A 99099-nucleotide genomic window follows, 5' to 3' on the forward strand; every position below is an offset into this window, starting at 1 on the left:
AGAGGTCACACCCGTTCCCATACCGAACACGGAAGTTAAGCTCTTTAGCGCCGATGGTAGTTGGGGGCTTCCCCCTGTGAGAGTAGGACGTCGCTTCGCTTATTTACCATGTGGAGGATTAGCTCAGCTGGGAGAGCACCTGCCTTACAAGCAGGGGGTCGGCGGTTCGAGCCCGTCATCCTCCACCATTATGGTCCCGTGGTGTAGCGGTTAACATGCCTGCCTGTCACGCAGGAGATCGCCGGTTCGATCCCGGTCGGGACCGCCATTTTTTTTTTGCCGGTGTAGCTCAGTTGGTAGAGCAACTGACTTGTAATCAGTAGGTCGTGGGTTCGACTCCTATCGCCGGCACCATCCCTTGGAGGGGTAGCGAAGAGGCTAAACGCGGCGGACTGTAAATCCGCTCCTTAGGGTTCGGCGGTTCGAATCCGTCCCCCTCCACCATTTTTAGGGGCATAGTTCAACGGTAGAATAGAGGTCTCCAAAACCTTTGGTGTGGGTTCGATTCCTACTGCCCCTGCCAGGTTTCGAGGTACTCGTTATCAACACTACTATGATTACATATAGTGGCGATTGTGGCGAAGTGGTTAACGCACCGGATTGTGGTTCCGGCATTCGTGGGTTCGATTCCCATCAGTCGCCCCATTTTAATAATTGGGGTATAGCCAAGCGGTAAGGCAACGGATTTTGATTCCGTCATGCCTAGGTTCGAATCCTAGTACCCCAGCCATTCATTTTTTAATACGAGCCATTAGCTCAGTTGGTAGAGCATCTGACTTTTAATCAGAGGGTCGAAGGTTCGAGTCCTTCATGGCTCATCAAGTTTTTACAAAAATTATGCGCCCGTAGCTCAATTGGATAGAGCGTCTGACTACGGATCAGAAGGTTATGGGTTCGACTCCTGTCGGGCGCGCCAAAAAAGCCTAATAGTATCGGAATGTAGCTCAGCTTGGTAGAGCACTTGGTTTGGGACCAAGGGGTCGTAGGTTCGAATCCTGTCATTCCGACCATCTTTCCTGATTGTTGGGGCCTTAGCTCAGCTGGGAGAGCGCCTGCCTTGCACGCAGGAGGTCAGCGGTTCGATCCCGCTAGGCTCCACCATTTATATAATTTCCGGAGGTATACCCAAGTCTGGCTGAAGGGATCGGTCTTGAAAACCGACAGGCGGGTAACACCGCGCGGGGGTTCGAATCCCTCTACCTCCTCCATTTTTCCGGGTCAGTAGCTCAGTTGGTAGAGCATTAGATTGAAGCTCTAAGTGTCGGCGGTTCGATTCCGTCCTGACCCACCATATGCGGGTGTAGTTTAATGGTAAAACCTCAGCCTTCCAAGCTGATGTCGTGAGTTCGATTCTCATCACCCGCTCCAAAAAATAATGGGCCTATAGCTCAGCTGGTTAGAGCGCACGCCTGATAAGCGTGAGGTCGATGGTTCGAGTCCATTTAGGCCCACCATTATTCCGAAGTAGCTCAGTTGGTAGTAGCACCTGACTGTTAATCAGGTTGTCGCAGGTTCGAGTCCTGCCTTCGGAGCCATGGCCCGTTGGTCAAGTGGTTAAGACACCGCCCTTTCACGGCGGTAACACGGGTTCGAATCCCGTACGGGTCATCAAGCATGTTGCACATTGTGCAACATGCTTTTTTAATGCCAACTAGTTCAAAAATGCCGTTGTGAAAGGGATTAATGGGGCAAACTTTACTGTAAATACTACTGGCGGCGGCGCCTTTTGGGTCTCCTCTTTCTAAGTGAAATTCCCAATAAAATATAGAACCAATGTATCACATTTTTTATAATGGCAATTCTAATGGGGGACTAAGACCTTATTCCTAATCCATAAATAATTTTAGTTTGAAAAAAATATAAGAAATAATATGAAATATTGAACAAAGTATTTCATATATAAAATATGTATGTTTTCTAGCAGATTTTTTCGTGGTGATTATAGTTCTATTCCTCTAATATGAGGGTAGATGGAGGAATTCGATATGAATTTACATGAAGTACAGCAGTTTTTAGAACTTTATCAAGTAGAACAAAATGAGTCGAAAACATGGCTAGAAAATAAATTACAGCAAATTAAAACAGCAGGAGAATATATACCGACAACGGAAGAATTAATCTTTGGTGCACGAGTGGCTTGGCGCAATAGTAATAAGTGCATTGGCCGCTTGTTTTGGCAATCACTGCATGTTGTAGATGCCCGCGATATTTTGAATGAAGAGGATATTTTCAACGCTTTGCTTGAACATATTCAATATGCAACAAATGGTGGGAAAATTCGTCCAACGATAACGGTTTTTGCACCAGGTCGAGTTCGTATCTGGAATCATCAGCTAATCCGTTATGCTGGCTATGACACGGAGTCTGGAGTCGTTGGTGATCCGCATTCTGTTGAATTTACAAAAGTATGTGAGTCACTTGGCTGGCAAGGTGAAAGAACCGCTTTTGATGTGCTTCCGCTTGTTGTACAGGTGGATGGAGGGGAGCCACAAGTGTTTACAATCCCTGACGGATATGTACTCGAGGTACCGATTCGTCATCCAGAATCTTCTCAAGTCGAGAAGCTAGGATTGAAATGGTATGCAGTGCCGATAATTTCGAGCATGCGCTTCCAAATGGCAGGTATCGATTTTGAGGCAGCCCCATTCAATGGTTGGTATATGGGTACAGAAATCGGAGCACGTAATTTAGCAGATCATGAGCGTTATAATATGCTGCCCGCTATAGCAGAGATATTCAACCTTGATACAACTAAACAGGCTTCTCTATGGCGTGACCGGGCATTAGTTGAGCTGAATATTGCAGTTCTACATTCCTTTAAAGAAGACGGTGTCAGCATTGTAGATCATCATACAGCTGCACAGCAATTTAAATTGTTTGAGGAAACAGAAGCAGCAGCAGATCGTGAGGTTACAGGCAATTGGACGTGGTTGATTCCGCCTCTTTCACCAGCTACAACTCATATTTACCATAAGCCTTATGTTAATGTTTACAATACACCCAACTATTTTTATCAAAAACCATCTTATTAATAGAGAAAGGCAGCTCACTTTAACATGAGCTGCTTTTTTTAATTCACATATTCATTTTTAGAAGCCCTAAATGAACATAAGAAGAGTATCAATACTACTACAACAAATAACCAACCAGTGATATGCCAGCCGCCGAATAAATCATGTAAATAACCAAATAAAATTGGACCAATTGCGGCAAATAAATATCCTAGTGATTGTGCAAACCCTGATAAATCAGCTGCCTCAAAAGCTGTACGGGTACGTAATGTAAAGAACATCATTGCTAATGAGAATGAAGCTCCTCCGGCTAAGCCTAGTAGCACCATCCACTGTATAGCGAGGCTTGTCCATTCCATAACTACTCCGATAAATCCAATTAAGTAAAATGCCGTAAACATTAATACGAGAGGTCGTTGAGATGTCATTTTACTAGCGATAATAGGCACAGCTAAAGCCATTGGGACTTGTGAAAATTGCATGATGGAAAACATCCAGCCTGCACGATCTGCAGCTAATCCTTGTGCCATATATATTTCAGGAATCCAAGCGGCAGTTGTATAAAATAATAATGACTGTAATCCCATAGCCCCTGTCACTGCCCAAGTAACAGGTGATTTCCATAATGGTGTACGTTCTTTCGTAGTCTTAACAGTCGGTTCAGGCTTATTAAATTTCAACTGTGGAATCCAAATTAAGATGGTTAACACTACAAGAACAAGTGCGATTGCCAGTGCACCTTGCCAACCAAGTGATGAATTGGCAACAGGATAACTAATGCCAGCACCGAGTCCAGCTGTCAAATTCATCGACATTGTGAAAAATGCCATAAGCAAACCTACGTGATAGGGAAACTTCAATTTAATTAATCCGGGAATTAGTACGTTACCGAATGAAATGGCTATACCAATTAGCGCAGTACCAAATACGAGCAAACTAGTTGTGCCAAGGGAACGTAGTACAATCCCTAACGCTAAAAGAATAGTTGATAAAAATAATGTTAATTCTAGCCCAAATTTACGTGCAACATTTGGTGCGAATGGTGAAATGATTGCAAATGCTAGTAATGGGATTGTTGTTAGAAAGCCAGCTAGTATATTGGATATGCCGAGATCTTCACGGATAAAGGAAATAATAGGGCCAACAACTGTTAGCGGCATACGTAGTGTCGAGGCAATGCAAATTACGCCGATAACTAGTAATAAGGTTGTACCTTTCCAGTTAATTTTCCTGCTAGGATAAGTATCGGTATGTTCATGAGTAGTCAAATAAATCCCCCCTGTTAGAACAATTATGATTGAACCACTATACCACTTTATCACAACGTTAAAAATAGTTGAAAATTCATAAAATACGGAATATTAATCGTGTTATTGAAATGTCATAGGTCATATGTTAAAATAGAACCCATCATAAATTTAATATTTATATGCCTCATGTTTGTATTGAGGTAGAGGTCGCGGTATTTAAGAGTATACTAATGGAAATGACAAGCATTAGAGATATTAGTTGAAAGGAAATACTGCCGAAGTGTGAGGGGACTTGAAAACCTCATGCTGGGGCTGTCTCCGAAAGGAACAGAACTGTCACGTTTGGACAACGTGTTGCGCTATCATTTTGAAAGAACAGAGGATTTACTTAGCCATCACAGCAACGTTCATGTGATGGCATTTTTTTGCCTCTTAAAAAAGGAAGGAAGCTATATTGTGAGTGAGATAAAAGTCAATCAGCTCGGCCATAAAGCGCCAAAGCTGAAAAAAGAATTAAAAAGCCGCCATATTACAATGATTTCATTAGGCGGTACAATCGGTACAGGATTGTTCTTAGCTAGTGGTGGTGCCATTGCACAAGCAGGCCCAGGCGGTGCATTACTCGCCTATGCATTAATCGGTATCATGGTGTATTTTTTAATGACGAGTTTAGGCGAAATGGCAGCCTATATGCCATCATCGGGTTCATTTAGTACGTATGCTACAAAATTTGTAGACCCAGCTCTAGGCTTTGCACTTGGTTGGAACTACTGGTACAACTGGGCAATTACAATTGCAGCGGAAATTTCAGCTGTCTCATTAATTATGAAATATTGGTTCCCAGATAGCTCATCTGCACTTTGGACTGTTATATTTATCGCTGTAGTTTTAACGTTTAATCTATTATCGGTAAAAAGCTATGGTGAAAGTGAATATTGGTTTGCAATGATAAAGGTTGTAACTGTAATCGTTTTTATTATCATCAGTTTCTTAATGATTTTCGGTATTTTAGGAGGTCAAGCTCCTGTAGGCTTTACGAATTTCTTTATTAGTGATGGACCATTCCACGGTGGCTTCCTTGCTACATTTGGTATTTTCTTAGCTGCAGGATTCTCGTTCCAAGGGACGGAGCTACTTGGAATAACAGCAGGTGAAACGGATGACCCTGGTAAAAATATTCCGAAAGCTGTTAAGTCTGTTTTCTGGAGAATTCTTTTATTCTATATTTTAGCGATTGGTGCAATTGGGATGCTGATTCCATTTACAGACGCACGTTTGCTATCTGAAGATATCGCTGTTTCGCCATTTACACTGGTGTTCGATCGTTTAGGAATTGCCTTCGCTGCATCATTGATGAATGCTATCATTCTAACGGCAATGCTGTCAGCAGGGAATTCAGGGCTTTACGCATCGTCACGTATGCTTTGGCAATTAGCGGTAGATGGACATGCACCGAAATTTTTCACAAAACTAAGCCGTCGAGGTATTCCGATTTACGCATTATTGGCAACTTTAGCTGTAGGCTGCCTAGCATTTTTAGCTTCATTCTTTGGTGATGGTGTGGTCTATATGTGGCTTCTAAATGCCTCTGGGATGTCTGGCTTCATTGCCTGGCTAGGAATTGCATTTAGTCATTACCGTTTCCGTCGAGCGTTCGAGGCACAGGGCTTAGATCCGAAATTGTTACCGTATAGAGCAAAGCTATTTCCATTCGGTCCGCTATTCGCCTTTACGGTTTGTATGATTGTTGTTATTGGACAAAACTACAGTGCCTTTATGGGTGATAAAGTAGATTGGTACGGAGTTCTTGTCTCATATATCGGTATTCCACTGTTCTTACTGTTATGGTTTGGCTATAAAATCAAGCATAAAACAAAAATGCTTCCATTAGAGCAATGTGATTTAAAAGTAGAACAATAAAAAAATTAAACTGTCCTGTGAGCCATAGAAAATGCTCGCAGGACAATTTTTTTAAGTTAAAAAATATTGATGAATTTGTAACCCAGACGTATCATCAAAACACTATAGGTGAACGTTCCAAGCTTTAAGCTCCAAAACCTCGTATCCCCATAATAGCAATCAGCGATCCGTAGAGTATAAGAATAAGCAAAATGATGAGTAATCCTAAAAATTTAGAAATACCTGGTTGTTTTGATTTAATTCCGGATATCCCCCAAAAAATACTCATTATCCAGAGTAGAGCACCTACATAAAAGTAAATCCCAAAAATACCGTTCTTACTTAATAAACTAGCATAAAACAATAACAACCCTATAATACAAAATGTAATAGAAAAAAACCGTAATTCCTTCTAAAAGTCATTTCTCCAGCCCTTGCTAATTTAATTTTGATTATCACTAAAATAGACCAATTGATACAGGGGGTTACAAATTCTGTATTTTAGGGTCTTCAGATAAAATTACTGGAGAGAATAAAAAGGGGACTTTAGTTTCTCGAATCGTCCCCCACTTTTGGAGCACAACCTTAATATGGTAAACTGATAGATAAATAACACATCATCAAATTTTGGGTAGGACATTTGTTGAAACGTATACCATGTATATAAGTAGATTGGAGTGGAGGCTGGACGCTCCCCAGGAAGCTTTGCTCTGTGCTAAAGCGAAGCGGCAGCGATAAAAGCGTCCAGCTGGAACGGAAATCAACCCCTCTTTGTGGTGATGATCATAGTAATGACCAAGTCATATATAGACTGCTTTATATTAGGAAGAGGTGCATGAAAGTGCAAAACAATATATTACTAGTAGAAGATGACGAAGCCATTCGTGAAATGGTGGAAAACTATTTAACGATGGAGGGATTCCTTGTCACCTCTGCGGTAAATGGAGAAGAGGCATTACAAAATTGTTTAAACAATCCCTTTGATTTAGTGATCTTGGATATTATGATACCGAAGCTTAATGGATTAGAAGTTTTAAAGATTATACGAGAGCAAGCATCACTTCCAATAATCATTATGTCAGCCAAGGATAGTGATGTTGATAAAGCGTTAGGATTAGGTTTAGGCGCAGATGATTATATCGCCAAGCCATTCTCGATGCTGGAATTTTCAGCACGTGTCAAAGCCGCAATTCGAAGAGCTACGAAATACTCCAGTCAAGTAGAGGAGAAGAAAGATATAGTAGAGATAGACAACTTATCGATCGACCTTGTTAATTTTTCAGCTGAGAAGAATGGACAGCAAGTAAAGCTCACATCAAAGGAATTTGCTATCTTAAAATTATTCGTGACAAACCGTAATCGAGTTTTTACAAAGCAACAAATTTACCAATTGATTTGGAATGATGCTTACTATGGGGATGAAAATATTATTAATGTACATATAAGAAGATTACGCGAAAAAATTGAAGACGATCCATCCAATCCTCTATATATTAAAACACTTTGGGGAATCGGCTATAAATTTGAAGGATAAACAGATGATTATATTTCTATTACTGATGATTGTGTTACTTGTAGGCATTATTATTTTTCAGGTGAGAGTTAAAAAACAACAAAACGCTTCCGTTCAATACATGCATCAAAAACTGCAAGCAATCATTAACGAACAATCGAGCGAAAAGATTTTAGTGCCGACAGCAAATCAAGAATTACAGCAACTACTTATTGCGATGAATGCGTTGTTAGATCACAATCAAAGAGTATCGGCGACACATCGGAAAATGGAAAGCTCTATGAAAAAAATGTTGGCCAATATTTCACATGATCTTAAAACACCTTTAACAGTTGTACTAGGTTATACGGAAATGCTACAGCTGAAGCAATCACTTAGTGAAGAGGAGCAGCGCCGGTTGCTCAAGGGCGTTCATTCGAAATCATTGGAAGTATTAAAAATAATCCATACATTTTTTGACCTGGCAAAATTGGAGGCAGGAGATACAGATTATCCAATGACGAAAATTAATGTTAATGAAATTTGCCGCAAAAATATTTTATCATTTTACGATATGGTCACGTCTATGGGACTAGAAATCGATATAGCAATACCAGAGATGTCCGTGTATGCACTTGGCAATGAAGAAGCGTTAGATAGGGTTCTGAATAATTTACTGTCAAATGCTGTTGCCTATGGGGCAGCGGGAAACATCATTGGCCTCACAGTAAGAAATGATGATACTAATATTTTTATTGATGTCTGGGATCGTGGTAAGGGGATTGACGAATATCATATTGATAATGTTTTTGAAAGAATGTATACGCTTGAGGATTCCAGAAATAAATCCTTTCAAGGGAGTGGCCTTGGCTTAACTATTACAAAACGCCTTGTAGAATTAATGGAGGGTTCCATCCAGCTTTCCAGTATCCCATATGAGAAGACCATTTTTTCAGTTTCTTTAAAACGAATAACATACTGAGCAGTCATGCTTGTAGAGCAAATTTTATGGCTTTACAGGCTTTTCTTCTGCCCTTAAGAAATTTGTAAGAATCAAGTAATAAATTAGAGAGTTTCGTTTTTTATAATAAAGGTAGCTAAATTAAAGGGAGAGATCTACATGACATATATTGTGAAAACAAATCAGCTTACAAAGGTATTTGAGGGAAAAGAAGTTGTTTCTGCTGTGACTATGCATGTGAAAAAAGGAGAGATTTACGGTTTTTTAGGTCCTAATGGTGCCGGTAAAACGACAGTCATGAAAATGCTAACAAACCTTACGAAGCCAACGAGTGGAGATGTCGAAATATTTGGTGAAAAATTAATGGACCGCTCATACGACGTGCTGAAAAGAATGGGAACGATTATTGAATATCCAATTTTCTATGAAGATTTAACAGCAAAGGAAACGTTAGAATTACATTGTGAATATATGGGCTATTATGACAAGAAAGAGATTGCCCATGCCCTAGATCTAGTGAAACTAACAAACACTGAGAAGAAACGTGTAAAAGACTTTTCTCTAGGGATGAAACAACGGTTGGGTATTGCACGTGCAATTATTACTAAGCCGGAATTACTTATTTTAGACGAGCCGATAAATGGACTAGATCCAGTTGGCATTAAAGAGCTTCGAGAACTATTCAAGATGCTTTGTAAAGAGTATGGAATTACGATTATTATCTCTAGTCATATTTTGGGTGAAATTGAACAATTGGCAGATACAGTTGGGGTTATTAAAGATGGAAGATTAATTAAGGAAGTAACAATGGAAGATGTCAATCGTAGTCAAGCAGATTATATTGAAGTGGTTGTCAATGATGGGAAAAAGGCTGCCTTTATTATAGAAAGTAAATTAAATATTACTAATTTCAAACTAATGGATGACAATTGTATTCGAATTTATGAATCGACAGCTTCACAAAAGGTGCTATCTAAAACATTGATTGAGCATGATATTGAAATTGAGGGCATTAGCAAAAAAACAAGCTCATTAGAGGATTATTTCTTGAAGTTAATCAATGGAGGTGTAGCTAGTGCTTAATTTAATGCGTCTAGAAATGAAAAAATATCATATTGGTTCATATATAAAACGAGCTATTTTCGCAAATTTTGTGATATTAGGTATTATGTTTATGCTTTTATTTATTACTAAAATAGAAGGGGACCTAACCTTTGACAATTATCAGATGGCATTAGGCATTATTGATTCAGCTGTAAGAGCAGTGTTTATTATTTTTGCTAGTGCGTTAATCGCCAAGCTTATTATTGGTGAATTCAAATATAAAACGATCACTGTAGCTTTTATGTATCCGATAAATAGGAAAAAATTAATTGCTTCAAAGTTAGCCATTGTTGTTCTTTTCACCTTTAGTGCAATTATTATATCAACTGCTTTTGTAACAGCGATTTTTTGTGCTGTTAGTGAGAATTTCCAATTGGTTTCAGATACATTAACGAGCTCTCTAATAATACAACGAATTCCAGTTGTTATAATGAATGCAGTTGCAGCATCATGCATCGCATTAATACCATTGTATTTTGGTATGAGAAAATACTCCATTCCGGCAACAATTATATCATCTATTTTAATTGTAGCGGCCGTATCATCAAATACAGGTAACTTCACCTTGTATGATATTATTATCATACCAATCACTTTAGCTATTATCGGTATAAGCGTGGCCTATTTATCATTTAGAAACATTGAGAAGATAGATATATAAGGATAAAAAATTAGCTCATCACAGACTAAACGCTCTCTGGAAAGCATCCAGTCGGAAGAGCTTTAAAAACTTAAATGCCAGACACAAAACCAAATTAAGGTTTTTGTGTCTGGCATTTTTTTAACCAAATACCGTTTGCCATAATAAATAAAGATTTAAAGTAACTACAATCACCACGACAATCCATCCTAAGATAGTTGTTATACGATGGTTGACTAGGTCTCCCATGATGTCACGCTTACTTGTAAACATAACAAGCGGTACAAGAGCAAATGCAATACCAAACGATAAAATAACTTGGCTTAGGACAAGCGCATAGGTCGCATTAACGCCGGATGCAATGATGATCAGAGGAGGTAACATTGTAATAGCTCGACGTAAATAAAGCGGAATTTTTCTTCTAATAAAGCCTTGCATCACAACGTCACCTGCAAGTGTACCAACTGAAGAGCTAGCAAGACCTGCAATGAGAAGGCCAAGACCAAAGGATACCGCCGCCATCGGACCAAGCGCCGCTTTTAATCCGTTATAAGCGATATCTAAATCTTCAACTACTACGCCTTGTGTATGGAAAACTGCTGCAGCAATAACAAGCATACTCATATTGATAGCGCCTGCGACAATCATAGCGATAATAATATCAATAAACTCAAAACGGAATATACGTTTTTTTTCAGCATCATTTCGGCCAACTACACGACTTTGGGTTAATGAAGAATGCAAGTAAATGGCGTGTGGCATAACGGTTGCTCCTAAAATACCTGTTGCCAGTAAAATAGAATCTACTCCGTCAAAGCGTGGTGTGAACATGCCTATCGTTACTTCACCCCAATTTGGTTGTGCTAAAAATGTTTGGAATGCAAACGCTAATACGACAATAAGCACCATGCCAGAAATACCTGCCTCAAATGCTCTAAAGCCTCTACGCTGTAATTCTAGAATAGCAAATGAGCCGACCGCTGTAATAAGCGCTGCAGGCAACATTGGAATATTGAATAACAAGTACAGTCCAAGTGCAGCACCGATAAATTCTGCAAGATCTGTTGCGATAATGACCAATTCAGCCTGAATCCATAAAAAAATAGAAGTTTTTTTAGAAAAATGTTCACGTGCTACTTCGGGTAAATTTTTACCAGTAGCAATACCAAGCTTTGCCGATAAGGATTGAATTAACACCGCCATTAAATTGGAAAAGGCGATTACCCAAAGTAGTAAATATCCATATTGTGAACCTGCTGTAATATTTGTTGCGAAGTTGCCTGGATCAATATAGGCAACTGCTGCGATGAAGGCTGGGCCAAGAAACGGTAAGATTCGTCGCCAGCCCTTTATATCTCCATTTAAAACCGCCTCAGCCGACGGTTTTGTCATTCGTTTGTAAACCATGTTGTTCCCTCATTTCAAAGAGTATCGCAGGTGAAATAAAGTTTCCTAAAGGAAAATGATATATTCCTATTTTATAGCTAGAATAAGAAAATGTGAAGAAGTTTACTCGATTTTTTTTCTTAATTCGAAATGTTTTTAGTACAGTAAATCAATTGTCATTAATGAACGTTGATTTTGTTTATGTATCATAATGTATTGAAGCATCATAGCAAAAAATTCGATTCTTTGAAAATGATCAAGGATTAATGTACTTAGCTATTTTAAAAGCAGGAATATACTTATAAGGTGGCTTTTTTTGATTTCCAATTCGGGTATTCATATATTTCCTACCCATATTAAAACATTATTCCTTAAAAAATAAAGATTCATCACCAAAGTTGCGACATTTGCCAAGTATATAAATTAATTGAAGTGGGGCTGAGTGAACCTTGGAAATCAGCGTCACAGATGAGACCCTGTATCGCAAGTGAAACGGCTTCCAGAGAAAGCGCTCGATCAGAACGGAGATCAACATCACGTTAAGGCAGTGAGCCATCATAAAAATATTCAAAAAATCAAGTGAAAAAAATTTTTTGTAACCGTTTTCTTCATCTTTACTTTTTTTAATTACAGGCGTAATATGACATCATTATAAAAGTTTCAAATTTCTAAATCGCTGAAGCAATTAGACGCGGGGGACCCAATTTTTACGGATTACACATAATCCTTGGGGTGAATCTCTTCATTTATTGAGGGGTAGGGCTACTCAGGCCCGAATCCGACAGCTAACCTCGTAAGCGTTAAGAGCAGAAAAGTGGAGCTTGGCAGACGAATGAGCGTCTACAAGTCTTATTTAGTGATGGCTTGTAGATTTTTTTATCTTCATTTAATGAAACAAAGCCCCGGTGAACGGCACAAAAACCAATTATGCTATAGTGTAATCGATTTAGAAATGTGAAACACATTCTATGAAACTAGAAGGTGTAGTAAATGAAATCCTCATTAAAACGTTTTATTATAGGTAAACCATTGAGATCTGATGCATTGGGGGAACAAAAGCTTAGTAAAACTAAAGCACTTGCCATACTATCGTCCGATGCTTTGTCATCAGTAGCGTATGGACCTGAGCAAATTTTAATTGTACTCATGACAGTAAGTACTGTTGCTTTTTGGTATTCTCTACCGATTGCTGCTGGGGTAGTTGTATTACTGACGGCACTTATTTTCTCGTATCGTCAGGTTATTTATGCGTATCCACATGGTGGTGGAGCATACGTAGTTTCTCGGGAAAATTTAGGTGTCAATGCGGGGCTAGTCGCAGGTGGATCGTTGCTTGTCGATTATATTTTAACAGTTGCGGTAAGTGTATCGGCTGGAACAGATGCCATTACTTCGGCATTTCCAAGTCTGCATCCCTATAATGTGATAATCGCTGTGTTTTTTGTTATATGTTTAACGCTTTTAAACCTACGTGGTGTAACAGAATCTGCATCCATTTTAGCGTATCCAGTTTATTTGTTTGTGATCGTGATGCTGATATTAATCGGGGTAGGGGCTTATAACATAGTAACAGGGCAAGTTCCTGCTGAGTTGCATCCAAAGGTTGGTACACCGGTTGCAGGTATTAGTTTATTTATATTATTAAAAGCATTTGCATCAGGAAGCTCAGCTTTGACTGGTGTTGAAGCAATTTCAAATGCTATTCCTAACTTTAGAGATCCAGCCCCCAAAAATGCTTCTAAAACATTATTGGCTATGGGTGGTATTTTAGCAGTGCTATTTATTGGTATTGTGAGCCTAGCATATTTTTATGGAGTTGCTCCAAATTCGAAAGAAACGGTTGTTTCACAAATTGCGGAGGCAAGTGTAGGTCGTAATCTCTTTTATTATATAGTGCAAGGAACAACAGCGATGATATTAGTACTTGCTGCGAATACAGGTTATTCAGCATTTCCTTTACTAGCTGTTAATTTATCGAAGGATGGTTTTATCCCAAGAATATTCCAAGTTCGTGGGGATAGACTTGGTTATTCAAATGGCATTTTGATGCTTGGTTTAGCTGCCATTGTTTTAATCTTTTTATTTGGTGGAACAACAGAGCATTTGATTCCACTATATGCAGTTGGTGTGTTTATTCCGTTTACTTTAGCGCAAGTTGGAATGATGCGAAAATGGTTGCGTGAAAAGCCAAAAGGTTGGGTTGCTAAATTTGTAATTAATACTATTGGAGCGGTCATTTCATTTATTGTAGCTATGATGTTTTTTGTGACAAAATTACCTCAAGTATGGCCAGTGTTTATCTTTTTACCAATTATTATTTGGACATTTCACCGTATTAAGCAGCATTACAAAACAGTTGGTCAACAACTAAGATTAGATAATGAGAAATTACCGAATGTTGAGGGTAATGTCTTCATTGTCCCTGTCGCGGGTATTACGAAAGTAGTCGAAAACACATTGCATTACGCGCAGTCATTAAACGTTGATAAAATTATTGCCTTTTATGTAGCTTTCGATCAAACGGAAGCAAAAGTGTTTGAGGAGAAATGGAAAGCTTGGCAGCCAGATATAAGACTTGTAACATACTATTCGCCATATCGGAGCATTACACAACCGTTGATGAAATTTATTGATAAGGTTGAACATCAATGTACGAAAACTGGCCATCAAGTAACAGTGATCATCCCACAGTTTTTACCGAAAAAAGGATGGCATCATATGTTACACAATCAATCGAGTCTATTAATTCGCGCATCGCTGTTATTTCACAAAAATGTCGTCATTATGACAGTGCCCTTCCATTTATTAAAATAATGACTAGCAAGCTCGAAAATAGTCTGATATAATCAGTACGTTGATTGTAAAACACGAACGTTTACAATTAAAATTCACTAAAATGATAGTAAATTCCGAAAAAACAGACTTTAGTCAGTGTGAGATATAAGCACATACCGAATGAAGTGCTATTTTTGGAAATGACGCCAAGGCGTGATAAAAATAAGAAGTTTTTACAGTTTTATACTATTTCACTCATATAATAGCGAGAATATGGCTCGCGAGTTTCTACCGATTTACCGTAAATGAATCGACTATGGGTAGCAATGTTTTAGGAGACCTCATATGAGGTGTTTTCTATTCGTTTCGACGTTTTTACGCTGAATGCTTTGCTCCACTCGTAGATGATTGGAATCAAAGTATTCAGCGTTTTTTATTACTTGCATTGCTTCTGGCGCTCGCCTGTAACGGAATGTAAGTTGCTCATAAAGAGTTATTACTATAAGAAAGAAGGCTATCAAGGAAATGAAGTTATTACACGACAAAATTACACAAGAGGGTAAAGTTTTATCTTCATCTGTATTAAAAGTAGATTCATTTTTAAATCATCAAATTGACCCAATGCTTATGAAGGAAATTGGTCATGAGTTTGCAAATCGATTCTCTGATCAAGTCATTACAAAAATTTTAACGATCGAATCTTCAGGTATCGCACCATCTGTGATGCTAGGTCTTGAAATCGGTGCCCCTGTAGTGTTTGCACGTAAACGTAAATCATTAACACTATCAGATAATCTTTATTCTTCAAAAGTACATTCTTTCACAAAAAATGAAACAAATGATATTTCAGTATCACGTAGTTTCTTAAATGAAGATGATAACATTCTAATTGTTGACGATTTCTTAGCTAATGGGGAAGCGGTCAAAGGTTTACTTGATATCGCAGCACAAGCTGGTGCAAATGTTGTGGGTGTAGGTATTGTTATTGAAAAAGGCTTCCAAGACGGTGGGAAATTATTACGCCAGCAAGGAGTTCGCGTGGAATCATTAGCAATTGTAGACTCTCTAGAGGACGGCAAAGTAACATTTGCTGCGGAGGCTAATGCGTAATGAATACCGTTAAATCGACGACTCTAGCTATTCAACATTTACTTGCGATGTATGCAGGAGCCATTTTAGTGCCACTGATTATCGGTGGGGCAATTGGCTTTGATTCAACACAAATGACGTATTTAGTAGCGATTGACATTATGATGTGTGGGATCGCAACGCTTTTACAAGTGTATTCAGGTAAATTTATCGGTATCGGTTTGCCGGTAGTACTAGGCTGTACATTTACAGCAGTTAGTCCAATTATTGCAATCGGTACTAACCCTGAACAAGGTATTACAGATATTTATGGATCTATTATTGCATCAGGTATAATCATTATGATTATTGCAGGCTTTTTCGGTAAGTTAGTAAAATTCTTCCCACCAGTTGTTACAGGCTCGGTTGTGTCGATTATTGGTATCTCTTTATTACCAGTAGCTTTAAACAATATGGCGGGTGGACTAGGTGCAAAAGATTTTGCATCTGGCTCGAATGTAGCTTTAGCGTTTATTACACTCGTTATTATTTTAGTAGTTTATCGTTTCTCTACAGGCTTCATCCGTGCAATTTCTATTTTAATCGGATTAGTTACGGGGACAACCCTAGGAGTATTTATGGGGAAGGTTGATTTTAGCCCTGTTTCAGATGCTGCAGTATTACACATGGTTCAGCCATTTTACTTCGGGATGCCAACATTTAATGCATCTGCGATTATTACAATGACGCTCGTAGGAATGGTTTCTTTAGTAGAATCAACAGGAGTTTATTTTGCACTAAGTGATATTTGTAAGAAAAAACTAGATTCAAAAGATTTATCACGTGGGTACCGTTCAGAAGGTCTTGCCTCTGTTATCGGCGGTATTTTCAACGCTTTCCCATATACAACATTCTCACAAAACGTGGGACTTACACGTATGTCGGGCGTAAAAGACCGTAAAGTCATTTACATCACAGGTGGATTACTAGTAGCACTTGGTTTCTTACCAAAAATCGCAGCATTAACAACGATTATTCCAACACCAGTACTAGGTGCGGCAATGCTTGCGATGTTCGGTATGGTAATAACTCAAGGTATGGGCATGCTAGTACCTGTTATGAATGAGTCAGCAGAGAACGCCATGATTGCTGCAATTGCAGTCAGCCTTGGTGTAGGTGTATCGGTTGTTCCTGGAATTTTCGAATCGCTGCCAGAGAGTGTATCTCTTCTAACATCTAACGGTATCGTCTGTGGTTCTGTTACAGCGATTATCCTTAATATTTTATTCAACATGATTGGGCCTAAGCATAAGGAAGACCCGATGCATGGGGAAGCTTAAAGAATCTCTGAAAATAAAAAATGTCATCTACTTTTTATAGTAGATGGCATTTTTTTTTGCAGAAAAGCCTATTTAATAAGATATGATTTTAATGATGATACTGCATTTTTACAAAACTTCAAATGAGACCTTTTTCAATTAACCTATGTCTTTAAGGTTCGGTGTCGATATGGATGTGAAAAAAGAATCAAATTAAGGATACTTTAGACCGTGACCTAACAGAAGATGAAATGTTAGTTATGAAGACATCCTATTCGAATGGCTATTTTACTAGGGGAAAAGACGGTATGGAGAAAGTGCTGAGGAGACCTGTTAAGAAATAAGGTTATCCCAACCTAAAAAAACACTAGCATTAGTTGGTGGGTTGTCTCATATATTTCATAAGACTACCCTATATAACAGGAAAATTAGGTATTGTAATCCAATTGTCTATGGAATATTATGAACCTTATGGAAAGGTTGGGTATAAATGAATTTAAAAACCGCTAAAGAAGTTCTTGAAGAACTACAAGAAACTATGAAGTCGCATATGTGTCAAGAAGAAAGAATGAAATTGGAAGTTTGGCTTAAAGAGTATTACATAGACGAACTAATAAAAAAGAAAGTTCGATGAATTTGGATTGTTAGCCATTTAAAAGGGTAGTCATTTAAAATGGGGGCACTTCTTTTCGGAGGTGTCCTTTAAATACCCACCACTGTCGGCGTATCAATTGTTCCTGTATTTTCAAGGAACTCCTAGAAAGTATATCTCTTCTAACATCAAACGGTATCGCCTGTGGTTCTGTCATTGCGATTATTCGTAATATATTATTCAACATGATTGGGCCGAAGCATAAAGGATTTCTATATAAACAAAATGTCATCTACTACTATAGTAGGTGGCATTTTTTTATGAAAAGTAGATGTTTAAATTCTATTTGTAAGGGAATCTGGAAAATAGTTGCATCTTAATAGAATGCAAGTCGATGTCTCGACATACATTTATAGTATATAAAACTACTTTTTGAAAGGTCTCTTACAAATGCAAAATATATTTTTGATTGTATTACTTCAATTAATTTATGTGCCTTTTTTAACGTTACGTACAATATTTTTAGTGAAGAACATTACGTTCCTTGCTGCCATATTCGGGATGCTGGAAATGTTAGTGTATGTATTTGGCCTTTCTCTTGTCTTTAATGGAGATCAAAGTATTTTAGCGATGGTTGTTTATGCTGCTGGTTTTGGTTTAGGTATTTTTCTAGGGGCCAAAATTGAACGTAAACTAGCGATTGGCTATGTCTATACGACAATCAATACGCAAAGTAAGAATGAAGAGCTCGTGAATTTCCTTCGTGATGAAGGCTTTGCAGTGACAATTTATATTGGGGAAGGTAGAGATAGTAATCGCTATAAATATGAAATATTAACAAAGAGGAATCGAGAGACAGAATTGTTTCAAATTGTGGAGCATTATGAACCAAATGCTTTTATTATTTCTTACGAGCCTAAATCATTTAAAGGTGGATTTTTGCTGAATCGCATGAAGGCAAAAAACAAATAATTTTTCCCTAAGATTGCCCTTCCGTTTATATACAAAAGGGCATTTTTGGGTTCTCACCATGATCCATTTTTTGTATTCACACAATTTATAGAGAAATTTAGCGACCAAGCTCGATAAAAAATATCACTACTATTACACCGACAGACGTGAACAATAACATGTTCAAATCAATTTTTTCATACTATAAAAACATGTTAAGTCCCGGAGGGGTGTTGTATGTATTTTTTTACGAAAGGCTTGGTCATTCTTATAGGGAGTGCCGCGGTATCATTAGGAATTAATCTATTCTTAACTCCTTATCAAATTTTAGATGGGGGAGTTGTAGGGATAGCGCTTATTTTACACTATATATATAAGCTTAAAATAGGTTTAATGATCATCATTATTAGCATTCCAATCTTTATCATCTCTTGGTATAAATACAGAGCGTATTTTTACAATAGTATACATGGATTATTCGCCTATTCTCTTAGTATTGATTTACTAAAGCCTGTTCGGAATCTTATTCAGGTAGATGCCATCTATAGCGCCATATTTGGAGGGGTACTTATGGGTTTTGGTGTTGGTTTGATGCTTAGATTTCAGACAAGCACTGGTGGTACAGATTTGATTGCACAATTTTTAAGTGATAAAACCGGAATTAATGTTGGGATACTCATTTTTATGATAGATTCAATCGTCATCGTCATAGGGGGATTGCTTTTATCTTCTAGTACATTATTGCTTTCTATTATTACAATTTTGGTAGCAGGGATTACTACAAGTATCATGACGAGTCGTTTTTAATAAAAAAATAGCTTCAGTAGGACTGAAACTATTTTGAAATTCGTTATCGAGAGCTCTTCATCATTCGTTTTTTAGGATGTGCAGGCTTTACTTCGGCAATTAATATGGCGAGTAAAATCAGTACTGCCCCAACAACCATACGACTCGTTAATACCTCATGTAAGAATATAACGGATAGTACCATGCCGAAGAATGATTCTGTCGACAGGATAATAGCTGCCTTTGTAGCAGACGTATATTGATTCGCAACATTTTGAAAAAGATAGGCAAGAGTAGTTGAAAAAATCGCTAAATAAACGATTGAATAGATTGCTTCTTTTTCAAGAGTAGTTGGGATATCACCTTGACAGACTACGACCAAGACACCTAAAAATGCTGCTGTGATAAATTGAATAATCGTAAGGGCAATGGCATCTTCCTTTTGGACAAATAGATTGGTACAAAAAATATCAAAGGCAAAGGCGACGGCACATGCTAAGGAAAGTGCATCTCCGATATTCATTGTCAGTGAGCCTTGTAATGATAAAAAACTGATTCCAACAATTGCCATAATCGAACCGATAATTTCATAGCCATCTATACGGCGCTTGTAAACTGCAAACGCGATTAATGGCACAATAATGACGTTTACAGCGGTTAAAAATGCATTTTTAGAGGGTGTTGTATATTGTAAACCTACTGTCTGAAGGGCGAAGGCAATATACAAAATGGTCCCTAACAAAATACCCTTCCAGATAACTGATTTTGAAGCTTTTTTTAATCTGTATCCAAATAAAATTGTGAGTATAATGGCAGCTAATAAAAATCTACCTGCCATCACTTGATAAGCTGTTAAATATTCCAATGCGATAGCCGTTAATACAAATCCGCTACCCCAAACGATTGCAGTGACTAACAGCATACCATCAGCTATGTATTGTTTCATTATTCTTCCTCCTAACTTCAATAGAATAACATGTGATGGAAGAAAATAATTTGATTTTAATTCTAAATATTCAGGCGTTTTTTTGTACTTATTCCAAAGCTGTCATTCGACATTCATTTTGCTATGTAATAAGTACAATTTAATGGCTGCTGCTAGTCGTTCATAAAAAACATAATCATTTTCTAAAGGAGCTACTAGTTGACGTATTTTTGACATACGATAACGGATTGTGTTTGGATGGCAGTAATGAGCAACGGCTACTTCTTTAATATTTCCTTGTTTTATGATATAGGTGATTGCTGTTTTCATTAAATCTGGATCAACCTTTTCCTCAAGTAGGGGACCAAGATAGCTATTTACATAGTCCATAGCAAATTTAGCGTCCTTACGATGCAATTCAATTAACAACCAATCGGAAGCGAGGTTCTCATAATGACATATAGAAGCCGTTTCAATTTCAGCCATGATACGTGCATAAAACGCTTCACGAACAGCAATAGGGAATTCTGTTTGTGTTACGTGACAACGACTATAGCCAAAGGTCAATGAATCAGTTGAGATTGCATATATCGTTAACCATTCATTGAGAAGTTTTTCAAATTGAAATTGCTGTGATGGATGGGTCATTAAAATAAAGAGGCTCTTTTTATAGCTACAAATCATACCAGATTTCAATAGAGGCTCTAATTGAAAAAGAGATTGCATCCATTGACTATTTGCATGATCTTGCGTTTGAATATTAGCAACAAATACATATTTTTCAAAGGGCTTATTGATTTGCTGTAAAATAGACTTTATTTGTTCATCTGTTACTTCTTCCTCCATTAGACGTCGCATGATCGTTTCTAAAAAGAATGAATAATCCTGTGTTTTTGCATAGGCCATCGTTTCTAAAATAATCTTTTCAAAAAATTCATCTCCGCCAAATCGCAATATCGGGAAATTTTGTTCATCTGCATAGGCTAACACTTCCTCAGGCAAATCCTCAAAGATAACAGGTTTATAAGCTAAAGCGCTTGCCCCTAGCTCAATAAGGCTTTTCACAGCATTCCATAAATATTCTGGCTTTTGCTTTGCGAATAATAAACTGCTTAAAACAACACTATTCGGTGTGAAAATCGTTTCTCGCACAGTTTGAATATCGGGTGAAAATTCAAAGTCAAGAATTTCAACATTCTGAACGGGTTTATGTAAACCATTGCGACCAGCAACGACTGTAAAATCCTTCGTAATAGGAAGTTGTAAAAAATTCTCTACGTTCATTGGTATATCAAGCAACCTTTCTTGTGATTGATCTTCTATTACTTATTATAAAAGTACTTGTCAGTAAAATACATTAGTATCGCTGATAGGGCAAAGTGAAATCGCTGATAAAGCATGGTGGATCGCTGATAAACTAGTCAAAATCGCTGATAAAGCTCCAAATATCGCTGATAAACTGGTCAAAATCGCTGATAAAGCACCGAAAATCGCTGATAAACTGGTTAAAATCGCTGATAAAACAACGAATCTCCACTTGAACTACCTTCTTCACAACCTGCATTTATACCACTCGATCAACTGATCAAAAGAGATTATTTTTATAAGGGAATCTAGTGCTAGAGACACCTGTTTTTACATGAAATTCACAGTACATTTACAATGAAAGCGTACAATAGATCCTAATAACCGATTTAAGAGGTGCGAGAATGGAGTCTGTTGAGAGACAAAGCATAAAATCAAGTAATTTATTTTCTTATTTCAAGTATTTATATCGGCAGCACCAAAACAATACTCTCTATATAAAACGTTTAAAAGCATTGAAGCAAATTATTAATAACAAGAATTTACATACTTATTTTCAGCCTATCGTCGATTTACAGACGAGAAAAACGGTTGGTTTTGAGGCACTGAATCGTCCAGAGCCTTCAGAATTGTTTAATAGTGTTGATCAGTTTTATGAATTTGTTGGGCAAACAGACTGCGTATTTTTATTTGAATGCTTTTGTCGTAATCTTTCATTACAGCGTTTCAAGGAACGACTGCACGGAGAGTGGGTAAACAGAGATTTTTTAGTATTTGTAAATATACATCCTAATGTCTTACTAGATAAGAACTATCATAGTGGTGAAACCTTGCAATTATTAAAGGAGCTTGGCCTAAAACCACAGCAGGTAGTCTTTGAACTAACTGAACGTAGTGCAGTGGTAGATTTTGTAGAGTTTGAACGTGTATTATCACACTATCGATCACAGGGCTATCGAATTGCAGTGGATGATGTGGGTTCAGGCTACAATAGCTTGAAAACGCTTATTTACTTAAAGCCGGAATTTATTAAACTAGATCGTTCTTTAATACAATTTATTGATAAAAATAGCGAGCAGCAGCAGCTTGTTACATTGCTGATGAGATACGCAGAGCAGGCTGAGACGAAAATTATTGCAGAGGGTATAGAACGACAGGAAGAACTTCATTATTTACGTAATATTGGTATCCACTATGCGCAAGGTTATGCGATAGGGAAACCCGCAAAGGAATTACATTTGGGGAAAATAAGGATGGATGACCATGAAGATAGGGGAAGTCATAGAGAAAGTTCCTTGTATTGATGAATTTGTGAAAAATCAAGAGGTGGATTTACTTTTTACAAGTAATCTGTCATTACGTAGTGTGGTTGTTGTTCGAGATGACAAACCAATTGGGCATATTACACGTACACATTTCTATCAAAAAATTGGTACACGCTATGGCTATAATTTATTTATGGGAAGGCATAATCAGCTTATTATTAAAGAGAATCCTTTAATGGTAGATCGTAATATACCTATAACAGAGGTCAGTACGTTAGCAATGTCTAGACCTCCAGAAGACTTATATGATGATGTGATTGTAACCAGGGATGATTTATATTATGGTGTAGTCAGTATTCGGGAGCTACTGTTAAAACTCGTAGATACACAAGTAGCTATTGCAAATTTTTTAAATCCATTAAGTAGTCTTCCTGGCAATAAATTAATTGATGAAAAGTTAGAGGAATCATTACAGCTACCACAATATAGTTTAATATATTTCGATTTAGACCATTTTAAATCTTACAATGATACGTATGGATTTAATAAAGGGGATAAAATTTTACTATATTTAACAGATGTTTTAAAAAGAAATATAGTTTGTACAGAAGATTTTTTAGGGCATATTGGTGGAGATGATTTCGTGGCAATTCTTCCGCATTATGAGGCTGCGCCAATCTGTCAAAGGATTATTGATGAGTTTGATGCATGTATTTTAAGCTTTTATGATGAAGAGGATTTAACAGACTTACAAGTTCAAAATAGGGCTGGTAAACTAGAGCCTTTATCTTGTACTACGCTATCCATTGCGGTTATTACTAATCAATATCAGCAATTTGAATCTGTTGATCAATTGTCTGATGCGGTGACACGTGTGAAAAAACAATGTAAAAGAATTTCGGGAAGCTGTTACCTTATTAATGACCATGAAAAAGAAACTTACCTCGTTCATTAAACGAAGTAGGTCAGACTGTGGGCAAGCTCGTAATAATTTGAGCTTGCCCACAGTCTTTTTTTCTAACGGACGCTTTCGGTAACAGAGATGAGCTGAATTATTAAATTCAATTTTAAGGGCATAATCAAAAGAAATAAGCCACTTTCACTTTAGGAAATTATTAATCTAAATAAAACATACTTGAATTATAGGGATTATAGGTATATAATTCGATTTACATTATTAAACTTCTTAGGAGGCTTTCCATTGTCTACATTACAAATTATTCTTAACGTTGCCGTTTTACTCGTGTTCGTTGGAATTTTATATTTTATGAATAAAAAGCACGTTAAGTTTTCAACTCGTGTTTTTACTGGTTTAGGCCTAGGTATAGTACTTGGTCTTGGACTGCATTTAATATATGGTATTGATTCTGACGTTTTAGCAAAGACATCAAGTTGGTACAATATTATCGGTACTGGCTATGTTAAATTACTACAAATGGTTGCGATGCCATTAATTTTTATTTCCATCTTAATAGCCTTTACGAAAATGAAGGTTGGTAAAAACTTCGGAAAAATGGCAGCTCTTATTTTAGCCATTTTAATCGGTACAACTGCAGTATCAGCTGCTGTTGGTATTTTTTCAGCAACAGTGTTTCATTTAGATGCTTCACATATTATACATGGTGCTGCAGAGGCAGAGCGTGGAGCGTATTTAGAGGAAAAAACTTCTGGCTTAACTGCACCGGATTTACCAACGCAAATTATTGAGTTGTTCCCAGCAAACCCATTCTTAGATTTAACAGGTGCTCGTTCTACATCAACAATTGCTGTTGTAATTTTCTCAGCATTTTTAGGTTTTGCTTACTTACGTGTAGCACGTAAGGATGGAGATACTGCAGCTACTATTAAAAAAGGCTTGGATGCCATCTATGCATTAGTAATGGGCGTTGTAACAATTGTCTTACGTTTAACACCATACGGTATTTTAGCAATCATGGCACGTACAGTGGCAACATCGGATTTCGGAGCAATCTATAATCTGGGTAAATTTGTTATTGCGTCTTATGTAGCGTTATTTATCGTGTTAATAGTACACTTATTAATTCTTACTTTAAGTGGTTTAAATCCATTTACGTATTTAAAGAAATCTGCGGAAACATTATTATTTGCCTTCACTTCACGTTCAAGTGCAGGTGCTTTGCCAATGAACATTAAAACACAAACAGGTCGTCTTGGTGTACCTGAGGGTATTGCAAACTTCTCGGGCTCATTTGGTTTATCTATTGGTCAAAATGGCTGTGCTGGTGTTTATCCTGCAATGCTAGCGATTATGATTGCACCGACAGTTGGGATTAATCCGCTTGACCCGGTGTTTATCATTACTGTTATTGCAGTTGTAGCAGTCAGCTCATTTGGTGTAGCTGGTGTCGGTGGTGGTGCAACATTCGCAGCAATTCTTGTATTATCAGCACTTAATTTACCGATTGCACTTGCGGGTGTATTAATCTCCGTTGAGCCATTAATTGACATGGGTCGTACTGCTCTTAATGTAAGTGGTTCAATGACTGCAGGTGTGACAACAGCACGTATTACAAAAGAATTGGACACTGAAGTGTACAATAATAAAGAATTAGGTGCTCAAGTATCGGACCTTTAAAATAGACAGAGCTACTCTCGTTTGAGGGTAGTTCTTTTTTATTGAATATAAAAAAATGAGTTGTTATGTAAGAAACAACCCATTTTATGAAATCAATTTATCACTTTATATAATTTTTACATAAAAATCTTTACCGTTTATAAGCTCGGTCAGTTCAATATTGTGATTTGTTTTATAGTAATTATAAATATTATGCGCTAACCCAGAATGTCCATTTAAATATGTTCCTTTTTTAATCTCCTTACGTGGATTATGGAAATCAAAATACAAGCGGGAATCGTGGCACATTGCATCCAAAATTGTTTTAAACTCTTGTTCTTCAATATGAATCCCTCGTGTATATCTGCACTCTCTGCGGTACGTATCATGAGAAACATTCACCGGCGACGACTCAAGAACCACTTCGATTTTTTTACTCAAATGTTAGCAACTCCTTTTTAGAAATTAGCACTAAAGGGTAGAAAAGTAGATGTGAAAAAGAAATACCATTTTTATATAAGTTGATTGGAGTGGAGACTGGGCGACTCCTTGGGATAAGCGGCTCATCGGACGCCCCCAGGAAGCTTTGCTCTGTGCGAAAGTGTAGTGCTAACGTAGCGGCAGCAACAAATGTTTTCTGTAGCGAAAGCAAAGCGACAGCTACAAAGCGCCCAGTCGGAGCGGAGATCACCCATACGCTATTGTGCTGATCCATAAGGCTATGACTAATATAGTTCAAGTATATAATTATCAGAAAATTATATCAATATTTTCCCTACCAATCTTGTTGCTGTATTTCTTCTGCTACTACTTGTAAATCATAAGCATTAATCATTAAAAGTGTATAATCGTGTGTTTCCATATATTTTTCTGCTAGACGTTTCATATACTTCGGGGAACCTTCATTTTCTTCATCATAAATTAGTAGCAGACCATCTGTATTTTGTATAATGAATTTGTCTTTTTCGATAAATTGCCACGGAGCCTCGTATGGCTTTTTCGTTACACTCGTTACAAAATCTGCTTGAGCTACTAATGCTTGATATTTTTCTTTTTTATGTTCCTGCCAATTTTTCTCCTGCTCTAAAAAAGGAGTGATAACTGAATATTTTAAATGAGGAAATTCTTTTTTTAACGCAAGAACAACCTCGGCACCCCATGTTTCAACACCTTGCTGACCACTAATAATCACCCATTCTAAACCTTCATCAATCAATATACGCAGGCGATTTTCGAGTGCTTTTTTTATGATGGCAATGCCAGGGTGCTTGTCATTAAAAATGCCTAATTCATGTGGTCTATAGCCAGTAATAATAATTCGTTGCAGCAAAAAAACGCCCCCTAAGCTGTATAGTATGTGTAGTCATAGTATACAGTAGGGGGCGAATGAAAACGAATCCCAAGATGCTGTTGTATAGTTGTTCCCAAGGAAAGTTGATTGTTAGTTTATCTATTAACAGCCCATAAAAGCCCGATTGATGAAGACTAATAATAGGGTTAAAGAAAGCATCACTGATTAAAGTTTCAATTTATTAAAACGCAAATAATGTTAAAACTACGGCTACAGCAGTACAGATTCCTAAGAACCACCATGTATCTGTAAAGTCCTCTTTGGAGTCACTATTCATGTAAAATACTTCCTTTCTGTTTGATTTTAATCTGTCCGTTCCAAGACCAATTCGTCCATACGCGCAGTACTGATTCGAATGGTCCGCGTTTAAATTTCTTGAAATAGGCAAGGCTGAAAACACATTGTAAGCTGTACAAGACTAATCCAAATATAATACCGCCAAATACGCCTAGCTTGCCGTATAAGCCTAGACCATATCCATAAAATACTGTTGTACAAATAATGGTTTGCATTAGATAATTGGTTAATGAAAGTTTACCGACACTCTCAAAAGCAGGAGCTAGCAGCTGTACTGGGCGAGTTTTATATATTAAAGCTGCAAGGCAGACATAGCCAATTGAAAGTAGCTGTGACCCACCCATCATCAACATTCCGGAAAAATAGCTATCTATAAAGCTAAGACTTTTACAAGCAAGGCCTACAGGAACGAGTATTGATCCTATCAAATACCATTTCTTTTCACTTTCCATATTTACAAACGCTTGCTTTTTAGCGAGACCCATACCAAAAAGGAATAATGGTGCATACATGATAGGTGCCAAAATAAGAATAATAAGTATGATAGCAGGATCGTCCATTCCTGGAGGTATGACATTTGTACGGAAATCCTGTATTTCTAAATAACTTCCATTCGCATACACATTGTCAGCCTTCTCAATATATGTTGCTAACTCTTTTTGTTCTTTTTCAGACGCCATTGTAGGACCGAAGGATAGAGCCGTTGTCAATAAAAATAAAATGCCAGCCCAAATAAATACTGTTTTTGGTTTTCGATTAATAAATGGGATTAAAAATAAAGTCATAAAACCGTAGGAAAATAAAATATCGCCATCCCATAAAAATGAATGGAGCCATCCTAAGGCTATTAGCCCTGTTGCACGGCGTAAAATGGACCATCGACTCTTATCCTTTTTTCTACGAATAGACTCTATAAGCTTAATAAGGGAGAAGCCAAATAAAATGGTGAAGATTGGCATAAATGATCCTTCTATGAAGATTTTTACAAAATACAAAGCTCCATTATCGAGGGCGGAAAGATTTTTTAGTTCATCTTTGCCGTACATGCCAAACTGGAAAATTAACAGATTTGCCATTAAGATGCCGAATAAGCTAAACCCACGCATTGTATCTATGAAGGTAACACGGTTAGTTGTCATTGCGTTTTATCTCCTTAATTGGTTATCTTATACATAGTGTAGTTGGCAAAGCTTATGGTGAAATGATGACTACCTTAAAGTAATCTTAAAAGAAGGTGATAGCATGCAAGACGCATCAATTTTAGTGTTAGAGGACGAACGTGCAATTGCAGAAATGATTGAAATTATCTTAAGAAAAGAAGGATTTTTGAACATTACACTCTGTGGCACTGTTCAAGAAGCAAAAAAGAAAATTGAAACGAAGATTTTTGACTTTTATCTATTAGATATTATGCTCCCGGATGGTAGTGGACTTGATATGGCGAATATGATTCGAGAGCAAAGTGAAGCACCTATATTCTATTTAACTGCTAAAGGTAGTGATGCAGATAAGCTTCGTGGTTTTATGAACGGTGCAGACGATTATATTACAAAGCCATTTAATCCACTTGAGCTTGTTGCGAGGGTGAAAGTACAGCTTGCAAGATATATAAAGAAAAAGGATGTGCCAGAAAGTCATTTATTTATATGTAGTCGCTTCACATTTGATGTCGATGCAGCAGAGATAATTGTTAATGATACAAAGGAAATTATTAGTGGTAGATTATTTTATTTATTGAAATATTTATGTGAAAATGCAGGGCAAGTATTATCGAAGGAGCAAATTTATGAGCGTGTATGGGGTGACTGTTTGTTTGATGATAATACAGTGATGGTACACATTCGAAAACTGCGAGAAAAAATAGAAAAGAATCCAGGTAAACCAACGTGCATTATTACTGTGAGGGGTATTGGTTATAAGCTTGTTGGAGATGTTCAATGATGAAACCGGCTGGAAAATTATCGCTTCGTTTTGTGTCTTATTTCATCATTTTTTATTTACTAATTATTTCCGGCTTTATTATTAGTTTGGTGTTTTTTGCAATCTTTATCAATGGTCATGTTGGAGACAATATCCATATAATGACTTCCTCTGAAATAAAAGACGATGCTGTCGTAGAAAGAGGAGATTCTATAAAGATTGCTGATTATTTAGTGAAGCGTGCCAAGGAAAACGTAGGACAATTATATTTGCTCAATCAATCGATGAATATTGTTGATTACACGGGAGATACATGTGAATTATGTGGAATGACAGATAACGAAATAATGGCTCTGAAGCGTCCAGGAATGCACACATGGGAAATTCCTAACTATTATTTGTTATTCCTCCCAACTTCACCTGTTCAACCACTATTTGAGGAAGCATTTCAAGATTGGAAGGAAAAAGGACAGATTCCTTCAGAATTGCTCCAGCGTTTACAGGATAAGAAGGCCTCTGTTGAAATTTATAATGAGCAGTGGAATCGTGTAGAAGTCATTGGTGAGCGCTTTAAAAAGCTACATAAACCTCAATTGCTAGAAGAGAAATACGATATTTTTGAGCATAAAGAGTTTACGCAAAATGCGGCTTTAGAGGATGGCTCGACATTAGTTGTGCGTATGCCTAATCCATCATATAAGCCATTTGAGGAACCTTTTAATAAAGCAATGGTTTTATTTGTTTCCATCTTCTTTGGTGGACATATCTTCTTGTTAATAGGGGTCACTTTTTTATCGATTAGCGTTTCCCGTCAATTTGTTCGTCCGCTTGTTTATGTAATATCTCGTATTGAGCGACTAACGCAGTTTGACTATAGTAAGGTAAAAGATAGAAAAATCCATCATCGGAAGACAGGGGAGTTAAAGAGGAAATTTAAATTATTTCAGCCAGTTGATGAATCGATTAATAATTTATCAGAACGCCTTTCCTCCAATGAAAGGCAAATTAAGCAAGTAGAGCAATTACGTGAGGAATGGATAACAGGCTTATCCCATGATTTAAAGACACCGTTAAGCTCTATTTATGGTTATTCAACAATGTTAGCTTCTGAAGACTATGAGTGGACAAAGGAAGAAATGCGAGTTTTTGCAACAACGATGCAGGAGAAGGCAACGTATATGGATGCTCTTATACAAGACCTAACATATACGTACCAAATAAAAAATAAAGCGATACAGCTTGAAAAAGTGTTGTTACCACTCAACGTATGGTTGCCTCAATTTGCAGATGAGCAAGTGTCTGTAAAAGTTTATGGGGATATCATGCTCGAAGCGGACGAGCTTTTATTAAAGCGAATTTTAGATAATCTAATAACCAATGCTAAAAAATATACACCTGTTGGTACAAAGGTAAACGTAGAAGCGCAAAATCTAGGTAAGGAAATTATGCTGACAATTGCCGACAAAGGTCCGGGAATTCCTCAGGAGGAGCTCGATAACCTTTTTGAGCGATATTATCGAGGTACTAATACTACGGACGATACAACGGGTACAGGTCTAGGATTGGCAATTACTAAGCAGTTAATTGATTTACACGATGGTACCATTAGTGTCCAATCAGGAGCGGAAGGTACAGTTTTTGTCTTGAAATTTAACTGTAAATAGTAGTTTTTTGGCTCATCACCAAAAGTTAGGGATGATATTTGTTAAAACGTATGCCATATATTAATTGGATTAGAGGCTGGGGTTCATTGGATGCTTCGGGAAAACGCCCAGTCGGAACGGAAATAAATCAACCACATGTTATGGTGATGATCCAAAAAGTATGAGTGTTCTCATCATTTGGAAAGCGGGGCATGGAGTGAAGAGTTATAGCTTGATAGAAGAAAAAATTTAGGGCAAAGTGTTTATTGGTAACAAGTAAACTTAAAGGAAGGTAACTGCAAAGAAATTTAAGAAATATATTTTTCAGTGTGCCTTCATTTTAAGTCAGGAGTGTGTTTAGGTTGGAGAAAGAACAACTAAAAAATAAATATTTACAGCAAATATTTCAATATATTCAAGACGGAATCATCATTATGAATCACAATCGTGAAATTTTAATGATGAATCCTTCAGCGATGCGGTTAACGGGGTGGAAATTAGGAGATCGAGTACCCTATTGTTCATTTTGCGAAAATCGCCAAAAGTCTCCAACAGAACATACATGTTATTTAATAGAACATAATGAGGTTCCCTATTTTTTATCGAAAATGCTTACGTATCATGGTTGTAAAATAGATGTTGAAATTAGCACAGCGCTGATGTATACAGACAGTAAAACAAACGAGCAAGAGTTTCTTCTTGTACTGCGCGATCAAACCCTACAGTTAAAAGAAGAAGAGGCTCGGATTTCAAAACTTATTATTAAACAGCTGATTGAGGCGAAAGAGGAAGAACACAAAAGGCTTGCACAGGAATTACATGATGGCGTTGGCCAATCATTGTATACAATATCTGTTGCATTGCAAGCGATAGAATCTTATGTCAAAGATAATGAAAAGCTAAATACGTATATTGAAGAAGTACGCAATGAGCTAGGGCAAGTAATGAATGATATTAAATTGTACGCCTATCAGCTCCGTCCTCAAAGTATTGACCAGTTAGGGATTTCACCTACATTAGGCACACTGGTAGATTCAGTGCAGAAGGTTCATCCCAGTATTTCTATAGTATTAGAAACAGATTTTGAAGAACGTTGTCATCCTTCTGTAGAAATCAATATTTATCGTGTTGTACAGGAGGCTTTACACAATATTGCTAAATATGCAAAGGCTTCTAAGGTGGTTATTCGGCTCGAAAAGAAAGCTGCAAATTTAGCACTCTATATAGAAGATAATGGCGTAGGATTTGATCTACAGCACGTGAAGAAAGAAGGACTTGGCTTAAAGCATATGGAGGAACGAATAACTTTGTTAGGCGGATCTTTTAATATTACTTCTGCTTACAATAAAGGTACAAAAATTAGTATTCAAGTACCTAATTGGAAGGATGACTATAGATGATTCGTGTATTAGTGGTAGATGATCATGTGCTAATCCGTAAAGGACTTGTTCTTTTATTGGAAAATTATAAAGATGTAGACGTCATAGGTGAAGCAGGTGATGGAGCAGAGGCGATAACTCAGGCAATATCATTAGAACCAGATGTCATTTTGATGGATGTATCCATTCCGAATGGGTTAGATGGATTTACAGCTACTCAAGAAATTCATAAGCAAATGCCAAACGTTAAAATTATTATGTTAACAATGCACAATGAAGTTGCTTATATTCAAAAAGCGATTGCTGTTGAAGCCAATGGTTATATTTTGAAAAATAGTCAAGGTGGGGTCCTCTATGAGGCTATCCATGCTGTATCTAGTGGTCGTATATATTATAACGTTGGTATTCCACAGGAACAGATTAATAAATTGTTTGAACATAAAGGGCATGAAGATAAATGCATTTTAACTGTGCGTGAGCAGGAAATAATGAGGTTAACGGTTCTAGGGTATACGAATGTCCAAATTGCTGAGCAGCTATATATCAGTAGTAAAACGGTTGAAAATCATAAATCAAATATTATGCAAAAGCTTGATTTAAGTAATAAAGCTGAGCTTATCCAGTATGGACTTGCAAATAACTATATGTAAGAAGCTGGAGCTTTCTTAAATGTAAAAAATAATATCCCGAAAGGACATTAGAACGGTTACAGGATCACTCAAACAATGAGTGGTCTTTTTTTTGTCATTAACAAATGTTTTTGTACTTCGAGGTCGCTTCGATTCCTCGCGCCAGATGTAGCGATTTAGCATATTTGTTCTTCTTATTCAAAGTAATTTGCAATATTGTCACAGTGAGGAAAGCTAATAGTGGAAAACCCCTATATGTCTGAAAAAGCAGCGAGATTATACTGAAAGCACATGAATAAAAGGAGATGCAAGCACAGTGGATATAACATTTTTAATTGCGAGTTTCCTGATTGGATGCGTTGGATCTTTTATGTCCAGTACATTGGGAACACGCGGTTCAATCATTAAATACTTAATGCCACTATATATACCGCCACCTTTTGGCCTAGCGGCATTTTCATTACCGTAAAGTCTGGCGGCTCCACTTGGGCAATAAAAAAATGAAAGCAAAAATTTTGTTTTAGCGACAACGATTAAAATTGGGGTTGATTGATGATGATTAAAAAACAAAAAGTTGTTGCCTATAAATCACAAGAGAAAAAGCTAATAATTATGAGTTTTTTAGTAGCTGGGATAATGTTTCTTTCACTAATTGGAAGAATTTTTGGTACCTAGGAGATGAAATTAAATGAATGATTCAGCTGTAATGTGGAGTAGAGCCTTAACAGAGTTAACATTGTCATTCCATATTATTTACGCAACTATTGGTGTTGGCATACCTTTAATGATAATGATTGCTCAATGGGTTGGATTAAAAAATAATGACGAACACTATTTACTACTCGCAAGAAGATGGGCAAGAGGGTTTGTAATTACTGTAGCGATTGGTGTTGTGACTGGTACTGCTATTGGATTGCAGCTATCACTACTATGGCCAAATTTTATGGAGTTGGCTGGTCAAGTAATAGCGTTGCCATTGTTTATGGAAACGTTCGCGTTCTTTGTTGAAGCAATTTTCTTAGGGCTTTATTTATACACATGGGATCGATTCAAAAATCCAAAGCGACATCTATTATTATTGGTTCCAGTAGCGATTGGTGCTTCTATGTCGGCTGTTTTTATTACGATTGTGAATGCATTTATGAACGCACCACAGGGCTTTGATCTTGTAGATGGGGAGCTTGTGAATATTCAGCCTGTACTTGCTATGTTAAATCCTGCGATGCCAACGAAGGTAGCACATGTATTAGTGACATCTTATATGACGGCAGCGTTTTTATTAGCTTCTATCGCAGCTTATCGTATGCTGCGAGGATCGAAGCATGTGTATCATAAAAAATCGTTACATCTATTATTGAAACTTGGATTAGTATTTTCGCTAGCGGCACTGATCGTAGGTGACTTTTCTGGGAAGTATTTAGCTGAATATCAACCTGAAAAATTAGCTGCTGCTGAATGGCATTTTGAAACTAAAGAGGATGCTTCGCTTGTACTATTTGGCGTATTAGATGGAGAAGAAGTAAAATATGCCATTAAAGTACCGTACGCACTGAGTGTATTGGCGCATAATAATCCTTTTGCAGAAGTAAAAGGTTTAGATCAATTTCCTAAGGATGAACAGCCGCCGCTTTATATCCATTATTTGTTTGACATCATGGTAGTTATCGGGACTTTATTAATTGTCGTTGCAGCTATTTATGTACTAGGTAAGTGGCGAGGATGGAAGTTTATTTCTTCAAAAAGCTTTAAGAGAATAGTGGTGGCAGGTGGTCCACTATCGCTTATTGCTGTTGAGGTAGGCTGGTGGTTTGCGGAAGTAGGGCGTCAGCCTTGGATACTTCGTGGTTATATGAAAACGGAGGAAGGAGCCACAACAAGTGGTCAAGTCGATATTATGCTAATACTATTTGCAGGCCTTTACATTGTATTAGCAATAGGGAGTGTCGTAGCACTTATTCGTATGTTCCGTAACAACCCAATTGAACGTGAAATTGAAGAACATAAACAAGTGGAAGGATGTGAAGAACAATGAGCTTAGAAATCTTAGGAATTTCAGTACTATGGTTATTTCTTTTCGGCTATGTCGTTGTTGCATCCATAGACTTTGGAGCAGGTTTCTTTAATGCTTATAGTGTCATGGTTGGTAAAGACCGTATATTGGCAAATGTCATTAAGCGCTATTTATCTCCGGTGTGGGAAATTACAAACGTCTTCCTTGTATTTTTCTTTGTAGGAATAGTGGGTTTCTTTCCTCAGTCGGCTTATTATTATGGCACAATTTTGCTAGTGCCGGTCAGTATCTCATTAATATTAATTGCAATTAGAGGTAGTTATTATGCATTTGAATCTTACAGTTCGAAGGGGATACACATTGGTTATACATTGATGTATGGAATTACTGGTTTATTCATACCAGCATCCCTTTCTATTGTATTAACGATATCTGAGGGAGGGTTTGTGAAAATTGTCAATGAAGTGCCACACTTACAAATTGCTAAACTTTTCACAAGTCCGTTAACTTGGTCTATTGTGCTATTAAGTATAGTGGCGGTTTTGTATATTTCAGCTGTTTTCTTAACTTGGTATGGGGAAAGAGCGCAAGATGAACATGCTTCTAATTTAATGAGAAAATATGCACTCGGTTGGTCGTTACCGCTCGTAATAAGTGTAGTAGGGGTTATGGTGGCGTTAAAGGGACATGTGCCTGAGCATTATGAAAATATGTTAAATCTGTGGTGGCTTTTCGCGATATCAGGTGTTCTATTTTTTATAACACTAATTCTTTTATTTAAAAAGAAAAAATATGGAATAGCAGTATTTTTAATGGTTGCACAATTCGGATTTGCATTTTTCGGTTATGGTATTTCACATTATCCTTATTTGCTGTATCCGTATCTATCAGTCTATGACAGCTTTACAAACGAAACAATGGCTGTTGCCTTAGTGATAGCGTTTATTGGAGGGCTAGTTCTACTCATACCTTCACTATATTTAGTAATGAAATGGTTTGTGTTTGATCGTGACTATGCTTGTGGTAAACGTAATCATCATGTATAGGGAGGAACTATAATGAATCAATTTATTATTTTGTATGCACCTTTTCTTGTAGTGGCTGCCAGTATTGTGATTGGCTTTTGGATAGGGCCGAAAGATCGTCAAATGAAGCAATAAATAGGTAAATTCCATATTAATTGAGGGGCTATCTAGCAAGACATGAGTGCTTGACTTTCTAGATAGCTCCTTTAAGTGTTTTACTATATACATCTCTCTGATGGATGCTCAATTTTCACGTAGCGCCATAAATTATTGGCGATGTCGCGTGCTTCAGCAGCATGTCCCGTCCCGACGAATGCTTTTCTGAAAGGAGTAAGTAGTGATTCGATAATGAAAAGCTTTGGTTTCTCACGTTGTAATTCTTCTAGCAAAAATTCAGTGTATTCTAAGCCCTCAACTGTTTCATCCTTAGACAATTCCTTCATAAATCCATGCAATTGTTCAACAATCATTTCTTTGTTAATCGATTGATAGTTCACCACATTTTGAATAGCGTTAATCATTTCAACGTTTATAATGACTTCTTTGGATTCTAACATTACAGGAATGATTGCTTTAATATTGCGCAATGCTACACGGACAATTGCTTCGCGACTAATAAATTGGAAATCCGAAATTAAAACTGCTCGTAATGAAAGGTTAATCATTCCGAGAGCCTGTATAGCGCATTCATAGCTCAGAGTACTAATTTCTTCACCGAAAACTTGTACAAAACGATTAGCAAGCCATTCTAGCTCCTGTAAGTAATAGTTCAAAATAATCTTTTTAAGTTCTTTGTCACGAGAAGAGGTAATCGATTCAAAAATTTGAATTAGATTGTGCTCCCGATTGACATACATGAGCACGGCAACTTGCTGTGTTAACACTTCTAAGTCAGTCGGGTCTTTTCCGTAAAGAAGCTCATGTCGACGATTGCTTGCCTCTTCACGCCCTTCATCTAGAATGGCGATTAAACATTCGTTTTTGGCAGCAAAATGATTATAAAATGTACCTTTTGAAATTTTTGCTGCACTAATAATATCGTTAATTGATGTTTCCACGAATCCTTTTTCGATAAAAAGCTCACGAGCAGCAGTAATTATTTGTCTTTTTCTTTTGTTCATAACCTCACCTTTTTAAAGTTATTATACTATCATTCTAATACGAAAACGCCTATATATCAATGTTTAGGGAGGAAATATTCTTTTTTCTTGAAAAAAGTAGACTGCGAGTATAAAATAAGTTTTATCGAAAAAAACAAGAAAGAATTGAGGGATATAAATGAATAGTGAGCAAACAATGAAAAAGCCCCCTTATGGCATGATTGCTATTTTATTTGTGGGTGCTTTTGTTGCTTTTCTAAATAACACATTATTAAATGTTGCATTACCAACAATCATGAAAGATTTTGGTATCACAACGTACTCTAAGGTACAATGGCTTGCGACAGGGTATATGCTTGTAAGTGGTATTTTGGTACCAGCTTCGGCATTCTTTGTAACACGCTTTAAAAATAGACATTTATTTATTGCAGCGATGTCAGTCTTTACGATTGGTACAATTATGGCTGGATTTGCACCTAACTTCGGTATGCTATTAGCGGGTCGTATGGTGCAAGCGGCGGGTGCATCAACAATGTCACCACTTTTAATGAATGTCATGTTAACTAGCTTCCCAAGAGAAAAACGTGGGGCAGCGATGGGGATATTTGGTTTAGTCATGATTATGGCACCAGCAATAGGTCCTACATTATCAGGATATATTGTTGAGCACCATGATTGGCGAATGCTATTCCAAATGATTATTCCGTTTGCTGTTATTAGTTTATTGTTTGCTGTTTGGAAATTAGAAAACGTGATGGAAACACGTGAAGTTCATTTAGATTTCCCATCCGTATTATTATCAACAATAGCATTCGGTGGTATACTGTATGGATTTAGTGCAGCGGGGGATAAGGGCTGGTCAAGTCCTTGGGTATATGGCACGATTTCAGTTGGTTTTATCGCCTTAATGATCTTCATATTAAAACAATTACGTATGGATCAGCCTTTGTTAGAATTACGTATTTATAAATACCCAATGTTTGCGTTGGGATCAGCTATCTCGGTTATCGTCTCAATGGCTATGTTCTCTGGTATGATTTTAACTCCTGCTTATGTACAATCGATTCGTGGAATTGATCCATTTAAAGCGGGTTTAATGATGCTTCCTGGAGCACTTTTAATGGGGATTATGTCGCCGATTACAGGGAAACTTTTTGATAAATTTGGACCGCGAGTGTTAGCGATGATTGGTTTATCCATTACAACACTAGCAACATTCGGGTTAGCAGAATTAGAAATTGATTCAAGCTATACGTATATTGTGTCAATGTACACGATTCGTATGTTCGGCTTGTCAATGGTCATGATGCCAATTATGACAAACGGTTTAAACCAAATACCACAAAAGATGAACCCACATGGTACAGCCATTAACAATACTGTACAGCAAGTGGCAGGGGCAATTGGTAGTGCTGTGATGGTAACGATTATGAATAACCGTACAAAAGCAACTGCTCAAGATTTAATTGCAGAAGCGAAGGCAAATGCGGTACAGTCAGGTGCTGCACCAACACCAGAGCAAATGCAACAAATGAAAGAACAAATTATGCAAAATGCATTATTAGATGGTATTACTCACTCATTCTTAATTGCTGCATGCCTTACAGTGGTGGCACTTGTGCTTGCACTGTTCTTAAAACGTTCCAAAGCTGAAGTGGTTTCCACGGATTTGAAAAAACCAACTAAACAATAATGAACTGCTATGCTCCCTTATAGATAGACGGATGAAAGAATTAATTCTGTTTATCGAAGGGGAGTTTTTTAATGCATATATTAAAGTTAGTCTCTCTATTTTCACGTAAAATATCGATGTAATGAGAAAAACTAAGCAATTCATCGTTTTCAATACATTCAATAATAGCGAACAATTGAGGATTTAATGATAGGAGATTAATGCTTTTTCCAAGTAATGCTTCAAGGGCCGTTCAAAGTAAAATAGCTCTCTTTACTGAAACAAAGAAACAGAACCTTCTGTCTTAATCTGAAAAAGATCTCGATAGTGGAAATTGCTGTTGCAATTTTTGAAGTTCATGAATGTCATATCTTTTGTTAATTTAGGAATAGAAGCACATAACAAATCAAGAAATTTTGTTTTAAGTATATATTTTTTTCGAAAAATGATAGCAATATTCGTTGTAGGGCACTCAAAAAAGCACGGACATTAGCCAAAGAGAAAGGGTGGATGAATTTTAAAATCCTCTAAACCTTTTACGCTAATGTCCTTGCAGTAACTAAGCATCCTTTTTAAATAATGCTCCTGGCCAAAACGCATATTTACCGAGAACTGTCGTAATGGCAGGTACGAGCAATGGACGTACAATGAATGTATCAAGCAACACCCCAATTGCCGTAACGACACCGAACTGAACAAGTACTTGAATAGGTAAGGTAGCAAGGACAGCAAATGTTCCTGCTAAAATTAAACCAGCAGATGTAATAACACTTCCTGTTCGTACGACACCTTCCTCAATAGCTGTTAAATGATCTACGGTCCTACGTTTTTTCCAAATTTCCGAGATCATAAAGATATTATAATCTTCTCCGAGTGCCACTAAAAATACAAATGCATAGAGTGGAATCGCTCCTGAAATGGCATCTGCCCCCATTACATGATGTAAAATTAGCCAACCTGCACCAAGTGCACCGAAATAAGAAATAATAACTGTCGCTAATAAGTAAACAGTTGCTGTTATTGAACGTAGATAAATAAATAATAATAAAGCAATTAAAGCAATCATAGTTGGCATAATAACAGTTTCATCGCGTACAGTTAATTGCTGTGTATCATATTGACTAGCTGTTTCGCCCCCAATCCAAATATGTTTATCTGCATCTTTTATACCTTCGGCCTCAAGCATTTTTATAACCTCTGCTCTAAGCTCTGGAATATGAGCTAACGATTCCTTAGCATAAGGGTTCGCATTTAAAGAAATCTCGTACAGTTGGATAGCATTATTCTTCTTTCCAATTCGGCTATCTGCAACACTATCAATATAAGAGATTTCAGTTAATTGCTGCTGCAAGTTAATATCTATATCTTCTGTATCAATGATGAGCTGAACTGGAGCTAATTCGCCAGGTGAAAAATTTTCTTCTATTAAAGTAAAGCCTTCACGTGATGGCATATCCTCAGGGAATGACGATAATAAGTCGAAAGTATACTGAATACGTGGTACGAATGCTGCTAATCCACCCAGTAGCAGTAAAGTGACAACAATGACAATCCATGGTTTATGCGTCACAAAGCGCCCAATTTTATGGCTTATTTTATGTGTTGGTTTGTGCTGTTTTTTACCCTTCTTATGAGCCATTTCCTCTGTTCGAGGTATGAATGGGAAGAAGGCGACGCGACCTATTATGACAAGAATTGCTGGAAGAACAACAAGTGCTGCAATTCCCATCACGAGTACGCCAAAGCTAAAAGGAACAGCAAAGCGTTGGAATGCACCATAATGGGCCAAACTAAGAGTAGCTAGACCAATGACAACCGTTAAGGCACTCATCAAAATTGCACCGCCAGATTCCTTTATAGTAACCTTCATGGCAGTAGTCTTATCCTCAATTATAAATAATATCTCTCGGTACTTTGATATTAAAAATAAACAATAATCTGTACCTGCACCAAAGAGTAATACAGTCATAATAGAGACGGCCTGCGAATCCTTATCTATCAATCCGTTATCAGCTAAGAAGCCGAGCGTAGGACTTATGACACCATAGGCAAGAACAACAACGATTAATGGAATAATAGCTAATAATGGTGAACGATAAATAATAATTAGTAATACTAAAACAAGGAGCACTGTTGCAATCAATAATTTCATATCAGCCTGAGAGAATAAACTGACAGCATCCGTAGCAATACCAACTGGTCCGGAATAACGCACATGAAGATTGTCGCTAACTAAGTCTTTATCTAGTTGGATATTGTACTTATCCATTGTTTTTGTTAATGCCTTTAAACTCTCTCTTAATGAATCAGTAGCCACGCCTTTTTCAAAGAAAATAGGAGTTACAATTGTTGTGCCATTGTCAGATGCAGACGCTAAAAAGGCTTGAGGTGGCATTTTATCATATGGTGGAATAAGGGTTTGGTTTTCTAAAGGTTTAGTTTTAAGCTCTCCATAAACCTTTTGGATGGCTACGAAATCGTCGGTAGTTAGCCCACTTTCTCGATGCCAAACGAGTAATAATGGTGTACCTGCTTCATTCGGAAATTGTTCAGCAATAATAGTCGCTGCTTGCTGAGACATTTCGCTCTCGGGTAAATTTTTACCAGATTCACTCTTGATACTATTAATCTGTGGCCAAGCAAAAGACAATACAACCACAAGTAAAACCCAAAAAACAAGGGCTAATAGGCGACCCTTTTTACTTGCTACCATCGAGCCCCATTGCTCAAGTGGGTGTTTTTTCATGATAGGACCTCCATTTCATGTATGTAATTTTAATTATATATACCAGAAGGTTAATTAATCAATTGCGAAAAATTTATATGCTATACTATGTCTAAAAAGAATCCTTTATAAGGGGGCGAACTTGTTGAAGCAGTCACCTCGTGTTCTAGGGAGACCTCGCCATGATGAAAATGCGAAACCAAAAAAAGATATTGTCCTTGAAACGGCAACAAGGCTTTTTATAAAAGAAGGCTATAAAAATATTTCGATGGATGATGTAGCAAAAGCTTGTAACGTTACAAAGGCTACTATCTATTACTATTACCCGACTAAAGGGGATTTATATACATCAGCGTTGTTGGCAATGATGGATCGAATCAGACTGTCCATTTTACAGATTTTAGAGCAGCCAATAGTATTTAAAGAACGGTTAGAGCAGCTTATTGAAATTCATTTATCAGCCACTGTAGATATTGATATGAAAAATTTTATGAGAGAGGCGACGATTAATTTATCGAAATCTCAATTAAAAGAAGTGCAGGCATCTGAAAATAATATGTATAAAACGATAGAGCAGGCGATGCAGTTAGAGATGGAGCAAGGCACGATTCGGAAGGGAGATGCTACTTTTTTTGCACATGCGTTTATGGCTTTAATGTCAGTAGGATACGTTAAGGGCGGGGAAGGGAAAAGTTTATTTCAATCAGAAGGTATGGCCGCGAAAGAAATTATAGACTTTTTCTGGCGATCTGTTAGGAAATGATTTCTTTTATTATATGTAATAAAAATGCTGAAGATAAAATAAGTATACGAGATCGATTTAGGGGAAGCTTAATTAGACCAAATACTATTGAAAATCAAATGTTTTACAAAGGCATTTTAAAAATTCGAGCTCAAAAATATTGTATTTTTTAACAGTGGGGACAAAAAGCAAGCTTAACTACAATATATAGTTAACAAAATCAATGAATTTTGAAAAGATTGTCGAAATTGTGATTTAGCTCATTGAAATAATGTACAAACAGCCTTATAATGGAGGTTGTAACGTCACCAAGACAAGATAAGGATGGAATTATGATGCACTTTTTGCAAAATAAAGTTAACATTGTAATAACAAGTTATACGAATTGCTATCTAGCTCTTGAGACTGGTGATTTGTAAGATATACGCGCTGTATCGACTGTTAAGAAGTGCCTTAATGGTCTTTTTTACATGGAAGCAATAAAATTAAAATAGTGATAGTGATGGCAAAGGAGAGTTCAAAATGTCAGAAACGAAAAACCAAACACAGTCTGAACAATTAACTGTGAGTCAAGAACAACTGGATGTGCTAGATCAATTATTAAAGCCTGAGGTTCAGGAATCACTTACAACTTTAGTTGAGCAATTACCTAAGTTAACTGAAATGATGACGTTATTAACAAAATCGTATGAGTTTGCTCAAGCTGTTGCAACTGACGAAGTACTGAAAAATGATACTGTTGGTGCGGTAACGGAAATGGCAGGCCCAGTAGTAGGCTCAGCAAAAAATCTTGCAGCTACTGCAATTGAAGCGAAAGATCGTGCTTCTGAAAGCCAAGAAGTAATTGGTTTATTCGGTCTTATGAAAATGTTAAAAGACCCACAAGTTCAAGGTGTTTTCCGTTTTGTTAATGCTTTCTTACAAGTAAGCGCTGAACGTAAATCTAAATAAGACTCGACTCGAGATATATTCAAAACGTAAGGACGGAGGATTAATTAATCATGTCAAAAGAAATCGTCATCTTAGGTGCTGGTTACGCTGGCGTTTTAACTGCATTAACTGCACGTAAGTATTTATCAGCTGATGAAGCTAAAATTACTGTAGTAAACCAATTCCCAACACACCAAATCATCACTGAGCTTCACCGTTTAGCTGGTGGTACTATTGCTGAAGGTGCTGTTGCTTTACCACTAAAAAAAATCTTTAAAGGTTTAGATATCGATTTACAAATTGCTAAAGTAACGAAATTCAATGTAGACACTAAAAAAGTTGACCTAGACACTGGTTATACTTTAAATTACGATACATTAGTAGTATCTTTAGGTAGTCAAACTGGATTCTTCGGTATCCCAGGATTAGAAGAAAACTCAATGGTACTTAAATCAGTAAACGAAGCAAACAAAATTAACAAACACATCGAAGACCGTATTAAAGCATATGCTCAAACAAAAGACGAAGCAGATGCGACGATCGTTATCGGTGGTGGCGGTTTAACAGGTGTTGAGCTTGTTGGTGAAATCGTGGACAACTTCCCGAAAATTGCAGCAAAACACGGTGTTAACTTTGCCGATCTTAAAATCAAACTTGTTGAAGCTGGTCCGAAAATTTTACCAGTACTTCCAGATGTACTTATCCAACGTGCTACTGAAAGCTTAACAAAACGTGGCGTTGAATTCATTACAGGTACTCCTGTAACAGGTGTTGATGGTAATGTTATCTCTCTTAAAGATCGTGAGCCAATCGTTGCCAATACACTTATTTGGACAGGTGGGGTAGCTCCACTTCCAATCGTAGGTGAGTCTGGTCTTGCAGCAGACCGCGGTAAAGCTACGATTAACGAGTTCTTACAATCTACATCTCACAATGATGTATTCGTAATTGGTGATGCATCTGTGGCATTACCAGCTGATGGCGGACGTCCGCTATACGCACCAACTGCTCAAGTTGCATGGCAAATGGGCGAGTGCGCTGGCTACAACCTATTCGCACAATACAAAAACCAAGAGATGAAGACTTTCTCTGCAATTAACTCTGGTACACTTGCAAGCTTAGGCCGTAAAGACGCTGTTGCGACTATCGGTGCTAGCAACACAGAGCTTAAAGGTCTTCCTGCAACACTTATGAAAGAAGCGTCTAACATTCGCTATCTTACACACATTAAAGCACTATTCGGCTTAGCGTATTAATATTTTAAGGGCATGATTCAATAGTAATATTGAATTCATGCCCTTTTTGTTTTATTAGGGTATACATACAATTTTAGGTGAAGTGAATGCTTGGCATTTCTGCTATAAAACTGGAAGGAAGAGTCGGAGTGGCGGAAAGAAGGGTTAAAGCGACGGATAGCAAGTCAAGAGCGACGGAAAGAAATCGAAGCGATGGAAAGAAGAGTCGGAGTGACGGAAAGAACGGTCAAAGCGAAGGAAAGAAGGGCTAGAACGACGGAAAGAACGGTCAAAGCGAAGGATAGCAAGGCAAGAGCGACAGAAAGAAGAGTCGAAGTGACGGAAAGAACGGTCAAAGCGAAGGAAAGAAGGGCTAGAACGACGGAAAGAACGGTCAAAGCGAAGGAAAGAAGGGCTAGAACGACGGAAAGAACGGTCAAAGCGACGGAAGGAAGAGTCAAAGTGACGGATAGGAAGGCCAAAGCGGCGGAAAGAAGAGCCAGAGCGACGGAAAGAAGAGTCGAAGTGACGGATAGGATCGTCAAAATCGTGGATAGAACCACCAAAGTCATGGATAGAATCGTCAAAATCATGGATAGCCCCGACATAGTGACGGATAGAAATGCCGAAGCGACAAATAGAGCTATCGATACAACGGTAGAATACATGATGTCTTAACCCACACATTTTACGTAGCACCCCTTATAATAGGAGGTGCTACGATTTTTATATCGCTATTGCTTCCGTTTGCGTAGCGAAGCGACAGCATCAAAATTCCCTCTACTCATTGAGTTCAGAAATATTTCTATAAAATCTGGACTTTGAAGGTTGAACATTAAAAATTAGCAGTATCGTTGCTACTACAAACATGATGATGGCTGCAGATACAACAACATATCGAATAGATATAATATCAGCTGCAACTCCAAAGACGGCAGTGATGATGATAATGAGCAAGGCTTCTACAATACCGTAAATACTTACTATTCTCCCCATGCTATCGACAGGAATATTGCTTTGATAAAAAGTATGGAAGCCAGTATTGGCAAAGGCCGTTGCAAAGGATGTAATAAAAAAGCCTAAAGAAGCTATAAGAAATGTATAAGAGGATGTGAAAATTAAATAGCCTAAAGCTGTTATTAGTGATCCCAACCCTATTAGCCAAGCAGTCGGTACTTTTTCAACGATTGCTGTATTCATTAAAGAACCAACTAATATCCCAGCGCCTGCTATGCTCACTAAAACACCGTATTCACCTTCGGATAATGAAAGTACTTGGGTAGCAAAGGCAGCCTCTAAAGAATCTGTCGCTGTCATCATGACAATCATCGCACTAAATAAAAAATAGATCATCATAATATACGGATTTTTAAGGCTAAATCTTATAACAAGTTTCCAATCATTAAATAATACTTTGTAGGAAATTTTCTCCTCGTCCTTACGAGCAAGCTGTTGATTAGCTTCAATATTAGGCATGCCTAATGTAATACAGGCTGATAAAAATAAAGCAGCGGCGTTCAAGTAAATTGCCATATTAGGCGTTCCAATCGTAAATAGCAGTCCTGCAATGGCTGGACCGGTTACGAATGCACCGGAATCAAGTAAGCTACGAAGCGAGTTAAAACGTTTTCTTTGTTCAATTGGTATCAATTTCGTAATGTAGGTCATGGAAGTCGGATGATACATAGAACTAGCCATTGTGATAACAAAAACCATGAAATATATCCAAGTCAAAGTAGAGAAGAAAGGTAGTATGACAATTAGAAAAGACTCGAAAAGATTGAGAACAATCATGAGATATTTTTTATTTAAACGATCTATCAAACTGCCTGACCAAAAATTGGTGAAAAGTGAAGATGACGCTCTAACGATATACAAACCGGACACAGCTATAGCCGATCCAGTAAGATTTAAGACAATAAGATTTAAAGCTATAAAATATATCCAGCTTCCAACGCTGGAAACACCAATACTAAACAATAATATCGACGGATAACGCCACTTTTCTAAAAATTTATTCATGCTCATATAAATTCCTCCTTGTAGTTATGACAAGTAACTAAAATAAAAAAATCCCACCCCCAAGACGATTTGTCTTAGGGACGAGATTGTGGAATTTATACTCACGTGGTGCCACCCTAGTTCGCTATTATGTCACCATAATAGCCTTTTCAGTACGGCATAAATTCTTATGCTTATACTGTTACTCTGTAACGGGAGTTCCCGTCGCACCATCATTCAAGCTGAAATCCAATGCGCTACTCCGAGACTTGTTTCAATAATTCGTTCTTACTCGTTTTCAGCAACCCGAGCTCTCTGGGAAGAACAGCCTTATTTACTCTTCTCTTCAATGTATTTTCGATAGTGTAGCATATGTTTGTATTTTTAGTAAAGTATTCCTTTTTAAAATATTCCGATAAACCCCCAAAAATATATTTGAAAAAATCAAAAAGACAAATAAGCCAGTAGCCTTTCATTTCAATAAAAAGGGCTACTGGCTTGTTTAAATAAAAGAGGTGAATAATTGACTCTTGCCATCTATTAAGTTTTGCCAAAATAATAATTTCTCCAAAATGATCTGTGAGTGAGCATATATCTACACGGATACGAAGCAATGCGTCAGTTAGAGGATTTATGGCATTATTTTAGACTTTGATGGAAGTTGAAGAAATAAAGATAAAATTTGTAGGTTTATCTGTTTTATTAAACCAGTTGTGGGGTATGGTTGAATTCATATGAATACTATCCCCAGGTAAAAGATCATATTCTGTATTATCAAGAATGATAGTCAAGATTCCATCGGTGACATAAATAAATTCCTGTCCTTCATGAGAAAAAGGAGTTTCTCGTTTGTCCCCAGGTAATAAGGTTACTAAAATTGGCACAAATATAGGATTTGATACATTTCCAGAAAGGTCCGAATAAATAAATGATGATTTATGTTCCGATTGTTTATAAGCGCCACGTCTAATCATATTTTTGTCCATTTGTATTGAATCTGGAAAAAAATAACTAGGACTAACACCGAGAGCTTCAGATATTTTGCGCAAGGAGTGTAATGTAATAGAACAAAGAGATCGTTCTACTTGAGATAAAAAGCTTATTGATAAATCTGTTTTTTCAGAGACTTCCTTTAATGTCATTTTTTTTGACTTACGAAGCCTTTTTATTAAAATCCCTATATCTTGATCCATTTTATCAACCTCAAATATAGTCTTATTGTAATAAAGTATATATAATACTTAAATTCTTGTAAAGTTATGGTAGCCTTTGGGTTTGAGTTGTTTCCAACTTCGAGATCTGTAGACGTTTAACTTTTTTAAGTAGAAGTCTTCTGAAAAAAATATTGAATATTCAGAAATTGAATGTATAATAATTGTAAACGCTTTTATCTTTCGATGAAATTTAAGTGGTATTTAAATTTTTGCTTACATAAACTTTATGAAATTGAACTTTTTATGTAACAATCAATTTCAAATCTAGATACATCATGAAATAGCATTAATAAATGCATTTTTTTTAGGTGAAAATTTAAGTCACGTTTAAATTTTGAGGGATATGTGCAGATAATTAAAGCTATGATTAAAAATCGTGTTTGTCGAGATGTCGGCTATTAACAAGTGTATTAAATATCAAACAAATTGGAGGGAAGAATGATGGAATTCAAAAAAATGTTTACTACGATTGATCTCCATGTATCTGGAGAACCTTTACGTATTATTACTGGAGGTTTACCAAAAATTAAAGGGGACACGCAGCTAGAAAGACGTGCCTATTGTATGGAACATTTAGATCATATTAGAGAAGTATTAATGTATGAGCCTAGAGGTCATGATGGCATGTATGGTTGCATTATTACTCCACCAGCAAGAGAAGGCGCAGATCTAGGTGTGTTGTTTATGCACAATGAGGGTTGGAGTACAATGTGTGGCCATGGCGTTATTGCGGTAGTGACGATGGCTATTGAAACAGGCATGATTGAGGTAAAAGATGAAAACGATAAACTGATCATTGATTGTCCGTGTGGGCCAGTAAAAGCGTATGCAAAGTGTAGAGGAACTAAAGTAGAATCAGTCTCTTTTGAAAATGTACCTTCTTTTGTCTATAGAAAAGATTTTCCGATTAAAATTGATGGTTACGAATTTGATGTGGATATTTCATACGGCGGTGCTTTTTATGCCGTGGTTGATAGTGGAAAAGTTGGTTTGAAAGTGAACAACAAAGATTTATGGGATTTACAAGTATCGGGTGACAAAATTAAACATTACATTGAAAGTCAAATTGAAGTAAAACATCCGTTTGAAGATATAACGGGGATTTATGGTGTAATTTTCTCTGATAATCCGAAAGACAGCAATGCTGATTTACGGAATGTCACAATCTTTGCAGACAAACAGGTTGATCGATCCCCGTGTGGTTCAGGTACTGCTGCAAGAGTAGCTACTTTATACGAACGTGGCGTACTGAAGGAAGATGGAAGTTTTATTCATGAAAGTATAACGGATGGACAATTTGTTGGTGAAGTACTTTCTTTAACGCAAGTGGATGAATATAAAGCTGTTATTCCGAAAGTTACTGGGAATGCATTTATCACTGGTTTCCATCAATTTGTGATTAGCCCAGAAGATCCCCTTAATAGAGGGTTTTTATTGAAGTAAATTTGCTGCTGATTTTGCACCCAATTTAGTATAACAAAAGAAGAATAGCATTTTAATAAAGGAAGAAAAAGGTGGAGAATTATGTTAGTTATAAGTACGGATGAACAAAAAAGTTTAGTAGATATGAATGAAATTATTGAATGCGTGGCTGTTGCCTTGAAGGAATTTTCAGCAAATAGAACTATTACACCTATCCGCGCTGCTCTGCCTTTCAATAACAACCAAAATACAGCATTGATTATGCCTTCTGTAGCAGAAGAACTTAGTAGTGTTGGATTAAAGGTAGTAACAGTAGCACCTAATAATAAAGAATTAGGTAAGAAAACGATAACTGGATTGGTAATGCTATCAGACTTTAAAACTGGGGAACCAATGGCTCTTCTAGAAGGTTCTTATTTAACAATGATTAGAACGGGCGCTTTATCAGGTGTTGCAACGAAGTATCTATCCCGTGAAGATTCAAAAAAGTTATGCATTATCGGCACGGGAGAACAAGCGAAAGGTCTAGTTGAGGCTATATTAGCTGTACGAAATATTGAAGAAATTCTTCTTTATAATAGAACAGAACAAAAAGCACATGAATTCGCGAAGTATATTAGAAATAAATTCGATAAGTATGTACAAGTCTTTTCAAATCCGAATGAAGCAGTACTTAAAGCTGACATTATTGTGACCACAACCAATTCTTCAACACCAGTTTTTTCTGAACCGTTAAAGCCTGGTGTTCATGTAAATGCGGTTGGTTCATTCAGACCTACGATGCAAGAATTGCCATCTCATGCTCTTTCTGTAGCACACAAAGTAGTAGTTGAATCAAGTGAAGCAGCTCTAGAAGAAACGGGTGATTTGCTTGTTCCAATAGAAGAAGGCGTTTTTAAGGCAGGTGATATATATGGTGAGCTTGGGCAAATTGTAAATGGAGAACGAAATGGAAGAGAAAGTAACGAAGAAATTACTCTATTTAAATCTGTAGGACTAGCAGTTGTAGACATTATAGTTGCAAAATATTTTTACGAAAAGGCGATTAAAAATAAGGTAGGAACTAGTATCAACCTTTAAGGTGTAAATTTTTGTTATCAAAAGATGTTTTGATAATTATATATCTAGGAGGAAGAATTCATGTTAGTAGAGGTTTCAAAAAATGTGTCCCTTTATGCATCACAAAGTAAAACGGTTAAATAAGGCAGCTAAAAAGTGGGGACTTCGATTTGGAGCTTATCAGGTTGTTTGCTCTTGGGGGATCTTTTCTAAGTGAAGGATGGAATGGAAAAAGGACTTATTCTCAATGTACATGAGAGTAAACTCCCCCTTTTTTGTAAAAAAAAACTTGGAATTTTAGAATTAGGGGGTACAGTAAAATGGAAGATTACACAGAGTTTATAGATGTAGCACAAAAAGCAGCAGACATCTCAAGAAAAACGCTTAATTTACACCGTGAAAATTATCTTTATGGACATTTTGATTTTGAAACTAAGGAGGATGCTAGCCCGGTAACTGAAATAGATCGGAAGGTAGAGCAGCAAATACGCGAGGTAATTCAAGAAATGTGCCCTACCCATGGAATTTTAGGTGAAGAGTATGGTACAGATTCTAAGGATCAAGAGTTTGTTTGGGTAATTGATCCGATTGATGGCACTAAACAGTTTATTGCAGGAATACCTGTTTATGGTACACTGATTGCTCTTTGCCACCATGGTGTACCTGTCTTAGGTGTGATTGATATTCCAGCTGTTAAGGAACGATGGCTTGGCATTAAAGGGCAACAGACAACATTGAATGGCCGAAAAGTTTCTACTCGAGCGCGTAAAAAATTATCGGAAGCTTTGATGTCTTCTAGTAATACCGAACCAGTATTGCCTGAACATCGCCTGGGATATGAAAAAATGATTGAGACAACTAAATGGCGCGTTTATGGCTCAGCCTGTTATGCCTATGCATGTCTAGCTTCCGGCAAACTGGATGTAAGTATAGATAGTGGTGGGATGCGCGAGGTAGACTATTGTGCATTGGTACCAATAATTGAAGGAGCTGGAGGTGTTATTACAGACTGGGCTGGAGATCCCTTAACTATTCATTCCGGGACAACTGTTGTCGCTGCGGGTGATGCCGATTTGCATGCACAGACATTGGCAATACTGTCGCAATATCTATAACTGAGAGAATTGAAAAACAAGGGCGGTTTGCCCTTGTACTCTGTTCATTTTTTTGAAAGCGCTAACATCCTGGGGAGGGAGATTTCGGAAATACTACAGTTAACTAGTAGTAATCTCTACTAAAACAAGTATAGTCGTAAAATTGTTGTTTTTGGCTTATGTTATAACCTTTAAGCAGGGATTATAAATGAACTATTTACAAAATTGTAATATGACTTGTTTTCTTTTTGAAAAGTCTTATCGAGTTTTTAAAGAGCCTATGTAAAAGGGGGAGGTACTATGTTTAAGTGGTTCAAATCACAACCTGAACAACCAGTTACGAAAACAAACGAAGAAATTAATCAACTCTATCGCTATTGGCGAATCCATATCATGATCGCCCTTTATGTCGGTTATGCAATTTTCTATTTTACTAGAAAAAGTTTTAACTATGTAATGCCTGTTATGTTAGAAGATCTCGGTATGAAGGTCACGGATGTCGGAATATTAACTACTTCTTTCGCCCTGGTTTATGGTGCTTCAAAGTTTATTTCTGGAATGATGAGTGATAAATCCAACCCAAGGTATTTCATGGGAATAGGTTTAATTCTTACAGGAATTAGCAATATTCTCTTTGGATTTAGCTCTTCGTTGATTTTATTTATTTGCCTGTGGATTTTGAATGCTTTTTTTCAAGGTTGGGGGTGGCCACCAGCTATTAAATCATTAACTGTTTGGTATTCTCGGAAAGAGCGAGGATTTTGGTATGCGATTGCTAATACCTCACATAATGTAGGTGGAGCATTAATTCCTTTGCTTGCAGGTGGCTTGGCGGTCCATTTTAGTTGGCGTTATGGCATGATCGTGCCAGGAACAATTGGCATTGTCGCTGGATTGATTGTTATTTGGCGTTTACGTGATCGTCCAGTTTCTATGGGTTTACCTACAGTCGGGGAATGGCGTAATGACCCGTTAGAATTAGAGCAAGTAAATAATAGTAAAAAAATGCCGATGTCGCAAATTCTTATTCATTATATTTTTACTAACAAGTTAATATGGTTATTGGCAATCTCTAACATCCTGATTTATATCGTCCGGATTGGGCTTAATGACTGGACAAACCTTTATTTAGTGCGTGAATATAATTATGACTTGATCAAAGCTAACTCTGCTCTTTCTTTATTTGAGATAGGTGGCTTTTTCGGAACTATGGTTGCAGGCTGGGGCTCTGATGTTCTTTTCAAGGGGAATCGAACACCAATGAATATTATCTTTATGATTGGTATTGGGGTTGCTGCGGCTTTATTATGGATTTTCCCAGGTCTTGGCTATGGATTAGTCGCTGCTTGCTTTTTCTTAATTGGATTCTTTGTCTTCGGTCCGCAAATGCTCATTGGTATAGCTGCAGCTGAAGTGGCTCATAAAGATTCTGCTGGAACGGCCAATGGTTTTGTAGGTTTATTTGGTTACATAGGTGCGGCTTTTGCAGGGTATCCACTTTCTAAAATAATTGAGAGTACTGGGTGGAATGGATTTTTTATAACAATGATTGTATCTACCCTGTTATCGGCACTTATATTGGTACCAATGTTAAAAATGAAGAAAGCAAATGTTACTTTTTAATTCAAACATCGCTGGTTAATTGATTTTTTATAATTTATTGATTTGCTGGTGATATAGCAGGAACACAGATTGTTCATCAGAGAAATCCCGAATACTCAAATGAGGGAGTTTAAAAAGTCTAAAAGTAGCTTGAGCCTTATTTTAATGGGCTCAAGCTGTATTTTTTAAAGTGTTCCGATAAATCTAAGAAAGATTCCGATAAACTATGAAATTGTTCCGATAAATCTTAAAAACATACCGATATTTCACGAAAAGGTTCCGATAATCTTATTGAAGATAAGCTTTAAGCGCTGTTAATAGTGACTGGCAAATGATGATTGACTCTACTGTATGATTTGTTATTTCAAGAGAATGGTCAGCATTTTCTACAATAGCAAGCTCATGTGAAGAAAGTTGTTCTAATCTTTCTTTAGAGTAATGCGGGTCAGCTGTACCGATTGCTAGAAATGCCTGCTTTCCGAGCAAATTTTTCATAACATGATCAAGTGACAGCAGGGGTGTTAAAAGTACATAACGAGAAGGAACAGATGCAGCCTGTTGCATATAAAAATCTGTAATAGGCAATGTTCCAAGTGATTTTCCTATGTATACAGTCTCTGTATAAGATTTTGTGCTTAAAATATATTCCACAATAGGATTCGCTGCATTATAAACCATTGCTGAAATAGTTTCTTGCTCCTGTTCAAATTGCTTTGAATCAAATGCATAGCATACTTGTACTACATCATAGCCAAGCTCTAGCAGCAGCTCAGTGGAATAATAAAGAAGTGGTTTTTCATACGTATAGCCTGTGCCAGAAAACATAAAGCACACTTTGTCGCTAGTGCTATCAAAGTAATTGTATGCAATACCGTTATATTGTTCTTTTCTTGATTTGATTTTCATCATAGTTCCTCCTTGTCATACCAGATTGTTGAAAAATCGATGTAGCCTAAGTGGTTGAAGTTTAATTCTAAAATATCTTGGGCAAACGGTATATCATCGAGATGTGTAAATAATGGTATCAAAATAGCCTCTTCAATTAAATAGTGGTTTAATGAATCGAAAAGTAACGGCCATTCTGCTATAGTTGCAATTTTAAATTTTTCAAAGATATTTATAAAATATGCATCTTCTTTGCAAATTTTATAAATTGGAGAAACTGGGCTGAACATGTCATGTAATTTTTTGAAAGCGGTGTTTACAGTTACGACATTCGTGTAAACAAGTGCATCGTACTTAGGCGGTTGCAGACTATCTTTAATATATTGAGATAATGTTAATGCTTCTATTTGAGGTAGATAACCGTATTGCGTTAAAGATGAAAATAAGTATTGATTTAGACCGATTTTCCCTTTAGGCACGCCGATTTTTAAAACCTCTTTTTTACATAGTGGTGAGATAGTATTATCAAACCTACTTAAATGATTTTGTAATGAAGAATTCTTTTGAATAGGTTTATATAAATGTTTTTGTATTATGTTTTTTATTTGTTGCCTTTGTACTTTATTCGAACAAGCTTCTGCATTTTTATTTAAAATAATTGCACAAACCCCGTTTTGGAAATTAATTTTTTTGTAAGTAATATCGTTTGAGAAATTAGTTTGATAAAACGAATTAGATGATTTTGGAAGTATGTTTAATTCTACTGTATGCAATAAAGCGCGCATGCCAAAATAATTGTCGTAAGCTTCTAAAACAATTTGATTGGGTGTATGTTTAGATATTGCAAATGAACCTGTTCCGAAAACTACAGTATCTACAATTTTATAGATACTTGCTTGTATATCTGTTAGTAAGTGTAGTACGTACGTGCAAGACTCCAAAAAAATAAAATCAATTGTCCACATATCCACGATGATAATTTCCCGAATAGGTTGCCATAAAGGAAGATGTAGTAATTGGCGTAAACACCAAGCTACATCGTGTGCTGTTAGTAAATCGCCATTGTGGAATGCAACATTTTTTCTTAAATAAAGACGTAATTTCAAGTCATTCATCTTCCAATGGTGAGCAAGAGAAGGAATAATATTACCATTAGTATCTGCCTCGACTAAACGATTGGTTATATTGGAAATAAGTGCTGAACTATAAATATCATTTACCCGATTAGGTTGTAAATTATAAATGGGATGATTGATTGGTGCAATCAAACGCTCATTATATAGGATATTGTTTTTTATATTTTGCTGATATAGATGCTTAAAGTTTACTGCTAAAGAATCTGTTAAATTAGGAGATGTAAACAATTCTTCCCAATCCATCATCGTCATTGTTGAGAGATGTGGCTTAATCGCATCTACAATAATTTGTTCAATATCTTCATGCCATTGAATTTTGGATAAGTGTCCACGCCCATTCCCAGCTTTATAAGTTATCCAATTGTGTTGTTGAAATAATTTAAGATAACGATTCAATTGTTTAGGACTTATTTTTAATGTAGAAGCTAATTGTTGCTGATGAAAAGTGTTGCTTTTCTGTTGGCCATAGAGTGAAAGTAAATAAAATAGTGTTTTATTTTTTGATAGAAAGGTGGACATTTAATATCTCCTTTTGTCTCTTTTTGTAAAAATAGTTCTATTTTATAATCTAACTATACCAAGGAGGGGGAAATTTATGAAGGCTGTTATCATTAATGAGTTTGGTACTTCTGATGTTTTAAAGTACGTGGAATGTCCAAAGCCCACTATTTCAGCAGGGGAAGTATTAATACGTACGACATATACGAGTGTGAATTTTGCTGATATTAAAAATAGAACAGGAAATAAAGCAAAAGCGAATTTTCCAATGATACTCGGTTTAGATGTAGCTGGCGTAGTTGAAGAGGTTTTTGATGAAAGTAGTACTTTTAAAGTTGGAGATGTCGTTATTGCATTCCCGAAAAATGGAGCCTATGCAGAATATGTGGTGGCGAAAGAGCAGCTCGTCTTTAAAGTTCCGAATGATATCCCTTTGGAAAAGGTAGCCGCTGTGCCAACAGTTTTGTTTTTGTCCTATCTATTAACACATCAAATTGCTCCAATTAGTACAAACGATAGCGTATTAATTCATGCTGCATCTGGTGGAGTAGGGACAATGCTTATTCAAATGGCGAAAAAGCTAGGTGCTAGAAATATTATTGGCACGGTCAGTGATATGAAGAAAGCGCCAATTGCCTTTGAACTAGGGGCACATCATGTACTGACATACGATAATTTTAGTGCTCAAGTCAATGAATATACGGATGGTCATGGTGTTAACACTATTTTTGACTCCATTGCTGGTAATATTACGGAAGAGAGCTTTAACTGTTTAGCTCCGTATGGAACGCTAGTGCAATTTGGAAATAGTGGTGGTAAAGCAGGAAATATTAAAACATCTGATTTACATAATAGCTGCCGCAATGTGAAAGGCTTTAGCCTAGGAACAACTCGAGCTTCCAAGCCAGAAATGCTACAACAAGTAGCACAGGAGATGTTTGCATTGCTGAAGGATGAAAGCTTCCAAGTACCAATTGCTAATATCTTTAATTTAGAGGACATGCAGAAAGCGCATGACTTGATGGAAAGTCGCCAGCATCAAGGGAAAATTTTAATTAAAATATAAAATATTCAATCCCTGTATAGATACACACTATACGGGGTTTTTTTAAAGAATAACTCCATCAATTCATAGGTTTGTATGTAAACTAAAACCCTCTTTTATTTTTCGACAATAATACAGAAATTCCCTTTATATATTTGTTAAAATGAGGTATTATTATATGGATTTTTGTCTTTCTTTGCGTTATTTTGACAATGTTATTTGTTTTAGGTCAATTTTAAATTATAATGTTATGTTTGGCCTCTTGTATTATGAAGCACTAATATAAAGGAATGGCTAATAGGAGAGTGGTGAAGTGCTTTTTAATTCCTTTGAATTTATTTTTTTATTTTTACCAATAACATTTGTAGTCTATTTTTTATTAAATCGTTTAAGGAACCAGCAATATGCGATTTATTGGTTGGTACTGAGCTCTTTATTTTTTTACGCCTATTTTAAGTTAACTTATTTAACAATCATCACGATCTCAATCATTGTGAACTTTGCTTTAAGTCGGATGATTAATAATACCAATAGTCGTTTGAGAAAGACTTATATGATTATTGGGGTAATCTTCAATATATTAATTCTTTGTTACTATAAATATACAGATTTCTTTATTGACAATATAAATAGTTTATTTGGTACAAATTTTGCACTATTGCACTTATTGCTACCATTAGGACTCAGTTTTATTACATTTCAACAAATTGCTTTTATTGTTGATAGTTATCGAGATGGAACAGCTCATTATAAATTTAGTCATTATGCGTTGTTCATTTTGTTTTTCCCGCAATTAGTAGCGGGGCCTATTGTTCAGCATGATGAAATGCTTCCACAGTATGATATCAAGGAAAATCGAAAAATTATACATGATAATGTTGCACGAGGCTTGTTTATCTTTGTCATCGGTTTAGTCAAGAAGATTGTTATTGCGGATACTGTTGGCATATGGGCTAATGCGGGCTTTGAAAATTATAGTAATTTAAGTTTTGTAGAAGCTTGGATTACCTCATTATCGTATACAGTGCAACTTTATTATGATTTTAGTGGATATTCTGATATGGCGATTGGTTTAGCCTTATTATTTAATATTAAATTGCCAGTAAATTTCTTCTCCCCCTACAAAGCACGTAATATTCAGGAGTTTTGGAAAAAGTGGCATATGACCTTGAACCGGTTTTTAACTACATATGTATATTTTCCGTTAGGTGGTAGCCGAAAAGGGGCTTTTAGGACTTATATAAATATATTAATTATTTTCTTCATCAGTGGATTTTGGCACGGCGCTGGATGGAATTTTATTTTATGGGGACTTATGCATGGTTTTGCGTCTGTTGTGGTAAGACTTTTTAGTAAAACAGGTGTTAAACTTCCTTATTTACTTTCGTGGTTTATAACTTTCCAATTTGTTAACATTGCTTGGGTATACTTCCGTGCAACAAGCCTCGAGCAAGCAAATACTATTATATCTAAAATGTTTACGCCAAATATGGAATCTATAACTAGCTTCTTTACTGAGCCACTTACGAATTTTGCTCAAGCAGAAGCATTTAATATTTTGGGACTAACATTAAGTGATCCAATAGTGATTGTAGTAGGACTCTTAATCACACTTGTTATTGCCTTTACTACCTTAAATTCTATTCAATTAATGAATAAGATGAAATTTAATTGGGGCGCAATCATTTATACGCAATTTATGATTGCACTAGTGCTAGTATCGATTTACTATATGCAAAAAAATAGTATATTCTTATATTTTAATTTCTAAATAAAGGTGCGAATTAACTTGGATCCGAAAAAATGGTTAGTAAAATTGTTTGCCACATCTTTCATAGTAATAGGAATACCTGTTTTCGGAATTATGGGTTTCAATTATTATATTGACCCTCTTTGGAATTACACACATGAGAATGACTTTAACGACTATCAGCTTGGCTTTGATGAAAGACAATTAAAAACAAATTATATGAATAGCCATGATTTCAACTATGATAGTTTGTTAATTGGGACGAGCAGGATTACGTATCTTGATGAGAGGGCTTTTAAAAAAGAAAGTGTTTATAACTATTCATTGAGTGGGCTGCATATAAAAGAATACTTGCCTTACATGAAATATGCCGAGAAGAAAAATGGTAAGCCATTTAAGAGAATTTTTATTGAGTTATATTTCGATTCAGCTAATGCTGGCAAACCTAGTACATTGAATCCGCCACAGACTTATATTGAGACGTCTGAGGCACCGTTTTATGCAATAAAGTCCTTATTTTCGGCAAGCACGATGCATTATGCTCTATTTAATTATGATATTTCAAAAGCAAATCATTACGACGGTGCTCGCAGTTACACGCGTAATAATATTGCACAAACTACGTATCCAAATGATGATATGGAGCAGGAATGGAAAAAATTTAAAAATAGTTTTAAAGCAGAGTCAGCTAAGCCTTTTATGTACGATACCGACTATCGAAAAAGGCTTCAAGCTATAAAAGATGCATTTCCAAATTCAGAACTTGTGGTCTTTACAGAATTAATGCCTGCAAAACGGCTTCAAACAATTTTGCATAACGATAATCGTTACGAGGCTTATAGTAGATGGATGAACGATATGGTTGGTGTATTTGGTACCGTTTATAGCTTCCATGGTGTGAATGAAGTAACGACAAATGAGAACAACTTTTTTGATTGGTTGCATTACTATCCAAACGTTGGAGATTTAATAATTAAATCTTTAGAGAACAAGGCAGAACCATCAAATATTATGCAGGATGTAAATAAAGGGAATCTTGAAGAGTACCTTAAAAATGTAGTGGTCGATGTTAATATTGATTAAACGATGAAAAGATGACTCTGATGTGTACTGTTGGAGTCATCTTTTTTGATTTATAAAAGGGGATCGAATTGAAATTATTCTGGCATGGATGCTTGCCAAACTGTTGCAAGTAACGCGATGCCTTCTTTGATTTGCTCAATGGTTAGTCCACCATAGCCCATAATGACCATAGCATATTTAGAGCCTTCCTGATAGGAGGTTGAACATGGATAGACTTTGATTCCTACCTCCTGGGCAAGCCTAATGGCATCTTGTTCAGAAAGCCTTTTTGGTAACTTCATAACAATATGTAGCCCAGATTTTTCACCAATTACTTCGAATTCCTCAGAAAAATGGGTGTTAATTGCTGCTAGTAAATCATGTTGCTTTTTACGATAAATAGTGCGCATTTTGGCTAAATGCTTATCGAATAAACCTTGAGCAATAAAATCAGCTAACACAAGCTGATCTATTTTGGAGACAACAGATTTTTGTTCTTGATTAAAAAGAATAAAATCTTCGACTAAAGATTTAGGTAAAATCATGTAACTGATGCGCAATGATGGAATAAGTGTTTTGGAAAAGGTTCCAAAATAAATAACACGTTGAAGCTGATCCATTTTTGCTAAAGAGGGGATAGGGAGCCCCTTATATCGAAATTCTGAATCATAGTCATCCTCAATAATATACGCCCTCTCAGAAGTAGCCCATTGCAGAAGTGCAGCACGCCGTTCAACAGGCATGACCATACCAAGTGGAAACTGGTGTGCGGGTGTTGTGTATAACATGTGGATTGATTTTTTAGGTATTGTAACCCCTGAGTTATCAACAGGAATAGCGTGGGTTGTTAATCCACATTGTTGCAATGTTGCACGGACTCTTTTAAAGCCAGGCTCCTCTAAGCCAACATGTGCTTTTGATCCAAAAAAGTGACATAGGGCTTGAAGCTGATTTTGTGTACCGCTGTAAATAAATACCTGTGATGCTTCACAAGCAACTCCTCTTGAACGTTCAACATAGCGAGCGATTTCTGTCCGTAATATAGCCTCTCCTTGCCAAGGACTTGTTGTTAAGTTATCCACATTGAAGTGTTTTTTCAACAGCTTATGCCAGATCGAAAATGGAAAAGCTTCTTTATCCACATGTCCGTTATTAAAATCAAATTTTATAGTATATGTAGTTGGTGTTATAGCTGTGGATATGTGCTGCTTTTGCTGTTGTTCCCATTCGAATTCAAAGGGTGCTATAAAATAACCATAGCGTTCCTTACTATAGATATAGCCTTCAGCTAGTAGTTGCTCATAAGCCTCCTTAATCGTATGAATACTAACATCTAGCGTTTTAGCAAGTGTTCGTTTAGAAGGTAATTGCTCATGGGCAAGTAGTTGTTTTCTTAAAATTGCTTGTTTTATTTCTTCGTAAATTTGCACGTATTTCGATGCATCTCCAGTAAATGAGATCGATAATTCCAAAACATTGCACCTCCTGGTACGGTGTATTTTTTGAAAATTGGTTATATCTATCATATCAAAAATACCGTTAAATATTAAAAAAGGAGTGAAGTAAAATGAATTTTATAGCATTAGAGAATGAAGTAGTATTACTGAAGCCATTACAACAAGAGGACACGCAAGGATTATTGGAAGCAGGTAGTTATCCAGAGATTTGGCCACATATGTCCACAACTGTTGAGAAGATGGTCGATGTGAATAACTTTGTGGACAAGGCATTAGAAAAAAAGCATGAAAAAACTGAGTTTCCATTTGTAATTGTGGATAAAAAATCTGGACAAATCATTGGTTCGACTCGGTTTATGGATATTGACGAAACGCATAAACGGCTTGAAATAGGTACTACATGGATTACACCTGCTTTTTGGCGTACGGCTGTTAATACAAATTGCAAATATTTATTATTACAATATTGCTTTGAGGTACTCAACCTACAGCGTGTTCAAATTAAAACAGACCATGAAAATGTGCGTTCGCAAAAGGCAATCGAACGTCTAGGCGCAACAAAGGAGGGAGTCCTACGTAATCATATGGTGCGTAAGGACGGAACAACTCGCCATACTGTGATGTACAGCATTACTCTACAAGAATGGTCACATGTAAAAAGACGTTTGCAGCAGTTGCTAATTAATACTACTGAAAAATTGGGATAAAGAAATTATTATACTAAAAAAAGAATGGTCATTAGTCGACCATTCTTTTTTTATAAATAAATCCTGCAGCAATCCAAGTTACTAGTGACCAAACAATGATTGAAGCCATTGGAATAATGACATCCATTGTTGTGTATGATCCTTCTAAAGCTTCTGCTAATAGTACTAATTGAGAGCTTGGTAACCATTCAGCAATCTTTAAAATCGGACTAGCAGAAGATAAAGCTAGTGCAAGAGGGCCGAATGAGAAAATAAGGATAACGGGTAGTATGATAAGAGATCCTTCCATAACCGTTTTAGCGAATAATCCACATAATGTTCCTATTGCAATATAGAACACAGTCGAAAGTATTAAAGCAATAGCTAAGATGAAAAGATTAGCTGGGCTATAGCCAACAATGAAAATAATCAATGCTACAATTACCATTGTAATGATAAAGACAAACAAGCTTTTACCAATTAAAATATCACCAAGTGAAGCAGGCGAAAGCATGAGACCACGAAGCGTATTTTTTTCTTTCTCTTCAGCAATTAGACAGCATTGTACATAGGTAGTTACCATAGAAAATGCTATATTAATTGAAAGGAAATAGGTTGCGATAGTAGCTGAGCCCGATTTACTATATAAAAATGCTAAAAAAAGTGGCATAAGTACCATAAGAGATACCGCATAGTTACGTGAAAATTCCTTATAATCCTTTATTAAAATAGCCTGAATACGTGTCATTGAAAGGTTCATACTAAATCACTCCCTGTTATTTGCATAAAAATATTACCTAATGTTGGCTCGTTCGTATAAATGCGAGAAACTTCGTTAGATTGCATCCAATGAAACAGTTTTTCAGCATCTTGGTCTCCATTTTGAATGACTTCACAAGCACCATTTTTTAATTCAACTGTAATAGATTCATCGCCGAACTCTTTTTTCAAATCTTTTGGCGCACCAATTGCTCGAATTTTACCTTTATGTAAGAAGGCTACACGATCACAAAGTATTTCGGCTTCACTCATATCATGTGTTGTTAAAAATATTGTCGTACCCATCTCGTTTAATTTACGCAAGCCATTATAAATGTGCTGGGTATTAACAGGATCGAGTGCAGAAGTTGGTTCATCTAAAAATAATAATTCTGGCTTATGCATGATGGCACGTGCCAGCGTAACACGTTGCATCATTCCTTTAGAAAGCTGACTAATTTTCTTTTTACGATCACCGTATAGATTAACAAAATCCAACGCCTCTTTTACGGCTGATTTAGGTAATTGATATAAGTTACTGTATAGTAATAAATTTTCCTCGATTGAAAGTCGCGTATATAGTCCGCTATTATCTGTTAAAATACCGAAGCGTTTACGATTGTTACTTTGCTTCATCTCATTTGCCGGACGGCCAAACAATAAAACGTCGCCAGCAGTTTTTTCAGTTTGTGCTGTTAATATTTTAATAGTAGTAGTTTTTCCGGAGCCGCTAGGTCCAAGAAAGCCGAATATTTCTCCTTTTTGAATGGTAAAGGAAACATCCTGTAATGCTGCTTCCTTATTAAATGTTTTTTTCAAATGCTGAACATCGATCACTGCGTTCATTTGAAAACCTCCCTGTGTTGTTGTTGATGTCTCAACTATAAGGGACAATGAAGATAACAACATTAAATTACAGGTGAAAGGCAGTAAAATGACCTTTAGCGGAGAAATAGTTTAGCTGACAGGAGTCGTTTATTTCCTGGGAAATCTACTAAATTCCGAGTATTTCCTTTAAATCTGCGAGCTTGTTTTTCGACAAAGGTACTACGGTCTTTTCATTGCTGTTTAAGGCTAGGCTGTAGCTATTGCGAGTCCACGTAATGATTTCCCGTACCTTTTGTAAGTTAACGATATAAGAGCGATGACTTCTAAAGAAGCCGAACGGTGTCAATTTTTGCTCAAGGTCGTTTAATGATAATGTACATGGATAAGTTTCACCTGCAACATATAGCGAAACAACACCCTCAACACTTTCGATATAATCGATTTCGGGAGGATTAAATAAAATGATTTTATCATTCTTCTTTGTAGGTATTTTATCAAGTCGAATCGGTGCACTTTCAAGAGAGGGAGAAGCTGGTTCTGTCTCATCTTCTTTCACATCTAATGCATGTAAGCCCATTGCATCCAGTCTATGTATTTCTGTACTCGAAACTATTAAATCCTCAAAATTGTTAGATAGTAAAATGACTGTTTTATTTTGCTTTTGAAGGACATCCAATAACTGAATGACTTTTTGTTTGGAGAACTCATCCATATTTTGGAATGGTTCTTCTAAAACTTGTATAGGTGCCTGATTAAGATATGTATGAATCAATTTTAAGCGTTGCTTTTCTCCATTTGAAAGCTTGCTGATTTTAATGTTTTTTTGCTCCACTAAAGCGAATAATTTTAATAGATTCTCTATCTTTTCAGAAGAAGCATTGAAAAGCTTTAAGCAAAAATTGATATATTCTCGAACCGTCAGTCGCTCATACAAGGCGTTTTCACGAAAATGTGTATACGTATTGCTTTGCTTCGAAAACCACTGTATTAATGTATGTATTTTTGACACATCCGTATAGATGCCTATAATAATGCCAGGCTGCATAGATAGGTGAAAGTTTGGATAAATTACATTTCCCCCTTCTATATAAGGGTCAATAATCATGCTTTCATTTTGGATCATTACTTAGTCCTCCTTGATTGTTTAATTTCAAAAAATTGTGTGATTTCAGCCTGTGCTTGTAAATAGCTTTCATAACAATAGTTTGAATGATTGAAGTCCATAAAACCATGCTGACCTAGATATTGTCTCGTGTGAACAGCTGGTAATGTATCGAGTGTTTCCTTTAATTCATGGACATCAAAGCTTTTCTCATGACTTGGTAAAATAACAAGTGTCGGACAAGAGGGGTTTACATCCAAGTATTGGCGAATGCGTGAACCATAAACACAAACGACTCTCTGTAATGGCAGTTCTGATAGTCTCCAAGCCAACGTTGCACCTACACTAAATCCGATTAACAGCACTTCATCATAATGTGTCGTATCTTCCAGTATTTTTTCAGTAAGTTTTTCGAGGGGAGCATCAAAGCCAACTTCATTTATGAAATACTCATAGGCTTCCTGCTCTTGGTCATATGGAAATATTCTATTGTCTGAATATAAAGAAATGAACTCAACAGTAGTGTTAGCGTTACTGTGTGCCTTAGCTTGCATTTTTATAAAATCGTTGACTCCATAAATCTCATGTAAAATAAATAGTTTCCTTTTCATTTTGACCTCATGTTTGCTTTTTTCTATAGTGTACCAAAAAGTTATTATACCGTATATTTTAGAAATTTTTGGGTTTTATTTTATTATTCTGGTATAGTTATTTCGAAAGGAAAAATCCGCTCAAACTAATGTGGCTCTTGATTTAACCACAGAAATTGAGGCGGATTTTCCCATTGATATAAACCTTTATTTCATTACTGTAGACATAAAACCTTTCATTTCCATACTAAGCGTGCTTAGCTCATCAATAATTTCACTAAAGTCCTGAACAAGTTGTGCCTGTTCATTTGTAGCGCTATTTATTTGAGTCATGTTTTGTTTTAAATTTTCAAGATTATGATTGATGCTTCGAAGCGAGGATTCAATGCTATCAGTAGCAGTCGTTGTTTCAGTAGAAAGCTTGCGAACTTCTTGTGCTACTATATTAAATCCTGCACCATGCTGGCCTGCTCGCGCTGCCTCAATGGATGCATTTAATCCGAGTAGATTTGTTTGACGAGAAATATTTTTTATTAAATCAGTAATACCATTTGTTTTTTCAGCGTCCTCTAAAGCGAATTGTGTTTGTTTATTAATTTCCTCACTAGTTGCAGCTAGCTCCTCCGAATGAGAGGCGATTGTATGTACTTTATCCTGTAGGTTTTGGATAATACTATTCATAGTAAGAATATATTTCTCCATTTGGAGAGAATGATCAATGGGTAATCCAAAGGCTAGTGCGCCTACGATATGTCCATTTTCACGAACAGGAAAAGAAAATGCGTTAAAATCTACTCCATAAACCTCTTTTGGGACAGGTGAATCAGTACTTTTGCCTTTAAGTGGGAGATATAAGATTGCATCATCTGGGTGAATTTTTTGTCCATTTTTATAACCAGCATCTATCCGTTTCCCAGGTAAATAAGTAATAATGCTCTCACTCTCTTTATCTACTACTGCCATCATGGCCTCGCCCTTCATAGCTAAATGAATGTAAGGTATTGACATTGATAATGCTTCAAGAATATTCATAGTAACCTCCTAGGTATATGTAAGCTTCATTAAATTGGAGCATAATATCGTCCTTCTAAAAACGTAATTTTTTGGAAAGTAATACTTCTTTAATTGTATGAAAAAAGGAAGAGAATAAAAAGACTATCTTAATACCATTATCCTTTTAAATTATACGAAATTAAGGTCCTATACTCTTTTGCAAAACGAGAGGTTGATTGCCGTTCCTCTATTGCTGATCCCCAAGGAGTCGCCCAGCTTCCACTCCAATCAACCACTTTCGCCAAGCATGTATCTTCTGCATCTCATTATAATTTATACTAATAAAACGATACTCCAGCAATGTTTTACCTGTGCGACAGCAACAAAATGTATTTTTGTACGAAAGAGTAGCGACAGCAGCTGTCCATTCGCGTCACTGTTATAAGTCTATTCGTATAGTGATACGTCATAGCGTTCACTTTTGAAATGCATAAAAATTGATAAAGTTCTACGCTAATGTTGATTTGACTGATAGAAAAAATTCATCAGGTGATTTTCTTTCGCAAAACCTTAACATAGCTTTCTCTTTTTTGGACAACCTAAACTAGAAATAATGGTATGAGGTGATGATCATGAAAATAGAAAGGTCGTCCGAATGGGAAGAAGGCTTTATAAATAAACTAAATCATCTTGAAAAGTGGGATAGTTGGACATTGTACAAGATGAATTATGACATTGTGAAAATGAAGTTAATTACTGATTTCACAGGTTTACAGGCGACAAAATATTTACCAAATTTAAAGCCACTTAAGCATCAGTTGGAAGCAGCAGAAACGGTGATTGAACGTATGAATGGAAAAGCGATTTTGGCTGATGAGGTGGGTCTTGGTAAAACAATTGAAGCGGGTTTAATTTTAAAGGAATATCTGATTCGAGGACTCGTTAAAAGAGTATTAATATTAGCTCCAGCATCTCTTATTAATCAGTGGATTGAAGAATTAAATATAAAGTTCCACATTCCGGCAATAGCCTATAAAAAAAATGTTCCGATTGAGCGCTACGATGTCCTTATTATGAGTATGGATACGGCTAAGAAAAGCCCTCACAAAGAGCGTATTTATGAGCAAGATTACGACATGGTTATTATCGATGAGGCTCATAAATTAAAAAATCATAAAACTCAAATTTATGAATTCGTACAAGGTTTAAAGAAAAAGTTTTGTTTATTATTAACGGCAACACCGATTCAAAACGATGTCTTTGAATTATTTTATCTTATTTCTTTACTTAAGCCTGGTCATCTAGGCAATTATGATACATTTCAATCTGCATTCTCGGCAAGTAAGCATGATTTAGAGCATAATGATTATTTAAAGGAATTAGTGAATCAGGTGATGGTGAGGAATAGGAGAGAGGATACGGGTATTGAATGGACAAATCGCCGTGTTCAAATTGTTCCTATTCGATTTACGAAGGAAGAAGAGGAAATTTATAATCTGCTCGGAACGCTTCAAAATACAGGCTCTTTTTCAATGATTACATTGCAGAAGGAAATGTGTAGTAGCAAAGAAGCAACAGCTTTAACATTATCTAAAATGCTTGAAGACAATGCACAATCACAAGAAATTGAAGAAATACTAGCAAAATTAATGGCCCTAGAAGTGAATTCAAAGGCGGAAAAGACACTTAAAATAATCGAAAAGGCCAAGGATAAAGTGATTATTTTTACAGAGTATAGAGCTACTCAAATTTATTTGCAATGGTATTTACATTCTAACGGTATAACGAGTGTCCTGTTCAACGGTAAATATAATAAAAGCAAACGTGATTATATGAAGCATCTTTTTAAGGAAAGGGCACAGGTTCTAATTGCAACAGAGGCGGGTGGTGAGGGGATTAACCTTCAATTTTGTCATCATGTCATTAACTATGATTTACCCTGGAACCCTATGAAGCTAGAGCAACGAATTGGTCGTGTCCATCGATTAGGGCAAGAGCATGATGTTCATATTTATAATTTGGCTATTGCCAATACGATTGAAGAGAACATATTAGCATTACTTCATACAAAAATTGATGTTTTCGAAAAGGTAGTAGGCGACTTAGATGCGATTCTATCTAATTTCAAAGAATCTGTATAGTGTAAGGGAGTAGTACCATGTATCCACAGCAAGTTCATAGTTATTTACGACAATTTTTTAACGAAAATAATTGCCCTATTTTAGGAGAAGATCATCATTATCTTACAGTACAATTAACAGTTGATATTGATAAAAGAATAATGAATCGCCCTTTTTATTGGCAATACGTTGAAGCTACAAATAGCGAGCCCAATCCAGCCCAAGTAACTTTCATTACAAATCAAACAGCATCAGCTGGAAGCCTTTATGGCGAAGCTATTCATTTCGGTTCGCCGAGAATGAACCAGCTTTTTCAAGCAACTAGGGAACTAGGGGCTTATGTTCAGCTTTTTGAAAAGGTGGATAACGCAATAGGGCAAGTAATCCTTACTCCTTGGCTAGGTGTGAATTTTAAAGTGTCGTATTGCTGCGACCGAACGAAAGAAATGCTTTATTCATTTGGCATAAACTTGCTAACTGGGATAATAAAAGAGGATTTTCACGAGACTATATGTGCATCCGAATTTGACACTGTTCCAGCAGACAATGCTTTTCATGTTCAATCTATCATTAAGCCCCATAGAGCATTTGAAAGATTAAATGCTACCGTTGAAAAGATCATTGAACAAGATGACCATTCATGGGCGACTGAAGCAAAAATACGATGGCAACGTGATCAGCGAGTACTCGATTATTTTTATGAGGAGGAAGATGACAAACCGGAATGCTATGACATTGAAAAGAAGGCATTAGAGGAACAATATGATACAAAAATTAAAATAGAAATTATAAATGGTGGATTATTTTATCTTTATTAAACGAGGAGCTGTCCTAATAGTGGGGACAGCTCCTTGCTATTTTAATCTTGTTCAAGTTCAAAAATACTTTGTAACTGTGCCAATTTATTATCCCAAAATAAATCAAAGTACTGTAGCCAGTCTTCGATTTCTTTTAGTTTTTCGGCATGTAATGTGTAAATTTTTTCTCGGCCCTTTTTCTGAGCAGAAACTAGCTCAGCCTGTTCTAAAATTTTTAAATGCTTCACGACAGCAGTTCGGCTTATAGAAAAATTCTCAGAAATAAGTGAGATGGGTTTATCACTTGAGGCAAGTAGCTGTAGGACATGACGTCTTGTCGGATCAGCGATTGCTTGAAAAACATCATACTTTACAGCAAGCTGTGTCATTGTGATTCCACAACTTCTTTTAATTTTTTGCCGACAAGCATTGTCCAGCCGCCCTCCATTGTTGTACGAATAGCTTCAGCAGGCATGTTAGCTTTAGGAATGATATGTGAAGCGTCTTTCCAGCCACCATGTGTTAACGTAAACTCTGTTTGCTCACCAATTTCTTTTAGTTCAAAAGTGACAAACCATCCATCTGTATCCCATGCAAAACGAACAAAATGTGGAGCATCTACTTGTTCTACTCGACATGGTGAAGGGCCAAACGGTGATTGTATCGTAAATTCATGACCTTCAACTGGCTTAAAATCATTTGGCATAAGCCAAGAAGCGATCTTTTCAGCGTCAGTTACCGTTTCCCATACTTTTTCAATCGGTGCATTGAGTGTAACTGTTTTAACAATATTCTCTAGTTTTTCAGTCATTTAAAATGAACTCCTTTGCAAAAAAAATATAACCCTAAGGTGTTATGAATATATAACACCTTAAGGTTATATGTCAATATAAATACTTTGGATAAATTTTTATCACATCTTTTTGTGTAGCAGTACATATGTTAGAATTATTTTTATAATTTTCTGACTAAAAAGGAGGTCAATAATATGGTGAATATATCTGTCTTTTTATTAATGTGCATTTTATTAATTATTTTGCCTGGCCCGGATACGGCGATCGCAACAAAAAATACACTTACCGTAAGCAGAAAGGGTGGCTTGCAGACTTTACTCGGTTCGTGCTGTGGATTATTGATTCATACTTTTGCAGCTGTTGTAGGACTTTCTGCGATTATTGTAAAGTCAGCATATGTATTTGCCATTTTAAAATACGTCGGAGCGGTTTATTTATGTTATTTAGGTGTCAAAACCTTATGGGCATTACGAGCAATACGCACGCAGCCTCCTGTTGCGCAAGACGAGACCCAAATTGATCATAAATATTCGCAGCAATCTTGTTTTAAGCAAGGCTTTTTAACGAACGTTACAAACCCAAAGGTGGCTGTATTTTTTCTAACATTTTTACCTCAGTTTGTAGATGGCAAGAGCGGTACATTTATGCCGTTTCTTATAATGGGACTTATTTATACAGCATTAACAGGATTTTGGTTTGTGTTTTATGTTTACTTGTTGGATAAAATCAGCGCATTTATGAAAAAGCCAACGACGAAGGCTGTTATCGAAGGATTGACAGGTGCAGTACTTATTGGCTTTGGCATTAAGCTAGCATTAGAGAAAGCCCACTAAGATTTTATTGAAAATCAAAAAATATTTAAAATTGTTATGAATTAAATAACTGAATACAATGTCATACATTTTATAGGTCTAAAAAGGATAGATGAACAGGAAGAATACCTGTATTCATCTATCCTTTTTTACAACAAATGACCTCATTTACCACAACAACTTTTTTGCTGTTCAACTAACGCACCTCGATAGTTTAAGTGTAATACTTCACAATTCCCTCCGGAGTGGGCCCTTGCTACTTAATCAAGAACCTTTCCCCTTTTTCATCAAATGTATGCTTAAAATCAAATGCAAAAGAAGTTGGACCATGCTGAATATAATAGTTGTATCTCTTAAATGCCTCCTCCCATGAGACATCCTTCACCTTTTCTGTCCACCAAACTACATAAGAAAGGTGTTTCTCTGGATATGGCTCGATCCATTTGCTGCTATCTCGTAATGCTTGTAAATGCTGTCCGGAATAGGTAAAGCGATATAAGGATTGAAGATTTCTCCATACTGTTAGCGTAAGAATAGGAGAACCCTTTCCCTTTACGGTTTCTTCAGGGAAAGGGACTCCTTCAGGTGAAAAAGTCTCTATAAGTCCTGATTTAGTTGCCTGACGGTATACTTCATTTCCCACTTGATAAAATTCACGAGAGGTTGGGTGGTCATAGGGGTGGTTTAGCCTACCAACAGTATAGATTGAAACTAACGCCATAAATTGCCCTCCATCTATAGTTTTTTATTGATATATTCAAGTAAAAATGTGGAAATTCCTTCTTCAACCTGCCCGTAAAAGCTCAATTTAGCTTCGTTCAAAGTGCACATAAAAACTTCACGGAAATGTGTGTATTGCATTCCGTGAAGTTTAATACTCGATATTTAGATGAAAAGGAAGCCAATGCTAATAATAATGCCCGTAAAGATTAAAACGAATAAACAGAAGCCCATTATATCCCTAGCCTTTAAGCCAGCGATTGCAAGGGCTGGAAGTGCCCAGAATGGTTGAATCATATTTGTCCAAGCGTCTCCCCAAGCGATAGCCATAGCTGTTTTAGCATAGTCGGCACCTAGAGTTGTTGCAGCATCTAGCATAATAGGAGCCTGCACTGCCCATTGTCCACCGCCTGACGGAATAAAGAAGTTAACAAGTCCGGCTGAGAAAAAAGTGAATAAATAGAAGGTATGTTCATTAGAAATACTAACGAACCATTCTGAAAATACAGCAGCTAAACCAGAAGCGGTCATCATGCCCATAATCCCTGCATAAAACGGAAATTGAAAAACAATGCCCGTTGTTGTTTTAATGGCATCTTGTGCGGCTGCAAGGAAACGCTGCGGAGTCCCATGGAATATGATACCTAACACAATAAAAATTGTATTTACAACATTTAAATCAAGAACAAAGCCCTTCGTAATAAAATGATAGATTAAATAAGTAAGTCCGATAATACCAATTAAAATCGTTAAAATATAACTGCGCTCAGAGCGACTGGCAAAATTGTTTTCAGGCTTAGGTAACTCTGTTTTTTCTTCCACTAATAAAGCAGGGTTAACCACAACCGTATCTTCTTCCTTTGGCATCATCCAACGATTAAATAAAGGTAAAGTGAAGAGTATCACTATGACTATAAATAAGTTATAAGTTGAAAAAATTGTAACATTGGTTGGTACGACGCCCATTATGTCAGCAAACTTATGACCTTCAGTCGCAATGGATAACGGAATTGAGCCAGCTAATCCACCATGCCAAATAACCATGCCTGAATAGGCACTGGCGATTAATAAGCGATAATCTACCTTCTTTACATGCTGAGCAATTTCCTTAGCAAAGAGGGCACCAATTACAAGTCCGAATCCCCAGTTAATCCAGCAAGCTATTAGTGATACGAATGTAATAACAATAATAGCCATGCCTGGTGATTTTATTTTACTTGCACTGGCTGATAACCCTTTTTTAAAGACAGGACTATTCGCTAAAATGTGGCCTGCAGCTAAGACAATTACCATTTGCATTGTAAATTCTAGTAAACTCCAAAAGCTACCTCCCCAATATGTCACCATGTCGAGTGGAGAAGAATCTGTTAATCCGACCCCTAAAAGTAATACTAATACTGTGAGTATAGTGACAAATATGTATGGGTCGGGTAAATATTTTTCCATGATAGCATTCGAAATTCTTGTTAACGTTTTCATGTAAGAAATCCCCTTTCTTTTTCTACCATCCTTTATTGCTAATTTTACATAGAGAAATGAGTTATTAAAGAAAAAATTGTAATTAAGAACAATAAATTAAACGTAATATAGAAAATTTTTTTGTGGCTGTTATTCGCGAATATTGCTTAGTTAAATTTTATCGGCATCATGGGGAAACGTTGTCGCTATTGTATTTGTCTTAGATATTTATCTAGAAGAAGGATTCGTAGAAAATGAGGAGAATTTATTACTAAAAAAGGGATTTTGGAATACTTTTTATAACAAATTAGAATAAATAGGGGGGATTATATGGAGTTGCGAGATTTAAAAGCATTTATGACTGTTGTTGAGCATGGGAGTTTTACAAAGGCAGCTAGTGAATCCTTTGTGTCACAGCCTTCATTAAGCAAAAGCATTAAAAAGTTGGAAGATACTCTTCATGTGGAGTTATTAAACCGATCTACACGTAACGTAGAATTAACAGATGCAGGTAGTATTGTCTATAAACAAGGACAAAAAATAATGCGTTCTGTACACGATTTACATATTTTACTGGATGATTTATCGAATATCGAAACAGGTACTATTAAATTAGGAATTCCGCCGTTGATTGGTACTCTATTTTTCCCTGAAATCGCTCGGAAGTTTCATAAACAATATCCAAAGGTGCATTTAGAGCTAGTGGAACGTGGAGCTAAAATGATCGGAACACTAGTAGAAAATGGCGATGTTGATATGGGGATTGTTGTTATACCGACAGATGAAAGGAAATTTTCTGTTCAATCATTTGTGGAAGACCAATTTTTTGTCTTTATTAATGAGTCCCATCCATTAGCTCAGCAAGAGCATATTCTATTACAAGATTTAAAAAATGAGACATTCATTATCTTTGCAGAGGAATTCACACTGCATGATTATGTTATTAAATCATGTAAAAGCGTAGGATTTACACCAATAATCGGCTATAAGAGCTCGCAGTGGGATTTAATAGTGGAGCTAGTATCCTCGAATTTAGGAGTGACACTTTTACCATATTCAATTGCCGCAAAGCAGACGAATAAAAATGTAAAAATTATTCCATTATCTAATTTTGACATGCCATGGCGCTTAGGTGTTATTACGAAGAAGAATACATATCAATCTTTTGCATTGAAGCAGCTACTCAATACAATTCGTTCTGAAAATTAATTTATGCAATTTTAGAATAAATAGTATTCCAATTAATCCCTTTACTTATAAAATAGTATTAAGGTAGAATTTTTCTTAATAAGTGAGTAAATTTAGGGGGTTTCGATATGGGGAAGGGAAAAGTGTGGAATTCGTTTGAGGAAGCCGTCGCTGATATTAAAGATGGAGATACACTAGCAGTAGGGGGCTTCGGGCTATGTGGTATCCCTGAAAAATCAATTGCGGCGCTAGTACAACGGGGAACAAAGGACTTAACAGTTGTCAGCAATAACTGTGGTGTGGATGATTGGGGCTTAGGGCTTTTATTAGCAAATAAACAAATTAAAAAAATGATTGCATCCTATGTAGGTGAAAATAAAATTTTTGAGCAGCAATTTTTAAGTGGGGAGCTTGAAGTAGAATTGACACCACAAGGTACGTTGGCGGAGCGTATGCGAGCTGGCGGAGCCGGAATTCCTGGCTTTTACACGGCTACTGGGGTTGGAACGCCAATTGCTGAAGGGAAAGAAGTAAAGGTTTTTGATGGCAAGGAACATATTTTAGAAAAAGGAATTGTCGCAGATTTTGCACTTGTCAAAGCGTGGAAGGCAGACAAGCTAGGAAATTTAGTGTTCAGGAAAACATCACGTAATTTTAATCCACTAGCTGCAATGGCAGGGAAAATTACGATTGCAGAAGTAGAGGAAATTGTTGAAGTTGGAGAGCTGGATCCAGATCATATTCATACGCCGGGAGTGTTCGTGCAACGCGTTTTACTAGGTGGCAATTATGAGAAGCGTATCGAGCGTTTGACGATGAAAAAGGGGGATGCGTGATGGCTGATACAAGACAAAGAATAGTAAATAGAGCGGTAAAAGAAATACAGAATGGCATGAACGTCAATTTAGGTATTGGCATTCCAACGCTAGTGGCCAATGCAATTCCGGCTGATTATGACGTCCTTTTACAATCAGAAAACGGACTTCTTGGCATTGGCCCATACCCAGCAGAAGAAGCGGTCGACCCTGATTTAATTAATGCAGGTAAAGAAACAGTAACTGCAGTTCCTGGTGCTTCCTTCTTCGATAGTGCCGAATCATTTGCGATGATTCGCGGAGGTCATATCGATCTTGCTATTTTAGGTGGCATGGAAGTATCTGAAACGGGTGACCTTGCGAACTGGATGATTCCAGGGAAAATGGTGAAAGGTATGGGAGGCGCCATGGACCTTGTAGTCGGGGCAAAAAGGGTAGTTGTCGTGATGGAGCATGTCAATAAAAACGGTGAGTCAAAAATAAAAAAACAATGTGAGCTTCCGTTAACGGGCAAAGGCGTTGTGCATAGATTAATTACAGACCTAGCTGTTTTCGACTTTACGGAGGAAGGAATGCAGCTTATAGAATTAGCAGAGGGTGTCACTTTAGAGGAAATAAAAGAGAAGACAGCTGCTTCCTTTAGTGTCGCCTTAACGGTATAAAGTGAAACTTCAATCGAGCGCTTACGGGCAGTTAATGCGGGATAAATTAATGTAACCAGTTCTGTGATAGAGCTGGTTATTTTTCATTAGGGATGTGAATCAATGGATATACATGAACTAAAGTGCGATATTATAAAGCAATTTAAAACGAGGTCTGCTAAAGAGAGACCATTCATTGTCGCGATTGATGGATTGGGTGGTGCAGGAAAGTCTACTATAGCTTACGAACTGGCGAAGGAACTACAATCTATTTGCTCTGTGAAATTAATCCAAATGGATAATCATATTGTAGAGAGAAATAAACGCTATGATACTGGTCACGCTGAATGGTATGAATACTATTATTTACAATGGGATATTGAAGTTATTAAAAATAATATTCTTTTACCAATACATAATAATAATTTACAACTTCAACTACCGTTTTATAATCAATCAGCAGATACCGTTAACGATAGAAAGGTAAAATTAGAAACAAATAGTATTCTTTTTATCGAGGGAATATTTCTTTTAAGGCAGGAATGGAGAACCTTTTATGATTATCGTTTATTTATAGACATCCCTCGAACATTTCGAGAGGAAAGAGTATTACAACGAGATGTCTATATTGGGGATTTTCAAGCAAGACTAAGTAAGTATCAAAGAAGATATTGGCCAGCTGAGGAGTATTATTTAGAAAAAGAGAATCCGTTAGCAATTGCAGATAGAATTTGTGATTTTTTAAAGTAGTATTGTCGCTTCGCGGGTATTTACATGGATTCCGCAGGTATTTGTCTCCAATCCGCGGGTATTTCAACCAACATCGCGGGTATTTTGCCTTCAAGCGCGGGTATTTCAGACGAGCATGTAGGTTGATTGTGATTTTTCAGACTATTGGCCGTTCTCTAGCTCTGTTTTTCGATTATACAATGGTAGAAAAGGAGAAAAATAACGATGAGACAACAATGGTCAGATGAATTACAGGTGGCACAGGTGCGCGTTGCTAGGCCAACTGATAAATTAAAGGAAATTGAAGAATTCTATTGCGAAGGCGTAGGGTTAGAAAAAATTGGCTCATTTTCAGGACATCAAGGCTACAATGGTATCATGATTGGTCTGCCGAATGCTAGCTATCATTTAGAATTTACAGAGCATATTGAAGGAAGTCCTTGCCCAGCACCAACAAAGGATAACCTGCTTGTATTGTATATTCCAAATCGTTCAACCATACAACGTATTGCGGAACGCTTATTGCAAATGGGCTTCCCTGAGGTAGAACCAGAAAATCAATATTGGGCTGAAAAAGGTGTCACAATTGAAGACCCTGATGGCTGGCGTCTTGTATTAATGAACACAGAGGGTATTTAAATAAGAGGTACGAGCTTACATTGTTGTGGGCTCGTGTTTTTTAGTTTTAATACCCTACGTGGTATGTGATCGCAGCTTTTAATACAAAATCAAACAAGCACTTTAGTCTGAAACAATTAATATGTGAATGGGCAATAAAAAAGATACCCCTCCATTATACGCGGAGGGGTATCTTGTGATTGGAATATTCTATTGTCCTAAAGCAGCATTTTCATGATAATGGGTGGCAATGGATTCAATATCTAGCTGGGTATAGTTTGCCCAATTAGCCTTTCTAAAATCTTCCTCGCTAAAGTAAATATTTAATAGCTCTGTCATAGATTTGTTCCCATTAGGTTTCGTTAAAGGAGCATACCAGTTAATAGCTGCAGTTTTAATACTTTTTAGCTTTGACAGCTCTGCAAAGATTTTAGTGGAATCCTTCAACATTTGATTTTTCATACCTTTTTTCACATCTGTATCCTGTATGGAGATTGATACGTTACCATTCTTTTCTTCAACAGTGAATTTATTTTTAACGATAGCTCCTACTATATCTTGAACGGAAGTATTTTTATCGACGGCAACTTCCTTTGGAGCAGTATTTTTTCCGCAAGCTGATAATAATAGTGTGGCTAATAAAAACAGATAAAATAACTTCTTCAATGTAATAACCTCCCTTGTTACTACCATATATGCGCAAATTGGAGGTGAATTATACAAAAAGAAGGAAGGTTATAATTCTTTTTTGCGAGCAATAAATCTTAATAAATCAGTATAATTTGAATAAAGTTTACAAAAACTTGTAGTAAGCTAGGCCATCCATTATGATGGTCTTTTTTTATAAAACGATAATCTTGTAAGCGTATACACTTTTCGCGGAGTTTTTTTTCTTTAACTATTGAATTGCTAGTGAAAACAATGTATAGTGAAGTGATTTGTCTGACGTCTGACTATCTACATATTTTCAGTTTTAAGATCTAAAGCTGTTATTCAAGTTTCAATAATGGAACATAATGAGTGAAAGAAGGATTTGTAGTTTCGGATATCGAACGCGCAAAAATTATCAATATTATTTATGGAGGAACTCATGAGATACTTAATATCCATTTGTGGATTGCTACTTGTTTTTGGTTTAGCTCTGTTAATGAGTAAAAACAAAAAAGAAATAAAATATAAAAACATAATTATTATGTTAATCATTCAATTTATATTTGCAGCATTACTGCTAAATACGAAGTTCGGTTATGTTCTAATCAAAGGATTTACAAATGTATTTGATCATTTATTGTCTTACGCAAGTACGGGCGTAACTTTTGTTTTTGGTGGTTTAGCGAATAAAGGAGAGTATTCCTTCTTCCTAAATGTGTTATTACCAATTATTTTTATATCTGTATTGATAGGGATTTTACAGCATTTCAAAATTCTCCCTTTCTTCATGAAGTGGATAGGGTTATTTTTAAGTAAAGTAAGTGGTATGGGGAAATTGGAATCATATAATGCTGTTGCTTCTGCAATGGTAGGTCAATCTGAAGTATTTATTACTGTAAAAAAACAATTAGATAAGATTACTCCACAGCGAATGTATACATTATGCGCATCAGCGATGTCGACCGTTTCTATGTCAGTTGTTGGAGCATATATGACGATGATTGAACCAAAATATGTTGTAACGGCGATTGTCTTGAACTTGTTTGGTGGATTTATTATTGCTTCAATCATTAATCCGTATAGCGTAGAAGAAAGTGAAGATATCTTAGCGATTGAAGATGAAAATAAACAAACTTTCTTTCAAATGCTTGGCGAATATATCATGGATGGATTTAAAGTAGCCGTCATTGTTGGAGCGATGCTTATCGGTTTCGTGGCATTAATGGATTTAATCAATTCTGTATTTGATATGATTTTCGGTATATCCTTCCAAGATATTTTAGGTTATATTTTTGCACCAATAGCTTTCCTAATGGGTGTACCATGGGCAGATGCTGTTTCTGCCGGAGGAATTATGGCAACCAAATTAGTAACGAATGAATTTGTTGCAATGGCAAGCCTTAAAGAAGTAGCTAAGTCTATGAGTGCGCATACACTGGCTATTATTTCTGTATTTGTTGTATCCTTTGCAAACTTTTCATCGATCGGTATTATTGCCGGAGCAGTAAAAGGTTTGAATGAAAGGCAAGCGGATGTAGTTGCTCGTTTTGGCTTAAAGTTGTTGTATGGGGCCACGCTTGTTAGTATTTTAACGGCTACAATTGTTGGTTTTGTTATTTAATTTAAAAAAAGAAGCAGTTGTTCTATATCGATTGTACTTTATAAAAACCCAAACGTTTGGGTTTATGCCTTCCACATATCTGTGGAGGGCTTTTATTTTGTAAAAAGAATTGTTCAAATGGAAAAATCGATTGTTGCAGTATTGGCACAATCATCTCTTTTGCAGTGGATGTGACCATATTAATAAGCTTTGTGGCTATTGACTACATCTCAAGAATTATGGGGGGATTGTAAACCGTAATTTATTGTGAGCATCTGGTCTTTTTCTATAATTTAAATCATGGGTATTTGTAGTAAAAGAATAATTATTTATCGTTTTACAATAAAAAAGTATTGACTAATGATGTGTTGTAGATTATTCTAACGTTAGAAAGTTGAGAAGGCGGTGAATTATGAAACAAAAGGAATTAGCAAAGTGGTTAAAAATAATTATTGTATTTTGTTGGGTATTTGGTTTGTTGTTCTGTATCTATGTTGGACCAGAAACAGGGAAGAATATATTGCTAGATTCTGATTCCTTAAAAGAGCTATATAAACCTTTTGTTGCTTTTATTTGGATAACTGGCATTCCTTACTTTTATGCTTTATGTATAGGCTGGAGTATCTGTTCAGACATTAATTTAGGTAACGATTTCACATTAAAAAATGCAAAAAGGTTAATGCGTATAAGTGTTTTAGCAATGACAGAAGGAGTTTTATATGTTATCGCATTGCTTTATATATTTATTAGTGGGAACTACAATACTAATCTTTTAATGATTCTTTTGCTTATTCTATTTTTTGCAGTAGTTATTTCTGTATTTACTTCTTTGCTTTCTTATTTGATGGGTAAAGCAAGTGAACTTAAAGAAGATAACGAATTAACGATTTGAGGTGTAACATGGGCATCATAGTTAATCTTGATGTAATGCTAGCTAAAAGGAAAATGAGTGTTACAGAACTATCAGAAAAACTTGGTATCACAATGGCAAACGTCTCAATTTTAAAAAATGGAAAAGCAAAAGCGATTAAATTTTCAACATTAGAGAAGATATGTGAAGTATTAGACTGTCAACCAGGTGATATCTTGGAATATAAAAAATAAATAAACTAACTTTATTGGAGGAAAATATTATGAAAATGAAATATGTAATCGCATCTACACCAATACTTTTAGGAGTAATATGTTTAATTGCAAAAGCTATCATTGGAAGTAAAGTAGCTATAGATGGCACTTTAGAAGAACCTTTCTTCTTGATTCCAATTGGCTTTTTATTATTCTTCTTAGGTATTGTGTCATTAGTTGGTGTGGCATTAATTTCAATGTTTAAGAAAACACAAATTTCAAACTAAAAAAAATTATTTTTTGTATAAAAGGCTACTAACCATCTAAACAAATAACCAGGCGCTCATCGTGAGTACCTGGTTATTTTTTGTATGTCGTTTAGATATAAAGATAGGTTTACGATAAATAAAGCTGGTATATTAAAGTGTTTTCATCCAAAGCTTTTGCAATGGCAAAAGCTTCTTGCTAACCAGTGCTCATTGTGATAAAAAAAATCACCCTCCAATAATGAAGGGTGATTCGCTCAAAGCCTAGTGGCTGTATGATTAAAATTAAAAAGCCGCGTATGCCGTAGTTATTATAGAAAGTTTTAAACCACCACTCCTCAAAGTGGGTGTTCGCAGAAGCTTTCCTGCTTATCCTCATGCACCTTGGTGTGAGGCCCGTCATTCCAACTCCAATAATAAAACTCCCTTTTACAGCTTAAAGGTTAAAACTTAATATTATACGAACAATGCAGCCTTTAAGGATATAATAAGGCATGATAAACAAACTTGCAAGTAAGATGGTTTGTACAAAAAAGTCAATGGACAAGTGTCCCAAATCATGCAAATCCAGAATGAAAATGGCGACAAATGCATGAAACAGATTCATATACTTTTCACAAATGCGAACGAAAAATACGAACAACCTTTACTTAATAGGGCTTGTATGTAAAGATAAAGGAGTATATATAGGGTTTACCTTCATTCAGTAGAAGGCTACACATCTCAACAGGTGGTGAGATGAATGCAGTTTTGATTCCCTTTCAGTGGGTGTCCAAATCCCTACTGAATGAAGATAAAGCCTCCGGCGGATGTCATGGATTTTCAAAGGAATGAATTGTGCGGGCACAATTCAAAATCCAGACGCAATTACGCCAAGGCGAAATTGAACTAGAAGCAAAAAAGTATAAGGAGGAAGCGGAAATGGCAGCTTATCCAAATTGTCCAAAATGTAATTCTGAATACACATATGAGGATGGATCGAACTTTGTATGTCCAGAATGTGCACATGAGTGGAGCACGGATGTAACGGAGCAGGAGACAGATACGTTAATCGTAAAGGATGCTCATGGCAATCTACTTGCGGACGGTGATTCCGTTACAATTATTAAGGATTTAAAGGTGAAAGGTAGTTCTTCAACGCTAAAAATTGGGACAAAGGTGAAAAGCATTCGTCTCGTTGAAGGTGATCACAATATTGATTGTAAAATCGATGGCTTTGGTGCAATGAAATTAAAGTCAGAGTTCGTTAAAAAAGCATAATTACTGTAAAAAGAGTCGGAATAGGAAGCGCCCCAAACTTGAAGTTGGAAGGCTATTCTAAATCGACTCTTTTTTATTTTAAAAAAATTTAGTAATTACTGTAACATTTAGAAAAGATATACGTTTTACTTGTGAAATTGCAAAGCGAGGGGATGGCATGGACAGACAGCGGAAAAACGAGCTTGAGCAACTTTATGAAAAATACGCGAAATCGTTATATTATTTTCTGTTGAAGATGTCTGGGTCGGTACATATAGCGGAAGATTTAGTGCAAGAAACATTTGTACGAGCTACGGTCTCGCTATCGTTTTATAAAGAGGAGGATGTGAGAGCATGGTTATTCAAAGTAGCGCGGAACACGTATTTAGATGAATGGCGTAAGCAGAAAAGGCGAAGGACTATTCCGTTCGCACACTTATTTTGGAAAGATGAAATGCTTAGTCCTTATGGGTTACCAGAAGAGGAGTTTTTAATGCAGGAAGTATCAGAAGATGTACAGACGTTGCTGAAATTTTTGCCTGAAAATTACCGAACGATTTTATATTTACGTGAATATGAGCAATTCACCTACTTAGAATTGCAGGAGGCACTAGAGCTTTCTGAGGGGCAGGTGAAAATACTTTTGCATCGTGCTCGCAAAAGGTTGGAGGAAATAGTGAAAAAGAATGGAGGTTTTCAACATGACTGAGTGGTCGCAGGAGAATGAAAAAAAGGTTTTAAGAAAATACCGTTTTACGTTAACATTTCGAGTACTGCGTATATTGCTAATATGCTTCGTTATTTATGCTCTCTATATAGCAGGGGTGTCCATCGTTTTTGATAAAACGCGTCCTGATCTTAAACATGCTTATAATTCTTTAATGGTACTTGAATGGCAACATCCAAATATGAAAGGTCAATATTCTATGGGTTCGCCTGCTGAAATAACACCATTTCTGACGCAAAAATTTAGCTATCCTCTTGAGAAGCAGGTAGGAAAGGAAAAGGTAGTAGTCGGCGAAATGCATGTTGAAAAATCTATATTGAATTCTAATTCATCTCTGAGTATGGGCTTACCGTCGACAAATACATCACAACAATTTAATTTTAATTTACCCGAAGATCCTGTAACGGGAAAAGCAACCTCATCTCAACTTAATAATAATATATGGAAGATATTAGAGAAATTACCTGAAGGGGCTGTAGCGGAAATGGCATTTTCGATTTCAACATTTAAAGATCCTATAGAATTGGAAAAAATGCTTGCTCCGTACGGGGTCCGAATCGTTTGGATGCCATTATATACAGGTGAGTTTAAATCCTTTGAACCAACTGCTTCTGACCGCTCCAGTGGTACAATTACTATTTATGATAGAATCGGGCTATCAGGAGGCTTAACAGTTAATGATGATTATTCACATATATCTGAGGCACAGGACTTAACAAGTAATTTAAAAAATAGCCAGCGTTGGATGGTAAGAAATATGGAAAAACTATTGAAAAATGAAAAGAAAAGCTATTATGAGGGGTTTCTCGGTTTACACCATTTGCAAGAACGCTATGATTATATTAAAAAGAATGGATTTCAAGCATATGGTGCTGTTGTAACAGGACCGACAAAGCAACTATGGATGCTTCAAGATCTAGAAGGTATTTCTAATGAAATGCTAGGGGATGTTGAGCTTATGAATGGGTATAATTGGTGATGAAAGAAGTTGTCTCAAATACTTGAGACAACTTCTTTCTGTTGGTGTAACATTATTTTGTAAACCTACGAAAAAGAATAGCAAAAGCAGCACCAAATAGTGCAAAAATAGTATGTAAAATGGCTATGAAGCTAGCTCCAATTAACAGTGTACCAATTTCCGTTAAGGAGTAGTGGGTGACATAAAGTGAATTATTGAGATTGTTAATAATAGCCCATACGAAAACAGGCACAGAGCTAATGGCAAAAACAATCCAAATATTTTTATAAAAGAAATAAGTAAGGCAGCCAAAAATCGCGTAAGATATAGCAAAGCTTGTTTGATTACCAAGTAAGGATGAGTTAATGGCAAACATAAAGGATAGTACGATAAAAACAACATGGAAAAAGGTTACCGTTCTTTTCATTGGTAAATTATAGACTTGTGATTGCTTTGAAGTAGCGAACTGCCGACAATGCTCACAATTAGCTAAATGGTGTTCAACAAATTCTATAGTAGTTGCTTGGAGCGCCTGTTTTTTATACAAAGGTAATAAATCTTCTACAATTGAACATTCCTGTGACAAAAGCTTCCCTCCAATCGATCTCCTTTCATTATACGACTTTTTAACTTCTTTCAGTAGATGTCCAAACATCTGTACCTGTCGCTACGCTTTCGGTACAAAAGACATCTGATTCCAGACGCAATTATGCCAAGGCATAATTGATGAAAATAAAAAAAGCCTTCCGTGAGTTAATTCGTTCGGAAAACTTGTACATGCACCTATTAATTTGATGTTAATACCTCATTGGTCAAAGCTTGAATATCAATATGTGTTTTTTCCTTCACAGCGTCCTTCAGAATCTCAGTACGGAAATAGTGAACTGAATCTTCAAGAGGAATAGTTAAAATCTTGGAAAGCGCTGATTGATACATATGCACAAATTCTTTATCTGTGTTTCCGCGTTTTAACTCAGCGAAGGCTTCATAAAATTGGTCTAGCTTATCAGCAAACTCAAGTAGGCGACCTTCTATAGTGTTGTCCTTACCTTCTTTCATGCGTTCAAAGAATACAGCCTGAAACTCTTGTGGGATCTCATCAATAATAAATTTCTCCATCATTTTTTCTTCAACATGTGCAAGCATTTGTTTAAGCTCTGGGCTCGCATGCTTTACTGGAGTTTTAATATCGCCGATAAACACTTCGGCAAAATCGTGATTGATGGTTTTTTCGTATAATGATTTCCAATTAACCGTAGCTCCATTCATTTCCTCAAGTGTAGCGAAAAACATCGCATACTGTGATACCTTCCATGAATGGGCAGCCACATTGTGCTCTTCAAATTTGAAACGCCCAGGGCAACGAATAATACGCTCTAAGTCATTAAGACTTGTAAAAAATTGATGAATACCTATAAAAATCACTCCTTTTTGTTCTATAAGTGCATGTTACTATAATCCATACCCTCTTTGTGCAGATTTCAAACAATTTTACAATGATTCAATTTGCGTTTACAAAGGATTCACAATTGACGATAAAGCATGCCTTGTTGAGTGCTATAATGAGGGGGAATGAGTCAATTATGCCTCGGCATAATTGCGTCCGGAATCGGCTTTGTGCTTGGGCCTGCGTGAGGGCCGACACGATGTCGGTCATTTCGGTAATGCCACAGGACGTGGCGTTTTTACCGATGCAGGTCAGTTAGCCGTTATCGCATGGATGCGATGATTTTAGGCTAACATCCTATGTGAACTTCTTTCCGATTCTGTGACATCCGCCGGAGGCTTTAACTTCTTTCAGCGGGTATTTGAACACCACTGAAAAAGTAACTTAAACCCGCATTCATCTCACCACCTATAGAGGAGGGAGACATTTGTAGCTGACGCTTTGCTTTCGCTACAAAAAACATCTGCTGAAAAAAGTTAAAAGGGGAGTATGCACCATGGTTTCAATTTATACACTTCTTCTTTACATACATATTTTAAGTGCTATTCTTTCGATTGGGCCTTTGTTCGTTGTTTTAACAATTGTTAAGAAAATGCGTACAGCATCTCATGTTGAAATGTCACCATATATTGAGGCTTTTAAAGGAGCAATTACGATCGTCAAGCATTCAGGGCATGTTCTTGTTGCATCTGGTATTTTATTAATGTGGCATGCGGGCTATCATTGGAGTACCTCGTGGATTGTTCTTACATTCCTCGTGATGCTTGCCTCCATTGTTTTCTTAGCAAGAGCGTTCAAACCGACTTTACAGACATTTAATACACCTGCCTATGACCAGCAAAAATTTGCTTCATTACTACATCGCAAAGCATGGATGTACATTTTATTATTGCTAATTATGTTATGGCTAATGGTTGCAAAGCCTGTACTTTGGTAAGAAGCTGGCTCATCATCATAACGTGTGGTTGATTTCCGTTCCGACTGGGCGCTTTGCCGCTGACGCTTCGCTTTCGCGCAGAGCAGAGCTTCTTGGGGGCGTCCGATGAGCCGCTTTGTTGTTGCTGTCACTACGCTTTCGCACAGATAAAACATTTGCTGTCGCTACGTTAGCACTACGCTTTCGCACAGAAAACATCCGCTTCGCTGCAGGGTCTCGGGCCAACAGATGTTTTTTGCGCGAAAGCGAAGCGGCAGCAGCACCGATGTTGGTCACGAAGGCGTTATCACAGGACGTGATGGTTTTAGCCTTCGTTCCTCTATTGCTAATCCCCTAGGAGTCGCCCAGCCTCCACTCCAATCAACTTATCTACATAGTGTACCTTTAAAAACATTACTCCTAGTTTTTGGGGATGAACTAAAAATATTTACATTGATATAATAATTGTAACTTGAAAGTATAAAAAAGAGCCACCACCAATTCAATTGAGAAGGTGATGGCTCTTTAACTCTTTCAGTAGGTGTCCGAACATTCACTGAAAGAATTGATTATTTCTTTGGAATATGGAAGGTCATATTTGTTCCTTCATTTAGTGTGCTTTTTATTTGTAACCTCTGTCCGTAAATCCTTTTAAGACGTAAATTCGTATTACGTAGACCTACACCAGTGTTTGGTGAATTGCTACCGGATTGTAGTTCATCTAATATACTTGGATCAATCCCAACACCATCATCGATAACACTTACTGCTACATGATCTGGAAAATCTTTAATCCGGATACAAACTGTACCGCCTTCCTCCTGTTTCAATACACCATGACGAATTGCATTTTCGACTAAGGTTTGTAAGGAGATAGGGGGGATTTCAATATTTATATTGTCATCTATATCCCATTCAATGTTTAGTAAGTCCCCAAAACGCTGCTGATTAATATAGAGAAATGAGCGTACTAGCTCTAACTCATCCTTAAGTGGTACTACTCGCTGTAAATTCCGCACATCAAAGCTTGCATGTAGATACTCACCAAAATGATGCATTAAGTCAATCATTCGATCTGTATCGATCGTACTCAGTGAAGCAATTGAATTTAATGTATTAAATAAAAAATGTGGCTGTATTTGGGCCTGAAGCCAAGCTGTTTCTAAATGTAGACGTTGATTGATGCTATATTTTAAATCGATTAAGGCTCTGCTCCTAACCTTTAACTCTAAAGAATTAATAGGCTTCGTAACATAATCATTTGCACCATGGGCGAAACCAGCAAAGACATCCTCGGAATAATTACGAGCTGTTAGTATTAAGACAGGTAATTCAAGCAATGAGTAGTGTTCTCGAATAATTTCCGTTAATGCATAGCCAGACATATAAGGTAGCATCGCATCAATAATGATTAAATCCCAATCATCTTGCTGTAGCACTTCTAATGCCTTTTCACTGCTATTAACCGTAGTAACAGCATATTCTGTTGTGGCAAATAAACTACGCATAATTGTTAAGTTTACAGGATCATCATCGACCATTAAAATTTTAAATTGTTTTTCCATTGTCGGTGATGAATTATTTTCTTCAATAGAAATATGCAAATCCTCTTCCGCTATATAAGATGGCTCCTCATTAACGTTTTCCTCTGCTAATGGTAAGGTGAAATAGACATCCGATCCTTTGTTAGGAATAGAATGTATTTGCAAAGTCCCTCCATGTAATTCGATAAGCTTCTTTGAAATTAATAACCCGAGACCGATTCCATCATTATTGTCATTTCCTTGTTCGTAAGGGGAAAATAAACGGCTTTGGATAGCATCATTCATTCCTAACCCAGTGTCACGAATATGGATAACTGCCATGTTATTTTCTAGATAGGCACTGATTTTTATCGATCCTGCACTCGTATATTTAATGGCATTGTGTAGGAGATTAAAAAGAATTTGAATCAATCGATTTTCATCGGCCACTACATTAGGAAATGACCTAGGAATCGTTGAATTCATTTGAATCTGTTTACCATTTGTTATAAAGCGTAACATATCAAAAACACCATAAACTATACTTTGGATGCTAACGTTCTTTTTATGGAGATGTAAATTACCTTCCTTTAAACGAGTAAAGTCTTGTATGTCATTTAATGTAAAGGACATGCTTCTCCCAATATCAATTAAATGCTTTAGGTTTTGTTTGTCTTCAGCCAAAAGCTTGTTGTTTGGATTATCGTAAATGGACTGTCCTAACGTAACCATTTTATTCATGGGATCCCATAGCTTTTGTGAACTACTGGATAAAAATTCATCTTTCAGTGCATCATCTTTTTGTAATTTAGCAATCAATTGATTAATTTGCGCTTGATTTTCAAAAAAGCGTTTAAACCAATAACCCGAAAAACCAAGCATGACAAATAAATAATCGAATGGATACATTGGTATTTCAAAATCATAGAGGGATTTGATATATGCCCATATGATGCCATTCATTGTACCGAGGGCCGTCAATGCAATAAAAGCAGTGCTCTGTTTTTGATTTTCAAGATACTCTCTTAAAGCGAGTACTGCTACAAATAAAAATGAAACGACATAAAGTATATAGTAATAAGGATTTATTGCGGATACCCAATTAATCGGTAAGACGACAGTCAAAAATGCTGAAAGGGCATAGAAAGCAAAGAGCCACTTAAAGCATTTAGCATTGTGATATTTGACTAGTAAAACACGCATAAATTGAACAAAGAAAAATGAAGACCCGAGATAAATGATAAAAGAAAGCTTAAATGACCATACATAATCGAGATGTAACCTAGTGAGTATAGATTGGTCGTATGAAATTAATTCATCTGCTAAAGGCAATAGAAATCCTAATGTGAACAGTAAAACAATTGGCTTTGGATAAATAAACAAGAACACAAGGGTGCTAAAAAGTGTGAACAACATAAGCGTTATTGAAATTGTAGCAAGAGATACATCGTTAATCGTTAGGTGATGTGCGATAGCTGAAGCAGAGCCAAATAAAATTTTTTTATCAATGGTAGTACTTACTGATGTATCAAAATTAGACACATGTAAAATTAAGTCAATTTCAGGCTGCTCATTTGTAAAGTAAAGAGTATAAGGATTGGCTTGGCCTTTATGACTATGTGAATCAGTAGCTACTTTTCCTGACTGATCAACCAACTTCCCATTAATATATAATGCTGAAGCAGTTGGCACTGCAGGAATCCGAACGGCATAACGATGATCTTTGGGAGCATTGTGATTGAGTAAGATTTTTAAACGGTATGTACCATATCGTTGTGTTGTTGCTTCTGAATCTCGCATGGGAATCGTCCGTGTAGTTTGTTCAGATGATTGAGGAGACTTGTTATTGTCAACGTTTAAGGGATCTATTAATAATTCGGGATAGTAGAGCCATTCACCATCTAAGTTAAGAACTTCTTTATCGGATAGCTGTTGATCCCGTATATCAAATATACCTTTTTGGGCAATCGGTTGATCACCTGAAGGTAGAAAGTATGCTAGCCATAGTAAACGAAGTGTCGTAAGAACTATAAAAATTAAAATAATGAAAAGAGAATGTCGTATAGTCGCTTTTTTCAACAGTGACATAAGAACCTCCAAAATTTTCTTCTTGTAATCAATTATGCCTCGGCATAATTGTAGCTGACGCTTTGCTTTCGCTACAGAAAACATTTGCTGCTGTCGCTATGCTTTCAGTACAGAAAGTAATTGTATCTTTCGCTACAGGAAACATTTTGCTGAAAGAAGTTAAAAGAACTATATTTACCATGCCATGAAATTTAGAAAATAGAAATAGGAAATTTTTAAAAATGATACTTTCAGACTAATCAGAAAGATATACATCGACAAAAAAATCCTTTTATCCGATTAATAATAAATCTATATTTCATAATCAACTCATCTGATCGATTAATAAAATACTCTTGGTATCAAAGCATAGAGTGGAAAATGCAGTCTAATACATATTTTTGTAAACTTCCATTAGTTTTTAAGTTTTTTTTAAGAGGTATGACGTATGATGATGGAATAAAATCTCAATGGGAGAAATGATCTATTGTGGGTAAATTCAAGTTAAAGTTATCGTTTGTTATTGTTAGTATGACGGTAATTGTTATACTAGCGACTTCTAGTGTTAGTATTTGGAGTAGCTATCGAAATTTTAACGACATTCTCATGCAAAAGAAAATTGCTATGCAAGAACATTATGTGAAGGAAGTTTCGGTAATCACGGAGAGCTACGTACAAGAAAAACTGAGGGAACCAAATCAAAATAAGTCGATCGAACCTTATATGGTGCAAGTGGTTGATAAGTTACTTGATGAAAGAGTAGTTTCATTTAGCGCATTCATAAAAAGTATAATCGTTCCTTTACTATTATGGGTAGTCACAGTACTTGTATTAGCTGTATGGCTTGCTTTCAAAATTGCACGGCCTTTAAAAAAGCTTTCTACTAGCGTGGAGAGAGAAGAAATGCAGAAGCTTGAAGAAATTAATGGCTGGTATTACGAAGCACAGTCGTTAAAAAAAGTAGTGCAACACATGGTCATTAGTTCAGAAAGCAAAATATTTGATTTAACTAATCAACTGAATATAGACTCCTTAACAGGAATTCCTAACCGTAGAAGGATGGATCAAATTTTACATGAGTTAATCATCAATAAAGTACCACATGCAATAGTATTAATAGATTTAGATGATTTTAAAAGTATAAACGATACATATGGACATACTGTAGGGGATGAAGTTTTAAAAGCTTTCGCAAGTCATATGCAGGAGAGAATTGAGAAACAGGGAATGTGCTTTCGATATGGTGGGGAAGAGTTTATGGTTATATTGCCATCCGCGACAATAGATGTGGCTTTAGAATTAGCGGAGAATTTACGCATTAAGCAGGCCATGTTAGATACTGTATGTGGAAGGCCAGTTACAATGTCCGCCGGCATTACAGCATTAACAGCAAATATTAAGACTGCTAATCAGATCATTACAATAGCAGATCAGGCATTATATAAGGCGAAGCAGTCAGGAAGGAACTGTATCTGCGTCGTCGGAGAATTGTTTGAACAAATAATTAAATGAATTATCAGCCATACCCGCGGAAAGCGCCAACTCGGAGTGAAAATCAACCTTTGTTTATAGATACACATTATTTATATATATTCTTTTGTGGGCAAACTAAAGGCATCGAGAGTTATCTTCTCGATGCCTTTTATAGATTACAATTATTCAACTGATATAGCATTAAATAGCTCAGTTGTTTCTTGCTCTGGTAAAATACCGAGATCCGTCATCAAAGTACTTTTAAAGGTATTGTAAACCTTTACTGCACTTGCTCGATTATCTACTTCTATATAGTGTTTCATAAGTTGTTGGATGATTTTATCGGAATATGGATTATGTTCTATCGTTAAAAGTAATATTTCTTCTCGTTTTTTTACATCATGTATTTCTGTATAATGCTCTATTAAATCATGAAGTAAAAGTGTAAATTTGTTGTTCGTTAAATTTGCTTTACTAGTAATCCATGGATAATCTAATGCGGCCATATACTCACCTTGATAGTCTTGTATTAATGCCTCAGCTTTCTCTATATCCAGCTTACCTGTCTCTGTTTTACCATTTAAAATATGCTCTAAGTCATGAGCATCACATTGAAAATCCTCTAGTTGCAAAATATAGCAACCATTTGCATACTGTATGACTTCTAAATAGCCCAATGTTGAAAGAGTAGTACGTAGATAGGAAACTGTTGTATGTAACTGTACTCTTGCCTTTTTAAATTCTGTATCTGGGCATAAAGCATCGATAATTGTATCACGAGGTACATGATTATTAAGATTGGAAAAAAGAAAAGCAAATAATTCTTTTGTTTTAAGCGTTCTCCAATGGATGGCTTTGTTATTGTGTAAAACAACGAATCCTCCAAAGCATTGTATCGTAAGCGCGGGTTTGTTTCGTATTTGTATAGGAGTCGATTTATTTTCTAGGTGGAGGAGTTCTTGGATTCTATTAATAGTTGTCTCTAGACGAGCTTTTGAAATAGGCTTTAATAAATAGTCAATGGAGTGAATTTCAAATGCTTGGACAGCATAGTCCCGATACGCAGTGACAAATACGATGAAAATATTTTTGTTCCATTCTTTTAATAGCCGTGCAATCTCTAAACCGTTCATGGCAGGCATTTCAACATCTAAAAATGCTACTTGAAAATCCAAGCTTGGCCCCTCTGCAAGCAAATCTTTTGCAGTTGTAAAAGATTTAATGACCTCTATTGAACTAAATTCCTTTAACTTTTTCTCCATGTTTATAAGAGCTAATGGCTCATCATCCATTACTATTACTCGAATCAAAAAGGGCACCAACTTTCAAATATTAATTAACCGGAAATATAAAAAATAAAAGTAAAACAGGTTAAATTGAAATATCAATGACTGCCCCTTTATACGGATGTGAAGCTACTTGTTGCTGTGGTAGATCTTTTAATAATTCGACAGCAGCTACAGTATTTAGATTGAGCGCATTTTGCATAACACTCATTTGTGCAGTTTGTTGTAGCTCCATAATCTGAGAAGACATTATTGTATTAATTTCCACCTTACATTCCTCCTTTACCATATTATCGGATAAAAACATTGATTTTCCAACATATAAAAATTGCAAATAGAGTTCTAATGTTTTCCCTCAAAATTGTTCAATTTACCAAAAATATATTTGATATTGTATATTTTTCCGTTTTTATAGAAATAATTCGTACTATCAGGTCCGTTGTCCTGAGTTATTAATTGCATTAGCTTGCATAAAAGAGTCTAACTCTAGTGTGCTAGCAGCAGACTGCAAAATAATAAAATATGGAGGTTACAAAATATGAAAAAACAAGCTTTAGCTTTAGCTGTAACATTGACCTTGGGATTAAGTCTATTTGCCGGTACGTCATCTGCAAAGGAAAAACTCACTTTTAAGCCATACGACGCATTGTGGGGAATCTCGAAAATTTACAATTTATCTTTAGGAGATTATGAGCCAATGATCGACCCAGACGCGAAATGGTTTTATCCAGAGCAAAATTTAAATGAAGTCGAAATGAAAAATGATAATTCAATGAAAGACCAACACTTTGTTGAGGCTGGTGATACATTATTTACAATTGCACGTGTAAATGGTGTGTCAGTGGAAGAATTAAAAGAATGGAATAATCTCCCTTCTGATGTGATTTATGTGGGGGAAACATTAGCTATCAAAGCATCAGCGGCAAAACCTAAAACTTTTGAAAACAAAACTAAAAAGGTAGCAACGACATCAAGTAAAAAGAAAGTAGCGACATCAAGCACAAACTCAGTGAGTGCTCCGGCAAATGCGGGTAAAACATTAACAATGCGAGCAACGGCCTATACAGCGTATTGTGCAGGATGTTCGGGGATTACAGCGAATGGAACAGATATAAGATCTAATCCAAACTTAAAGGTAATTGCTGTAGATCCACGTGTAATTCCTCTGGGTTCTAGGGTTTGGGTTGAAGGTTATGGTGAAGCAATCGCAGCAGATACTGGCGGAGCGATAAAAGGTAATAAAATTGATGTATTTATTCCTACTGAGGGACAAGCTCGTCAGTGGGGCGTCAAACATGTGACTGTAAAAATTTTAAATTAATGTTATTTAGAGGGTATCTCGTAAATTAGAGATATCCTTTTATTTTGCATTCCTTTTAAGTGTCGACGGCTATTAAAAGCCAAGTCTACAAAATTTACTTCTTAACCGATAATTCGCAAAATTCTCATTGAAATTGCATAACTGGAAGGTTTGTTGGCAACCATCAGATATAGAGGAGGTATTTTTATGAAAAAAATGAGTTTAATAATTATTTCTTTATTAGTATTTGTCGGTGGTTGTAGTTTCTTTGAAAAGAAGGAGCAAAAAGTGGCTGTTAACGCAAGTTCAGGACCAACAGCAACCGCGAAAGTAATTGGTAAAAATAATGAAAGCTATGGTAATGCATATTTTGAGGAAGAGGATAATGGGGTTAAAGTGACACTCGCACTTTCGGGATTGCCAGCCGGAAAACACGGCATTCATATTCACTCCGTTGGGAAGTGTGAACCACCAACGTTCGAATCAGCAGGTCCGCATTTTAATCCAACACATAAAGAGCATGGGAATCTAAATCCTAAGGGATATCATTTAGGGGATCTTCCGAATTTAGAAGTTGGAGAAGATGGAAAAGTGGATCTGAATTTTTTAGCTGAAGGGCTAACTTTGGAAAAAGATGCTGCCAACTCATTGTTACGTGATGGAGGCACTACATTAATCATTCATGAATCAGAGGACGATTATAAAACAGATCCTTCTGGTAATTCTGGTGCTAGAATTGCTTGTGGCATTGTTCAATAAGAAAACGAATCGACTGTATCTGAAGTAAATCACTTTAGATACAGTATTTTTGTTTTGAGGGTAAAAATTGACAATAAATTATTAATTTCCCGAAATCATTCATATTTGATTCGTGGGAAGAAAATAAATCGTCATCATAACGTGGGGTTGATATCCGTTCCTCTAACGCCGATCTCCATGGTGTCGCCCATCTCCACTCCAATCAACTTTGGTGTTGCTATGTTTAATAAGGAAACACGTTTAAAACCAAAGGATATTATTGATGCACTAGTTGAAGGGGCACGCACAGCACTTGGTGTAGTAGCAGCGACGGCTTGTGCGGGTATTATTGTAGGTGTAGTTGTAAAAACAGGTCTAGGCTTAAGTTTAGCTAATAGTTTAGTAGAATTAGCAGGCGGTAGTATTATTTTAACGCTGATTTTTGTTATGATTGCTTCACTGATTCTTGGGATGGGGGCTCCGACAACAGCGAACTACGTAATTACGTCAACAATTGCTGCTCCTGCAATCGTGGTATTATTATCACCGAATACACCACAAGAACTAGTACCAGTAGTCGTGTTATTATCGGCACACTTCTTTGTATTCTACTTTGGTATTATCGCTGATATAACACCACCTGTTGCACTTGCTGCCTTTGCGGCTTCGGGAATCTCTGGTGGAGATCCGATTAAAACAGGTGTAAACTCAGCGAAGCTTGCTATTGCAGCGTTTATTATTCCGTATATGATTGTATTTTCACCGGCATTGCTAATGATTGATACAACTATACCTGTAATTATATGGGTAGTATTCACGGCCATTACAGGAATGGTAGCTATAGGTGCAGGAGTAATAGGTTACTGGTATCGCAAAATGCTTTGGTTTGAACGCATTATTGCTGTTGCAGCTGGTTTACTTCTGATCTATCCAGAAAAATTCTCGGATTGGGCAGGGTTAGCAATCTTTATTGTTATGTTTGTTATTCAATATGTAACGCAGCATAAAGGTAACGGTGATGACGATCAAAAAAGTAATACAAGTGTTACAGCTTAGGTAAGAAGTGAAAAGGGCTTAGGGCCGACATAATATTAAAATAATAAGAATCTGCTCATTTTCTGAGTTAGTAAGTGCATGCCTTGTATGTCTACAAGGAATTTGCTTAACATACAAACTGCAGGAACGAGCAGGTTCTTTTTATTTTGCAGTTGAAACACGAAAATAGAATAAAAAGCTTATAAATAACTTAGTGCTTAATTGTCAATAAAATCGATTATCAAAATATGTTCAAAAACCAGAAAAAGTTGATTTGCATGCGTTTGTGAGGATTGTTAGTATTGGTAACTGTAATAAAAGTTATCCATTTAAAGGTACCTAACTTTTATTATATTAGATGAGTTGAAAGGAGATTTCGAAATGAAAAAAGCGAGTTTACTTTTAATGATCATACTTTTAGTCTTTTCTCAATTATCATTGGGTAATCTATCTGTTTATGCGACAAGTAACAATGAAACTGATCTTGTACAATCGAGAAATTTAAAAGATGAAAATGTTCTAAAGGATGATGAAAACAAACCACCACCAGAAGATGCTTTTATAATAAAGGATCTTGGCGATGGTGTTGCTATAACAATTCATTATTTTGGTATATCAAAGGATTATATTAATATTCCTGATGAACTCGGGGGCAAGCCAGTTATAGAAATAGGATATAGTGCATTTTCTGGTAAGAGCCTAGTAAGTGTAAAGATTCCGTCAAATGTGATAACGATTGGGGAACTTGCATTTTCTAGTAATAAATTAACAAATGTGGATATTCTGCCGAACGTTCGAACGATAGGGCAAAGTGCGTTTTATAACAATCAATTAACAAGTGTAAAAATTCCTGATGGCGTTACGACGATAGAGCCGAGCGCATTTTACAATAATCGATTAACAAACGTAGAGATTCCCTCTAGTGTAACAACGATAAAGGACTTTGCATTTACTAATAATAAGTTAACAAGTGTAGAGATTCCGTCGGGTGTTACATCAATAGGATATTCAGCTTTCAATGGAAATCCAATAACAAGTGTAGAAATTCCAGAAAGTGTTACAGAGATTAAAAATAATGCTTTTTATAATAACAGTCTTGATTTTGTAACGTTTAATGGTTCACATAATTTCAAATGGTCTGAGAAAAACTCTCCATTGTTATTTTAGATAAGTGAAAAAATAATAGGTTTTACACTAATTTTCATTTTGGTTAGTTTGAAAACTTCAATGTATTCATTTATCAAAAAAATATCTTAGTAAAGTTTATACCTGCTTAATACGGGGTATTCATTTAATGGGTACCTATTTATTTCAAATTGTTGAAAGGATACTACAAAATGAAAAAAACAAGTTTACTAGTAATAAGTATAATTTTGATATTCTCCCAATTATCATTAAGTAATCTGCCTGTTTATGCGAACAGCGATAGTGAAGAGGATTATGTCACAATGGACGTGGACAAAGGTGTTTCTATTTGGAGGTATAAGGGTTTATCGAAAGATATTGTTATACCAAGTGAGATTAAAGGAAAACCAGTTGTAGAAATAGGAGGATTTGCGTTTTCTGATATGTCTCTGAAAAGTGTAAAGATCCCGTCAAGTGTAACAACGATTGGTTTTAAGGCGTTTAATAATAATCTATTAGAAAATGTAGAAATTCCATCAAGTGTAACAACGATTGGAGATGCTGCATTTAGTGCTAATAGATTAACAAGTGTGGAAATCTCGTCAAGTGTTAAAACGATTAGCAAAGCTGCATTTTATAGTAATCAATTGACGAGTGTAAAGATCCCGTCGAGCGTTACAACTATAGGTGAGGATGCATTTTCTAGAAATAACTTAGCAAATGTAGAAATCCCATCAAGTGTAACAACGATTGGTATGCGTGCATTTCAATTTAATCAATTAACAAAAGTAGATATTCCATCAAGCGTTACAACAATTGAAAAGGGTGCGTTTGGATATAACCAATTAACAAGTGTTGAAATCCCATCAAGTGTCAAGATAATTGGCACTGGCGCATTTAGTAGAAACAAATTGAATTTCGTAATATTTCATGGTACACCTCAATTAGATTCTGACTATTCCGGAGGTCCATTCAGTTATCAATTTAAAGATAATGATTTCTTCAAAGGATGGTTTGAAGATCCGAATTTGACTATAAAGTGGACTGAATCTGTATCGCAGCCGATGACAATTTATTCAGAATGGAAAAAATCATACTACAATGTTAATTTTGATTCCAATGGAGGAAGTGAAGTATCAGCGAAAGTGGTTTTAGAAAAGGAATTACTACCATCCCCAGCTACACCGTTAAAGGATGGGCATACGTTTGCTGGTTGGTATAAGGATAAAGAACTGTCAGAAGCATGGGATTTTGCAAAAGAGGTAGTGACAAAAAACATTACCTTGTATGCGAAATGGACGAAGGATGAAATTCCAGAGACAAGCTATACTATCACTTTTGATTCAAACGGTGGAAGTGAAGTCGCATCAGAAGAAGTGAAAGAAGGAGAACTGGTAAAAACCCCAACTGTCCCAACGAAGGAAGGGTATGCATTTGCTGGCTGGTATAAGGATAAAGAATTGTCAGAAGCGTGGGATTTTGCAAAAGACGTAGTGACAAAAAATGTTACGTTGTATGCAAAATGGACGAAGGATGAAACTTCAGAGTTAAGCTATACTGTCACTTTTAATTCAAACGGAGGAAGTGAAGTATCAGCAAAAGAAGTTGTAGAAGGAGAATTACTACCATCCCCAGCTACACCCGTAAAGGACGGGAACACGTTTGTTGGTTGGTATAAGGATGAAGAACTGTCAGAATCATGGGATTTTGCAAAAGAGGTAGTGACAAAAAACATTACCTTGTATGCGAAATGGACGAAGGACGAAACTTCGGAGCTTAGCTATACCGTCACTTTTGCTTCAAATGGAGGAAGTGAAGTATCAGCGAAAGTAGTTTTAGAAAAGGAATTACTACCATCCCCAGCTACACCCTTGAAGGATGGGCATACGTTTGCTGGTTGGTATAAGGATAAAGAACTGTCAGAAGCATGGGATTTTGCCAAAGCCGTGGTGACAAAAAACATTACCTTGTATGCGAAATGGACGAAGGACGAAACCTCGGAGCTTAGCTATACCGTCACTTTTGATTCAAATGGAGGAAGTGAAGTATCAGCGAAAGTGGTTTTAGAAAAGGAATTACTACCATCCCCAGCTACACCCTTAAAGGATGGGCATACGTTTGCTAGTTGGTATAAGGATGTAGAGCATACAACGGTATGGGATTTCACGAAAGATAGAGTAGTGGAGAATATCACATTGTATGCGAAATGGACGAAGGATAATACTTCAGAAGGAGGGTCTGGTGGAAGTACACCAAGTTATACTGTTGCTTTTGATTCCAATGGAGGAAGTAAAGTTTCATCCCAAACAGTAGCATATAGAGAATTGTTGAAAGTACCTTCTAATCCAGCAAGGGAAGGCTATATATTTACTGGTTGGTTTAAAGATAAAGAGCTAATAACAGAGTGGGATTTTGCAAAAGATGAAGTAACATCAAATACAACTTTGTATGCGAAATGGACGAAGGATAACACTTCTGAGCCAAGGTATACCGTCATTTTTGATTCTAACGGCGGCAATAGAATCCCATCTCAAACAGTGTCATATAGAGAATTGTTGAAAGCACCTTCTAATCCAGCGAAGGAAGGTCACATATTTGCTGGCTGGTTTAAAGATGCAGAGCTAACAACAACATGGGATTTTACGAAAGATGCAGTAACAGAAAATCTAACATTGTATGCGAAATGGAATAAAGAGAGTAAAGAATGTCAAACGACGTTCAAGGATATTGATAATAACTGGGCAAAAGATATGATTGAAGAAATCGCTAGTAGATGCATTATTAAAGGCTACCCAGATGGCACTTTCAGACCAAATGACATGATTCAACGTCAGCATGTGGTACTTATAATTGAACGTGCCTTACCTCTAACACCACTCCGAGAGTCTGTATCATTTTTGGATGTCCCACATAGCCATCCTTATTATCAACAAATTACACTACTTCAACAAGCGGGCATTATAGACGGTTCAAATGGAGCTTTCCGTCCGAATGCTTATATTACGCGTGCTCAAATGGCGAAAATAATGGTGCTTGCATTTGGCTTAACGCCAGAAGGCAATAGTACGTTCAAAGATGTCAATCCATCACACTGGGCAAGTGGATATATTGCCACTCTAGCGGACCATAACATTGCACTAGGTGATGAAAACGGTCATTTTAGACCGAATGAAAACTTAACACGAGCACAATTTACAGCGTTCATGTACCGAGCGCTTGGTTTATAAGTCTTACTAAATGAGAGATGTATCGTAATTTGATACATCTCTTTTTCTAATAAACCAAAATTTAATCTAAAAAGTAGATTGTTTTTATACTTTTTATGCATAATGAGCATCGTTTATTGCTTTTTTAACAAAGGTCATTGTATAATTCTTTTATCAGAAAATTCAATCAAATGAAAAGGAGGTGATTAAATGAAAAAGTTGTTTAACTCAAAATTTGAAACGTATTTAATGGATCAGGAATTGGAGCTTAATATGGGAGAGGAAAAAAATGAGGAGCAACTAACGGTGGTACATTATGAAGAATATCCAGAAGGTTTTTTTACAAGTTTATAATAAATATTTGAAGGACTGTGCTAAAGGTAGAAATAACTTTTAACACAGTCCTTCGTTTTTTTACATATATTATTTTTGGATCCTCACCATAGTGTGTGATTCATTTCTGTTCCGACTGGGCGACTCCTTGAGAAATAGTGATCTGACCCCAAAAATATGAACTTTTTTATGAAGCTTTTCGAAACTCAATGGGACTTTTTCCGTTGAGTTTTATTTTAATTCGTTCATGATTGTAATAGTAAATATAGTCTGCTAACGCTTTTGTAAATTCTTCATAGTTTTTAA

General features: G+C 36.4%; 87 protein-coding genes, 17 tRNA genes, 1 rRNA gene, 1 other RNA gene, 2 pseudogenes, 3 riboswitches and 1 other annotated feature. Of the genes and pseudogenes, 75 read left to right on the forward strand and 33 right to left on the reverse strand.

What is annotated here, in order from left to right; genetic code table 11:
* The 19 genes from rrf to ACQKMV_RS18905 all read left to right on the forward strand — a co-directional run.
* A 5S ribosomal RNA gene (rrf, locus tag ACQKMV_RS18815) occupies positions 1-99 on the forward strand; the annotation flags it as partial.
* Between the two features lie 13 nt (positions 100-112).
* Positions 113-188 (forward strand) — tRNA-Val (locus ACQKMV_RS18820).
* 4 nt (positions 189-192) lie between these two features.
* Positions 193-268, forward strand: a tRNA-Asp gene (locus ACQKMV_RS18825).
* Positions 269-278: 10 nt separating this feature from the next.
* Positions 279-354, forward strand: a tRNA-Thr gene (locus ACQKMV_RS18830).
* Positions 355-360: 6 nt separating this feature from the next.
* A tRNA-Tyr gene (locus ACQKMV_RS18835) sits at positions 361-444 on the forward strand.
* Between the two features lie 5 nt (positions 445-449).
* A tRNA-Trp gene (locus tag ACQKMV_RS18840) sits at positions 450-523 on the forward strand.
* A gap of 46 nt (positions 524-569) precedes the next feature.
* A tRNA-His gene (locus ACQKMV_RS18845) sits at positions 570-645 on the forward strand.
* A gap of 10 nt (positions 646-655) precedes the next feature.
* A tRNA-Gln gene (locus ACQKMV_RS18850) sits at positions 656-730 on the forward strand.
* Positions 731-745: 15 nt separating this feature from the next.
* Positions 746-818, forward strand: a tRNA-Lys gene (locus tag ACQKMV_RS18855).
* 21 nt (positions 819-839) lie between these two features.
* Positions 840-916, forward strand: a tRNA-Arg gene (locus tag ACQKMV_RS18860).
* 17 nt (positions 917-933) lie between these two features.
* Positions 934-1010, forward strand: a tRNA-Pro gene (locus tag ACQKMV_RS18865).
* 15 nt (positions 1011-1025) lie between these two features.
* Positions 1026-1101 (forward strand) — tRNA-Ala (locus ACQKMV_RS18870).
* A 14-nt stretch (positions 1102-1115) separates the two neighbouring features.
* A tRNA-Ser gene (locus ACQKMV_RS18875) sits at positions 1116-1208 on the forward strand.
* Positions 1209-1215: 7 nt separating this feature from the next.
* Positions 1216-1291 (forward strand) — tRNA-Phe (locus ACQKMV_RS18880).
* A gap of 3 nt (positions 1292-1294) precedes the next feature.
* Positions 1295-1368, forward strand: a tRNA-Gly gene (locus ACQKMV_RS18885).
* Between the two features lie 9 nt (positions 1369-1377).
* Positions 1378-1454: transfer RNA gene (locus ACQKMV_RS18890), tRNA-Ile, on the forward strand.
* Positions 1455-1458: 4 nt separating this feature from the next.
* Positions 1459-1535, forward strand: a tRNA-Asn gene (locus tag ACQKMV_RS18895).
* Between the two features lies 1 nt (position 1536).
* Positions 1537-1608 (forward strand) — tRNA-Glu (locus ACQKMV_RS18900).
* A 377-nt stretch (positions 1609-1985) separates the two neighbouring features.
* On the forward strand, positions 1986-3032 hold the full coding sequence (locus ACQKMV_RS18905; protein WP_427505798.1) for a nitric oxide synthase oxygenase: 1047 nt from the start codon (positions 1986-1988) through the stop codon (positions 3030-3032).
* A 38-nt stretch (positions 3033-3070) separates the two neighbouring features.
* Here the strand turns inward: ACQKMV_RS18905 and ACQKMV_RS18910 are convergent, their stop codons facing one another.
* Positions 3071-4279, reverse strand: a complete 1209-nt coding sequence (locus ACQKMV_RS18910) for a CynX/NimT family MFS transporter (protein WP_427505800.1) — start codon at positions 4277-4279, stop codon at positions 3071-3073.
* A gap of 175 nt (positions 4280-4454) precedes the next feature.
* A riboswitch (Lysine riboswitch) is annotated at positions 4455-4631 on the forward strand.
* A gap of 86 nt (positions 4632-4717) precedes the next feature.
* On the opposite strand from ACQKMV_RS18910, the gene ACQKMV_RS18915 reads away from it, so the two are divergent.
* From ACQKMV_RS18915 to ACQKMV_RS18935, 5 genes are all read left to right on the forward strand, one after another.
* Positions 4718-6181 (forward strand): amino acid permease, encoded by a 1464-nt coding sequence (locus ACQKMV_RS18915; RefSeq protein WP_427505801.1) that lies wholly within the window; start codon positions 4718-4720, stop codon positions 6179-6181.
* Between the two features lie 820 nt (positions 6182-7001).
* The gene (locus ACQKMV_RS18920; RefSeq protein ID WP_049667330.1) at positions 7002-7694 is read left to right on the forward strand and encodes a response regulator transcription factor; all 693 of its coding nucleotides are present in this window, start codon (positions 7002-7004) and stop codon (positions 7692-7694) included.
* 4 nt (positions 7695-7698) lie between these two features.
* Positions 7699-8634, forward strand: coding sequence for a sensor histidine kinase (locus ACQKMV_RS18925; protein ID WP_427505803.1), 936 nt, complete (start codon positions 7699-7701; stop codon positions 8632-8634).
* 138 nt (positions 8635-8772) lie between these two features.
* Positions 8773-9696, forward strand: coding sequence for an ABC transporter ATP-binding protein (locus tag ACQKMV_RS18930; protein ID WP_427505804.1), 924 nt, complete (start codon positions 8773-8775; stop codon positions 9694-9696).
* A complete protein-coding gene (locus ACQKMV_RS18935; RefSeq protein ID WP_427505805.1) occupies positions 9689-10378 on the forward strand; it encodes an ABC transporter permease in 690 nt (229 codons plus the stop codon). Before ACQKMV_RS18930 ends, ACQKMV_RS18935 begins: the two co-directional genes overlap by 8 nt.
* A gap of 120 nt (positions 10379-10498) precedes the next feature.
* Here the strand turns inward: ACQKMV_RS18935 and ACQKMV_RS18940 are convergent, their stop codons facing one another.
* The gene (locus tag ACQKMV_RS18940; RefSeq protein ID WP_427505807.1) at positions 10499-11764 is read right to left on the reverse strand and encodes an Nramp family divalent metal transporter; all 1266 of its coding nucleotides are present in this window, start codon (positions 11762-11764) and stop codon (positions 10499-10501) included.
* Positions 11765-12407: 643 nt separating this feature from the next.
* Positions 12408-12557, forward strand: a riboswitch (cyclic di-AMP (ydaO/yuaA leader).
* Between the two features lie 176 nt (positions 12558-12733).
* Here ACQKMV_RS18940 and ACQKMV_RS18945 point away from each other — a divergent pair.
* From ACQKMV_RS18945 to ACQKMV_RS18965, 5 genes are all read left to right on the forward strand, one after another.
* On the forward strand, positions 12734-14557 hold the full coding sequence (locus ACQKMV_RS18945; RefSeq protein WP_427505808.1) for an APC family permease: 1824 nt from the start codon (positions 12734-12736) through the stop codon (positions 14555-14557).
* A 196-nt stretch (positions 14558-14753) separates the two neighbouring features.
* Positions 14754-14855, forward strand: a riboswitch (purine riboswitch).
* Positions 14856-15043: 188 nt separating this feature from the next.
* Entirely contained in the window at positions 15044-15628 is a 585-nt protein-coding gene (locus ACQKMV_RS18950) for a xanthine phosphoribosyltransferase (RefSeq protein ID WP_427505810.1), read from the forward strand.
* A complete protein-coding gene (locus ACQKMV_RS18955; protein WP_427505811.1) occupies positions 15628-16926 on the forward strand; it encodes a nucleobase:cation symporter-2 family protein in 1299 nt (432 codons plus the stop codon). Before ACQKMV_RS18950 ends, ACQKMV_RS18955 begins: the two co-directional genes overlap by 1 nt.
* A 1021-nt stretch (positions 16927-17947) precedes the next feature.
* Positions 17948-18469: a DUF2179 domain-containing protein gene (locus ACQKMV_RS18960; RefSeq protein ID WP_427505813.1), complete on the forward strand. Its 522-nt coding sequence runs from the start codon at positions 17948-17950 to the stop codon at positions 18467-18469.
* A 216-nt stretch (positions 18470-18685) separates the two neighbouring features.
* On the forward strand, positions 18686-19255 hold the full coding sequence (locus ACQKMV_RS18965) for a YitT family protein (protein ID WP_427505815.1): 570 nt from the start codon (positions 18686-18688) through the stop codon (positions 19253-19255).
* A gap of 43 nt (positions 19256-19298) precedes the next feature.
* Here the strand turns inward: ACQKMV_RS18965 and ACQKMV_RS18970 are convergent, their stop codons facing one another.
* Both ACQKMV_RS18970 and ACQKMV_RS18975 read right to left on the reverse strand, forming a co-directional pair.
* The gene (locus tag ACQKMV_RS18970; RefSeq protein WP_427505816.1) at positions 19299-20180 is read right to left on the reverse strand and encodes a DMT family transporter; all 882 of its coding nucleotides are present in this window, start codon (positions 20178-20180) and stop codon (positions 19299-19301) included.
* A gap of 102 nt (positions 20181-20282) precedes the next feature.
* Positions 20283-21443: a PucR family transcriptional regulator gene (locus ACQKMV_RS18975; RefSeq protein ID WP_427505818.1), complete on the reverse strand. Its 1161-nt coding sequence runs from the start codon at positions 21441-21443 to the stop codon at positions 20283-20285.
* A 425-nt stretch (positions 21444-21868) separates the two neighbouring features.
* Here ACQKMV_RS18975 and ACQKMV_RS18980 point away from each other — a divergent pair, with 425 nt between their 5' ends.
* From ACQKMV_RS18980 to ACQKMV_RS18990, 3 genes are all read left to right on the forward strand, one after another.
* Positions 21869-22768, forward strand: a complete 900-nt coding sequence (locus tag ACQKMV_RS18980; RefSeq protein WP_427505819.1) for an EAL domain-containing protein — start codon at positions 21869-21871, stop codon at positions 22766-22768.
* The gene (locus ACQKMV_RS18985; protein ID WP_427505821.1) at positions 22728-23684 is read left to right on the forward strand and encodes a GGDEF domain-containing protein; all 957 of its coding nucleotides are present in this window, start codon (positions 22728-22730) and stop codon (positions 23682-23684) included. Before ACQKMV_RS18980 ends, ACQKMV_RS18985 begins: the two co-directional genes overlap by 41 nt.
* A 246-nt stretch (positions 23685-23930) precedes the next feature.
* The gene (locus tag ACQKMV_RS18990) at positions 23931-25325 is read left to right on the forward strand and encodes an L-cystine transporter (RefSeq protein ID WP_427505822.1); all 1395 of its coding nucleotides are present in this window, start codon (positions 23931-23933) and stop codon (positions 25323-25325) included.
* Between the two features lie 105 nt (positions 25326-25430).
* Here the strand turns inward: ACQKMV_RS18990 and ACQKMV_RS18995 are convergent, their stop codons facing one another.
* From ACQKMV_RS18995 to ACQKMV_RS19005, 3 genes are all read right to left on the reverse strand, one after another.
* On the reverse strand, positions 25431-25745 hold the full coding sequence (locus ACQKMV_RS18995) for a hypothetical protein (protein ID WP_427505824.1): 315 nt from the start codon (positions 25743-25745) through the stop codon (positions 25431-25433).
* A 334-nt stretch (positions 25746-26079) separates the two neighbouring features.
* Positions 26080-26634, reverse strand: a complete 555-nt coding sequence (locus tag ACQKMV_RS19000) for an SLOG family protein (protein WP_427505826.1) — start codon at positions 26632-26634, stop codon at positions 26080-26082.
* A gap of 290 nt (positions 26635-26924) precedes the next feature.
* Positions 26925-28091: a DUF418 domain-containing protein gene (locus ACQKMV_RS19005; RefSeq protein WP_427505828.1), complete on the reverse strand. Its 1167-nt coding sequence runs from the start codon at positions 28089-28091 to the stop codon at positions 26925-26927.
* 103 nt (positions 28092-28194) lie between these two features.
* Here ACQKMV_RS19005 and ACQKMV_RS19010 point away from each other — a divergent pair, with 103 nt between their 5' ends.
* The 4 genes from ACQKMV_RS19010 to ACQKMV_RS19025 all read left to right on the forward strand — a co-directional run bounded on the left by ACQKMV_RS19010 (position 28195) and on the right by ACQKMV_RS19025 (position 32544).
* The gene (locus ACQKMV_RS19010) at positions 28195-28893 is read left to right on the forward strand and encodes a response regulator transcription factor (protein ID WP_427426427.1); all 699 of its coding nucleotides are present in this window, start codon (positions 28195-28197) and stop codon (positions 28891-28893) included.
* Entirely contained in the window at positions 28890-30536 is a 1647-nt protein-coding gene (locus ACQKMV_RS19015) for a sensor histidine kinase (protein ID WP_427505829.1), read from the forward strand. The genes ACQKMV_RS19010 and ACQKMV_RS19015 overlap by 4 nt, the downstream gene beginning before the upstream one ends.
* Positions 30537-30877: 341 nt before the next feature.
* Positions 30878-31915: a PAS domain-containing sensor histidine kinase gene (locus tag ACQKMV_RS19020; protein WP_427505831.1), complete on the forward strand. Its 1038-nt coding sequence runs from the start codon at positions 30878-30880 to the stop codon at positions 31913-31915.
* On the forward strand, positions 31912-32544 hold the full coding sequence (locus tag ACQKMV_RS19025) for a response regulator (protein WP_427505832.1): 633 nt from the start codon (positions 31912-31914) through the stop codon (positions 32542-32544). Before ACQKMV_RS19020 ends, ACQKMV_RS19025 begins: the two co-directional genes overlap by 4 nt.
* A gap of 255 nt (positions 32545-32799) precedes the next feature.
* On the opposite strand, the gene ACQKMV_RS19030 is transcribed toward ACQKMV_RS19025, so the two are convergent.
* A complete protein-coding gene (locus ACQKMV_RS19030) occupies positions 32800-33093 on the reverse strand; it encodes a hypothetical protein (protein ID WP_427505834.1) in 294 nt (97 codons plus the stop codon).
* A gap of 118 nt (positions 33094-33211) precedes the next feature.
* Here ACQKMV_RS19030 and ACQKMV_RS19035 point away from each other — a divergent pair, with 118 nt between their 5' ends.
* From ACQKMV_RS19035 to cydS, 3 genes are read left to right on the forward strand one after another with little or no spacing between them, the layout of a single operon-like run.
* Positions 33212-34555, forward strand: coding sequence for a cytochrome ubiquinol oxidase subunit I (locus ACQKMV_RS19035; protein ID WP_427426423.1), 1344 nt, complete (start codon positions 33212-33214; stop codon positions 34553-34555).
* The gene (locus ACQKMV_RS19040; protein WP_427505836.1) at positions 34552-35580 is read left to right on the forward strand and encodes a cytochrome d ubiquinol oxidase subunit II; all 1029 of its coding nucleotides are present in this window, start codon (positions 34552-34554) and stop codon (positions 35578-35580) included. The genes ACQKMV_RS19035 and ACQKMV_RS19040 overlap by 4 nt, the downstream gene beginning before the upstream one ends.
* A gap of 12 nt (positions 35581-35592) precedes the next feature.
* Positions 35593-35694: a cytochrome bd oxidase small subunit CydS gene (gene cydS, locus ACQKMV_RS19045; protein ID WP_427426421.1), complete on the forward strand. Its 102-nt coding sequence runs from the start codon at positions 35593-35595 to the stop codon at positions 35692-35694.
* 83 nt (positions 35695-35777) lie between these two features.
* On the opposite strand, the gene ACQKMV_RS19050 is transcribed toward cydS, so the two are convergent.
* A complete protein-coding gene (locus ACQKMV_RS19050) occupies positions 35778-36680 on the reverse strand; it encodes a TetR/AcrR family transcriptional regulator (protein WP_427426420.1) in 903 nt (300 codons plus the stop codon).
* A 157-nt stretch (positions 36681-36837) separates the two neighbouring features.
* Here ACQKMV_RS19050 and ACQKMV_RS19055 point away from each other — a divergent pair, with 157 nt between their 5' ends.
* Complete coding sequence (locus ACQKMV_RS19055) at positions 36838-38352, forward strand: DHA2 family efflux MFS transporter permease subunit (protein ID WP_427505837.1); 1515 nt, start codon at positions 36838-36840, stop codon at positions 38350-38352.
* A gap of 538 nt (positions 38353-38890) precedes the next feature.
* On the opposite strand, the gene ACQKMV_RS19060 is transcribed toward ACQKMV_RS19055, so the two are convergent.
* On the reverse strand, positions 38891-41077 hold the full coding sequence (locus ACQKMV_RS19060; protein ID WP_427505839.1) for an MMPL family transporter: 2187 nt from the start codon (positions 41075-41077) through the stop codon (positions 38891-38893).
* Positions 41078-41201: 124 nt separating this feature from the next.
* On the opposite strand from ACQKMV_RS19060, the gene ACQKMV_RS19065 reads away from it, so the two are divergent.
* From ACQKMV_RS19065 to ACQKMV_RS19075, 3 genes are all read left to right on the forward strand, one after another.
* Positions 41202-41819, forward strand: coding sequence for a TetR/AcrR family transcriptional regulator (locus tag ACQKMV_RS19065; RefSeq protein WP_427505840.1), 618 nt, complete (start codon positions 41202-41204; stop codon positions 41817-41819).
* A gap of 501 nt (positions 41820-42320) precedes the next feature.
* On the forward strand, positions 42321-42749 hold the full coding sequence (locus ACQKMV_RS19070; RefSeq protein WP_427505842.1) for a DUF1641 domain-containing protein: 429 nt from the start codon (positions 42321-42323) through the stop codon (positions 42747-42749).
* 50 nt (positions 42750-42799) lie between these two features.
* Complete coding sequence (locus ACQKMV_RS19075; protein ID WP_427426416.1) at positions 42800-43984, forward strand: NAD(P)/FAD-dependent oxidoreductase; 1185 nt, start codon at positions 42800-42802, stop codon at positions 43982-43984.
* 144 nt (positions 43985-44128) lie between these two features.
* Here the strand turns inward: ACQKMV_RS19075 and ACQKMV_RS19080 are convergent, their stop codons facing one another.
* The 3 genes from ACQKMV_RS19080 to ACQKMV_RS19090 form a co-directional block, all read right to left on the reverse strand.
* A complete protein-coding gene (locus ACQKMV_RS19080) occupies positions 44129-44650 on the reverse strand; it encodes a hypothetical protein (protein WP_427505844.1) in 522 nt (173 codons plus the stop codon).
* 93 nt (positions 44651-44743) lie between these two features.
* Positions 44744-45991, reverse strand: a complete 1248-nt coding sequence (locus tag ACQKMV_RS19085) for an MFS transporter (RefSeq protein ID WP_427505846.1) — start codon at positions 45989-45991, stop codon at positions 44744-44746.
* Positions 45992-46058: 67 nt separating this feature from the next.
* Positions 46059-46323 (reverse strand) — a binding site (T-box leader).
* 285 nt (positions 46324-46608) lie between these two features.
* Positions 46609-47157: a helix-turn-helix domain-containing protein gene (locus ACQKMV_RS19090; protein ID WP_427426414.1), complete on the reverse strand. Its 549-nt coding sequence runs from the start codon at positions 47155-47157 to the stop codon at positions 46609-46611.
* Between the two features lie 462 nt (positions 47158-47619).
* Between ACQKMV_RS19090 and ACQKMV_RS19095 the strand changes: the two genes are divergently transcribed.
* From ACQKMV_RS19095 to uhpC, 5 genes and pseudogenes are all read left to right on the forward strand, one after another.
* Complete coding sequence (locus ACQKMV_RS19095; RefSeq protein ID WP_427505848.1) at positions 47620-48621, forward strand: proline racemase family protein; 1002 nt, start codon at positions 47620-47622, stop codon at positions 48619-48621.
* Between the two features lie 81 nt (positions 48622-48702).
* Positions 48703-49680: an ornithine cyclodeaminase family protein gene (locus tag ACQKMV_RS19100; RefSeq protein ID WP_427505849.1), complete on the forward strand. Its 978-nt coding sequence runs from the start codon at positions 48703-48705 to the stop codon at positions 49678-49680.
* A 60-nt stretch (positions 49681-49740) separates the two neighbouring features.
* Positions 49741-49849 (forward strand): annotated as a pseudogene (locus ACQKMV_RS19105) (proline dehydrogenase); the annotation flags it as partial.
* A gap of 130 nt (positions 49850-49979) precedes the next feature.
* On the forward strand, positions 49980-50774 hold the full coding sequence (locus ACQKMV_RS19110) for an inositol monophosphatase family protein (RefSeq protein WP_368638443.1): 795 nt from the start codon (positions 49980-49982) through the stop codon (positions 50772-50774).
* Positions 50775-51053: 279 nt separating this feature from the next.
* A complete protein-coding gene (gene uhpC / locus ACQKMV_RS19115; RefSeq protein WP_427505850.1) occupies positions 51054-52376 on the forward strand; it encodes an MFS transporter family glucose-6-phosphate receptor UhpC in 1323 nt (440 codons plus the stop codon).
* Positions 52377-52643: 267 nt separating this feature from the next.
* Here uhpC and ACQKMV_RS19120 read toward each other — a convergent pair whose 3' ends face one another.
* Together ACQKMV_RS19120 and ACQKMV_RS19125 are read right to left on the reverse strand one after the other, a co-directional pair.
* Positions 52644-53261, reverse strand: a complete 618-nt coding sequence (locus ACQKMV_RS19120) for a hypothetical protein (RefSeq protein ID WP_427505852.1) — start codon at positions 53259-53261, stop codon at positions 52644-52646.
* Positions 53261-54895 carry an ABC transporter substrate-binding protein gene (locus ACQKMV_RS19125; protein WP_427505853.1) on the reverse strand — a complete coding sequence of 545 codons (1635 nt, stop codon included), beginning with the start codon at positions 54893-54895 and terminating at the stop codon, positions 53261-53263. Before ACQKMV_RS19125 ends, ACQKMV_RS19120 begins: the two co-directional genes overlap by 1 nt.
* A gap of 76 nt (positions 54896-54971) precedes the next feature.
* Between ACQKMV_RS19125 and ACQKMV_RS19130 the strand changes: the two genes are divergently transcribed.
* The 3 genes from ACQKMV_RS19130 (at position 54972) to ACQKMV_RS19140 (ending at position 58752) form a co-directional block, all read left to right on the forward strand.
* The gene (locus ACQKMV_RS19130; protein WP_427505854.1) at positions 54972-55940 is read left to right on the forward strand and encodes a quinone oxidoreductase family protein; all 969 of its coding nucleotides are present in this window, start codon (positions 54972-54974) and stop codon (positions 55938-55940) included.
* A 292-nt stretch (positions 55941-56232) separates the two neighbouring features.
* Entirely contained in the window at positions 56233-57690 is a 1458-nt protein-coding gene (locus ACQKMV_RS19135) for an MBOAT family O-acyltransferase (RefSeq protein ID WP_427505855.1), read from the forward strand.
* An 18-nt stretch (positions 57691-57708) separates the two neighbouring features.
* Positions 57709-58752 (forward strand): hypothetical protein, encoded by a 1044-nt coding sequence (locus ACQKMV_RS19140; RefSeq protein WP_427505856.1) that lies wholly within the window; start codon positions 57709-57711, stop codon positions 58750-58752.
* 74 nt (positions 58753-58826) lie between these two features.
* Here ACQKMV_RS19140 and ACQKMV_RS19145 read toward each other — a convergent pair whose 3' ends face one another.
* On the reverse strand, positions 58827-60203 hold the full coding sequence (locus tag ACQKMV_RS19145; protein WP_427505857.1) for a PLP-dependent aminotransferase family protein: 1377 nt from the start codon (positions 60201-60203) through the stop codon (positions 58827-58829).
* 95 nt (positions 60204-60298) lie between these two features.
* Here ACQKMV_RS19145 and ACQKMV_RS19150 point away from each other — a divergent pair, with 95 nt between their 5' ends.
* The gene (locus ACQKMV_RS19150) at positions 60299-60895 is read left to right on the forward strand and encodes a GNAT family N-acetyltransferase (RefSeq protein WP_427505858.1); all 597 of its coding nucleotides are present in this window, start codon (positions 60299-60301) and stop codon (positions 60893-60895) included.
* 31 nt (positions 60896-60926) lie between these two features.
* Here ACQKMV_RS19150 and ACQKMV_RS19155 read toward each other — a convergent pair whose 3' ends face one another.
* From ACQKMV_RS19155 to ACQKMV_RS19175, 5 genes are all read right to left on the reverse strand, one after another.
* A complete protein-coding gene (locus tag ACQKMV_RS19155) occupies positions 60927-61634 on the reverse strand; it encodes an ABC transporter permease (RefSeq protein ID WP_427505859.1) in 708 nt (235 codons plus the stop codon).
* Positions 61631-62479 (reverse strand): ABC transporter ATP-binding protein, encoded by an 849-nt coding sequence (locus ACQKMV_RS19160; protein WP_427505860.1) that lies wholly within the window; start codon positions 62477-62479, stop codon positions 61631-61633. The genes ACQKMV_RS19155 and ACQKMV_RS19160 overlap by 4 nt, the downstream gene beginning before the upstream one ends.
* A 148-nt stretch (positions 62480-62627) precedes the next feature.
* Positions 62628-63584 carry a LytTR family transcriptional regulator DNA-binding domain-containing protein gene (locus ACQKMV_RS19165; RefSeq protein WP_427505861.1) on the reverse strand — a complete coding sequence of 319 codons (957 nt, stop codon included), beginning with the start codon at positions 63582-63584 and terminating at the stop codon, positions 62628-62630.
* Complete coding sequence (locus ACQKMV_RS19170) at positions 63584-64174, reverse strand: dienelactone hydrolase family protein (protein WP_427505862.1); 591 nt, start codon at positions 64172-64174, stop codon at positions 63584-63586. Before ACQKMV_RS19170 ends, ACQKMV_RS19165 begins: the two co-directional genes overlap by 1 nt.
* Before the next feature lie 186 nt (positions 64175-64360).
* On the reverse strand, positions 64361-65185 hold the full coding sequence (locus ACQKMV_RS19175) for a methyl-accepting chemotaxis protein (protein ID WP_427505863.1): 825 nt from the start codon (positions 65183-65185) through the stop codon (positions 64361-64363).
* 587 nt (positions 65186-65772) lie between these two features.
* Here ACQKMV_RS19175 and ACQKMV_RS19180 point away from each other — a divergent pair.
* Together ACQKMV_RS19180 and ACQKMV_RS19185 are read left to right on the forward strand one after the other, a co-directional pair.
* Positions 65773-67287, forward strand: a complete 1515-nt coding sequence (locus tag ACQKMV_RS19180) for a DEAD/DEAH box helicase (RefSeq protein WP_427505864.1) — start codon at positions 65773-65775, stop codon at positions 67285-67287.
* A gap of 17 nt (positions 67288-67304) precedes the next feature.
* A complete protein-coding gene (locus ACQKMV_RS19185) occupies positions 67305-68084 on the forward strand; it encodes a YqhG family protein (RefSeq protein ID WP_427505865.1) in 780 nt (259 codons plus the stop codon).
* 41 nt (positions 68085-68125) lie between these two features.
* Here the strand turns inward: ACQKMV_RS19185 and ACQKMV_RS19190 are convergent, their stop codons facing one another.
* Both ACQKMV_RS19190 and ACQKMV_RS19195 read right to left on the reverse strand, forming a co-directional pair.
* Entirely contained in the window at positions 68126-68452 is a 327-nt protein-coding gene (locus tag ACQKMV_RS19190; RefSeq protein WP_427426396.1) for an ArsR/SmtB family transcription factor, read from the reverse strand.
* Positions 68449-68874, reverse strand: a complete 426-nt coding sequence (locus ACQKMV_RS19195; RefSeq protein WP_427505866.1) for an SRPBCC family protein — start codon at positions 68872-68874, stop codon at positions 68449-68451. The genes ACQKMV_RS19190 and ACQKMV_RS19195 overlap by 4 nt, the downstream gene beginning before the upstream one ends.
* A gap of 177 nt (positions 68875-69051) precedes the next feature.
* Between ACQKMV_RS19195 and ACQKMV_RS19200 the strand changes: the two genes are divergently transcribed.
* A complete protein-coding gene (locus ACQKMV_RS19200; RefSeq protein WP_427505867.1) occupies positions 69052-69690 on the forward strand; it encodes a LysE family translocator in 639 nt (212 codons plus the stop codon).
* A gap of 235 nt (positions 69691-69925) precedes the next feature.
* On the opposite strand, the gene ACQKMV_RS19205 is transcribed toward ACQKMV_RS19200, so the two are convergent.
* Together ACQKMV_RS19205 and ACQKMV_RS19210 are read right to left on the reverse strand one after the other, a co-directional pair.
* Complete coding sequence (locus ACQKMV_RS19205; protein ID WP_427505868.1) at positions 69926-70390, reverse strand: DUF3291 domain-containing protein; 465 nt, start codon at positions 70388-70390, stop codon at positions 69926-69928.
* 164 nt (positions 70391-70554) lie between these two features.
* Positions 70555-71868 (reverse strand): short-chain fatty acid transporter, encoded by a 1314-nt coding sequence (locus tag ACQKMV_RS19210; RefSeq protein WP_427505869.1) that lies wholly within the window; start codon positions 71866-71868, stop codon positions 70555-70557.
* A gap of 309 nt (positions 71869-72177) precedes the next feature.
* On the opposite strand from ACQKMV_RS19210, the gene ACQKMV_RS19215 reads away from it, so the two are divergent.
* From ACQKMV_RS19215 to ACQKMV_RS19235, 5 genes are all read left to right on the forward strand, one after another.
* A complete protein-coding gene (locus ACQKMV_RS19215; protein WP_427505870.1) occupies positions 72178-73056 on the forward strand; it encodes a LysR family transcriptional regulator in 879 nt (292 codons plus the stop codon).
* Positions 73057-73163: 107 nt separating this feature from the next.
* Positions 73164-73871: a CoA transferase subunit A gene (locus ACQKMV_RS19220; protein WP_427505871.1), complete on the forward strand. Its 708-nt coding sequence runs from the start codon at positions 73164-73166 to the stop codon at positions 73869-73871.
* Complete coding sequence (locus ACQKMV_RS19225; RefSeq protein WP_427426390.1) at positions 73871-74512, forward strand: 3-oxoacid CoA-transferase subunit B; 642 nt, start codon at positions 73871-73873, stop codon at positions 74510-74512. Before ACQKMV_RS19220 ends, ACQKMV_RS19225 begins: the two co-directional genes overlap by 1 nt.
* Positions 74513-74614: 102 nt before the next feature.
* Positions 74615-75241, forward strand: coding sequence for a kinase (locus ACQKMV_RS19230; protein ID WP_427505873.1), 627 nt, complete (start codon positions 74615-74617; stop codon positions 75239-75241).
* A gap of 204 nt (positions 75242-75445) precedes the next feature.
* A complete protein-coding gene (locus ACQKMV_RS19235; protein WP_427505874.1) occupies positions 75446-75859 on the forward strand; it encodes a VOC family protein in 414 nt (137 codons plus the stop codon).
* Between the two features lie 189 nt (positions 75860-76048).
* Here ACQKMV_RS19235 and ACQKMV_RS19240 read toward each other — a convergent pair whose 3' ends face one another.
* The gene (locus tag ACQKMV_RS19240; protein ID WP_427426387.1) at positions 76049-76504 is read right to left on the reverse strand and encodes a hypothetical protein; all 456 of its coding nucleotides are present in this window, start codon (positions 76502-76504) and stop codon (positions 76049-76051) included.
* A 424-nt stretch (positions 76505-76928) separates the two neighbouring features.
* On the opposite strand from ACQKMV_RS19240, the gene ACQKMV_RS19245 reads away from it, so the two are divergent.
* The 4 genes from ACQKMV_RS19245 (at position 76929) to ACQKMV_RS19260 (ending at position 79441) form a co-directional block, all read left to right on the forward strand.
* Complete coding sequence (locus ACQKMV_RS19245) at positions 76929-78110, forward strand: NupC/NupG family nucleoside CNT transporter (protein ID WP_427505875.1); 1182 nt, start codon at positions 76929-76931, stop codon at positions 78108-78110.
* 391 nt (positions 78111-78501) lie between these two features.
* Positions 78502-78981, forward strand: coding sequence for a DUF2975 domain-containing protein (locus ACQKMV_RS19250; RefSeq protein WP_427505876.1), 480 nt, complete (start codon positions 78502-78504; stop codon positions 78979-78981).
* A gap of 8 nt (positions 78982-78989) precedes the next feature.
* Complete coding sequence (locus ACQKMV_RS19255) at positions 78990-79193, forward strand: helix-turn-helix domain-containing protein (protein WP_049667274.1); 204 nt, start codon at positions 78990-78992, stop codon at positions 79191-79193.
* A 29-nt stretch (positions 79194-79222) separates the two neighbouring features.
* Positions 79223-79441 carry a DUF3955 domain-containing protein gene (locus tag ACQKMV_RS19260; protein ID WP_427505877.1) on the forward strand — a complete coding sequence of 73 codons (219 nt, stop codon included), beginning with the start codon at positions 79223-79225 and terminating at the stop codon, positions 79439-79441.
* A 265-nt stretch (positions 79442-79706) separates the two neighbouring features.
* Here ACQKMV_RS19260 and ssrS read toward each other — a convergent pair.
* Positions 79707-79899, reverse strand: a non-coding RNA gene (gene ssrS / locus ACQKMV_RS19265) — 6S RNA.
* Between the two features lie 442 nt (positions 79900-80341).
* Between ssrS and ACQKMV_RS19270 the strand changes: the two genes are divergently transcribed.
* From ACQKMV_RS19270 to ACQKMV_RS19280, 3 genes are all read left to right on the forward strand, one after another.
* Positions 80342-80680, forward strand: coding sequence for a zinc ribbon domain-containing protein YjdM (locus ACQKMV_RS19270; protein ID WP_370048458.1), 339 nt, complete (start codon positions 80342-80344; stop codon positions 80678-80680).
* Positions 80681-80837: 157 nt separating this feature from the next.
* Positions 80838-81368 (forward strand): sigma-70 family RNA polymerase sigma factor, encoded by a 531-nt coding sequence (locus ACQKMV_RS19275; protein WP_427505878.1) that lies wholly within the window; start codon positions 80838-80840, stop codon positions 81366-81368.
* Positions 81361-82365, forward strand: a complete 1005-nt coding sequence (locus ACQKMV_RS19280) for an anti sigma factor C-terminal domain-containing protein (RefSeq protein WP_427505879.1) — start codon at positions 81361-81363, stop codon at positions 82363-82365. The genes ACQKMV_RS19275 and ACQKMV_RS19280 overlap by 8 nt, the downstream gene beginning before the upstream one ends.
* Before the next feature lie 52 nt (positions 82366-82417).
* Here ACQKMV_RS19280 and ACQKMV_RS19285 read toward each other — a convergent pair whose 3' ends face one another.
* The gene (locus ACQKMV_RS19285; RefSeq protein WP_427505880.1) at positions 82418-82930 is read right to left on the reverse strand and encodes a zf-HC2 domain-containing protein; all 513 of its coding nucleotides are present in this window, start codon (positions 82928-82930) and stop codon (positions 82418-82420) included.
* Positions 82931-83130: 200 nt separating this feature from the next.
* Positions 83131-83769 (reverse strand): YfbR-like 5'-deoxynucleotidase, encoded by a 639-nt coding sequence (locus ACQKMV_RS19290; RefSeq protein WP_427426877.1) that lies wholly within the window; start codon positions 83767-83769, stop codon positions 83131-83133.
* 518 nt (positions 83770-84287) lie between these two features.
* Between ACQKMV_RS19290 and ACQKMV_RS19295 the strand changes: the two genes are divergently transcribed.
* Complete coding sequence (locus tag ACQKMV_RS19295; RefSeq protein ID WP_427426878.1) at positions 84288-84728, forward strand: hypothetical protein; 441 nt, start codon at positions 84288-84290, stop codon at positions 84726-84728.
* A gap of 548 nt (positions 84729-85276) precedes the next feature.
* Here ACQKMV_RS19295 and ACQKMV_RS19300 read toward each other — a convergent pair.
* Positions 85277-88318: an ATP-binding protein gene (locus tag ACQKMV_RS19300; protein WP_427505881.1), complete on the reverse strand. Its 3042-nt coding sequence runs from the start codon at positions 88316-88318 to the stop codon at positions 85277-85279.
* A gap of 468 nt (positions 88319-88786) precedes the next feature.
* Here ACQKMV_RS19300 and ACQKMV_RS19305 point away from each other — a divergent pair, with 468 nt between their 5' ends.
* Positions 88787-89809 (forward strand): GGDEF domain-containing protein, encoded by a 1023-nt coding sequence (locus ACQKMV_RS19305; RefSeq protein WP_427505882.1) that lies wholly within the window; start codon positions 88787-88789, stop codon positions 89807-89809.
* Positions 89810-89952: 143 nt separating this feature from the next.
* Here ACQKMV_RS19305 and ACQKMV_RS19310 read toward each other — a convergent pair whose 3' ends face one another.
* Both ACQKMV_RS19310 and ACQKMV_RS19315 read right to left on the reverse strand, forming a co-directional pair.
* On the reverse strand, positions 89953-91080 hold the full coding sequence (locus ACQKMV_RS19310; protein WP_427505883.1) for a response regulator: 1128 nt from the start codon (positions 91078-91080) through the stop codon (positions 89953-89955).
* 61 nt (positions 91081-91141) lie between these two features.
* Positions 91142-91324, reverse strand: coding sequence for a polyribonucleotide nucleotidyltransferase (locus ACQKMV_RS19315; protein ID WP_427505884.1), 183 nt, complete (start codon positions 91322-91324; stop codon positions 91142-91144).
* A gap of 270 nt (positions 91325-91594) precedes the next feature.
* On the opposite strand from ACQKMV_RS19315, the gene ACQKMV_RS19320 reads away from it, so the two are divergent.
* The 6 genes and pseudogenes from ACQKMV_RS19320 to ACQKMV_RS19345 all read left to right on the forward strand — a co-directional run bounded on the left by ACQKMV_RS19320 (position 91595) and on the right by ACQKMV_RS19345 (position 98814).
* On the forward strand, positions 91595-92377 hold the full coding sequence (locus tag ACQKMV_RS19320; protein WP_427505885.1) for a 3D domain-containing protein: 783 nt from the start codon (positions 91595-91597) through the stop codon (positions 92375-92377).
* 186 nt (positions 92378-92563) lie between these two features.
* A complete protein-coding gene (locus ACQKMV_RS19325; protein ID WP_427426885.1) occupies positions 92564-93115 on the forward strand; it encodes a superoxide dismutase family protein in 552 nt (183 codons plus the stop codon).
* 147 nt (positions 93116-93262) lie between these two features.
* Positions 93263-94150: pseudogene (locus ACQKMV_RS19330) on the forward strand (TRAP transporter permease); the annotation flags it as partial.
* A gap of 360 nt (positions 94151-94510) precedes the next feature.
* Complete coding sequence (locus ACQKMV_RS19335; RefSeq protein WP_427505886.1) at positions 94511-95296, forward strand: leucine-rich repeat domain-containing protein; 786 nt, start codon at positions 94511-94513, stop codon at positions 95294-95296.
* Between the two features lie 170 nt (positions 95297-95466).
* Positions 95467-98481 (forward strand): InlB B-repeat-containing protein, encoded by a 3015-nt coding sequence (locus ACQKMV_RS19340; protein WP_427505887.1) that lies wholly within the window; start codon positions 95467-95469, stop codon positions 98479-98481.
* A gap of 189 nt (positions 98482-98670) precedes the next feature.
* Positions 98671-98814, forward strand: a complete 144-nt coding sequence (locus tag ACQKMV_RS19345; RefSeq protein ID WP_427505888.1) for a hypothetical protein — start codon at positions 98671-98673, stop codon at positions 98812-98814.
* A gap of 166 nt (positions 98815-98980) precedes the next feature.
* On the opposite strand, the gene ACQKMV_RS19350 is transcribed toward ACQKMV_RS19345, so the two are convergent.
* The coding region (locus ACQKMV_RS19350) for an IS3 family transposase (RefSeq protein ID WP_427505889.1) at positions 98981-99099 on the reverse strand (119 nt) is incomplete at its 5' end.

The organism is Lysinibacillus sp. NPDC094403 (assembly GCF_050278745.1).
In the GTDB taxonomy this organism is placed as follows: domain Bacteria; phylum Bacillota; class Bacilli; order Bacillales_A; family Planococcaceae; genus Lysinibacillus.

Bases quoted from the DNA above. Each gene is read 5' to 3' on its own strand.
- ACQKMV_RS18905 (WP_427505798.1), top strand. From the start codon at position 1,986: ATGAATTTACATGAAGTACAGCAGTTTTTAGAACTTTATCAAGTAGAA.
- ACQKMV_RS18925 (WP_427505803.1), top strand. From the start codon at position 7,699: ATGATTATATTTCTATTACTGATGATTGTGTTACTTGTAGGCATTATT.
- ACQKMV_RS18930 (WP_427505804.1), top strand. From the start codon at position 8,773: ATGACATATATTGTGAAAACAAATCAGCTTACAAAGGTATTTGAGGGA.
- ACQKMV_RS18940 (WP_427505807.1), bottom strand. From the start codon at position 11,764: ATGGTTTACAAACGAATGACAAAACCGTCGGCTGAGGCGGTTTTAAAT.
- ACQKMV_RS18945 (WP_427505808.1), top strand. From the start codon at position 12,734: ATGAAATCCTCATTAAAACGTTTTATTATAGGTAAACCATTGAGATCT.
- ACQKMV_RS18950 (WP_427505810.1), top strand. From the start codon at position 15,044: ATGAAGTTATTACACGACAAAATTACACAAGAGGGTAAAGTTTTATCT.
- ACQKMV_RS18955 (WP_427505811.1), top strand. From the start codon at position 15,628: ATGAATACCGTTAAATCGACGACTCTAGCTATTCAACATTTACTTGCG.
- ACQKMV_RS18960 (WP_427505813.1), top strand. From the start codon at position 17,948: ATGCAAAATATATTTTTGATTGTATTACTTCAATTAATTTATGTGCCT.
- ACQKMV_RS18965 (WP_427505815.1), top strand. From the start codon at position 18,686: ATGTATTTTTTTACGAAAGGCTTGGTCATTCTTATAGGGAGTGCCGCG.
- ACQKMV_RS18970 (WP_427505816.1), bottom strand. From the start codon at position 20,180: ATGAAACAATACATAGCTGATGGTATGCTGTTAGTCACTGCAATCGTT.
- ACQKMV_RS18975 (WP_427505818.1), bottom strand. From the start codon at position 21,443: ATGAACGTAGAGAATTTTTTACAACTTCCTATTACGAAGGATTTTACA.
- ACQKMV_RS18980 (WP_427505819.1), top strand. From the start codon at position 21,869: ATGGAGTCTGTTGAGAGACAAAGCATAAAATCAAGTAATTTATTTTCT.
- ACQKMV_RS18985 (WP_427505821.1), top strand. From the start codon at position 22,728: ATGAAGATAGGGGAAGTCATAGAGAAAGTTCCTTGTATTGATGAATTT.
- ACQKMV_RS19005 (WP_427505828.1), bottom strand. From the start codon at position 28,091: ATGACAACTAACCGTGTTACCTTCATAGATACAATGCGTGGGTTTAGC.
- ACQKMV_RS19010 (WP_427426427.1), top strand. From the start codon at position 28,195: ATGCAAGACGCATCAATTTTAGTGTTAGAGGACGAACGTGCAATTGCA.
- ACQKMV_RS19015 (WP_427505829.1), top strand. From the start codon at position 28,890: ATGATGAAACCGGCTGGAAAATTATCGCTTCGTTTTGTGTCTTATTTC.
- ACQKMV_RS19025 (WP_427505832.1), top strand. From the start codon at position 31,912: ATGATTCGTGTATTAGTGGTAGATGATCATGTGCTAATCCGTAAAGGA.
- ACQKMV_RS19035 (WP_427426423.1), top strand. From the start codon at position 33,212: ATGAATGATTCAGCTGTAATGTGGAGTAGAGCCTTAACAGAGTTAACA.
- ACQKMV_RS19040 (WP_427505836.1), top strand. From the start codon at position 34,552: ATGAGCTTAGAAATCTTAGGAATTTCAGTACTATGGTTATTTCTTTTC.
- cydS (WP_427426421.1), top strand. From the start codon at position 35,593: ATGAATCAATTTATTATTTTGTATGCACCTTTTCTTGTAGTGGCTGCC.
- ACQKMV_RS19050 (WP_427426420.1), bottom strand. From the start codon at position 36,680: ATGAACAAAAGAAAAAGACAAATAATTACTGCTGCTCGTGAGCTTTTT.
- ACQKMV_RS19055 (WP_427505837.1), top strand. From the start codon at position 36,838: ATGAATAGTGAGCAAACAATGAAAAAGCCCCCTTATGGCATGATTGCT.
- ACQKMV_RS19060 (WP_427505839.1), bottom strand. From the start codon at position 41,077: ATGAAAAAACACCCACTTGAGCAATGGGGCTCGATGGTAGCAAGTAAA.
- ACQKMV_RS19070 (WP_427505842.1), top strand. From the start codon at position 42,321: ATGTCAGAAACGAAAAACCAAACACAGTCTGAACAATTAACTGTGAGT.
- ACQKMV_RS19075 (WP_427426416.1), top strand. From the start codon at position 42,800: ATGTCAAAAGAAATCGTCATCTTAGGTGCTGGTTACGCTGGCGTTTTA.
- ACQKMV_RS19080 (WP_427505844.1), bottom strand. From the start codon at position 44,650: ATGTGTGGGTTAAGACATCATGTATTCTACCGTTGTATCGATAGCTCT.
- ACQKMV_RS19085 (WP_427505846.1), bottom strand. From the start codon at position 45,991: ATGAGCATGAATAAATTTTTAGAAAAGTGGCGTTATCCGTCGATATTA.
- ACQKMV_RS19090 (WP_427426414.1), bottom strand. From the start codon at position 47,157: ATGGATCAAGATATAGGGATTTTAATAAAAAGGCTTCGTAAGTCAAAA.
- ACQKMV_RS19095 (WP_427505848.1), top strand. From the start codon at position 47,620: ATGGAATTCAAAAAAATGTTTACTACGATTGATCTCCATGTATCTGGA.
- ACQKMV_RS19100 (WP_427505849.1), top strand. From the start codon at position 48,703: ATGTTAGTTATAAGTACGGATGAACAAAAAAGTTTAGTAGATATGAAT.
- ACQKMV_RS19110 (WP_368638443.1), top strand. From the start codon at position 49,980: ATGGAAGATTACACAGAGTTTATAGATGTAGCACAAAAAGCAGCAGAC.
- uhpC (WP_427505850.1), top strand. From the start codon at position 51,054: ATGTTTAAGTGGTTCAAATCACAACCTGAACAACCAGTTACGAAAACA.
- ACQKMV_RS19120 (WP_427505852.1), bottom strand. From the start codon at position 53,261: ATGAAAATCAAATCAAGAAAAGAACAATATAACGGTATTGCATACAAT.
- ACQKMV_RS19125 (WP_427505853.1), bottom strand. From the start codon at position 54,895: ATGTCCACCTTTCTATCAAAAAATAAAACACTATTTTATTTACTTTCA.
- ACQKMV_RS19130 (WP_427505854.1), top strand. From the start codon at position 54,972: ATGAAGGCTGTTATCATTAATGAGTTTGGTACTTCTGATGTTTTAAAG.
- ACQKMV_RS19150 (WP_427505858.1), top strand. From the start codon at position 60,299: ATGAATTTTATAGCATTAGAGAATGAAGTAGTATTACTGAAGCCATTA.
- ACQKMV_RS19155 (WP_427505859.1), bottom strand. From the start codon at position 61,634: ATGAACCTTTCAATGACACGTATTCAGGCTATTTTAATAAAGGATTAT.
- ACQKMV_RS19160 (WP_427505860.1), bottom strand. From the start codon at position 62,479: ATGAACGCAGTGATCGATGTTCAGCATTTGAAAAAAACATTTAATAAG.
- ACQKMV_RS19165 (WP_427505861.1), bottom strand. From the start codon at position 63,584: ATGATCCAAAATGAAAGCATGATTATTGACCCTTATATAGAAGGGGGA.
- ACQKMV_RS19170 (WP_427505862.1), bottom strand. From the start codon at position 64,174: ATGAAAAGGAAACTATTTATTTTACATGAGATTTATGGAGTCAACGAT.
- ACQKMV_RS19175 (WP_427505863.1), bottom strand. From the start codon at position 65,185: ATGAATATTCTTGAAGCATTATCAATGTCAATACCTTACATTCATTTA.
- ACQKMV_RS19180 (WP_427505864.1), top strand. From the start codon at position 65,773: ATGATCATGAAAATAGAAAGGTCGTCCGAATGGGAAGAAGGCTTTATA.
- ACQKMV_RS19185 (WP_427505865.1), top strand. From the start codon at position 67,305: ATGTATCCACAGCAAGTTCATAGTTATTTACGACAATTTTTTAACGAA.
- ACQKMV_RS19190 (WP_427426396.1), bottom strand. From the start codon at position 68,452: ATGACACAGCTTGCTGTAAAGTATGATGTTTTTCAAGCAATCGCTGAT.
- ACQKMV_RS19195 (WP_427505866.1), bottom strand. From the start codon at position 68,874: ATGACTGAAAAACTAGAGAATATTGTTAAAACAGTTACACTCAATGCA.
- ACQKMV_RS19200 (WP_427505867.1), top strand. From the start codon at position 69,052: ATGGTGAATATATCTGTCTTTTTATTAATGTGCATTTTATTAATTATT.
- ACQKMV_RS19205 (WP_427505868.1), bottom strand. From the start codon at position 70,390: ATGGCGTTAGTTTCAATCTATACTGTTGGTAGGCTAAACCACCCCTAT.
- ACQKMV_RS19210 (WP_427505869.1), bottom strand. From the start codon at position 71,868: ATGAAAACGTTAACAAGAATTTCGAATGCTATCATGGAAAAATATTTA.
- ACQKMV_RS19215 (WP_427505870.1), top strand. From the start codon at position 72,178: ATGGAGTTGCGAGATTTAAAAGCATTTATGACTGTTGTTGAGCATGGG.
- ACQKMV_RS19220 (WP_427505871.1), top strand. From the start codon at position 73,164: ATGGGGAAGGGAAAAGTGTGGAATTCGTTTGAGGAAGCCGTCGCTGAT.
- ACQKMV_RS19225 (WP_427426390.1), top strand. From the start codon at position 73,871: ATGGCTGATACAAGACAAAGAATAGTAAATAGAGCGGTAAAAGAAATA.
- ACQKMV_RS19230 (WP_427505873.1), top strand. From the start codon at position 74,615: ATGGATATACATGAACTAAAGTGCGATATTATAAAGCAATTTAAAACG.
- ACQKMV_RS19235 (WP_427505874.1), top strand. From the start codon at position 75,446: ATGAGACAACAATGGTCAGATGAATTACAGGTGGCACAGGTGCGCGTT.
- ACQKMV_RS19245 (WP_427505875.1), top strand. From the start codon at position 76,929: ATGAGATACTTAATATCCATTTGTGGATTGCTACTTGTTTTTGGTTTA.
- ACQKMV_RS19250 (WP_427505876.1), top strand. From the start codon at position 78,502: ATGAAACAAAAGGAATTAGCAAAGTGGTTAAAAATAATTATTGTATTT.
- ACQKMV_RS19255 (WP_049667274.1), top strand. From the start codon at position 78,990: ATGGGCATCATAGTTAATCTTGATGTAATGCTAGCTAAAAGGAAAATG.
- ACQKMV_RS19260 (WP_427505877.1), top strand. From the start codon at position 79,223: ATGAAAATGAAATATGTAATCGCATCTACACCAATACTTTTAGGAGTA.
- ACQKMV_RS19270 (WP_370048458.1), top strand. From the start codon at position 80,342: ATGGCAGCTTATCCAAATTGTCCAAAATGTAATTCTGAATACACATAT.
- ACQKMV_RS19275 (WP_427505878.1), top strand. From the start codon at position 80,838: ATGGACAGACAGCGGAAAAACGAGCTTGAGCAACTTTATGAAAAATAC.
- ACQKMV_RS19280 (WP_427505879.1), top strand. From the start codon at position 81,361: ATGACTGAGTGGTCGCAGGAGAATGAAAAAAAGGTTTTAAGAAAATAC.
- ACQKMV_RS19295 (WP_427426878.1), top strand. From the start codon at position 84,288: ATGGTTTCAATTTATACACTTCTTCTTTACATACATATTTTAAGTGCT.
- ACQKMV_RS19300 (WP_427505881.1), bottom strand. From the start codon at position 88,318: ATGTCACTGTTGAAAAAAGCGACTATACGACATTCTCTTTTCATTATT.
- ACQKMV_RS19320 (WP_427505885.1), top strand. From the start codon at position 91,595: ATGAAAAAACAAGCTTTAGCTTTAGCTGTAACATTGACCTTGGGATTA.
- ACQKMV_RS19325 (WP_427426885.1), top strand. From the start codon at position 92,564: ATGAAAAAAATGAGTTTAATAATTATTTCTTTATTAGTATTTGTCGGT.
- ACQKMV_RS19335 (WP_427505886.1), top strand. From the start codon at position 94,511: ATGAAAAAAGCGAGTTTACTTTTAATGATCATACTTTTAGTCTTTTCT.
- ACQKMV_RS19340 (WP_427505887.1), top strand. From the start codon at position 95,467: ATGAAAAAAACAAGTTTACTAGTAATAAGTATAATTTTGATATTCTCC.
- ACQKMV_RS19345 (WP_427505888.1), top strand. From the start codon at position 98,671: ATGAAAAAGTTGTTTAACTCAAAATTTGAAACGTATTTAATGGATCAG.